103 protein-coding genes and 2 pseudogenes (1 of these 105 running past the window's edge) are annotated in these 115343 nt (G+C 39.0%); 61 read left to right on the top strand and 44 right to left on the bottom strand.

What is annotated here, in order from left to right; translation table 11 throughout:
- Together WKF66_RS10095 and WKF66_RS10090 are read right to left on the bottom strand one after the other, a co-directional pair.
- On the bottom strand, window positions 1–897 hold the 5' portion of the coding sequence (locus tag WKF66_RS10095) for a nucleotidyltransferase domain-containing protein (protein ID WP_489674323.1). The gene continues 246 nt to the left of window position 1, outside the view; the window shows 897 of its 1143 coding nt (coding positions 1–897); it begins with the start codon at window positions 895–897; its stop codon lies beyond the left edge, outside the window.
- A gap of 1 nt (window position 898) precedes the next feature.
- Window positions 899–1642, bottom strand: a complete 744-nt coding sequence (locus WKF66_RS10090; protein ID WP_489674322.1) for an SMODS-associated NUDIX domain-containing protein — start codon at window positions 1640–1642, stop codon at window positions 899–901.
- A gap of 171 nt (window positions 1643–1813) precedes the next feature.
- Here WKF66_RS10090 and WKF66_RS10085 point away from each other — a divergent pair, with 171 nt between their 5' ends.
- From WKF66_RS10085 to WKF66_RS10040, 10 genes and pseudogenes are all read left to right on the top strand, one after another.
- Entirely contained in the window at window positions 1814–2500 is a 687-nt protein-coding gene (locus WKF66_RS10085) for a sigma-70 family RNA polymerase sigma factor (protein ID WP_489674321.1), read from the top strand.
- Window positions 2497–2844 (top strand): hypothetical protein, encoded by a 348-nt coding sequence (locus tag WKF66_RS10080; protein WP_489674320.1) that lies wholly within the window; start codon window positions 2497–2499, stop codon window positions 2842–2844. Before WKF66_RS10085 ends, WKF66_RS10080 begins: the two co-directional genes overlap by 4 nt.
- Window positions 2816–3652 carry an ImmA/IrrE family metallo-endopeptidase gene (locus WKF66_RS10075; protein WP_489674319.1) on the top strand — a complete coding sequence of 279 codons (837 nt, stop codon included), beginning with the start codon at window positions 2816–2818 and terminating at the stop codon, window positions 3650–3652. The genes WKF66_RS10080 and WKF66_RS10075 overlap by 29 nt, the downstream gene beginning before the upstream one ends.
- A 133-nt stretch (window positions 3653–3785) precedes the next feature.
- Window positions 3786–4864, top strand: a protein-coding gene (locus tag WKF66_RS10070; protein ID WP_489672741.1) for an IS3 family transposase whose coding sequence is annotated in 2 segments (ribosomal slippage) — window positions 3786–4047 and window positions 4047–4864 — 1080 coding nt in all. Because the reading frame shifts where the segments join, the coding sequence is not laid out codon by codon here.
- A gap of 439 nt (window positions 4865–5303) precedes the next feature.
- Window positions 5304–6686, top strand: coding sequence for a TlpA family protein disulfide reductase (locus tag WKF66_RS10065; protein WP_489674318.1), 1383 nt, complete (start codon window positions 5304–5306; stop codon window positions 6684–6686).
- A 14-nt stretch (window positions 6687–6700) separates the two neighbouring features.
- Window positions 6701–8467, top strand: a complete 1767-nt coding sequence (locus WKF66_RS10060) for a sensor histidine kinase (RefSeq protein WP_489674317.1) — start codon at window positions 6701–6703, stop codon at window positions 8465–8467.
- A gap of 10 nt (window positions 8468–8477) precedes the next feature.
- Window positions 8478–9230 carry a LytR/AlgR family response regulator transcription factor gene (locus tag WKF66_RS10055; protein ID WP_489674316.1) on the top strand — a complete coding sequence of 251 codons (753 nt, stop codon included), beginning with the start codon at window positions 8478–8480 and terminating at the stop codon, window positions 9228–9230.
- Between the two features lie 27 nt (window positions 9231–9257).
- The gene (locus WKF66_RS10050; RefSeq protein WP_489674315.1) at window positions 9258–10676 is read left to right on the top strand and encodes a TlpA family protein disulfide reductase; all 1419 of its coding nucleotides are present in this window, start codon (window positions 9258–9260) and stop codon (window positions 10674–10676) included.
- A gap of 358 nt (window positions 10677–11034) precedes the next feature.
- Window positions 11035–12422: pseudogene (locus WKF66_RS10045) on the top strand (serine hydrolase).
- 260 nt (window positions 12423–12682) lie between these two features.
- Window positions 12683–13351 carry a class I SAM-dependent methyltransferase gene (locus tag WKF66_RS10040; RefSeq protein ID WP_489674314.1) on the top strand — a complete coding sequence of 223 codons (669 nt, stop codon included), beginning with the start codon at window positions 12683–12685 and terminating at the stop codon, window positions 13349–13351.
- A gap of 300 nt (window positions 13352–13651) precedes the next feature.
- Here WKF66_RS10040 and WKF66_RS10035 read toward each other — a convergent pair whose 3' ends face one another.
- On the bottom strand, window positions 13652–14227 hold the full coding sequence (locus WKF66_RS10035; RefSeq protein WP_489674313.1) for an O-methyltransferase: 576 nt from the start codon (window positions 14225–14227) through the stop codon (window positions 13652–13654).
- 19 nt (window positions 14228–14246) lie between these two features.
- Entirely contained in the window at window positions 14247–14672 is a 426-nt protein-coding gene (locus tag WKF66_RS10030; RefSeq protein ID WP_489674312.1) for a nuclear transport factor 2 family protein, read from the bottom strand.
- Window positions 14673–15425: 753 nt separating this feature from the next.
- Here WKF66_RS10030 and WKF66_RS10025 point away from each other — a divergent pair.
- Window positions 15426–16601, top strand: a complete 1176-nt coding sequence (locus WKF66_RS10025; protein WP_489674311.1) for a serine hydrolase domain-containing protein — start codon at window positions 15426–15428, stop codon at window positions 16599–16601.
- 192 nt (window positions 16602–16793) lie between these two features.
- Complete coding sequence (locus tag WKF66_RS10020; RefSeq protein WP_489674310.1) at window positions 16794–17369, top strand: recombinase family protein; 576 nt, start codon at window positions 16794–16796, stop codon at window positions 17367–17369.
- Window positions 17370–17469: 100 nt separating this feature from the next.
- Here WKF66_RS10020 and WKF66_RS10015 read toward each other — a convergent pair whose 3' ends face one another.
- From WKF66_RS10015 to WKF66_RS10005, 3 genes are all read right to left on the bottom strand, one after another.
- Complete coding sequence (locus WKF66_RS10015; RefSeq protein ID WP_489674309.1) at window positions 17470–20106, bottom strand: outer membrane beta-barrel protein; 2637 nt, start codon at window positions 20104–20106, stop codon at window positions 17470–17472.
- A 292-nt stretch (window positions 20107–20398) separates the two neighbouring features.
- Window positions 20399–21400: a FecR family protein gene (locus WKF66_RS10010; protein WP_489674308.1), complete on the bottom strand. Its 1002-nt coding sequence runs from the start codon at window positions 21398–21400 to the stop codon at window positions 20399–20401.
- Between the two features lie 90 nt (window positions 21401–21490).
- Window positions 21491–22072, bottom strand: coding sequence for an RNA polymerase sigma factor (locus tag WKF66_RS10005; protein ID WP_489674307.1), 582 nt, complete (start codon window positions 22070–22072; stop codon window positions 21491–21493).
- 308 nt (window positions 22073–22380) lie between these two features.
- Between WKF66_RS10005 and WKF66_RS10000 the strand changes: the two genes are divergently transcribed.
- Both WKF66_RS10000 and WKF66_RS09995 read left to right on the top strand, forming a co-directional pair.
- Entirely contained in the window at window positions 22381–22989 is a 609-nt protein-coding gene (locus tag WKF66_RS10000; RefSeq protein WP_489674306.1) for a hypothetical protein, read from the top strand.
- A gap of 414 nt (window positions 22990–23403) precedes the next feature.
- Window positions 23404–24720, top strand: a complete 1317-nt coding sequence (locus tag WKF66_RS09995) for a S41 family peptidase (protein ID WP_489674305.1) — start codon at window positions 23404–23406, stop codon at window positions 24718–24720.
- Window positions 24721–25257: 537 nt separating this feature from the next.
- Here WKF66_RS09995 and WKF66_RS09990 read toward each other — a convergent pair.
- Window positions 25258–26358, bottom strand: a complete 1101-nt coding sequence (locus tag WKF66_RS09990) for an alkene reductase (RefSeq protein WP_489674304.1) — start codon at window positions 26356–26358, stop codon at window positions 25258–25260.
- 152 nt (window positions 26359–26510) lie between these two features.
- On the opposite strand from WKF66_RS09990, the gene WKF66_RS09985 reads away from it, so the two are divergent.
- Entirely contained in the window at window positions 26511–26855 is a 345-nt protein-coding gene (locus WKF66_RS09985; RefSeq protein WP_489674303.1) for a winged helix-turn-helix transcriptional regulator, read from the top strand.
- Window positions 26856–27206: 351 nt separating this feature from the next.
- On the opposite strand, the gene WKF66_RS09980 is transcribed toward WKF66_RS09985, so the two are convergent.
- The gene (locus tag WKF66_RS09980; protein ID WP_489674302.1) at window positions 27207–27998 is read right to left on the bottom strand and encodes an alpha/beta hydrolase; all 792 of its coding nucleotides are present in this window, start codon (window positions 27996–27998) and stop codon (window positions 27207–27209) included.
- Between the two features lie 87 nt (window positions 27999–28085).
- On the opposite strand from WKF66_RS09980, the gene WKF66_RS09975 reads away from it, so the two are divergent.
- Window positions 28086–28439: a winged helix-turn-helix transcriptional regulator gene (locus WKF66_RS09975; RefSeq protein ID WP_489674301.1), complete on the top strand. Its 354-nt coding sequence runs from the start codon at window positions 28086–28088 to the stop codon at window positions 28437–28439.
- A 262-nt stretch (window positions 28440–28701) separates the two neighbouring features.
- Here WKF66_RS09975 and WKF66_RS09970 read toward each other — a convergent pair whose 3' ends face one another.
- The 3 genes from WKF66_RS09970 to WKF66_RS09960 form a co-directional block, all read right to left on the bottom strand.
- A complete protein-coding gene (locus WKF66_RS09970; protein WP_489674300.1) occupies window positions 28702–29310 on the bottom strand; it encodes a hypothetical protein in 609 nt (202 codons plus the stop codon).
- 216 nt (window positions 29311–29526) lie between these two features.
- Window positions 29527–30117: a Crp/Fnr family transcriptional regulator gene (locus tag WKF66_RS09965; RefSeq protein WP_489674299.1), complete on the bottom strand. Its 591-nt coding sequence runs from the start codon at window positions 30115–30117 to the stop codon at window positions 29527–29529.
- 47 nt (window positions 30118–30164) lie between these two features.
- A complete protein-coding gene (locus WKF66_RS09960; protein ID WP_489674298.1) occupies window positions 30165–30533 on the bottom strand; it encodes a nuclear transport factor 2 family protein in 369 nt (122 codons plus the stop codon).
- A 140-nt stretch (window positions 30534–30673) separates the two neighbouring features.
- Between WKF66_RS09960 and WKF66_RS09955 the strand changes: the two genes are divergently transcribed.
- Both WKF66_RS09955 and WKF66_RS09950 read left to right on the top strand, forming a co-directional pair.
- Window positions 30674–30904, top strand: coding sequence for a hypothetical protein (locus tag WKF66_RS09955; protein WP_489674297.1), 231 nt, complete (start codon window positions 30674–30676; stop codon window positions 30902–30904).
- Window positions 30905–30934: 30 nt separating this feature from the next.
- Window positions 30935–31120 (top strand): hypothetical protein, encoded by a 186-nt coding sequence (locus WKF66_RS09950; protein ID WP_489674296.1) that lies wholly within the window; start codon window positions 30935–30937, stop codon window positions 31118–31120.
- Between the two features lie 419 nt (window positions 31121–31539).
- Here the strand turns inward: WKF66_RS09950 and WKF66_RS09945 are convergent, their stop codons facing one another.
- From WKF66_RS09945 to WKF66_RS09920, 6 genes are all read right to left on the bottom strand, one after another.
- On the bottom strand, window positions 31540–32001 hold the full coding sequence (locus WKF66_RS09945; protein ID WP_489674295.1) for a MarR family winged helix-turn-helix transcriptional regulator: 462 nt from the start codon (window positions 31999–32001) through the stop codon (window positions 31540–31542).
- Window positions 31994–32434 carry an EVE domain-containing protein gene (locus tag WKF66_RS09940; RefSeq protein ID WP_489674294.1) on the bottom strand — a complete coding sequence of 147 codons (441 nt, stop codon included), beginning with the start codon at window positions 32432–32434 and terminating at the stop codon, window positions 31994–31996. Before WKF66_RS09940 ends, WKF66_RS09945 begins: the two co-directional genes overlap by 8 nt.
- 12 nt (window positions 32435–32446) lie before the next feature.
- Window positions 32447–33334 (bottom strand): SDR family oxidoreductase, encoded by an 888-nt coding sequence (locus WKF66_RS09935; RefSeq protein ID WP_489674293.1) that lies wholly within the window; start codon window positions 33332–33334, stop codon window positions 32447–32449.
- A 34-nt stretch (window positions 33335–33368) separates the two neighbouring features.
- Entirely contained in the window at window positions 33369–33728 is a 360-nt protein-coding gene (locus WKF66_RS09930) for a VOC family protein (protein WP_489674292.1), read from the bottom strand.
- Between the two features lie 485 nt (window positions 33729–34213).
- Window positions 34214–35353 carry an epoxide hydrolase family protein gene (locus WKF66_RS09925; protein WP_489674291.1) on the bottom strand — a complete coding sequence of 380 codons (1140 nt, stop codon included), beginning with the start codon at window positions 35351–35353 and terminating at the stop codon, window positions 34214–34216.
- Window positions 35354–35412: 59 nt separating this feature from the next.
- On the bottom strand, window positions 35413–36507 hold the full coding sequence (locus WKF66_RS09920) for an ankyrin repeat domain-containing protein (protein WP_489674290.1): 1095 nt from the start codon (window positions 36505–36507) through the stop codon (window positions 35413–35415).
- Between the two features lie 117 nt (window positions 36508–36624).
- Here WKF66_RS09920 and WKF66_RS09915 point away from each other — a divergent pair, with 117 nt between their 5' ends.
- Both WKF66_RS09915 and WKF66_RS09910 read left to right on the top strand, forming a co-directional pair.
- Window positions 36625–37212 carry a TetR/AcrR family transcriptional regulator gene (locus WKF66_RS09915; RefSeq protein WP_489674289.1) on the top strand — a complete coding sequence of 196 codons (588 nt, stop codon included), beginning with the start codon at window positions 36625–36627 and terminating at the stop codon, window positions 37210–37212.
- Window positions 37213–37335: 123 nt separating this feature from the next.
- Window positions 37336–37875 (top strand): NAD(P)H-dependent oxidoreductase, encoded by a 540-nt coding sequence (locus WKF66_RS09910; RefSeq protein ID WP_489674288.1) that lies wholly within the window; start codon window positions 37336–37338, stop codon window positions 37873–37875.
- 364 nt (window positions 37876–38239) lie between these two features.
- On the opposite strand, the gene WKF66_RS09905 is transcribed toward WKF66_RS09910, so the two are convergent.
- The 3 genes from WKF66_RS09905 to WKF66_RS09895 are packed head-to-tail and all read right to left on the bottom strand — an operon-like array spanning window position 38240 to window position 40351.
- Window positions 38240–39265, bottom strand: coding sequence for an aldo/keto reductase (locus WKF66_RS09905; protein ID WP_489674287.1), 1026 nt, complete (start codon window positions 39263–39265; stop codon window positions 38240–38242).
- A gap of 2 nt (window positions 39266–39267) precedes the next feature.
- Complete coding sequence (locus WKF66_RS09900) at window positions 39268–39729, bottom strand: ester cyclase (protein ID WP_489674286.1); 462 nt, start codon at window positions 39727–39729, stop codon at window positions 39268–39270.
- Window positions 39730–39739: 10 nt separating this feature from the next.
- A complete protein-coding gene (locus WKF66_RS09895; protein WP_489674285.1) occupies window positions 39740–40351 on the bottom strand; it encodes an NAD(P)H-dependent oxidoreductase in 612 nt (203 codons plus the stop codon).
- Between the two features lie 113 nt (window positions 40352–40464).
- On the opposite strand from WKF66_RS09895, the gene WKF66_RS09890 reads away from it, so the two are divergent.
- Complete coding sequence (locus WKF66_RS09890; protein ID WP_489674284.1) at window positions 40465–40800, top strand: winged helix-turn-helix transcriptional regulator; 336 nt, start codon at window positions 40465–40467, stop codon at window positions 40798–40800.
- A 359-nt stretch (window positions 40801–41159) separates the two neighbouring features.
- On the opposite strand, the gene WKF66_RS09885 is transcribed toward WKF66_RS09890, so the two are convergent.
- Window positions 41160–42539, bottom strand: a complete 1380-nt coding sequence (locus tag WKF66_RS09885; RefSeq protein WP_489674283.1) for an erythromycin esterase family protein — start codon at window positions 42537–42539, stop codon at window positions 41160–41162.
- A gap of 142 nt (window positions 42540–42681) precedes the next feature.
- On the opposite strand from WKF66_RS09885, the gene WKF66_RS09880 reads away from it, so the two are divergent.
- Together WKF66_RS09880 and WKF66_RS09875 are read left to right on the top strand one after the other, a co-directional pair.
- Window positions 42682–43767: a sensor histidine kinase gene (locus WKF66_RS09880; protein WP_489674282.1), complete on the top strand. Its 1086-nt coding sequence runs from the start codon at window positions 42682–42684 to the stop codon at window positions 43765–43767.
- A complete protein-coding gene (locus WKF66_RS09875; RefSeq protein ID WP_489674281.1) occupies window positions 43768–44448 on the top strand; it encodes a LytR/AlgR family response regulator transcription factor in 681 nt (226 codons plus the stop codon).
- A 15-nt stretch (window positions 44449–44463) separates the two neighbouring features.
- Here the strand turns inward: WKF66_RS09875 and WKF66_RS09870 are convergent, their stop codons facing one another.
- A complete protein-coding gene (locus WKF66_RS09870) occupies window positions 44464–46239 on the bottom strand; it encodes an amidohydrolase family protein (protein ID WP_489674280.1) in 1776 nt (591 codons plus the stop codon).
- Between the two features lie 46 nt (window positions 46240–46285).
- On the opposite strand from WKF66_RS09870, the gene WKF66_RS09865 reads away from it, so the two are divergent.
- A protein-coding gene (locus WKF66_RS09865) for an IS3 family transposase (protein WP_489672741.1) occupies window positions 46286–47364 on the top strand; the annotation gives its coding sequence in 2 pieces (ribosomal slippage) (window positions 46286–46547 and window positions 46547–47364; 1080 coding nt in all).
- 268 nt (window positions 47365–47632) lie between these two features.
- Here the strand turns inward: WKF66_RS09865 and WKF66_RS09860 are convergent.
- The 4 genes from WKF66_RS09860 to WKF66_RS09845 all read right to left on the bottom strand — a co-directional run bounded on the left by WKF66_RS09860 (window position 47633) and on the right by WKF66_RS09845 (window position 52084).
- Window positions 47633–50332: a carboxypeptidase-like regulatory domain-containing protein gene (locus WKF66_RS09860; RefSeq protein WP_489674279.1), complete on the bottom strand. Its 2700-nt coding sequence runs from the start codon at window positions 50330–50332 to the stop codon at window positions 47633–47635.
- Between the two features lie 290 nt (window positions 50333–50622).
- A complete protein-coding gene (locus tag WKF66_RS09855) occupies window positions 50623–50919 on the bottom strand; it encodes a HigA family addiction module antitoxin (RefSeq protein ID WP_489674278.1) in 297 nt (98 codons plus the stop codon).
- 1 nt (window position 50920) lies between these two features.
- Window positions 50921–51205, bottom strand: a complete 285-nt coding sequence (locus WKF66_RS09850; protein WP_489674277.1) for a type II toxin-antitoxin system RelE/ParE family toxin — start codon at window positions 51203–51205, stop codon at window positions 50921–50923.
- Window positions 51206–51553: 348 nt separating this feature from the next.
- The gene (locus WKF66_RS09845) at window positions 51554–52084 is read right to left on the bottom strand and encodes a MepB family protein (RefSeq protein ID WP_489674276.1); all 531 of its coding nucleotides are present in this window, start codon (window positions 52082–52084) and stop codon (window positions 51554–51556) included.
- Between the two features lie 556 nt (window positions 52085–52640).
- Between WKF66_RS09845 and WKF66_RS09840 the strand changes: the two genes are divergently transcribed.
- Both WKF66_RS09840 and WKF66_RS09835 read left to right on the top strand, forming a co-directional pair.
- Entirely contained in the window at window positions 52641–53243 is a 603-nt protein-coding gene (locus tag WKF66_RS09840; protein ID WP_489674275.1) for a hypothetical protein, read from the top strand.
- Window positions 53244–53489 (top strand): redox-active disulfide protein 2, encoded by a 246-nt coding sequence (locus WKF66_RS09835; protein ID WP_489674274.1) that lies wholly within the window; start codon window positions 53244–53246, stop codon window positions 53487–53489.
- Window positions 53490–53666: 177 nt separating this feature from the next.
- Here WKF66_RS09835 and WKF66_RS09830 read toward each other — a convergent pair whose 3' ends face one another.
- Together WKF66_RS09830 and WKF66_RS09825 are read right to left on the bottom strand one after the other, a co-directional pair.
- Window positions 53667–54383: a DUF4625 domain-containing protein gene (locus tag WKF66_RS09830; protein WP_489674273.1), complete on the bottom strand. Its 717-nt coding sequence runs from the start codon at window positions 54381–54383 to the stop codon at window positions 53667–53669.
- A 4-nt stretch (window positions 54384–54387) separates the two neighbouring features.
- Entirely contained in the window at window positions 54388–55080 is a 693-nt protein-coding gene (locus tag WKF66_RS09825) for a hypothetical protein (RefSeq protein WP_489674272.1), read from the bottom strand.
- Window positions 55081–55366: 286 nt separating this feature from the next.
- Here WKF66_RS09825 and WKF66_RS09820 point away from each other — a divergent pair, with 286 nt between their 5' ends.
- From WKF66_RS09820 to WKF66_RS09805, 4 genes are all read left to right on the top strand, one after another.
- Window positions 55367–55756 (top strand): hypothetical protein, encoded by a 390-nt coding sequence (locus WKF66_RS09820; protein ID WP_489674271.1) that lies wholly within the window; start codon window positions 55367–55369, stop codon window positions 55754–55756.
- 78 nt (window positions 55757–55834) lie between these two features.
- Window positions 55835–56545: an ABC transporter ATP-binding protein gene (locus WKF66_RS09815; protein WP_489674270.1), complete on the top strand. Its 711-nt coding sequence runs from the start codon at window positions 55835–55837 to the stop codon at window positions 56543–56545.
- Complete coding sequence (locus tag WKF66_RS09810) at window positions 56546–57967, top strand: DUF3526 domain-containing protein (RefSeq protein ID WP_489674269.1); 1422 nt, start codon at window positions 56546–56548, stop codon at window positions 57965–57967.
- Window positions 57964–59352 (top strand): ABC transporter permease, encoded by a 1389-nt coding sequence (locus tag WKF66_RS09805; protein WP_489674268.1) that lies wholly within the window; start codon window positions 57964–57966, stop codon window positions 59350–59352. Before WKF66_RS09810 ends, WKF66_RS09805 begins: the two co-directional genes overlap by 4 nt.
- 312 nt (window positions 59353–59664) lie before the next feature.
- Here the strand turns inward: WKF66_RS09805 and WKF66_RS09800 are convergent, their stop codons facing one another.
- The 4 genes from WKF66_RS09800 to WKF66_RS09785 all read right to left on the bottom strand — a co-directional run bounded on the left by WKF66_RS09800 (window position 59665) and on the right by WKF66_RS09785 (window position 64634).
- Window positions 59665–60633, bottom strand: a complete 969-nt coding sequence (locus tag WKF66_RS09800) for a CobW family GTP-binding protein (RefSeq protein ID WP_489674267.1) — start codon at window positions 60631–60633, stop codon at window positions 59665–59667.
- Window positions 60634–60785: 152 nt separating this feature from the next.
- Window positions 60786–61202: a MerC domain-containing protein gene (locus tag WKF66_RS09795; RefSeq protein WP_489674266.1), complete on the bottom strand. Its 417-nt coding sequence runs from the start codon at window positions 61200–61202 to the stop codon at window positions 60786–60788.
- Window positions 61203–61571: 369 nt separating this feature from the next.
- Window positions 61572–62003, bottom strand: a complete 432-nt coding sequence (locus tag WKF66_RS09790) for a DoxX family protein (protein ID WP_489674265.1) — start codon at window positions 62001–62003, stop codon at window positions 61572–61574.
- Window positions 62004–62165: 162 nt separating this feature from the next.
- Entirely contained in the window at window positions 62166–64634 is a 2469-nt protein-coding gene (locus tag WKF66_RS09785) for a TonB-dependent receptor domain-containing protein (RefSeq protein WP_489674264.1), read from the bottom strand.
- Window positions 64635–65172: 538 nt separating this feature from the next.
- Between WKF66_RS09785 and WKF66_RS09780 the strand changes: the two genes are divergently transcribed.
- The 10 genes from WKF66_RS09780 (at window position 65173) to WKF66_RS09735 (ending at window position 75653) form a co-directional block, all read left to right on the top strand.
- On the top strand, window positions 65173–65640 hold the full coding sequence (locus WKF66_RS09780) for a hypothetical protein (protein ID WP_489674263.1): 468 nt from the start codon (window positions 65173–65175) through the stop codon (window positions 65638–65640).
- Between the two features lie 364 nt (window positions 65641–66004).
- Complete coding sequence (locus WKF66_RS09775; RefSeq protein ID WP_489674262.1) at window positions 66005–66370, top strand: BlaI/MecI/CopY family transcriptional regulator; 366 nt, start codon at window positions 66005–66007, stop codon at window positions 66368–66370.
- A 1-nt stretch (window position 66371) separates the two neighbouring features.
- A complete protein-coding gene (locus WKF66_RS09770) occupies window positions 66372–68213 on the top strand; it encodes a M56 family metallopeptidase (RefSeq protein ID WP_489674261.1) in 1842 nt (613 codons plus the stop codon).
- A 264-nt stretch (window positions 68214–68477) separates the two neighbouring features.
- Complete coding sequence (locus WKF66_RS09765; RefSeq protein WP_489674260.1) at window positions 68478–68969, top strand: hypothetical protein; 492 nt, start codon at window positions 68478–68480, stop codon at window positions 68967–68969.
- Between the two features lie 444 nt (window positions 68970–69413).
- On the top strand, window positions 69414–71138 hold the full coding sequence (locus tag WKF66_RS09760) for a sensor histidine kinase (RefSeq protein WP_489674259.1): 1725 nt from the start codon (window positions 69414–69416) through the stop codon (window positions 71136–71138).
- Window positions 71135–71893 (top strand): LytR/AlgR family response regulator transcription factor, encoded by a 759-nt coding sequence (locus tag WKF66_RS09755; protein ID WP_489674258.1) that lies wholly within the window; start codon window positions 71135–71137, stop codon window positions 71891–71893. The genes WKF66_RS09760 and WKF66_RS09755 overlap by 4 nt, the downstream gene beginning before the upstream one ends.
- A 315-nt stretch (window positions 71894–72208) precedes the next feature.
- Window positions 72209–72661 (top strand): hypothetical protein, encoded by a 453-nt coding sequence (locus WKF66_RS09750; protein WP_489674257.1) that lies wholly within the window; start codon window positions 72209–72211, stop codon window positions 72659–72661.
- Window positions 72651–72851, top strand: coding sequence for a helix-turn-helix transcriptional regulator (locus WKF66_RS09745; protein WP_489674256.1), 201 nt, complete (start codon window positions 72651–72653; stop codon window positions 72849–72851). Before WKF66_RS09750 ends, WKF66_RS09745 begins: the two co-directional genes overlap by 11 nt.
- Before the next feature lie 11 nt (window positions 72852–72862).
- Entirely contained in the window at window positions 72863–74305 is a 1443-nt protein-coding gene (locus WKF66_RS09740) for a TlpA family protein disulfide reductase (RefSeq protein ID WP_489674255.1), read from the top strand.
- Between the two features lie 253 nt (window positions 74306–74558).
- Window positions 74559–75653 carry a serine hydrolase domain-containing protein gene (locus WKF66_RS09735; protein WP_489674254.1) on the top strand — a complete coding sequence of 365 codons (1095 nt, stop codon included), beginning with the start codon at window positions 74559–74561 and terminating at the stop codon, window positions 75651–75653.
- A 197-nt stretch (window positions 75654–75850) separates the two neighbouring features.
- Here the strand turns inward: WKF66_RS09735 and WKF66_RS09730 are convergent, their stop codons facing one another.
- Window positions 75851–76423, bottom strand: a complete 573-nt coding sequence (locus tag WKF66_RS09730; RefSeq protein WP_489674253.1) for a Crp/Fnr family transcriptional regulator — start codon at window positions 76421–76423, stop codon at window positions 75851–75853.
- 31 nt (window positions 76424–76454) lie between these two features.
- Complete coding sequence (locus WKF66_RS09725) at window positions 76455–77000, bottom strand: cyclic nucleotide-binding domain-containing protein (protein ID WP_489674252.1); 546 nt, start codon at window positions 76998–77000, stop codon at window positions 76455–76457.
- Between the two features lie 237 nt (window positions 77001–77237).
- Here WKF66_RS09725 and WKF66_RS09720 point away from each other — a divergent pair, with 237 nt between their 5' ends.
- Window positions 77238–77792, top strand: a complete 555-nt coding sequence (locus WKF66_RS09720) for an SRPBCC family protein (RefSeq protein WP_489674251.1) — start codon at window positions 77238–77240, stop codon at window positions 77790–77792.
- Window positions 77793–77955: 163 nt separating this feature from the next.
- On the opposite strand, the gene WKF66_RS09715 is transcribed toward WKF66_RS09720, so the two are convergent.
- The 3 genes from WKF66_RS09715 to WKF66_RS09705 form a co-directional block, all read right to left on the bottom strand.
- Window positions 77956–78222 (bottom strand): glycerophosphodiester phosphodiesterase family protein, encoded by a 267-nt coding sequence (locus WKF66_RS09715; protein WP_489674250.1) that lies wholly within the window; start codon window positions 78220–78222, stop codon window positions 77956–77958.
- A gap of 136 nt (window positions 78223–78358) precedes the next feature.
- On the bottom strand, window positions 78359–79903 hold the full coding sequence (locus WKF66_RS09710; RefSeq protein ID WP_489674249.1) for a RagB/SusD family nutrient uptake outer membrane protein: 1545 nt from the start codon (window positions 79901–79903) through the stop codon (window positions 78359–78361).
- A gap of 14 nt (window positions 79904–79917) precedes the next feature.
- Complete coding sequence (locus WKF66_RS09705) at window positions 79918–83022, bottom strand: SusC/RagA family TonB-linked outer membrane protein (RefSeq protein ID WP_489674248.1); 3105 nt, start codon at window positions 83020–83022, stop codon at window positions 79918–79920.
- Between the two features lie 520 nt (window positions 83023–83542).
- Here WKF66_RS09705 and WKF66_RS09700 point away from each other — a divergent pair.
- The 3 genes from WKF66_RS09700 (at window position 83543) to WKF66_RS09690 (ending at window position 86181) form a co-directional block, all read left to right on the top strand.
- Window positions 83543–85309 (top strand): metallophosphoesterase, encoded by a 1767-nt coding sequence (locus WKF66_RS09700; protein WP_489674247.1) that lies wholly within the window; start codon window positions 83543–83545, stop codon window positions 85307–85309.
- Window positions 85310–85607: 298 nt separating this feature from the next.
- The gene (locus WKF66_RS09695) at window positions 85608–85820 is read left to right on the top strand and encodes a LytR/AlgR family response regulator transcription factor (RefSeq protein ID WP_489674246.1); all 213 of its coding nucleotides are present in this window, start codon (window positions 85608–85610) and stop codon (window positions 85818–85820) included.
- Window positions 85789–86181 carry a LytR/AlgR family response regulator transcription factor gene (locus WKF66_RS09690; RefSeq protein ID WP_489674245.1) on the top strand — a complete coding sequence of 131 codons (393 nt, stop codon included), beginning with the start codon at window positions 85789–85791 and terminating at the stop codon, window positions 86179–86181. Before WKF66_RS09695 ends, WKF66_RS09690 begins: the two co-directional genes overlap by 32 nt.
- 170 nt (window positions 86182–86351) lie before the next feature.
- Here WKF66_RS09690 and WKF66_RS09685 read toward each other — a convergent pair whose 3' ends face one another.
- The 5 genes from WKF66_RS09685 to WKF66_RS09665 all read right to left on the bottom strand — a co-directional run bounded on the left by WKF66_RS09685 (window position 86352) and on the right by WKF66_RS09665 (window position 94511).
- The gene (locus WKF66_RS09685; protein ID WP_489674244.1) at window positions 86352–87587 is read right to left on the bottom strand and encodes a metallophosphoesterase family protein; all 1236 of its coding nucleotides are present in this window, start codon (window positions 87585–87587) and stop codon (window positions 86352–86354) included.
- A gap of 13 nt (window positions 87588–87600) precedes the next feature.
- Window positions 87601–89151: a RagB/SusD family nutrient uptake outer membrane protein gene (locus tag WKF66_RS09680; RefSeq protein ID WP_489674243.1), complete on the bottom strand. Its 1551-nt coding sequence runs from the start codon at window positions 89149–89151 to the stop codon at window positions 87601–87603.
- Window positions 89152–89156: 5 nt separating this feature from the next.
- On the bottom strand, window positions 89157–92492 hold the full coding sequence (locus WKF66_RS09675; protein WP_489674242.1) for a TonB-dependent receptor: 3336 nt from the start codon (window positions 92490–92492) through the stop codon (window positions 89157–89159).
- A 159-nt stretch (window positions 92493–92651) separates the two neighbouring features.
- Window positions 92652–93779: a FecR family protein gene (locus WKF66_RS09670; RefSeq protein WP_489674241.1), complete on the bottom strand. Its 1128-nt coding sequence runs from the start codon at window positions 93777–93779 to the stop codon at window positions 92652–92654.
- Window positions 93780–93911: 132 nt separating this feature from the next.
- A complete protein-coding gene (locus WKF66_RS09665) occupies window positions 93912–94511 on the bottom strand; it encodes an RNA polymerase sigma factor (RefSeq protein WP_489674240.1) in 600 nt (199 codons plus the stop codon).
- Between the two features lie 131 nt (window positions 94512–94642).
- On the opposite strand from WKF66_RS09665, the pseudogene WKF66_RS09660 reads away from it, so the two are divergent.
- From WKF66_RS09660 to WKF66_RS09650, 3 genes and pseudogenes are all read left to right on the top strand, one after another.
- A pseudogene (locus tag WKF66_RS09660) lies at window positions 94643–94810 on the top strand (TlpA family protein disulfide reductase); the annotation flags it as partial.
- A complete protein-coding gene (locus WKF66_RS09655; RefSeq protein WP_489674239.1) occupies window positions 94798–94965 on the top strand; it encodes a peroxiredoxin family protein in 168 nt (55 codons plus the stop codon). The pseudogene WKF66_RS09660 and the gene WKF66_RS09655, both read left to right, overlap by 13 nt.
- Before the next feature lie 300 nt (window positions 94966–95265).
- Window positions 95266–96186 (top strand): VOC family protein, encoded by a 921-nt coding sequence (locus WKF66_RS09650; protein ID WP_489674238.1) that lies wholly within the window; start codon window positions 95266–95268, stop codon window positions 96184–96186.
- 170 nt (window positions 96187–96356) lie between these two features.
- On the opposite strand, the gene WKF66_RS09645 is transcribed toward WKF66_RS09650, so the two are convergent.
- Window positions 96357–97235: a helix-turn-helix domain-containing protein gene (locus tag WKF66_RS09645; RefSeq protein ID WP_489674237.1), complete on the bottom strand. Its 879-nt coding sequence runs from the start codon at window positions 97233–97235 to the stop codon at window positions 96357–96359.
- Between the two features lie 200 nt (window positions 97236–97435).
- Here WKF66_RS09645 and WKF66_RS09640 point away from each other — a divergent pair, with 200 nt between their 5' ends.
- The 14 genes from WKF66_RS09640 to WKF66_RS09575 form a co-directional block, all read left to right on the top strand.
- Window positions 97436–98011 (top strand): RNA polymerase sigma factor, encoded by a 576-nt coding sequence (locus WKF66_RS09640; RefSeq protein WP_489674236.1) that lies wholly within the window; start codon window positions 97436–97438, stop codon window positions 98009–98011.
- A 91-nt stretch (window positions 98012–98102) separates the two neighbouring features.
- Window positions 98103–99284, top strand: a complete 1182-nt coding sequence (locus tag WKF66_RS09635; RefSeq protein ID WP_489674235.1) for a FecR family protein — start codon at window positions 98103–98105, stop codon at window positions 99282–99284.
- A gap of 288 nt (window positions 99285–99572) precedes the next feature.
- On the top strand, window positions 99573–103118 hold the full coding sequence (locus WKF66_RS09630; protein WP_489674234.1) for a SusC/RagA family TonB-linked outer membrane protein: 3546 nt from the start codon (window positions 99573–99575) through the stop codon (window positions 103116–103118).
- Window positions 103119–103136: 18 nt separating this feature from the next.
- Window positions 103137–104525, top strand: a complete 1389-nt coding sequence (locus WKF66_RS09625) for a RagB/SusD family nutrient uptake outer membrane protein (RefSeq protein ID WP_489674233.1) — start codon at window positions 103137–103139, stop codon at window positions 104523–104525.
- A 7-nt stretch (window positions 104526–104532) separates the two neighbouring features.
- Window positions 104533–105660: a redoxin domain-containing protein gene (locus tag WKF66_RS09620; protein ID WP_489674232.1), complete on the top strand. Its 1128-nt coding sequence runs from the start codon at window positions 104533–104535 to the stop codon at window positions 105658–105660.
- Window positions 105657–108128 carry a zinc-dependent metalloprotease gene (locus WKF66_RS09615; RefSeq protein WP_489674231.1) on the top strand — a complete coding sequence of 824 codons (2472 nt, stop codon included), beginning with the start codon at window positions 105657–105659 and terminating at the stop codon, window positions 108126–108128. The genes WKF66_RS09620 and WKF66_RS09615 overlap by 4 nt, the downstream gene beginning before the upstream one ends.
- 112 nt (window positions 108129–108240) lie before the next feature.
- A complete protein-coding gene (locus tag WKF66_RS09610) occupies window positions 108241–108927 on the top strand; it encodes a helix-turn-helix domain-containing protein (RefSeq protein WP_489674230.1) in 687 nt (228 codons plus the stop codon).
- A gap of 208 nt (window positions 108928–109135) precedes the next feature.
- Window positions 109136–109945, top strand: a complete 810-nt coding sequence (locus tag WKF66_RS09605) for an AraC family transcriptional regulator (RefSeq protein ID WP_489674229.1) — start codon at window positions 109136–109138, stop codon at window positions 109943–109945.
- Window positions 109946–110000: 55 nt separating this feature from the next.
- A complete protein-coding gene (locus WKF66_RS09600) occupies window positions 110001–111194 on the top strand; it encodes an FAD-dependent monooxygenase (RefSeq protein ID WP_489674228.1) in 1194 nt (397 codons plus the stop codon).
- A 111-nt stretch (window positions 111195–111305) separates the two neighbouring features.
- The gene (locus tag WKF66_RS09595; protein WP_489674227.1) at window positions 111306–112229 is read left to right on the top strand and encodes an alpha/beta hydrolase family protein; all 924 of its coding nucleotides are present in this window, start codon (window positions 111306–111308) and stop codon (window positions 112227–112229) included.
- A 96-nt stretch (window positions 112230–112325) separates the two neighbouring features.
- The gene (locus tag WKF66_RS09590) at window positions 112326–112541 is read left to right on the top strand and encodes a hypothetical protein (RefSeq protein WP_489674226.1); all 216 of its coding nucleotides are present in this window, start codon (window positions 112326–112328) and stop codon (window positions 112539–112541) included.
- A 299-nt stretch (window positions 112542–112840) separates the two neighbouring features.
- A complete protein-coding gene (locus WKF66_RS09585; RefSeq protein WP_489674225.1) occupies window positions 112841–113122 on the top strand; it encodes a LytR/AlgR family response regulator transcription factor in 282 nt (93 codons plus the stop codon).
- A 137-nt stretch (window positions 113123–113259) separates the two neighbouring features.
- Window positions 113260–113625, top strand: a complete 366-nt coding sequence (locus WKF66_RS09580) for a BlaI/MecI/CopY family transcriptional regulator (RefSeq protein ID WP_489674224.1) — start codon at window positions 113260–113262, stop codon at window positions 113623–113625.
- A gap of 1 nt (window position 113626) precedes the next feature.
- Window positions 113627–115343 (top strand): M56 family metallopeptidase (locus WKF66_RS09575; RefSeq protein ID WP_489674223.1); only part of this gene is annotated, 1717 nt, incomplete at its 3' end.

Here is a 115343-nt window from a genome sequence, read left to right as displayed (position 1 = left end):
CCGGATAAAGCTATAGTAGAGCTCAGGCTCCTTAACCCATTTATCTGAGAAAACCTCGTTAGCGTTTGCTGGGTTTACTATGCGTAATACTTGGCCGTTTAATTGTGTGGCTGCATCATTAGCTCTGTTTACAATTCCCCTTATGGCTTCGTATTCAGATTGTTCACCATTATAGTACAGCCCTGCAATGGTGGTCAAAATTATGCTTGAGGTTGCCAGTTCCGGCCTGTATTTAAAATATACGTCCCTATAGCGTTTGATAAGCTGTACTGCCCTTTGCAACGGCTGCATCAAATGGTATGGTATCTGCTCGGGCAGATCCTCGGCACGTAGTGCCTTTTCCAGTAACAATTGTTCTTGCCTGATATATTTTGACTGGAACCAATCTGCATAACCTTTTGGGTTGCTGGGTGTCCAGTCTTTTAATGAACGATCAGGAACTACAATACGATTTTGATCTAAAGCTGACTTCTGAAACCCCGGTAGTATATCAATGTGGAAGAGGTTAGCATAGACTATTCTTATACACCTGTTCTTTCTCTTTAGCATTGTTTTATATTGCCCATGTTCTCTTAGTCTTCGCTCCAGCTCATTTAATACCTTTAATGGGTCGAACTTCTCGTACGGTATTGTCATGTGAATAACAATGTCCAAATCAAACTCTTCACCTTGTAGGGGCTTTACATTAGTACCGATTCGGTAAGACCCTTGAGGATAAATTTCAAACGGCATATCTTTAAAAAAACCGCTATCCGCTTCTATCCATTCTGAAACCGCGTTATAACTCCTTTCAGCCGATGTACGTCTTGTATCATCAAGTTGCAATTTCTCGGCTATACGATTCAACAAGTCGTCCAACTGCTGATTAAATGTCTGTGGTATATATATATTGTTCATATTATTTTATTTTAAATTCTTTTTCAAATAGGGAAGTTGCATGTTCTGCAATCGCAAATGGTTTGGTATTATCTGGCAGATACCCCAGCCTTTTGATCGCATCCTCAGTTACCCAGTGAAAATCAGACGTTGGTTGCTCTGCCTGCATGAGCTGTTTTAACTCAGCGAGTTGAGCCGGGTTAGGTAGCAGCTCATACACTTCATGGATTAGTATCTCCGGGCAGCCATAAAAGTTTGAGTAATGGATGTATAGCGGGTTTCTATGCAGAAGCTTATAATTGATATGCGGAAAGATACTGGCAGTTAAAATATTGGTGATGATTAATTCTTCACAGAATTCACGCCAGTGCGATATTTCCCGATCTTGATTTGAATCAAACCATTGCAAAAACTTATGTACCCGGCTGCCTTTAACGCGAATTCTCAAATCATGCCTTGTAGTATCGCAAATTGGTATTTGCTGGTCATCCAAAATTTCCAAGTCTTGGAAAAATTTAGAGGAATCTGGCAGGCGCTTGTAAACACCTCCAACAGGTTGGAGCTGATTTATGTTCCGGCCTTTTACCAAAAGGTACTTACCATCAACATGGATCTTAAAGATATATGCCGCAGAAATCCTAATGTGGCGGTACCGGTAGATGGTGCTTGCACAGAAGCAAACCCAAAGCTTAGTTCTTAAATTAATGATGCTGTTGATGGCCATCCCGAGCAATGCTCCAAATGCACCAACCGCCAATTCGTGCATGGTATTATTCACTGTCTTATTACCGATCCATCCATCGCCAAAGAAGATGAATACAGCCAGGAGTATAAATGAAATAATATAAAGTCATAGTTCTCTTTTATTTAGGTATATGAAAAAGTGTGACAAAGCTGTATCTTGTCACGGAATCATATATACTAAACCGAATCACTAATGGGTGACGCTTCTTCATTTGTGTCTTTAAATGACTTGCGTAAGGAATCAACTCTTACCATCATGGAATACATGGGAATGAATGAAGACGAACCGGCGGTGGCGAACCTGGCATTCAATGTATTTTATGAAAGATTTTCTACAACGTTTATGGTAGCTTGTGAAAAAGCCTGTCAACCTTTTGATGGCTTATACGACGGGTTAGCTGAAGTTATTTTTAATAACGCGCTATTGAACGCTTATCTTAAGGCAGCTCAGTTTAAGACTACCCATAAAGAGCCTGAAAATGTGGATAATGACATTAAAAGATGGCTTTATGGAATTGCAAAAAATGAATTGCACATAGAACTTCGTAAAATCAAAGCCAAAGCTAACCTTTCAGTTGTAGATAATATACTGGTACTTGAATCGGAAATAGATCATGAGGAACCGCTTATAGCAGAATCTTACGAAAAGGAGATATTAGAACAAGCTCTCACGACGTTAAATGAAAAGGAGAAAGGGGTGTTGTTGATGTGTTATCAGTTTAGCGAGGATGGCAAAAATATCCCATCAGATGTGATTGATAGAATAAATACTATTTTTAATATTAAAGAACCTAACCGACGGCAGATAAAGAAACGGGCACTTGAAAAAGTGCAACAACAAGTTAATTATTTACTGTCAAAAACAAAACCGAAGAAATGAGTGATTTTAAATTAATACCAGGAAATTTGGATAACCTTTCAGCGTTTGAACGCAGGTTTATCAAATCTCTTAGAAGCAATGGGTATTTGTTTCCGATGTCTGATGAAGAGATCGAGCGTTTTGAAGACTGCCATAAGAAGGAAATTAGAACAGCTATTTCTAAAGTGCCATCGGCTGATGATATATTAAAACGTGGTCGTATCGAAAATAACTGGACATTATCTACTCCGGTTGATGAAGATATTTCTCAAAACATGGCCCAAGCTGCCCGCGAGGGTAAAACACCTACGGATGCCTTAAAGGAAAAAATGTTAGATGACCGGAATAAATCAAAAAACAAATAGTACTCCATCCCAACTAAAAACTCCCCGTAAACGTGTCCTTTCATCATTAGCACGTGGTGTAGCGGACTTATATTGTCCAGAGCTACCAATTTTACCAGAGACTATAGCCACAGCAACTGGACTTACATTTAACTACAATAATTACGAAGATTATTTTGACGGTATGCTGGAGCATCTCAGTGGAGAATTTCATATATATATGAATTTAGACAAATCAGCGCAAGGGAGTGCCCGATCAAGATTTACCTTCGCCCATGAGCTTGGACATTATTTTATAGACGAGCATCGGCTTGCACTTGAGGCCGGTTTGACACCCTCTCACCCTTCCTATACTAACTTCCAGTCAGAAAATATAGTTGAAAAAGAAGCTGATTATTTTGCCAGCTGTTTATTGATGCCAGAGGACAGGATTAAATTCGATTGCTACAATCGGGCATTTGGACCAGAGCTTATAAACTTCATTACTGCCAAATACAACGTTAGTGCTACCGCATTTTTACTTCGTTACGTCCAAAGCGATCAAGTTCCAATAATGGTTATTTGCAGTAGAAATGCAAAGATAAGCTGGCGTTGGCAGAGTGATAATTTTCTGTTTAAATACCTAAAATCAATCAATCGCTCTCTTCCAAATGTTTCCGTAACTGCTGAGTTTTATAAAAATGGCACGGAATACTCAACTCCGCAGAATGATCTATTTGCCGAGGACTGGTTTAACTACACTGACCACGAGCCTAATACTTTCCGCTTGAAAGAATACTGCATTTACGCAAAAAAACAAGATATGGTGTTAACGATGATTTGGTATTAAATCCACTTGTAATATAGTCGAATATGATTTTTAATAACTGTAAGCTTCCCTAAAAGCTGACCATTTAAAAGTAGAATTCTCGACCAAGCGTAGCGCGGGCGATAAAAAGAATTTTTAACTTTAAATGTGTAATATGAAAAAGTCAAGATTTACGGAGACTCAGATTGTCAAAGCAATCAAGGAACATGAAAATGGTAGGAATGTTAATGAGCTATGCCGTGATTTAGGTGTAAGCACTGCATCCTTCTACAAGTGGCGTCAGCGTTATGGTGGTCTGGAAGTTAACGAACTGAAAAGGATAAAGGAGCTGGAAGATGAAAACGCCCGGCTTAAAAAAATGTATGCAAATCTGAGTCTGGTACATGAAACTTTTAAAGAAGCTGTAGAAAAAAAGCGTTAACGTCTGATGAAAAACGCGGGCTGGTGGAAGAAATGGTCAAGAAAATCAGCCATCGTCAGGCGTGTTTATGTGTAAACGTTCCTCGAAGTAGTTGTTTCTATATTCATAAGCAGAAAGATGATGATGAGATTATTGATGAGCTGAAAGTGCTCGTTGAAAAGCATGCTGTTATTGGGTTTTGGAAATGTTACCACAGATTGAGACGCAAAGGCTTTCTTTGGAATCATAAACGGGTATACAGGGTTTATACTGCTATGAAATTGAATATAAGACGGCGAGCAAGAAAACGACTTCCCGCCAGAGTAAAACAAATTCTGTCTACTCCTGAAGCCATCAACCAGGTATGGTCAATCGATTTTATGAGCGACAGCTTATGGGACGGAAGGAAATTTCGAGTACTGAACATAGTAGATGATTATAACAGGGAAATCTTGTGCATCGAGCCTGATCTGTCGTTACCAGCTCATAGGGTTGTAAGAGCATTGGAAGCGTTAGAGCAGTATAGAGGTCTACCAAGCATGATTAGAGTCGACAACGGTCCAGAATTCATTTCAGATAAGCTAGGGGATTGGTGTAATGAGAAAAAGATTACCTTGATATTTATTCAACCCGGTAAACCAACTCAAAATGCATATGTGGAACGATTTAACGGGAGTATGCGTAGGGAATTATTGAATGCTTACATATTCAGAACACTGGACGAAGTAAGAGAAAAAGCTGAAGAATGGATGTATGATTACAATAATCATAGGCCACACAAAGCACTAGGCTTTAAAACGCCAGCTGATTTGTTGCTAGATATTAGCAGCTAAATTCTACTTTTGAATGGTCTGATTTTACGGGAAGCTTACAAGAGTTGGAAACTGACTAGAAGAATTTTATTTCATAAAAAACTAACACTATATCATATCCATAGTAGAAACTTGTATTGGCCATCAGGTATGGCATATGTTTATATTTTGGTTGCTATTTTGAAACTCGGAAGGGGTTGAAGAAATAGTAAGAGTCTCTATCTATCAATTTAGATGGAGACTTTTTAGATTACATAGTAAATATTCGAGTTATATAAACACAACGAAATAGAGCTCTCATTGATTTCAATAGTTCTAAAACAGCTTTTAGCAAATAAAATTTGTATTGTTGAATATAAAAATCCAAATTCTCATCGGTAATGGTTAAATGCTAACTGTGAGTTGGTACATCTTACTAAGTATCACATCTTTGTATCCAAGCTTAACTAAATTAAACCTCATGTCTAAATCAACACGATCACTAGTAATATTCGCTGCAATATTATTAATAGTTAATTCTTTCGTTTATGCGCAGGATCCAGCTAAAATTAGAATTCCCCAGAAAAAGATTCAGAAAACATCATTCACGCTGAACCTACAAAAGATACCTGGTATCGGACCGTCAGGTAATGTGTCCATCGGAACTGGCAGTTTTGACCCAAGTAACGGCGACGAGAGAACCAATGGGTATCCGAAGATTATAAACGAGCCTACGGGACTCCGGAATGTGGTACATTACTTCTATTCACTAAATGATTTTCAATTTAATTATCAAACCTACTGTGCGGGAACTTACAGCAAAGACTTCTTCTTTGACAATGCCCGGAAACGGGAATGGAATCTTGCAGATACCCTAAAGCTATCAAGGAAGGCAATCAAGTGCGGAATCTCCTTGTTGGCCGGGTATAATACCGAAAAAGAAATCGTTTACATCATTGATAAGAATGGTAATTTGGATTTTGCTGATGACGTACTAATGCCCGGTCTTAAGCGCAGTCGCAACTACGAAGAGGGGGCAGTTGAAATCTTAACTGAATACCTATACAATCAGAAAATACAACAGGAAAACATTCTAGTGCGGCCGATTGCTGAGAATAGGACCAATAACGGAACGGATAAGATAGACATTGCATTCGCATTTCCAGAATTCAGATACTCAAGGTTCACTTATCAAGGTCAGTCTTATTTCGTCTGTGCCGATGGAGTTGGACTGGGAGGAAAAAATATTTTTGTAATGAAGGATGCGCCTAACTTTGATCCTGCTAAGCCAGAAGCTAAAGTAGCCTTGAATCAGTTCATCCCAACTGGTAATAAAGATCTGCGGTTTACAGGCTATGAAAAGAATGGAAGCGAGATTACGCTGACCGTCGACAATGGAAACGACCTTTCCCTAACTCCGAAGTCATTCTCCACTCAGGTGGGTTATCTGGCACCTATCATTAAAGGGTATAACTTTCTTGATTCCAATAAAACTAATATGCCCATGATCTCTACAGCAGATCTCAAAGGCAAGTATGTATTTGTCGACTTCTGGAGCACTTACTGCGGCCCCTGCATTGCGGAGTTCCCTTATCTAAAAGAAGTATACCAGAGGTACGATAGAAACAAGTTCGAGATCATTGGCGTCTTAGAGGAGCTTGATACCGCCGTTACATCGCGACTGAGTAAAGAAGGTAACCTGGTTTGGCCTAATATCAAAACCAAGACTAAAGGCACAGAGATCAGCGGCTATAAGATTACGAGTTACCCCACCAGCTTTCTAATTGATCCAATGGGGAAGATCATCGCAATGGACTTAAGAGGCGAAGCGCTTGCAAACAAACTGAAAACGCTGATTAAATAGTTGATCTGCCCCAAATGAGAAAGATAACCGGACTACTTTTATTATTGGCAACCACGATATCAACAGCAGTCTTCTCACAAAAAGAGGAGAAACTTTACTTCGGGAAGAACATCTATTTCAACTTTATCTCAACCGATATCAGAATGAATACCCGGGGGCCTGTTACCTACTCCGCCGAAGATACCAGAATCTATAGTGCCCTGAATTATCTAAGACGCCCTTCTGGGGTTCACGTAAAAGTGACACCAGTAAGTCCCATCATCCTGGGCGTTAAATTAACTGACAGCCTTACTGATTATTATGGTGCAGGGATCACTGTTTTATCAAAGATCTACCAAAGCTATATCATAAAGGACACTTCAAGCGCCATATTGGTTGCACTCGGAATTACGAAGCAAAATGTTAAGGACTATCGCTACCGTGTGATTGAAGACGATACTGTAGAAAGGGTTCGCTGGTCTCCGATACCCTTATCGCAGAATTATGGTGCGAAGGAGCCTTATGGTTTTATAGGGAAATTCAAAGCTCCAGGTAAGCAGCTATTGGTAGAAGTGCAGAATATCAAAGAGTTTAAAATTAGTGATGGCGTTGTGTTCGACTGGCGCAATGATTCTAAGCCGGTTACTACCGAACTATTGGTTGAACTGCCTTATAACGGTACCGATCGCATCGAATACTTCAACATCAACCATCTTGGATTGAACAAAGGATATGCTACTCAATTCGATAAAAAGACAGGCTTGCCGTTAGATTTTAAGTTTCCGGTAGGCAGTGTATCAAACCTACGGCTGAGTCTCAAAAGTCATTTAACCATACCTTACGCTATCTATATGATTAAAAACACTGGTGATCGGATTGACACCGCGTATGTGGAGAACTACTTATTGAACAATTTCTTAGGAAATTACATTGACATAGATAGCCGGCATTTCAATCAGGCGGGAAAATATGAATTGATCATACAGCGTAATGCCAGACTTGGGTATTGGCCGGAAGATCAGGTGTTAAGAATTCCCTTTACCGTACAGCCCCTGCCCTCTTTAGAAAAACGAGCCTCCTTAAGGCAAGCCCTACCCTATTTAATAGCCGCCATAGTCGCTGTCGGATTGCTATTCTGGTTTTACCGTCGCCGGACGAAGGTGAGACTGGCATTGTCTGCACAAGCGAGGCAGAATACCAATTTGAAACTGAGATCTATCCGGGCACAACTCAACCCACATTTTATGTTCAATGCACTCACTTCTATCCAGAATTTGGTCAATAAACATGATATGGAAGGTGCTAATCATTACCTAAGCCATTTCGCCGACTTAACGCGAAAAGTATTAAACACCGGCGACCGCGATCTTATTAGTCTTGAAGACGAAATCAAGATCTTAGATGATTACCTGCAAATGGAACAGTTACGTTTCAATTTCAAATACAAGCTGGAGCTGGGCGCTGATGTAAATGCCGCGAATATAGAGGTGCCTCCGATGTTGCTGCAGCCTTTTGTTGAAAATGGGATCAAACATGGTATTTCTAACCTAAGGGAAAATGGCCTCATCAACGTCTCCATTCAGATACAAGGAAACGATCTGGTATTTTCAATTACAGATAATGGTCCCGGTTTTAAGCAAAACGATACGATGAATTCCAATGGATCATATGGTTTAAGGCTTAGCGAAGAGCGCTTACAATTGTTAAATGAAGTCTACAAACAGCAGCCTGCGAAATTAGATGTCCAGTCGGATGGTAGCGGCACCAGAATAACAATTACGCTTATGAATTGGATATCGTAAATTGGAGGCAATGAGAATAAGCTGTATTATAATTGATGATGAGCCTAATAATGTAGAGAACCTGCAAAGCATCATCAGTACCTATTGTCCGGATTTTGAGGTTGTCGCAACTTCGTTCGATGCAGCTGACGGCAGTATCAAAATTAAAGCGCATCAACCAGATCTGATCTTTCTGGACATTCAGATGCCAGAGGCCTCCGGATTTGATCTGCTAAGGAGTTTTACCTCCATCAATTTCGAAGTAATATTTATCACAGCTTATGATCAATACGGTATCCAGGCTATTAAATTCTCTGCCTTAGATTACTTGCTCAAGCCCATCAATATCGCCGAGTTCAGGCATGCAACGGCAAGGGCAAAGGAAAAGATTGTGTCGAAGAAGAGAAACTACAGCATCGATAATCTGCTTGACTATATGAAGACTGGCCAACGTGAATCACCGAAGATCGCGCTGCCTCTGCTCAATGAGATTATTTACGTGAAGGTGAACACCATTATCAGGTGCGAGGCTGATAACAATTACACAAAGTTCTTTCTGGAGAGTTTAGAACAGATTTTAGTCTGCAAAACTTTGAAGGACTTCGTGGAATTGCTGGAACCTCATGGATTTGCCAGAACCCATCAGTCACATCTTGTAAATCTGAACTTTGTAAAAAGCTATCTAAAGGAGGACGGTGGTACCCTACTGCTCAATGACCAGACGAAGATTCCGATTTCCAGGCAAAACCGGGAGAAGATACGTGACCTGCTAAGTAAAGGATGAAATTAGTATACCTACAATTAAAAACTTATGAAATATCTATTAAGCGTAATTCTGCTCTTCAGCACGCTATGTTCGTTTGCTCTAGGGCAAGGCCATTTTACCATCAAAGGGAATGTAAAGAATTTTGATGCTGACTTTTTCGAGTTCCTAATGACAAGTTTCATGGAGGATGAGATGAAGTCTATCAAAGTTGATAAGGAAGGCAATTTTAAGGAGAATATAGCTATCGAAGGCGTACAGGATATTTATCTTTACCTGAACAACGATGCGATTACAATTTCTGCTTCCGCTGGCGATACACTAGTCCTAAATTGGGATCATAAAAACTTTCAAAAAACATTTGAGCTGAGTAGTCCAAACATCACTTATCGTCAGGACCTTGCGCTAGCAAAAGAACTCTACGAAAAGACAAGGCAAAGAATGCTTAAACTTCAGGAGAGTTTGTACAACAAAGACCTGACGGATTCTGTGAAATGTCTAATGATCAACAACTCGTACAATGTAAGTATGGGAATTATTGCAAAGCATCCTTTCAAGGACATGAAGCCACTTTATGATACTTATTTTGAGCACATAAGCATGTTGTCTAAGATCAAAAAGTTGGAACAGTTCAGCCTTAAATTGAATGTTACTTTCGATGATGTAAGGCAATATGGCGCAAAAGGTATAGATTATCGGAAGATGTCCGAAGAAATTTTCAAGCTTTCACCGACCTACCGAGAGTTTGTATTTAATCGTGTCCGCTTTTACAAACCCTTTTCAAGTTATTATTTTACTGATCAGGAAGATGCTTACAGCTTCAATCCAGGAAAGCAAGATTTCCTTGCCGGTGAGCTTTTCATAGAACTTCCTTCGATAAGGGAATGGTATCTTACCAAGGCAATCATTTTTGGTTTTGGGCACTATGACTTTAATAATTCTAAAGAATTATATGAACAGTTCTTAGCAACCTACTCCAATTCTAAATACGTTGACACACTTAGAAATTATTACAATGCAGTAAGTCGACTTGCACCCGGAAAACCAGCGCCCCAGTTCAGTCTGAAAGATCAGAACAATAAGACTGTATCATTGAAGGATTTTGCTGGTAAGGTTGTCTACATTGATTTCTGGGGCGTGTATTGCGGTCCTTGCATTGCAGATATCCGTGAATATGGAAAGACGGTTCATGATAAGTATCAAAGCAAAGACGTAGTTTTTCTTAACATCTGTGTAGATGAAAAAGGTGATAGATGGAAAGATAAAATGAAATATTTAGAGATGACCGGTGTAAACCTGGTAGCGGAAAGGGGGATCTTATATGAGGTTTGTAAAGCTTATAACGTGAGTGCAGTACCACACTACGTACTTATTGGCAAAGATGGTAAGATTATTAACAACAATGCAATGCGCCTGGGTGGATTGTCTGGTAGTCTGAAAAATCAACTTGATAAAGCATTAGAGTGATCGCTAATCTTTTTTGAAGTGGCTGGGCTGAATGTCGTTAGTACTTAAAATAACATGTTAGTTGCTAGATAAAATTCTTAGCAGTTTCAGGAAACGAAGGGATCCCCTATCTATATCCTTTTCTTTTAGCTGTAAATTTAAGAGTAGCGAAGACAAAATATAAACATTATGCCTTCATTTATCTTAACTTATCAGTGCAAACATTGCTGGTGAAAAAAATTACAAATAAAGGATCTTTTATTCTACAACAATGATCAGAAGAAATGCTTGAGTGCCTCAGAAAACGACCGTATAGTGATAATCCTGTATGCCATGCAACTATCTGTATATTTGATCGTCTTTTACCAAACCAATATATATGATGCTTAATATCTTAAGAAATTTATTGCTCGTTGCCACCCTATTAGCTACGCAAAGCAGCTACGGGCAAACCAAGCGAAACTTGAAACAACTAGATAGCTTGATAGAAACAGCACATAATCTTGGCGTCTTTAATGGGAATTTGCTTGTCTCTGAAAAAGGTAAGGTAATTTATAAGAAAACAATTGGTTGGGCTGATGCCACCGGAAAAATTAAGCTTACAGAAGACTATCGACTTCATATTGGTTCTATTGCCAAAGAATTCAATGCGTTGGCATTATGATGCTTAAGGAACAAGGAAAGTTGAGCCTTGATGACAAAGTGTCAAAGTATTTACCAGAGCTTCCATCATGGGCGAATAAGATTAGCGTAAAAAATTTATTGCAATACACTAGCGGAATTCCGCAGAGCAATTGGATTAAAATAAAAGGGGATGCTGACAACATGAAATACCTTAAGACAGTTGCAGCACTTGGTTTCGAGCCAGGCACTAAATATGATTATAATAATAATGACGTATTCCTACAGAGGAGGATAATCGAAAAAATCACTGGACTACCTTACGCTTCATTTGTAATGGAGAGATTATTCAAGCCATGTGGTATAAAGAGCGCGATTTTTGACCCGCAAGAAATGGACAAGCTAGTTGCTAAGGCCTACAATGACCAAAAAATACAGGATGATTTATCTTGGGAAATTGACGGTTGGCCAGCTTTAAATCTTCTCGATTTTTATAGATGGTCTGAATGCATCAATTCTTTTAGCTTGATTACTCCTGCGTCCACTCAGGAACTTGTCATTCCTTTTTCTACTGATGATCAAACCGGGCTAGGCCACGGAAATATGGAAGGTAAATTACTCATAGCCCACAGACACGATGGAACAGCTAAAAATTATCAGGCACTATTGATTAGTAACGCAACTACATCGACTACATTTATTCTAATGACCAACAATAAACAAGGCAATTTAGATGCTATTAGCAAGTCTGTTAAGTCAATTCTTGAGGGAAAGCCGTATATACAAGTAAGAAGATCCTTTATTGATGATTTTGATAAACAACTTGAAAATATGAACGGAGAACAAGCTCTTACTTTGTATCGAAAGATTAAACTTGAACGTCCCAATCAGTACAGCTATGATGGTGAAAATACACTCAACCAAGTAGGCTACTTTTTCCTGAATAAAAATAAAGTCAATGATGCGATTACGATATTCACTTTTAATACCAAATTGTTCCCTAATTCAGGCAATATGTTCGATAGCTTGGGAGAGGCTTACTACGTTCAAGGTAATAAGAGTAAAGCTCTTGAAAACTATACAATTGCATTTAAACTGGATCCTAGCTTAGAATCAGCAAAGAAAATGATTCAAGAACTAAGATAAAGAAAGATTTAACCTTCTGAATTTTTAGCAAATCGGTTGCAGATCCTTTTACGGGGTACTCTCATTATTCCCTGGTATTTTGAAGTCGGCAGCTAAGTCTAATAAATAACCATTTTCTAATGGTGCAGAGAAATCTTCTTTGAGAGAACATCTTTGTTCAAATCTTCAACTCGAATTTTCTGCTTTTTACGATATCATCTGCGCACCAAGAGTACACTCAGGAAATCTGTTTTTTCAAAACTAAGTTTTATATTGTAGATATGAATCAAGGTTTAATCCTATACTACAAGGAAAGGGCAAAGGAATACGAAAAGATTTATGCTAAACCAGAGCGGCAATGCGATTTGATTTCCACTAAAGACATCTTACAATATATGTTTTGTGAGAAGGATATACTTGAAATAGCTTGTGGAACAGGGTATTGGACAGAGAAAATCGCGAAAACCGCAAAATCAATACATGCAACTGATGTTAATGAAGCTGTTATTGAAATTGCCCAACAAAAAAACCTCGGTAATAATGTCAGATTTGAAGTTGCAGACCTTTACAATCTAGAAATTAAACAGAGATATGAAAGTCTTTTCGGCGGGTTTATCTGGAGTCATATTTTACTTCAAGATCTCGATAGCTTTGTTGAAATTATTGGTCGGAGTCTGGCAAAGAACGGATTGATGGTGTTTATAGATAACAAATTTGTAGAAGGTAGTAATACTCCAATTACAAGCACTGACCAGTTCGGAAACACATACCAGCTTCGGAAACTTGAAAATGGCACATACCACTCTGTTTTAAAGAATTTTCCTACACAAGACTTAATCTTTGAGAAACTTTCCGGTATCGCCGTTGATATCAAGTTTATCAATTTGGAATATTATTGGATTGTAAGTTGCAGGTTAAATAAACCTTATACAAAGAGCACCATCAGTTAACTTCATTCTAGAAAACACCAACTGAACTTAATCGAACTCATGAACAATCTAATGTCTATCGTTATTCCCTGATTTTTTAAGATAGTACTCATTAGTTAGCCTGTACGGCAAAAAGAGAAATCTTCGCCTTTGAAACAATTCCTAGCTTGTCCTGGTCCTTGTATCTTCCGTTATTCGACTGTTTTTTGGTAGAACTTAAGTATTAGAAATGCTCTCTTCCAATTTCATAAAGCAACAAGTCCCCCATAAAAGACGCTTTTAATCCTCACCGTATAGAAGTAGCTGGCAAAAACTAGGATTTTATTTTTTGCTTGCTATAATTATACCTGTTGCCCAGCACTGCCTTGTTAGGTTTATATCTGTCCGTTCATCAAGCAGTTCAAGAAGCCTAATGGCTTTCTCCTGATGTCCTTCGGGCCAGTTTGATTGCGGTAGCATGTCATCAAGAATATACAGTCCACCTGGATTAAGCATATTTAATACTTCGTCCAGCATAAGGTACTTACCGTGCCATGTATCAGCAAAGATCAAGTCAAATTTGATGGCTTTATTGTTTTGAATCCATTCTCCTGCATCCTGATTAATCAGACTTAGCCGGTTATCCTTTAAGAAGTGTTTCGCTATGTTTAAAAAAACAGTATCGTTATCTATAGATGTTAATACTGCATTGTTATCCATACCTTCTAAGATCCATGCAGTAGACAATCCTGTACCAGTACCTAATTCCAATAATTTTCCTCCCGGCTTTGTACCAGCTAAGGTTTTTAATAAAGAACATGTCTTTGGGTCAGATGCCATTGTGAACCCAGACTGTTTAGTGGCTTCATCAATAGCAATATAATTGGTGGGATAATTTCGAACTACTTCGTCTGTCATTGTTAATTATAGCTAAAGTCTAAATGAGTACAGGTTTGTCAAGGTTGCCGTAAACATCATTAAAGAAGGTGTCTACGGTATGCTGGTCTTGGGGAAAGTTATAAACCTTGCTGATTTTTCCATTTTGAAAACTCCAAAGCAGGCAGGACATGGCCTCCATATTTTCGCCCTCTGGCCGGTTACTCCAATTTAAATGACAGTCAATGACATAATCGTCATTTATACCCATAACAATAGGTTTTGCCTGGAAAAAAGAGGTGCTCAACTGCTTTAAATAATTCAGCACTTCTTCCACCCCTGATTTTTTACCACTTAAAGGGTGTTTACCAGGGATAACCCATTCAATAGAAGGAGACAATACTTCCTTGATTGCTTCTAAATCATTGCTTGCATAAGCTTGAAAAAAAGATTCAATTAATTTTAAGTTCGGATGTTGTTCTGCCATTATATAGCTTATTTTATTTAAGTAAGATAATAAATAGTAATCAAATGCTAGAGTGATATATGAGTATCGTTATTCCCTGCATTTTTAAGCCGGTACTCATCAATTAGCCTGTACAGCTTTACTGCAAAAAGAGAAATCTTCGCTTTAGACAATTCCTAGCTTGTGCCTGGTCCTTGTATCCTACATTATTCCACCCTTTTTTGATATTAAAAAGACTTTGTTAACTGGGTATAGGCAAATGAATGGTAATGATTAGCCGAACCTTACGTGTACCTTTTTTTTCCCGCACTTTCTTGCAGAGTATGCTAACATCGAACCACCCAATAATAAAGTAACAGCAAAAATTAGTGCTATAATCCAAAATATCGATTCATAAGTAATTACATGGCGGTATTTGTAAAGTTTAATGACCAGTAGCAAAGCGAATCCAAAGGCCAATAACGAAGCTGCGTTGAGCAATAATTTCTTCTTTTTATCGAAAGTCATACATAAATTTAAATTAGTTAAAACGGTTAGTTGAATGACTACGCTACAAACATCAAACGATTAAATTTTCCATATTAAATTTTGGGGTATCTAGGATTTGATCCTTTAACATTATATAGAGCTATCGCTATTTCCTGGCTCTTATAAGGTCAGGGATATCTACAAGAATTCCACCGTTAAATGATAAGTTTTAAAGTGCATAAACAAGAAAAACTACTTTATATGTAACAAGGTACTATGTTATACATCATAGTATAAATGTTTATTATGAAAAAAGGATACCTTTTGATATTTAGAGCTATAATGCTTTGTTTAATCTCTATTCCGTGCTGGTCTCAAACAGAAAAATTGCTTACAGATAATCCACTCAAAAACATATTGGATAGCGCTGTCCAGGTAGCTGCAACAGACTATATGACTAATCCAGGTACGGTTGGACTTTCAATCGCTATTTATAAAGATGGACGCAGTTCAATGTACAGCTATGGTGAATCAACGAAAGGAAAAGGCCAACTAATTAAAGCAAATCAATTATTTAATTTAGGTTCTGTAGCTAAGACATTTATTGGAATTATGCTTGCACAAGCTGTAATAGATAAAAGAGCAAACTTACAAGACGACATCCGTAAATATCTCCCAGGAAAGTATCCTAATTTACAATACGAAGGTCGCCCCGTAAGATTGATTGACATAGCTAATCATACGTCTGGTCTACCTAAGTCATCCAGAAATTTTTCGGGAAAAACTATGGATAGCATAAAGAATATAAGTCTTCCTAAACAGCTTGATTTCTTTGCGAAGTTTAATCAAGATACTTTAATGAAGGATATGCATAAATTCAAGCTTGACACCTTGCCCGGTACCAAGTACGAATATAACGGAAACGCCATGACAATCCTTATTCTCTTACTTGAACGCATATATCATCAACCGTATGAGCTGTTAGTGACAAATTATCTTAAAAATCATCTAGGCCTTTACGATACAAGAACAAAAATTCCTGTGGATCAACTAAACCGTTTTATTCAGGGCTATAAAGATGCATCGCGTCCTGTACAATGGTATGGTCTCACAAATAATAAAACAAATGAGATTAATACTAACCTTTTTTACCCTGGTGGGCCAAGTATGAATTCAACAATGGCAGATATGCTTAAATACTTAATAGCAAATGTTGAAGAAACGGACCCTGCTATAAGATTATCACACAAGGAAACTTATAAGCAAACAGACAGTACGGGTGTAGGCTTAAGTTGGATGATTGGCAATAATGACGGAAAACGCTTTGTTTACCATAGTGGCAAAACAGGTCTTGGATTTAGCACACTTTGTGTTGCATATCCCGAGGATAAAGTGGGGATCATGATACTTGTCAATGATAACCTTAGTCAAGACAACATATCCCTTTTAAGCGATAAGATTAAAATTGCCCTAATGAAATGATGACTTATTATCATTAATTCCTCCTTTTTTAATAATCTATTTGGATCAAAAAGCCAGGCTATTAAACAAATTAAAACCATCCTAATTAACCTTAAAATATCTTTTCTCTTTTTGCCGATTCTCATAAACCCATTCCATTAATCAAAATGATTTTTATATTTTTGATAATGAGTTTTTGATAATAAAAAAAACATGAAAATTGGCTACGCAAGAGTAAGTACTGCAGATCAAAATTTAGATATGCAATTTAATGCACTGACTGAATATGGATGCAAAACAATCTTCCAGGAAAAGATTTCTGGAAAGAATACAGATAGACCAGAACTAAAGAAACTTTTGGAAAGTCTTCGTAAAGGTGATGAGGTCGTCGTCTGGAAACTAGATCGTCTTGGGCGTTCTCTTCGAGATCTGGTGGACTTGGTCGCTGTGTTCGATAAACAAGGAGTTAACTTCATCAGCCTTCAGGATCACATTAACACTACAACAGCTACAGGTAGATTTACCTTTAATATTTTTGCTTCACTGGCTGAGTTTGAAAGAGAAATTATTCGTGAACGAACGAAGGCTGGCCTTGTCGCAGCCAGAGCAAGAGGTAAAAAGGGAGGCCGCCCTTCAGGCTTATCTCCAGAAAAGCTTCAGTTGGCAATCACTGCTTTGGATCTTCATGATACGGGAAAATATTCCATTTTGGAAATATCCAAAAGACTACATATACCCATCGCCACCTGCTATCGATACATTAAAATTGTAAAAGAGAGCAAGGTTTAAACACACCTTCAAAAAACCAAGGATTTGTAATAGCATTACCCTCGTATTATTATGTTTAAATATGTAGTGGTCTAAACTACTGTTTAGTAAAATATAAAAATTAGGGTTTTCCTCCTGTAGAGTCATCATTATTTATTGATCTGACATTCTTTTTTATGGAGTTGTCGCTTTTGCCAAACTTGTAATTTAGGCTGAAAGTAACAGCACGAAAATAATTCACAGAAGTGTTTGTTTGCGTGAAATCATTTCCTTGGGTTACGCTACTAAAATCTCTAAACTTGCCGAATGGGTTACTTATACTTGCTGCAGCGAATAATTTACTTTTAAACAGCGCCTTATCTATACTAAATGACGAATAAACATTTGGTCTAAACCTACCCTGCAGCGTAATGTTTGCACTTTGGTAATTCACATCTGCATTCAAATGCATACCTTGATTAATGTTATAAGCTATTTTGCCAAAAGCTATGCCTTTTAATCCTTTATTTTTGATTAGTATGTTATCAACTAATCCTTCAAGCCATAGGTGGCTTAAATTACCTCCTGTACTAAAGATGAATTTAGCTGTTATTGGATAACTGACGTTAAAATCCAAGCCAAGTTGCCGTTCTTTTCCTATATTATCATAGGTTGTACGGGTAATCCCAGTAGCATCATCATAAGTGTAAACCTGCTGGATGGTATTGTTTGCGAATGAATAACCAACACCTATATTCAGGCTTAATTTTTTAAAATTACTATAATTCATCAGTAAGTTATTGCTTTTAACAGGTCTCAAATTTGGATTTCCGGCTACTTCAATACTTGGATTTGAACGATCCACAAACGGGTTCAGGTTCCATATATTCGGCCGTTGAATACGTCGCGTGTAACCGATATTCAATGCCTGGTTATTTTCATCAAACTTTAAGGTAGATGATATTGCAGGGATCAGGTTATAATATTCATCCTTAACCTCGGCGTTACCTCTAGAAAATATTGATCTTAACGTTGTGTGCTCTAATCTCCCACCTGCCTGAATGCTAAGGTGCCCTTTGCTATATAGATAGGAATTATATATGCCATAAATATTTTGATCGTTACTGAATATATTACTTTTATCGGCCTGAAGCTGATAGCTAGAACTCGACTCGTCGTAGGAACTATACTGATAGTCACTTTCATTTTCTCTAAATATCCCCTTAATTCCAGATTCTATTTTAAGATTGCCGAAAACGTTTACATAATCAAGCTGGATCGTTTGCTCAAATGCTTTACTATTGTTTATTTGCAAGAAATCCGATGCAGGATAGTTAAATTGGTTGTCTAAAGTTAAACTGTAGTCCGTGTTATCTGTTGTGTTGCTGAGCTTGTAAGATAAGGTGAGCAGTTTGTCTTTTTTCTTTTTAAATACAAGCTGATAATTTAGCCCTACATCCAAGCCGGTCCAGGGATTGATCAGTAAATTTTCTACAGAGTAAGATTGTACTATTGAGTTGCTTTGATCAAACAACCTAGAATTTTGATCATTGTGAGACTTGTATGATCCGTTGTTAATGGATATTTCTCCGGAAAACAAGTTCAGCGAATCAATTTCAAAACTCAATAGTGATGTCAGATAACGGTACTGAGAGTCAAAATTATTTACCCTGTCCTGAGAGAGAAAAGTAGGATTTACACCAGTTGTGGTTCTGTCACTGAATCTGTCTGAATTTGGCGAATTGTAATTTGTTATACCACCAACAAGACTTGCTCCAAACTTACCTTTTTGCACTATAAGGGAACCGCTATTTGATATCCCGCCCACGGGCAGCCTATAGGAAGAATTGATATTTCCGCTATAGCCATTTTCAATGTTTTTATTCGTGATGATGTTGATGATTCCGGCCAACCCTTCACCTTCATATTTTGCAGGTGGTGTAGTAATGATTTCGATCTTCTGAATATTCGATGCGGACATACTTCTTAATACATCCTTTGGGCTCTTAGCCATCATACTGGAAGGTTTGCTATTGATAAATATCCGGTAATTAGGGCTACCTTTTAGTTTGATGTCATCTTCTGCATCAACACTTATTAATGGAATTTTTCTCAGCATATCAAGCACATTTCTTATCCTGCTTTCAGGATCTGCCTGGACATCATAAGTCAACCTATCTATTTCCTGTTTTAAAATTGGCCTTGTACCAATTACATTTACCTGTTTTAAGGCAACATTCGATGCGTGAATATTCAAGACACCCAGATTCCGCAGTTCTACTTTAGCATTTGCCAAAACATCTACTTGTCTAATTTCATAGCCAATCGAAGCAATGCTAATTTTGTAATGCCTGTTGTCCAGGCTGTCAAAATGAAACTTCCCATCTACATCGGTAAAGGTGGATTTCAGACCTTTACCTAAACTGTCCTGCAAAGTGATCGTCGCATATTGAACCAGTTCATTCTTCAACGAATCTTTCACAACTCCGACAATTTGATAAGAACTCTGAGGTAGTTTTTCGATTAGAATATTTTTATCAATCTGACGAAAAGATAAAGTCGAATTTTGTAAAATAAGGTTTAACAACTGCTCAATAGTCCGGCTCTCCTTGCGAACATTAAGATTTGCAATGTTTTTAACATCCGCAATCCGATAATAAAACCTTAAACGTGACTGTTCTTCTATTTTTCTTATCGCCTCTTCAATGTTTTCATTTTTTAATCCCACAATTACCTGTTCAGTAGACATAGATTGCCCTTTGACAGGAAATGCAAACATGATATGCCCACAGCTTATTAATAGTATTGAAGTCAAAAGACTCAAACGCATTATTTTATAAAATTTAATTTTGTCATAGGACATGCATCCATATAAGCGAAAATTACTTCGCTGCATTGTAGCAGAAATTTTCATACTTTTATTCGTTTTTATTGATTGTCAGATCGATTTTAACATCCGGCTAGCCGGTATACTGCAAGCTGATTGGCGTCGGCTTGCAGTTTGTACTTTCACCGCTCGCCTGGCATGCCGTGATTGAAGAGTTAGTCATATCATATTTACCTCATTTTGTTTAATTTATGCATCCTGCACCGTTAATGGTGATGCTGCCGTCCGAATCATATTTATAGGTTGCCTGGTTAAAAGCGCAAATCACTTTTAAAATTTGATCTAATTCATTTCCTTCTAATGCAGTCCCTGAGAACCTGCAACCGCTAACCATTTCGTTTGTAAAACTTATCTTCACATTAAAACGTCTTTGTAGTATAGTAGCTGCCTCTCCAAAGGTGATATTGTTAAAATGCAAATCATCTTGCCAGGCAACCACATTTTGAGCATTGACATCGACTTTTTGCTCCGAGTTATCTTCTGTGTTATAAATAAGCTGTTGGTTCGGTGTGATATAAGCTATCAGGTGATTTTGGTCAGCGACACTGACTTTGCCCCTGGTTACAGTTACCACAACTAGATTTGAACTATTTGAGTTAATATTAAAAGCTGTACCTAATACCGTCGTCTTAACTTTCCCAGTATGAACAATAAAGGGCTTACCTAAGTCATGATGGATGTCAAAGTAAGCTTCTCCTGATAAAAAGACTTCTCTAGTGTTACCAGTGAACTTCTTTGGGTATTTTAGTTCTCCCAATGAATTTACCCAAACTACACTTCCATCATCCAAAGTAACTTTTTCCTTTAATTTGGATGGGACATTAAGAGTGGTAAAGCTCGAAGAATCAACCTCCTTTTGTCCGGAAGGCCAGAAGACCCACAGTGTCATTACTGCAAATAGTATTGCCGCTACTGCAGTTAGCTTTTTCCATAAAGAAAAGGTGCTTATTATCCCAGATTTAGGACCATGGGCTACTATCAATTTATCCGATTGCCCTATGGTAAGGTCAATGTCGCTCCACAAGCTACTTATCCACTGCTCACGGCCTTTGGCATCAAGCTTTTTCCATTGCGTATCTTTCGGTTCGTTCTCAGCAAGCCATTGCTCAACCTGATCATTTTCTAGCGGAGTGGCCTCTCCTCTCAGGTATTTATCTACTAATTTGTCTATATCATGGGAACGCATAAGCTATGATTTGCTTAATTGTCGCACGAAGTGTCATTCAGTACCGTAAGATTTAAAAATAAATTTAGGATTTAAAGTATTAGGCGGCTTTTAAAGCCAATAACTTAAAAATATTGTAATACAAATTCGGATGATCGACTGTCGTAAGTGCTTTAAAGCGGAGGTCAGTTGGTTTTTAACTGTTTGTTCAGAAATGTGCAACCTTTCGGATATTTCAACACTTGTTAAGTGCTCGTCGCGGCTAAGTTGGTAAATTAATTTTGTCTTGGGTGGTAATTCTTCTATAGCTATTAAAATATTTCTTTGAAGTTCTTTGGCTTCCAATATTTTATCTGCACCATAACTGTTAGGTGGCATTGATGCACTGATTCTTAGCGCATGATCACGCCGTATTGCTATGCGCCTAATTCGATCAATTACTTGATGCCTTGTTGCAGAAAAAAGGTACGATTTTAAATTTCCAGTGACATTCAGGCTATCACGGTCTTTCCATAGTTTTGCGAAGATGTCATGAAGAATATCTCGAGCATCCTCTAAATCATATAGCTGTGAACCTGCAAAGCCTGCCAAACTCTCAATGTAACGATTATATATTTCAGTTAAAGCGGCCTTATCATCAACTTTTAGAAGCTGAATCAACTCATTGTCACTTAAAGCCTCTTTTTTTTTCATACTAACGAATGTATTGTTTTTCCCTAAGTATTAACATTTACATAAGAGATTTTGACAATTCAATAATTATCATTAAACGGTCTTTTCTTGAGATGGAGCTTTGCATATTACAAGAATACCAGGGAATAGTGAGAGATTTATTTGGGTTGCAAAATTGAGAATATGTCAATTAAAATAAATTAACTTTGTCTACCCTTACCAGATTCATGCTTGAATATTTGCCGTTTTATCTGATTATTGCTTTTGTTCTGACCACATTTGTGGGTGTAGTAATGATTATTCTTTTAATAAAAACATCCTCAAAACCAATGGGAAGAAAGTCATTCCTTGGAATTATATCTTCGATATCTTTCTTCCTTATCATCCAGGCGCTTATAAGCTTATTGGGAATTTATAAAAATCACCCGGATTCGATACCTCCAAAAATTATTCTCCTAGCAGTTATTCCTGCATTATTTGCAATTATTTTGATCTTCAACACTCGAAAAGGCAAACTGTTTATAGACTCCTTGTCTATGCAAATGCTCACTTATATTCATTTTATCAGGATTCCGGTTGAGCTAGTTCTTTATGGGTTATTTATTAACGGTGCGATTCCAGAGCTAATGACATTTGAAGGTCGCAACGTGGATATTCTCGCAGGGATTACCGCACCGCTTGTAGGGTTTTTCGGTATCTTAAAAGGTAAGATGAGAAAGGCTTCCTTATTAGTATGGAACTTTATCTGCCTTGGGCTACTGCTTAATATCGTAGTTAATGCCGTGCTTTCCGCACCATCTCCATTTCAGCAATTTGGGTTTGATCAGCCAAATGTTGCCATCTTAAATTTCCCCTTCAGCTGGCTGCCAGCATTTATTGTTCCCCTGGTGTTGTTTGCCCACCTTGCGACTATTAGAAGATTAATTAACCATCGTTAGACTTTAGCTTCTAGCAATATAGCAGCATAAAAAATGATCTGTAAGCATAAAACGGTTAGCTAAGAGCTTCATACGTTTTTGCAAGAAAATCTATAAATCGAAATTTACCTCGCTATCATTCAAAAACGGTGGAATAATGGACGATATAAGGACCAGGAACAAGCTATAAATTGACTCCAATGCGAAGATTTCTCTTTTTGCCGTAAAGTTGGTATAGGTCCAATTGATAAAAACCGTTCCAAAATACCAGGGAATTGTGATAATCTGAAGGACAAATTCAAGCTAAGATTAAAGACGACTAAGTGTTTCGTAACAATGATCTAGTTAGCATGACACCTCCGTCTTTAATTTAGTATTATTGTCGATCCAATTTTTTAGTTATTCATTAAACGATTTATTTTAGTGCTTTATTCAATGAAACAGACTTTTTTCCTTTCTTTTCTTATTCTGATTACTAGTTGTGTAAATGCCCAAAGCGTTAAGAACGATTTAATAGATAGTAAAATCTTAAGTGAAGATCAGCGAGTATATGGTCTTTCACAAATTTGGTCAGAAACAAAGTACAATTTCGTCTATTATGACCAACTGAAAATTGACTGGGATAGCCTATACCAAGCAACTATACCGAAGGTAAGAATCGCAAGAACTACATTAGCCTATTACGATGAACTTCGTCATTTTGCTGCGCAATTAAATGATGGACATACTGGCGTATGGTATCCCATGTCTTTCTATAAAGATGAAGCGGCATATGCCCCCTTAACAACTAGCTTAATTGAAGATAAGGTATTCATTACGGCTGTATTAAACGATACACTTACTCAGAAGGGAGTAAAGAAAGGTATGGAAATACTTAAAATAGATGGATTACCCGTAACTAGTTATGCCGAAAAATTTGTTTCTCCCTTTGAAGGAACATCTACTTTGCAAGGTCACAATATGATGGTATATTCCACTTACTTACTTAATGGCCCTATAAACCAACTTTTAAACCTGACGTTAAAAGATCAAAAAGGTAAAATAAAAGAATTTCAAATATCTAGAAAACTCACAAAAAAAGAAATTCCAGCTGTGCAGTTTGCCCTTACTACAGATCAAATTGGACTTTTGACAATTAATGGTTTCAATGCTGATTTTAAAAAGGCATTTGATTCGATTTATCCTAATCTTATTAAGGCTAAATCATTAATTATTGATTTGAGGAATAATGGTGGGGGCGATGGAAGTCAAGGGTATTACTTATTAAAACATCTAACCAAACAGCCCTTTTCTGATCCTATCAGCTCATTCCGACAATATAATGTTGCTATGAGAGTATGGGGAGTAGATGCCAAAACTGACACATATTTTTCTATGACTCCTGGAACAAACAAGCCTTTTGCAGACAGGGTCATTTTCGAAAAACCTATAGTGGTATTAATTGGAAAACAGACCTATTCCGCTGCCGAGGATTTTGCAATTTTATTTGATTACATTAAAAGAGGTCCCCTGATTGGTCAGTTATCAGGAGGAAGTACTGGGCGGCCATTTTTCACAGAACTCCCTGGTGGAGGGACCTTTAGAGTGTGTATTAAAAAAGATACTTATCCAGATGGAAAGCTGTTTGTGGGTGTCGGTATTCATCCTACTATTGTAGTTCCAGAAAATTCGGCATCGTTTATTAAAGGTAAAGACCAGGTTATGGATAAAGCCTTTGACGTTTTACAGGGTAGAAATAATCTTATCAATTAATGCCCGAGCATTATTGACGATTATAATAAAATTAGTACTGCTGCTGTATTAGAAAGCTTTTGATGTCTCATGAATGAGGATTCTATAAGTTCATGGATTATCAAATAACGGTCGGATTATGGAGGCGGTAACTAAAGATAATTGACAGCCAATTAATTTACAAAATCACTTTCTAAGACAGACTAAAAATCTGGAATTTACAATATTTTCCTATTAGTCTGAGTTCGACTAAAGAAAGGTAGTATTTGATCAGATGACTTAGTTTGGTAAGCAATAAATGGTTTCTCATGGAGGAAAATATGTTTTTGAATGGTTCTCTGTGTCAGCATTGCGGGTTACGGAGGAATCCACTCCTCCTTTGTTAGCTGGCTGTTGCATGCAAACAGGAACGATCGTATCATCATCATAAATGTCTTTCTGCAATTTTTTTGTTATCCTTTTTAGAGAGAAATGGGTTCAGTTGCAGTTACTATCAACATCAGATCTGCCAAGACTAAGTTTTTCTGTATCGGGTCTTAGCGTTGTTGCCATGGTAATTTACATTGAAGCTTTTGGGAGGAACGGATAATCTGTGTAGCCATTAGCACCGCCACCTTCATAAAATGTAGCATGATCCGGCTCATTAAGCGGTGCACCAATTTCAAACCGGTGTACCAAGTCTGGATTAGCAATAAAGGGACGGCCAAACGCGATCAGATCTGAAAAGTTATCCCGCTGTTTTTCTATCGCCAGTTCCAGGTCGTAGCCGCTGTTTGCTATGTAAACGCCTTTGTAAAGGTTTCGGAGCTTTTGCATTAAGTTATCATATGTATCTTCACGTGGTGAGCCCGGTAAGGCATTCTCCATAACATGTAGATAGGCTAAATTATACCGATTAAGTTGTTCCGCTATATACGAGAACAACTCCTCCGGATTACTGTCGTCAATATCACCTACAGTTCCAACTGGTGAGATACGAACGCCTACATGATCCGCACTCCATGCCTTTATTACCGCTTCGACAACATCCAATAAAAATCGCGATCTATTTGCAATAGAGCCACCATACTCATCAGTGCGCCGGTTGGTCTTGTCACGGAGAAACTGATCGATAAGATAGCCGCCTCCAGCCAGGATTTCCACGCCGTCAAAACCTGCCTGCTTTGCACGTTTTGCAGCTAGATAATACTGTTCAACTAGTCCAGGGATTTCCTCTGCTTCTAAGGCACGGGGTGTGACACACGACTCAAAACCTTGCTCCGTAAAACATCGTGCCTCTGCTTTAACCGCAGAAGGAGCTACAGGCAGAACTCCATTCGGCTGCATAGACGGATGTGATATACGGCCAACGTGCCAAAGTTGACAAAATATCGTGCCACCGGCAGCGTGAACGGCGTCAGTTACCAGTTTCCAGCCACTTTCCTGTTCATCATTGTAAATTCCAGGTGTTAAAGCGAATCCGAATGCTTGCGGCGATATGTTCGTTGCTTCGCTAATAATCAATCCAGCTGAAGCCCGTTGGGCATAGTACTCCGCAATCATGGCTGTAGGAATACCTGAACTGCCTGCACGGCAACGTGTCATGGGAGCCATAACGAACCTGTTTTTTAAATTTAAACTTTTGTTTTGAAATGGGGAAAAAAGTGCTTCTGAGTTCATTCTGCTAATTGATTTTAATGTGAGTATCTAAAATTTATCTTTTTATAAACAGCAGTACGCTCGTTTATATATGTTTTGGAATCAGCGACAAAGTTATTTAAATTTGCTTTCCTAAGGGAAGCGCTTTCCTAAAGGAAAGTGGATTTACATACATGGAAAAAGAAAACTCACAAGATTGCCTGCATCAAATGCTTGCCATACGCGATACACTGGATGTTATCAATGGCAAATGGAAAATATTAATTATAGTCGCTCTTTTAGATGGCAATAAAAGATTTAAAGAGATAGAAGCCACAGTACCTAAAATAACGCCAAAGGTTCTTGCTAAGGAGTTAAAAGAACTGGAACAACATCAGTTGATCAAACGAGCCGTTTTTGATGACTACCCTATAAGGATAGAATACTCGGCAACACCTTATGCTAAAACGTTAAAACAGATTGTGCAGGACCTCTATGAATGGGGATTAAATCATCGGCAGAAGATATTGAAGCATTAAACGAGTTATGAGCGATTTGTATCTTAACCCGTTCTTAAACCTAAATTTTCAAGAAGCGAAATTATTAAAAAACGGTGGAATTCTTAGAGTATCCTAAATAGCACGGGAATAATTATAGCCTCCCATCATACTTCATAAATTATAGTACTAATACTGTTTAGCTACTGAGCTAAAAATGCGAAATGAAGTTAATAAGTACGTGCTTCCATGAGCGTGATCCTACAACTTAGGGCTTGCTTAATTATAGGGACCTGCTAAGTATTCATGACGGAATAAGATTACGTCAAAAGATATATAACGATTGATTAGATTCACGTTGCAGTAATCTGTAACGTGAATCTAATAATCTGATCAGTTTAATAGCTGCTTGGCAAGGTCTACTGGTTTTGTAAGCATAGCATCGTGACCAGTGTTTATCTCAAGATATTTCCAGTCTTTCTTTGCCTTTGCAATATCGACAGATCTTTGAATCGCCCGAAGTTCTGGCCCTACGCATGCAATATAAGTGATGGGAACATTATTACCGTATGGATTCCTGAGCACCAACTTTTGTGAAAAGGTTCTGTAAGGCTGATTGGTCAGTTTCGCATCTGCCCATTTAATTGTTGCTGAGTCGGTAACCCCGAAAAACTTACTGGATAATATAGGAATGGAAAGTCCGTTATCCGTTTTAAGGGATGCTTTTTTGAAGCCTTCCACTACGTCAGCTGGATTTAGATCATTTGCGCTTTCACCGTTTTGGACAATAAGTGCATCTACAAATACTAGCTTTGATAGACGCTCCGGTATTCGGTCTGCAACCCCTGCAATGACTGCTCCTGCATAACTATGGCCTACTAATACTACGTCATGCAAATCTTCCATCACAATGGTATTTATCACATCTTGAATATGGGTTTCCAAATTTATAGTAGTGTCCAGTGTGTTTCTTCGCTCGCCCTGACCGCTTAGTGTTGGCGTATATACGGCATTGCCTTTTGAACGCAGCTCTTTACCTACCATTTGCCAGCACCAGCCTCCATGAAAAGCACCATGAATGAGGACATATGTATGTGATTTATTATCCTGCTGCGCATAGGTAGTAATTGTCGTGCTACCGAGGAACAACAAGAGGTATAGTAATTTTATTCTAAGTGTTTTCATAATATATTTCTTTATTTTGAACAAAATTAGCACACTAAGGCTGGTCACGCAATAACTCACCCGAAAGTGAGCCTTATACTATCAATCATGTCAAGTAAGATTAAACCCGGGACATCTAATGCCTGTAACATCACTGCCCTGAGCCTGGCTTGTGAAGTAAACGATGTATTAAGGAATGTCAGTCCAAGATGGAAAATGCAGGTTCTTCATAAGATCGCTGCAGGTACCAAGCAATTCAGTTCTTTAAAAATAGCTTTCCCATCACTGTCAGACCAGATCCTTGGAAAAAGACTTGCTGAACTTGTCAGTGACGAACTGATCGAAAAATATATTATTGAGGCAAAAGCGCCAAAACGCATCCACTATTTTGTAACCGATAAAGGTTTCGAATTGCTAAAGATTATCGATGATTTGCATAAATGGGGAATTAAATGGCACTAACTTATTTAGAATATATCTTTATCAAGAAACGGTCTAATAATGGAGTATATAAAATTTGGCGCAAGCCAGATTTGACGGACAAACTGAAATTTCTTTTTTTGCCGTAAAGCTTTAATAAAGGTCAGATCAGCTAGGACCGTCTTTTTAAAGGAGGGAATAATGATAACCTAAATACAAAAACCACATATCCTAATTATGAGGTTATATGAAATCATGTGGTCTAGTTTACTTGTATTCAAGTTACATTATTCCTTTTCACAAGTTATAATAAAGCTCCAAAGAAACCGACGATACGGGTTATTTGCTTTTTTTCATTGTATTCAAAATAATCCGTTCCTTCAATAACTTCCTTATTAGCCAAAATAAGTTCCCACTTAAAACGACCGCTGCCGTGATGACAATCTGCCTTAGAAACCAACCTAAACTTTCTGCCAGGTGACCGTTTGTAAGATTTGTAGATCACTTCTACCAACTGATCAATTCCTACAGCCAAAGGAGTCCGTGGATCTATGTAAGTACTGGTTGCAGACCAACATTTAACTAGCGCCTCTTTGATGGCAGCAGGACTCTCCTGATTCCAAGCATAAGTGTATTGACGTATTGGTTCTTCCATCGCATCATTTAAATCCGTAATTCTTATATCAGCCTGAACTGTAGTTTCACTAACTTTTGAAATCGTTTGTGCAATCGTATTTTCAACTAATAAACTAAGCGACCCTCCTAACACAATCCCACCTATAGCCACTTTTTTTAAAAAGTTATTCCGGTTTTTGTTTATAGATGGGCTATTCATTTTAGTATGGATAGCCGCAACTTGTGATTTGTCTAATTCTTTATTATTAGGAGTTAGCTGTTGTATGATACTTTTCATGATATAATATTCTAGATTAATAGTTTTTATAATTCAAATAAATTTGAATGTAACGGATATATAGATTGGACAATGTGTGCAAACAAGTTACTATTATTGGATCTTGTTTAAACCTCAGACTCCTCAGGCTGTACAAGAGAACGATCGTATTTATCACTCAAACAAATTAACATGATATACATTATAAACCATTTTGTTAGAATATAGCCGGAAATCCTACATTCTATGAAGCTGATTCCGTTTACGAATTCTACTTAGAAATACCGGAGTAATACCGAGGTAAGATGCAATGTGCTTTTGCGTTATTCGCTGTTCTAAACCCGGATACTGTTTTCGAAACTGCATATATCTCTCTTCTGCGCTTTGTGAAAGGCTGGTGGTAATTCGACCTTGGTACATATCAAATCCGTTTTGCGTCAAAATACGGAAGAAGCGCTCAAACTTGGGTACCGCGGTATAAAGTTCTTCTAAGGTTGAGTAATCAATAAAATAAACTATAGTCTCCTCTATTGTACTTATCGAAGAGAATGCTGGAGTTTGCTTCGAGAAGCTTGACATATCCACAGCCCACCAATTCTCCGGAGCAAAGTAAATATTATGTTCAATGCCAAGCTGGTCGGCATAAAAAACTCGCAAGCATCCTTTTTGAACAAAATAAATGTTCCTGCATTTCTCACCAGCGGCTAATAATGGGGTATTCTTAGCAAAAAGTGTATATTTCAACAATGACTTTATGTAATCCTTCTCTTGAGCATTAAGACTAATATGCATTGCAAAATTCGACATTATGAGGTCATGTGAAATCATGTGCTTTGGTTACTCATATTCAAGTTACTTTGTTCCTTTTCACAGGTTTATAATAAAGGGCCAAAGAAACCGACGATACTGGTTATTTGATTTTTTTCATTGAATTCAAAGTAATCCATTCCTTCCACGACATCCTGATTAGCCATAATAAGTTCCCAGCTAAAACGACCGCGACCGTGATGACAGTCTGCTTGAGAAACTAAATTAAACTTTCTCTGGGGCAACTCTTTGTAAGAGTTGTAAATCACTTCCACTAACTGATCAACTCCTATTGCCATAGAAGTCTGCGGATCGATATAAGTGCTGTTATCAGACCAGCATGTAGAGAGTGCTTCTCGGATGGCTGCAGGGCTCTCTTGATTCCAAGCATGAGTGTATTGGCGTACTGATTCTTCTATAGTTATTTGAGTATTCATAAAAAACTGCCAATATGTTTAAGACCTACTTAATTGGCAACTACAAAGGAACATAGTTTAAGCTGGAAAAAAATTAACCTAGTTTTATAATTCAAATTTATTCAAAATTTCAATTATGTATTAAACTAGTAATCTTTGCAATGATTTACGATTATTTAATCCTTTTAAAGCTTGAATTGCTTACACGGCAAAAAAATGGCGACCCTCAAAAAATAGGTGAGGTTATCATTAAAATGGCCCAAGTAAGCGAACCACCTCTTCGTCTACTTTTAGGATCAAATGCACTGCAATTTGCTGGCTACAAAATACAAATGTTGCAGGAAGGTATCGAAGCTAATAAGGAAATCACGCTATCCACAGACTTTCAATAAAACGATCTTATTTCACTTAACAAGTTTTTTATGCCGAAAATTTATTTGAACTGTCCGGTAGAAACGTTTACCGCTAGGGCAAAAGACGATCTTGCAGCGGAACTAACGGCCCTCGCCTTAGAGGTGGAAATTTACCGAATACTCCCTTTGTTCGCAGCACGGTATGGATTTATATTAATGTGTATCATGGCGGAATGTCTGGAGGGACCAAAGTGATCAGCCTCGAAGTAAATGCGCTCGAAGGCGGCTTAGATAAATAATCAAAACAATTGCTTATCCAGAAATTTACAACCTCCATTCAAAGACATGCTGGACTTAAATTCGACGAACTCGCACCAGTGTATATCGTTATAAGAGATGTACCAGAATCAAACTGGGGTGTATTTGGCAAAACTATAAAACTTGAGGATCTTCAAAATCCGCCAGCAGATGCTAAACCAATTTAAAATTGAATATAAGCGCACCCAACTCAACTTGGGTGCCGTACTGGTTTAAAGCTTAAACCTTTATGATATAGATACCCGTCTACAGCCTATTAAATACAGGCTTGTTCAAGATATGTTTATTAAATTTGGTTTACCAAATTTACAGTGCAACATAGATACTCATCAGTTAATTTGAGTTACCATTATATGCTAATCTTCTTTGTTTTGTGTAATTAATTTGGACATAGTAGAATTAAATTTAGAAAGATCCAGATCAGGCATAGCGAAGAATTCTAAGTCAGCGTTTACGATCTCGATAAGCGCTTTATGCAAAATCGCTTCTCCGTTAGGGGTCAGTTTAATTATTTTTGCCCTTGTGTCGGTATCGTGTTCTTTTCGTGTTAAGAACCCTTTGTCTTCTAATGTGCGCAATACTTTTGATACCATCATTCTGTCCGCATTACTTTGGTTGGCTATATCAACTTGTGTAACTGCGTTGCTGTTTTTTGAAAGCCAGCCTAGTGCTGCCAACAATGCAAATTGCGTCTGGGTTAAGTTCAAAGGGTCTAGTACCTTCTTTTGTTTCCGTTGCCAAAGCATCGTGAGTTGTCCAAGCAAATACCCCGGGCTGTCGCTTGGACTTTTAAAATGAAAATCGATTTCTTTAGGCATGATTAGGCTGAAGCATTTGGGTAGATATTAAGTTAAAATCGTGCTCGGTAATTTCAAAGAAACCAAACTTAAATGGATAACCCCAACTTTTTTTGCTTTGGATAAATTCCAGATTGTTAATTAACGGAAGAATAGAGGCGTCTTCACATTGGAAAAACTCAATGTTGCGTCTTGAAGAGCAAAAGTCCTCAGAAACTTGAAACTGATATATATCATCGTCTAACACCTTTCCTACTGCTGTAAATTCCTGACATTTATCTGCTTTACCCATCGTTTTCTTTCCTGAATAGTATACTACAAAATCTCCTTTTCTCATTCGTTTTAAAGGGGAAGATTTTCCGTGACAAGCTTGTGCAATTCCCTCAGTAATTCCTTTTTTTACATGGTCTTTTGATGCTACAATTATCCAATACTTTTTACTAATTTCTTCCATTTAGAATCTCTTTTAATTATAGGCTTCCTTTAAAAATTCGGTAAGTGATTTTGTCTTTCGTCCTAAAATCGTCTCCAAATTAGTCGATTTTTGGTCAAACTCACCTTTGGCAATGGCTAAACTGAAAGTGCTCAGTATTTCAATAACATGACCTGGCAACCCAATGTTATTCATTTTTGCTTCAAATTCAGTTACTTCCGGAGAGATATACCGGATAGGTTCTTTCAAGATCTCAGAGATTTTTTCAGCAATTTCCGAAAAAGTAATTTGTTCACTTCCATTAAATTCCAATATTGTATTTACATAAGCTGAAGGATTCAGAAGAATATTTACTGCTGCTTCCGCTAAATCCTTTTTAGGCACAAAAGAGGTTAACCCAGCTGCTGCAGGCAAATAGATGGTTTTGGTTTTTAGTAGTTGACTCCTATCTCCAATCATCATTTCGATTACTTCGGCATACAAATTATGTTTAAGTATTGTGTAGGCTATTCCAGATGCTTTGATGAAATTTTCTGTTTGTATATGAGAATCCATAAGCGTTGCTAGCGGAGAAGAATCACTTTCGTCTTTTCTTACTCCACTGGTATATAAAATTTGCTTAACACCTGCTGTTTTTGCAGCATCAACAACGTTTTTATGAAGTTTTGAGCGCTGATCATCATCTCCTCCTGAAACAAAGTATAATAAATCAATGCCTTTAAATGCTTTCTCCAAGCTTTCTAAGTTGGCATAGTCTCCAATTTTTACTTCAATGCCATCATTGTCATATTGTTTTGCCAATTCATTTTGTTCGTCTCTTACTAAAGCAGCCAGATTACCAACTTCAGTTTTCTCTTTTAAAAAACTAATAACCTTACTCCCTAAGTCACCTGTGGCTCCTGTAATTAATATTTTGTTCATGTTTTTTGAGTGTTTAATAGTGAATGATGTACTGTTATTTGGATTCCAAAAAGGTTAGTTTATAGCCGTCAAGGTCTTTAACATGGAATGCTCTGCCAAAAGGTGTTTCTATAATTGGCTCCGCGGTTGAAATTCCATTCGCAATAAATTCCGCTTTCAGTTCATCTACGTTTTTATCAATGGCAAACCAGAGAGCTACGCCAATTCCCATTTCTTTTCCTTCAAGTGGTTCAAGAGGTGTACGAATCGCAAAGCTTGCTTCTCCTTGATTATACTTGAAAACACAGGCTTGTGGGTTAGTGTCGCCGATTTCAAATCCTAATTTTTTTTCATAGAAGTCTTTTGATGCTTCCAAATTTTTCACCTGTAGTGATGCAAATGTTAATTTTCTCATATTATATCTTTTTGTTGTTGCAAAGATAGTATATACGACAACAATATTTGTATTTTTTTTATTTCTTTTTGTAGATCATTTCTTCCTTGTAGGAAGAAAATAGGAATTGGGAATAACAAAATAAGTTTGTTTAGGAATAATCGCTCAAATAGTTTTGATCAAGAAATGGTGGAATAAAGAGACACTTGCTTTTTCGAGTTACTAAATTGGGAGGGAATAACAATAAACTTTTGAATATGTATTTACTAGTGCTGCCCATGGCAGTGCTTGACTTGTTGATAATCTCTTCCCCATCGATTTTAAGCGAAATCTGTTTAATATTGGTAATCAATTTCGGACCCACATGAATCCTGCAAAAAACGCATAACCTCAAGGCTATGCGTTTTTTAAAAATGAATTATGATCTCGCTTCGCAAACAATTCTCCTAATTAATAAAAGTCGTTTGAATAAACGCAATAACTGGCACGGGCTTTTATTTTAGTAATTATCTACGGGAATGACGGAAGCTATCACGTACTTCCTTAACAAATAATTCAGGTCTCTCCCAAGCTGGAAAATGGCCGCCTGCTTCCACCTCATTATAATGTATAAGAGTGGGATACCGTTCTTGTACCCACCGTTTAGTGCTCTGGTGGATATCTCGTGGGAACTGACTGTAACCAACCGGCACGTAAATCTTATGCTCTCTAAATTTACGCATACTCTGCCAATAAATGCGCGCTGAAGATGCTGCAGTTGCTGTGAGCCAATAGAACGTGATGTTGTCAAGAATTTCCTCCCGTCCAATTAACTCTTCAGCATTACCGTCAGTATATTTTGCCACAAGCTCGTAGATCCAGGCCGCTTGACCGACTGGTGAATCCGTAAGGCCGTAACTCACCGTTTGCGGACTCTGGATCTGTTGTGTCATATAGCCATTTTCATTTTCAGCAAACGCCTTTTGTCGCTGCAATGCTTGCTCCTCCTGCATATTTTTTGCTTGCATGCCGGGAAATATCGGGAACATATTGAAGTGGACAGCACGTACAGCAGGTAAGCCAATACCCCCTAATGCGTTTGTGATGGCGTAACCCCAATCGCCACCTTGTGCAAAAAAGCCATCATATCCGAGCCGGTGCATTAATTCGACCCACGCGGCTGCTATTCGTTCGGGCGACCAATCAGGTGTCGTAAGTTTCTCAGATAGACCAAAGTTAGGCATAGTAGGCAAGACGACGTGAAATGCATCTTTGGGATCACCTCCATAAGCCCGAGGATCTGCAAGCATTGGTGCAACTTTAAGAAATTCTATCACAGAACCAGGCCATCCATGCGTCAGAATCAGTGGTACTGCATCCGGTTCAGGAGAGCGTAAGTGAAGAAAGTGGATATCCATCCCGTCAATTTGCGTTCTCGACGGCTCAAGCAAGTTCAGCCTCGCTTCGCATTTACGCCAATCGTAGCTCTCAAGCCAATATTTGCTCAGCGCCTGCAGTGAGGCTAGTGGAACGCCTTGACTCCAATCAGATACAGTTTCGCGATCGGGCCAACGCGTGCGCAGCAATCGTTCACGCAAATCGTTCAGTGCGGAATCGGAAAATGAAAAAGGGTGTGGATAAATTGAGTTGTTCTTTGAGTTATTCATAGGATTATATTTAATAAATGTGATGCACAGTATCTGGCTGTGCTTGATTCTACATTGTTTTATTTGCCTGAAATATTTTCTTTGTTAGCGTCATCCAAAAATTCTGCAAGATCTTTGTAGCCATAGAGCACGGCGAGCTCATAAGGAGTTACACCTGTGTGACTTTTTAGGTCTAAACGGGCCCCAGCTTTTACCAAGGCCTGTGCTACATACAAATGCCCATGCCAGACTGCATCGTGGAGAGCAGAAAGGCCATTGTAGGCCCCTTGTACATTAAGACCAAAGACCTGTGAATTATTCTTCGTTTTTTCTTCTGTCAGCATACTTACAATTGAAGCATGACCAAAATAAGTCGCATCATGAAGCGCCATACCACCCATCTTACCTATCAACCTTCGCGGATCTGCTCCTGCATTCAGTAGTATACGTGCTATTTCTGCATATCCTTCTCTAGCTGCGATACCAAGTGGTGTGTAGTTATCGTCCAAGTTACCGACCATTGGTACTTGTTCGTCAACCGGATACTCTATTGAAATAAGATGCTTAACCTCTTGAACATTACCTGCTTTGACGGCTGCAACTAATTTCAGTTTTTCAACAGCAAAGTCATTTGTTTGGATTTGCGCTTCCAGACGACTTGTAATCCCAGTAAGCTTGTCTGCCTTGGCTATGTCCAAAGCAGTCTGGCCCCAACAATTAATAATGTTCATTCGTGCACCACGCTGCAGCAAGCGCTCTACCACAGCCTCGTGCTTATGGAGCACGGCGTCCATCAGCGGCGTGTTACCCAGGATAGGTGTCTGTTGGTCAATAAAAGCACCGTTGTCAATAAGTAGACTAACAACATCAGGGTTTCCGGATTGTACCGCCTTATGTAGCGCAGTGGCACCCATTCGGGGCTCAATAACATGGACGTTTGCACCAGCTGTTAAAAGCAGCTGTGTCATATGGAATTCACCCAGTCCTGATGAAATCATCAGGGGCGTTAACCCCTCAGGGTCAGGCTGGTTAATTTCAGCGCCATTACGGAGCTCTTCAAGCATACTTTTTAAATCCCAAGCACGAACAGCTGCCTTAAAAGCCAAGTTAATTTCAGGTTTATACGAGCTAAGTCTTTTATGCTTGTCAACCGGGAACACAGATTTATTTGTCATAATAATAATTTTTACACCACAAAGGTAACTTACTTTTGGTAACTTACAAGCGGTAGGTTACTTTTTGTAAATATTTTTTATTATTATTACTTTTGCTAAATGAATCATATAAAACAATTGACGAAGAGTGGCAAATTACCAAAGGAAGAACGTCGGGTACAACTATTGGAAACTGCGCTCGAAATCATTCGATCCGAAGGAGCAGACCGTCTAACGTTAGGCTATTTAGCTACTAAGGCAGGCGTTTCAAAGCCAATAACATACGAGCATTTCGGTACTCGTTCTGGATTATTAACCTCAATTTACACATACCTCGATGAGCGGCAAATACAGTCCTTGCGAGCTGCGTTGACAAGTGGCCTGCATAACTCAAAAAATACAGCAGACATGCTCGCGACAGCTTACATTCATTGTTCTGTTGATACTGGGGGGGAATGGCATGCGGTAGGCGCTGCACTGTTAGGTAGTGAAGAAATGGGAAAGGTTCAAAAAGAGTTGCTGGCTGGATATGTTCAGTTATTTATATCAACCCTTGCACCTTTCAGTTCGTTACCTTCCGCAGAATTACATCGGTGCTGCGTCGGGCTGGTTGGAGCAGGTGAAGCCCTTTCGGCAATGATGCTTAATGAACAATGCAGTGAGAAAGAAGCTACTGAAACGTTTTCCTTTTTAATCCAAGCGGCCTTTATTGATCACAGTTTATAAATATTCCGCAAAGGACCTATTTGTAACATAGCCCTCATAGTACTCGTGTTATCTACAAGCGAAGAGTTAATAATTAAACTTAAACGTCTTTGCATTTTACAATTATTTAAATAAAATATGAACATGATATCATCAAAAACACTAATTATAGTTACCCACCCCGACCTCAATCATTCTCTTGTCAACAAACGGTGGATGGATGAATTGAAGAAATTTCCTGCAACATATATAATCCACGACCTGTATACTGCTTATCCGAACGGTCAAATTGATGTTCAACAGGAGCAGCAACTTTTAGAAAAGTTTGATAAAATCGTATTTCAATTTCCATTTTTCTGGTTTAACTGCCCTCCATTATTTAAACAATGGCTTGATGAAGTATTGGTTGAGGGTTGGGCTTTCGGATCGAACAGTAGTTTTGCATTAGAGGGCAAAAAGATTGCACTTGCAATCAGTACTGGTATCGATAAAGATGGTTACCAGCCAACGGGTAAGTACAAGTACACAATGGAGAATTTACTAGCACCTTTTGAATTGACCTTTAATTATATCAAGGCGGACTACCGTCCACCCTTTATTCTTTATGGGATGGAATTGCAGACCACAAGGGAACGTATTGACGAAAGTGCTAGACAATACCTAGATCACCTTGCATCTTTATAGATTTATTTAAATTATGAGCAAGCGTTTAACTAGTTTCCTTAATATACGCCACATAACTAAAAATGTTTAACAAATTTAAAATGCATAAATACCCTTCAGTCAATCATTATCAAAAAACGGTGGAATAATGGAGAATACAATTTGGTACAACTCAGATTTGTCACACAAACCGAAATTTCTCTTTTTGCCGTAAAGCTTTAATTAAAGTCAGATCAGCCAGGGCTATCTTTTTTTAGGAGGGGAATAATGATAGGAGATCACGGTAAACCTTCTTTTTAGCTGTAAATAACTATCGAAACCCTGCTCTGGTACATGTACCCACGTTCCAGGGCAGAACTATCATTAAATTTAACTTTGTGTTTAATTAGCTTCTTAATTCTTTATCTTGGTTCTCTATCATCCAGCCGGGATATTGTTTAGGCAAGGGACTGACTTCTTCAATTTTTAAAAGGTCAATTGCACTTAGACATAAATCGGTTGAACTAACGTTAGACTGCAGCTGTTCTATATTCGTAGCACCAATGATTGTACTAGTAACCCTAGGTTGCTGCCTGACCCAGGCAAGCGCTACCTGTGCAGTGGTTGCTTGATAATTATCACCGATTGTTTTCATTACATCGACCAGATCGTAAGCTTTATTCTTATCAATTGGGGGAAAATCAAAATTGGTCCTTCGAGAATCATTTTCTGCTGTCCCCTCACGAGTATATTTGCCTGATAAAAAGCCTCCGGCAAGTGGACTCCATGGGAAAATGGCAAGGTCATGATCTTTCGCCATTGGGACTAGTTCATGTTCAATATCACGTGTTACCGCTGAATAGAAATACTCAAGACCGATAAATTTATGCCAACCGTTATAATGTGCGATTGCCTGCGCTTTAGCGACCATCCAGGCCGGCCAATTACAAATAGCGATATAGCGCACCTTTCCGCTTTCAACTACATCATTTAAGGAACGTACAATATCTTCGAGCGAAGTTTTAAAATCTACTCCATGGACATATAAAATATCAATGTGGTCGAGTTGGAGGCGCTTCAAACTATCATCGACAGCATTGAAGATATGGTAGCGTGAAAGTCCTGAACTGTTATGGTTTTGTTTCATCTTACCCAGTACCTTGGTAGCTATAACAAGCTCATCACGCTGTATCTGGAGATCTTTCAGACCCTGGCCCAGCAGTTGTTCAGCCTGGCCAAAAGAGTAAACATCGGCGGTATCTATAAAATTGATACCAGATCCAATCACTGCCTCCAGCATTTTGTTAACGTCTTTTTGCTGTAACTGACCAATATTGTTCCACATTCCTGCTTCCTGGCCACCAAAGGTCATAGTTCCAAAACAAAGTTCGGAAACCATCAAGCCAGTTTTTCCAACATAATTATATTTCATGGTTAGGGACGATTAAGGTTTTCTGATAAACGGCTTTGCATGAACAACCCAAACCAATCTTCAAGATGCCAGGTATGCGTGATCTTGCCATCTTTAAGGTGAAGTAATTCCATCATAGATACTTTTACTTTTTGGTTTACAGGTGAAATGCCCATAAATTCTTTGTCATGCGTAAAAGTCATTTCCGCCCGTACTGCAATACGCTCAGCTGTGCCGAATATGTCCTGCATGGTTATTTTTATGTCCGGAAAGGTTTGGCGGAAAAATGTAATCAGGTTCTTTAATCCTTCAGGTCCTACTTTTTGCCCTGGAGCCATCGGTATGTCCTGCCAGTCTGGACTAAAAAGTGTATCAATAATTGTCAGGTCATTTGTTTGCCAGGCTTTATAGAATGCTTGGATAGCTTCGAGCGTTGCTGAACTGATAGGTTCTACCATGTCAGGTGTATAATTTTCTGTATTCATGATTTATTCGTTATTTTTTTGCTTTTAGCTGTTGTAGGGTATTATTTAAATAAGTTCCATAGCCCTCAAAATAATGTTCCGGTTTAGGGTTTTTTAATACATCAAAACAATGGTAACCGGGAAGAATCTCATAACCGAAGAACTTGTAATTAAGCGTAACATTAAGCAGAACATCGTCAGCTGATCCGCCTCCCATCCATAGCTGTTCATTATCTTCAAAACACTCTTGCGGGGCATTCCATGTAGCTGAAATAAACATTGCTTTGCCAGTCATTAAACCACCGGAGCCGTACTGCTTCGAGGGATCGCCCAGCACCCTGCCATCATTGGTCGCCATCCTTTTGCTAAATAGCCCGTTGTTAAATAATTCATCGGCATATTTTTTATAAGACCATGGTAGGTTAGCCCAATTGATTGGTGTTTGCAAAACAATAAGATCACTTAATAGATGCTTTTCGACTTCTTCATCAACATCATAACCCTGGTCTATAATAGTTTCGGACACCCGTATATCGTGTTCACGAAAAAATGATTTCGCTTGTTGAGCAAGAGTTTTGTTAAGCCCGCCTTCGCTAATTCCGTCATATTTTTGATGGGCATTGATAATTAATACTTCTTTCATTATTGAATTTATTTGGCTCAAAGTAAAGCAATAGCTATCTTTGAGGCAAGTACTTACCATTTGGTTTGGTACTTACCTTCACGACTGAAACGTTGATTAACAGCTACATAAAAATGGAAAATATTGAAAAAAAAATTTGGGGTGGTGAGGAATGTCCAATAACTCTGTTTATGGAACAGATTGGTGGAAAATGGAAACCCGTTATTTTGTGGTTGCTTTTTCAGGAGGGAACGATGAGATTTAGCGAATTAGATAAATCCATTAGCGGCATAACTCAGAAAATGCTGTCACAACAGCTCAAAGGGCTGGAAGAAACAGGTACTATTAAGCGGGTATCTTATCCGGTTATACCGCCAAAAGTTGAATACAGCTTGACAGAAAAAGGTAAATCGCTATTTAGTATTCTAAACGGCTTGTGTAAATGGAGCGAGAGCAATCTTTCACATTAATGTTGGGAGATCCACATTTGAAGTAGGTGTTTAAATAAAAGATAATTTTACTGCAATAATAGCTAGTCCAACAATTCATTTGGCAAATTATATGAAGCAATGAACGCACTACGTGTTTATCAAAAAAGGGTGGAATAATGGAGGATTCAGGGACCAGGAATAATAGGAATTATCTAAAAGCTAAGATTTCTCTTTTTGCCGTAAAGCTAGTACAGGTTAATTAATGATTGCCATCTTAAAAAAAGGAGGGAATAATGATATGCCCTTCCCTATAAGGGCTTAATAGATAGCTTCATTTATTTCACTCCTGCCTAGGCCGTCGAATAGATTAGGTAAAAGTGAAACTGAACCGAGTTTTTTTATTTTAAAGGAGTCGCTGCATGTGAATCCTTTATAAAAAGGAAGGCATCATACAAGTCACTCATATTGGTTTTATCGTAGGTTGAAGGTCCGCTTTTTGGTGTATACCCTACAAAACGTAAAGGTTTAACTAATTTTTCAATATTAAAATCGGCAGGATTGAAATACATCACAGGTGTCTTATTCTTGCTTAATAGTTCCTCCCAAGAGCCTTTAATCGGGTTCTCCAAAGGATAGGACCTCATAGGGTTAGTGTAGGTATCACGAGCCTCTATTGTAGCAGCAAAAGTTCCCGTAGCAGTGCCTGTTCCTAACGCAAAATAATTATTAGGGAACATTTTTAACAGATATCCCCCGGCACCCCCAACTTCGTTATTATAGATGCCCGTTTTTGCCACGTGTCCGTTGTGCGCCCAAATGATCATTTTGTCTGTTGGCGCAGTTAGAATAAGGGCAGTATTAACAGCCATTAAGCTATCACGAGTAATTTGAGCAGTAACTTCATAGAATGGTGCAAAACCCTGCATGATGTTGGTTAAAGCGATATGGCTCTCTGCTTTTACGGCGGGCAAGATATCTAGTTTACTCAGCTGTTTGTCTATAGAATCAGCAAATAAATAACCGTTTCTGCTGCTGGTGTACATTTTTTTCCAGTCAAACTTAAATTCCTTAAGGTTCATCCCATTCCAGGCCGAATCCTGTAAGGCTGCTGGGATTGCTAGCTTTTTAATGGCCAGTAATAGATCCGAATTAACTTTCTCCCCAATTATCTCCTTTAATAATTCTACATCCCTGGTTAACATCACATAGTCGATTCCATTAACCACCACTTTCTTTTTATGTTTGCTGTTGTAATCTCTGAGCCAGGTCAGCATTTCCTTCGTTTCTTCATTTTGCCAGATACTTAGCATATGCTTTTTCATCAGCACGTTTAAATCAGCATTTTCGTTTAGTCCTTTGGTGATATACCAACCATCACTGAAATCATTTTCAAAAGCAATATGGGTAAACCCTTTCTCCTCAACCAGGATGCGGGAGATCCAGTAACGCATTTTATAAAACTCGGCGGTACCATGTGTGCCTTCTCCTAATGCCACAATTTTCTTTGTGCTCATTTGCACAATAAGTGGCTTGATAGATTTTCTGAAATTTTCATACCGGTCTGTAGAGACGGATTTCAAGGCTTTGTATTCAAGACCAGTTGTGCTATCCTTTATAAGAGAACGTTTGGTTTTTATAGGACGGCTTTGTTCTGTTATTGTGTTTTGATCATTTGAAGCTGGTGCATCATTGTTTTGAACAGATTGTGCAAACCCAGCGCTTAAACCTGAAATGGTAAGCAACGAAGTAGTTAGGTAAGTAAGTAGTTGACGTTTCATAGTTTCTAATTTTATATCACAAAGAAACCTGGAAAAAATACCTGCTTACTAAAATTTCGACCAGGCTTAAAATTCACACTACCAAATAGGGAATTGCAGGTTTAGTCGGGCAAAAACAGCCCTTTATCGAAACCTGATGGCAATGGTCAATAATTTCTACGACTTTTATAAGGTGTTTAAGAAATCAATAACCTTTCCTGCTGTATTTGAAATTCTAATTTGGTTGCTCTACGTATGTGTCTATAAGTATTCCTATCATCTGGATAGCGCACACTTGCCTCATATACCTGATTCAAATTTTCCTTATCTCACGCTTTGTTTATACAGTATATGCTCAACAGTTTATATAATCTTTTACTACAGATGGGCAGCACCGGAATTGCTGGATCGAAAAAAATACCTCTGGCTGCTTGTTGTAACCGTAATTTACTTTATCGTAATAGCTAAATTGAATGACTTTGCTGTCGCCAGTTTATTTGTCATGCTATCTAAAGGGATGACCGAGCACAGTTATTTTCTTAATTTACAGCAAAACCCAGCCCTTGATCTCAATATAGTGATGACTGATGTGATCGCTTTCCTGTGCATAGCACTTTCCCGTTTCTCTTACCAAAATGAACTTCGTCGCCATAAAATAGAAACAGACCATTTGCAGCTGCAGCTAGCCATGCTTAAAAACCAATTACAACCACATTTTTTATTCAATACACTCAACAGTTTGTATGGAATGAGCTTAAGCAATTCAAAAGATACCTCAAGATTTATACTGCTGCTATCGCAGATGATGCAGTACATATTATATGACTGCGATCAGGAAATGGTGCCTTTGAAAGATGAGCTTGTATTTTTGGAAGGTTATTTCGAACTGGAACAGAAGAAATTTCCAGATGCAGATATCTCTTTTAAAATCACAGGACTGAATGCTGATATTAAAATACCACCAATGCTTTTTTTGCCATTAGTTGAAAACAGTTTCAAACATGGTAAACACAAGCTTGAAAACAAAGCAATGGTAGGATCGGAGGTCATTATAACGCTGAAAAACATAACTTTCCTCATCAAAAATGACACACTTCAACCAGTTTCAACCACATCAAAACAAAAAAAGGGCGGTATTGGACTAGCAAACATCAACAAGCGATTAGCACTATATTATCCAGGACAGTACCAGTTAAACATGACAGAAATCAACAATCAGTATATTGTAGAACTTAAAATAGATTTATAGATGAAATGTGTCATAATAGACGATGAACCTTTTGCGCATCAGGTATTGGAACATTATATTTCTCAAACGCCAGGATTAGAGCTTAAAGCCAAATTCAGGAATACCGTAGAAGCATTTGAATATTTAGGCAAGTCTAAAATAGATTTGTTATTTCTGGATATAGAAATGCCTTTGATAAATGGTATCCATTTCTTAAGTATGCTGCCAAATCCGCCTCAAACCATTTTTACTACAGCACATAAACAATATGCCTTTGAAGGATTCGAATTAAGCGCTTTGGACTATCTATTAAAACCATTTTCATTCGAGCGGTTTACCAAAGCAATAAATAAAGCAAGTATTGGATCAGGGGAAAAATCGGACATGGCTGTTCACAACCTGGTGATAAAAGATAAAGAAGGTATGCTGAATTTAAACCAGCAGCATATTCTTTACATAGAAGGCTGCAGAGACTATGTGAAGATCATTACCGATAATCAGACGCACATCATCTACCATACCCTTAAAGGCATTTTGGAGAAACTAAATTCGAGAGACTTTATACAAGCGCACCGTTCTTACCTTGTCAATAGAATCCATGTTAACCGGATCCACCAAGACGGCCTCATGATGCATGATAAAACAGTTATCCCTATAGGGCAGCACTACCGAAAGCAATTGCTTGAACAGATAAATGGTTAATAATTGACATGCCTATCATTTATAGATGATAAACTCTCCCCTGACGATCGTTCGTATATTATTTAATGTACTGATATTCAGTAAAGGATTGTCGTCCAGAATGAGCAGGTCACCGGCTTTACCCTTTTCAATACTGCCACTTTCTTTAGCAGCGCCCATTAAGGTTGCAGGTATAATAGTTGCGGATCTGATCGCTTCCAGCGGACTTAAACCCAGTTGCACATAACTTTGAATTTCCTCTGAAATAGTGCCTTCATTATCCGTTCCGGCAACGATAGGAATACCATAATCTGCAAACATCTTTACAAATTTGTAGTATACTCCTACTTTTTTGTCCCCAGTTAGCCGGTAAACATTAAGGGTTGGGTCCAGATAGGTATGCTTTGCGATCATATTATTTAACAAGACTTTGTTTGCCGCTAGAAGATCTCCTGTAGACAATTTTAGATTATTCATAAAATAATGAATATGGCTCAGGCTATTCAATCCATTATTGATAAAATAACTAAGTGTGTAACCTGTAGGCAGGTGGCCGACAACCTGCATTTGATTGCGTTTCGCCTCAGCAACAATTAGGTCAAAATTCCTTTTATTGACGCTGTCGTAGATTTTGATCTGGCTGAAGCCAGCATCATGGTATCGCTTCACATTTGCTTTGATCTCCTCTGAATTTGTTGCCAGCATAGCGCCTAAGGTAGCTGGAGATTTACCATCCAACAGCCCTGCCGCATATAAATTAGGAGCAGGTACAGATCCTTTGCTAACCAGGTCTTTCAGCTGCACCACAAAGTCAAACTCATTCCCCATATCCCTTACTGTTGTAACGCCTGAAAGTAAGGCTCGTTGCAGGTAGGATGGGTGAAATATGTGAGCATGCATATCCCACAGACCCGGAATCAGAAACTTATTATTAGCATCGATCACGTGTGCCCCTAGTGGGATTAGCGACTTATTGGCTACACCTACATAGTCAATTTTGCCATTTTTTATTAGCACCATCGTGTTTTTTTGCAATTCACCGCCCTGTTTAACGTCAATGATATTTCCCCCTATAATTGCAATTACACCATATGATTTTCCGATGCTGCTACCTTTTTCTTTATATGCTTGCAGTAAATATCGAGTTGATTGGTTATTTAGTAAGCTGAATTGAGGTAAATATTGCTCAGCGATTACCTCTCTTTTGTCCCCTTCCGTATCAGTGGTCGTCATGAATACGCTCTTTCCTTCCGTATCCGTCCAGAATACCTCATCCAGTCCGTGGTTGATCAGAAAGGCTTTAAGTCCTTTTTGCTCCGCAGGAGCATTTGATTGATTAATTTCATGAATGGTAATGTCCGATCCATCTAACCTAGATTTAACAACCTGAGGACTGCCAGCTTCGAGCCAAAAGGCAATGAGCATTTCTCTCATTTTGATAGATCCGTTATTACTAAGGGGAAAACCACCATCCACTGCTAGCAGTGTATCTAATGTCTCTTGCTTAAAACGGGATGTGTTACCACTGGAAACAAACTTTAATTTTGAATTATTGGTGGTTAAGTTGCTTGTCAGCAATAGCTTTTTCCCACGGTCCTGTGTGCGAATAACAATATGAGTGGAGTTGCTATCAGCTGTGTTTAATGAGGAAACTTCTTCAGTGCCAATTTTATTTTCAAGTTTGAAAACCTGAAATTTTTGTACTTGCTGACTGAAGGAAAAAGGAATGTTTAAAATAAAGCTTATTAAGAATACAAAAGGTATGTAAGCTTCCCTAAAAGCTGACCATTTAAAAGTAGAATTCTCGACCAAGCGTAGCGCGGGCGATAAAAAGAATTTTTAACTTTAAATGTGTAATATGAAAAAGTCAAGATTTACGGAGACTCAGATTGTCAAAGCAATCAAGGAACATGAAAATGGTAGGAATGTTAATGAGCTATGCCGTGATTTAGGTGTAAGCACTGCATCCTTCTACAAGTGGCGTCAGCGTTATGGTGGTCTGGAAGTTAACGAACTGAAAAGGATAAAGGAGCTGGAAGATGAAAACGCCCGGCTTAAAAAAATGTATGCAAATCTGAGTCTGGTACATGAAACTTTTAAAGAAGCTGTAGAAAAAAAGCGTTAACGTCTGATGAAAAACGCGGGCTGGTGGAAGAAATGGTCAAGAAAATCAGCCATCGTCAGGCGTGTTTATGTGTAAACGTTCCTCGAAGTAGTTGTTTCTATATTCATAAGCAGAAAGATGATGATGAGATTATTGATGAGCTGAAAGTGCTCGTTGAAAAGCATGCTGTTATTGGGTTTTGGAAATGTTACCACAGATTGAGACGCAAAGGCTTTCTTTGGAATCATAAACGGGTATACAGGGTTTATACTGCTATGAAATTGAATATAAGACGGCGAGCAAGAAAACGACTTCCCGCCAGAGTAAAACAAATTCTGTCTACTCCTGAAGCCATCAACCAGGTATGGTCAATCGATTTTATGAGCGACAGCTTATGGGACGGAAGGAAATTTCGAGTACTGAACATAGTAGATGATTATAACAGGGAAATCTTGTGCATCGAGCCTGATCTGTCGTTACCAGCTCATAGGGTTGTAAGAGCATTGGAAGCGTTAGAGCAGTATAGAGGTCTACCAAGCATGATTAGAGTCGACAACGGTCCAGAATTCATTTCAGATAAGCTAGGGGATTGGTGTAATGAGAAAAAGATTACCTTGATATTTATTCAACCCGGTAAACCAACTCAAAATGCATATGTGGAACGATTTAACGGGAGTATGCGTAGGGAATTATTGAATGCTTACATATTCAGAACACTGGACGAAGTAAGAGAAAAAGCTGAAGAATGGATGTATGATTACAATAATCATAGGCCACACAAAGCACTAGGCTTTAAAACGCCAGCTGATTTGTTGCTAGATATTAGCAGCTAAATTCTACTTTTGAATGGTCTGATTTTACGGGAAGCTTACAGGTACCCAGCATTTTCTAGTCATTGTCATGATGTAATATTACGTATGATAACTATAAAGCACCTGGTTATTTTCACATTATCAAAAAAGGGTCGTATAAGTGAGAGTCCAAGGATCAGTCAAGTAAAATCTTGTCTCACTAAAGGAAGGAATGCTGCGTCATTAGTAATAAGTTTCTTTTACTGGACATACATTTATCACTAAACAGTCCAACTACGTTATAATCCAGTTAATATTCCGGTTCGCTTTTAACTTTTGTAGACTTAAGTTTATAAACAAAACCTAACAAAAAATATTTCTTTAGCACATTCATCTCTTGAAAAGAGACCTCATTATTTTGTGCGGTACGGAATGTAGCTGTGTTTTGATCTAAAATATCAAACCCGGTTAATTTAATTTGAGACCCTCCTTTAAAATTATAATATAGGGATGTGTCAAGTAAGTTGATATTATCTCTTTCGTTTAAACTAGTAGGAAGATTCTTTACTACATAGGAGGCTTCAAATGACATACCTTTAATTGGGCCAAGGCTTAACGCAGATCCATAAGAATAGGTAGTAAGACTTTGTTCTAAGAAATTCGAATTATTTGTAATTGTATTGCTATTTGTCTGGTAAGTCAAATTATATTTAGGATAAACCTTTATATAATTCTTCCATAATAGTGAAATTTCTGCTTTAATTGATGTTAAGTAAGTAGTGTTTTTGTTTTCTATACTATTAATCCGATTATAACTTTGATAAAGACTAAAATCAGGTGAGAGTCCAATCTGTGAGTTAAGTGATTCGGAAACCCTAATTGATTTAAAATACTGTATATAATTGTATGCTGACCAAGTAGATCCACTTAGATAACTTTTTGTCGAATAAGCAGCATTAATAATATTATAAAAATTTTCGAAACCTACTGAGCCATGCTCGTTATCCACACTCATCCCAAGAGTTAACTGAGACTTTTCTTTATATCTTCTATAATTCAGTATCCAGTTATCTTTTAAGACATTTTGAAATCCATAAAAGGGTAATTTAACCTGTAACTCGTTCGAATTATCTGTTCTTGTTCGAAGGAGGGAGAAAGATGGGGCAACTGTACTTCGCTGCCAGGCGATTTGAAGATCTTTAATCAGCATTGATATGCCCGGCAATACATTAGTGAAATATCTTGTTTGCTCTGGAATTACATTATCATAATTAACATCATATTTTCTATATTCAACGGCGGCATTAACACTCACAGTAATTCCTTCTTTAATAGTCCAGTCTAAGTTAGCTCTAGATGAATATTTATTGGTATTAACATTATATCGATTTTCAAAATCATATCTTCTTGTTCTGGTAAGGGTATCATTTTTTAGCCATAGATCTTGCGAGTATTTCTTCTTGCTATTTTCAAAGAGGAGGTCGACCTGTAGAAGAAATGTTTTGCTCAGGGCAACTTGATACTTAGGTGAAAGGGAGAAGTTACTATTAAAAGTGCCGATTTCTACATCCCGATTAAAAGTTTGATTTAATAAATCACGAGTAATAAGAAATGTATTAACCTGACTTCGCTCATCATTTGATCCATTCTCATAAGTGATCAAATTTTGAAGTGATAGAATATGTTTTTTATTAAATCGAGTTTCAAACTTAAAACTATGTCGATAGGCTGAAAAAGGCATAGAGGCAGATATCTGACTATCATTCTTATTAGATAGCGTATCATTTGTCAAGGTTTTACTTTCGGATCGATAATCAGTTATTGTTCTTTTGAGTTCTATAGATGGCCTTATTTCTAAGAACGTGTTTTCATTTAAGGTTTGGCGAACCAATCCAGATAAGGCGTGCGTACTTGCACTATTACCAATGTTAAGTTTTGAGGAAGAGTTCTGAATGATCTCATCAAAAAAACGGTCATTAGCAGTAGACTGCAATAGCAAACTATTATCATTGTTAAACATGTACATAAAATTGGCTTTTGTACGTTTCCAATCATAATTTACATTTACTCCTATAGCCTTATTATTTGCTACGCCTTGATAAGTTCTTCCACCAAAGTTTAAGTCACTGTTTGATTCGGCTCTATTAAGCCCGCCAAATTCATAAAGTTCACTGTAGTCAAAACTGCCTCTGTTAATATTATTGGCAAAGCCAATTAAACTTACCTGAAGAGTATCTCGGAATGAATTTAAAAGCACACCGCTTTCATAACGGCTTCTAGTACCCCCACTAGCGTATACTTTACCGAAATCAGAACGAAGAAAATTACTTTTCAATTTTAGATTAATTATTACCGGTAAATCTGCTTCATTATTGACTATGAGCTTACTGTTTCCTCTATCACCAAATATTTGCACAGTTTTAATTAAATCTGCATCAAGATTTCTGCTTGCAATCTTCAAATCTGAGTTAAAAAACTCCTTATCATTAACACGTATTGCAGAGACTTTTCTGCCCTGAAAATAGATTTCGCCATTCATATTAACCTGTAAGCCAGGAAGCTGTTTTAAGAGCTCCTCAACATTTGCATTTAGTCGAACTTTAAAATATGCTGTATTATATTCTAAAGAATCTTTATTCATACGAATCGGTAGCCCACCAGATATTACAACTTCGTTAAGAGTTAATGAAGCCAAACTAATCCTTCCAAAATCTCTACTACCTGAATCCAAAAGAAAGTCTTTAATAAATGGAGCTGCTGTAATATGAGTTATAAAAAGCCTAAGTGTCCTGTTGTGTGGTATTTTTATCAGTTGAAATTCTCCCTTTTGATTACTTAAGGTATAAGAGATTACCGAAGTATCAGATTGGTTGACTAAAGTCACAGTTGCTTTGGAGATAGGTTCACCATCTGAATTAATGAGCGTTCCTTTTAATTCTCCTGTTGACTGTGAAAAAGATTTGGAAAAAAGACAACAAAAAAACAATAGCGTTAAAATTCTAAATACCATGCTTCAATATAATATAAATAATACATGCAAAAATTCTAGATGTAAAATACATATGTATATAGAAATAAATTTAATCCTCACAAATAGCCACAGGAAGAAATGTTCATTAGATATGGCGTACCACTTCGTCGGAATACCTAACTGCCGCATTTTTGAAAGGACTGAGCGGTGAGTTTAAATATCTCAACTAGGTAGATCCATTATCAAAAAAACGGTGGAATTCTTAGTTAGTCATTTCTTGACTTCTTAAGGTTTTCTACTTCCAAAGAGGTTTAATGATATGATTTACATCAGGCGAAATTATAACGTGTGATTTTGGGTGGATTTTCTATAAAACCTTTTTTGGCTATTGATAGGTCGTAGGACGATTGCAAACGAACCCAAAATCGAGCAGCCCCTCCAAACACCGTTTCAACTCTTAAGGCTATATTAGGAGTTATAGCTGCCTTACCATTCAATATATTAGACAATGTGGTTCTGGTGACACCTAATAAATCAGCAGCTTTAGCAATGGTTAAATTGCGCCCTTCAACAATTTCAATTTTTAACATTTCCCCTGGATGGGTTAATTCTAACTCTCTTTTCATATCAATGTGTATCTAAATAGTCCAAATCGAAAGCAGATTTGTTTTCAAAGCGGAAGATGATTCGATAATTACCTGTAACATCTAAGCTCCAGAATCCTTGAAGGTCACCCTTTAAAGGATGTGGTCTGAACGAAACCAAATTTGCAAGATCATCAGGTACTTCTTCTAGATCGTCAATAATTTGCAAAATGAGCTTTATTTTCTTCAACTGCACCGGAGGCAGCTTACTACCATCTCCTTTCTCCCAAAGAAGCATTAAGGCCTTACTTTTAATTGTTTCAATCATTTTAGACCGTATAGTGTAAATATACACTATACGTATTTAAAAAGCAAATCGTTGATATATATGTGAATAGTTATTGGCCATTTAACGAAATGGGCCTCTTGATTATCAAATACTCGTCTCATTTGAAATCAAAAAACGGTGGAATAATGGAGGATACAAGGACCAGGCACAAGTTAGGAATTGTCTCAAAGCGAAGATTTCTCTTTTTGCCGTAAAGCTGGTACAAGCTAATTGATGAGTACCGTCTTAAAAATGGAGGGATATTATAGAATATATATTAATTTTCAAAGCTATGCGCTTTTCCGATATTGTCGCCAAATATTTTCAATGAGGTGTGGCTGCTACAGCTTAAAAAAGTAGCTTTCTTATCAAATCTTTGGTAGATGAGTTTCCATCATCAATTGTCAAGAAGTATTTTGTCTGCCAGGTTTGAGTTTTCTCCGCTTGTTTACTTGCAACAGTGTCCCAAGGTGGATAAACTCTAATTCCACGTTTTCCCTCTTTGTTATTAGTAGTAATAATACCTTTTTCTGCCAAGACGAATTTTGGAAAAATAAATTGCCCAAAGTTATTTTCTCTTTTGGCTGCAATTATTATAAAATCAAGGTCATCCGATACCTCAAATGGTTCAGTTATTCCGTCCTTATTTCTTTGCCATATGGTCACAAAATGACCAGACTTTAATGGAGTGATTTTTGCCACCCGGTATTGAATTTTCTTATTATTGAGTTCAAATGAACAAGCTCCATATTCTAAACTTTCGGTACTTAACTTCAGGTTTGTTAAGTCGAACCCGCAATTGTCATAAACCAATTCCTTAACTATTTTAAGCTCGTTTGGAAGTATGATTACATTTGTCGATGTATTGCCCCTTTTCATATTTTAATACTAATGTGTTCGCAGTTTCCAAATATACCTGCTTTATTGATTTGCTCGTCGGTATGATCATTTAAAGGCGACACCTTATCTCTGTTTGAAGAAATTAATTAAACATTGTCAATAACTAAGAATAGGACCATTAGCTTATGTTGCGTGGATAAACTCAATATTTTGGCAATGTTGACAGTGTGTCTTGAAGTGGAATGAAAGGAGCCACATGCTATTAGATTGTAGATTTATCAAAAAATGGTGGAATAATGGAGAATACAAGATTTGGCGCAATCAGTTTTGTCGCACAAAACGAAATTTCTCTTTTGCCGGAAAGCTTTAATTAAGATCAAAGCAGCCAGGAACCTCTTTTTATAGGAGGTGAATATTGCGAATGTAGAAACTAAACTTTAGTCATAAAATAGGCTAGTGAGCAATTTATCCTTGGTAATTATTGCTATCTTTAGTTTATCAACGAATTTAAATGGTATAATGTCTAATGGTATAAAACTTTGAAACGTTGCCGGCTTATGACCACGAGTACTGTTAGAAGAAATAAATAATTTGAATGAAATTTGCTGATAGATTACAAAGCTTCCTTCCTTTTGGATACTTATTTCTTGTTGTACTAGGCATTTTAAAAGAGAGCGTTTTTTATTATCAGTTTGGTATAAATATTCTAAGATATTCCAGTCTCATGGATATTTTAATAAGTCCTATTGCAGATTTGACGTCACACCCGATTGTTCTTGTGGGATTCTGTGCAATCCTTTTCTCCCTATATTTTGCTCTATATTTTTTACCTACCAAAAATTACAATAAACTATGGGTTAGAAAATTCACGAGTTCTCGGGGGGCATCGACTCCCTTATCAGCAAACGAAGTCAAAATTAAATTTGGGAACTTATTCGTGCCCACACTAGCCATATGTTTGTTTTCTTTTTTTCTAGGAATAGGTCTCGGAAACGGGCTTAAAGTTTCCCGAAATATCTTGAACGGGAATCTGAGATATAATTGTAATTTGACATACAACACAAACGAAACCAAGGAGATATATTTAATTGGCTCAAATAGCGTAAATTTATTCTATGTAGAAAAAGGTAATAAGAACATAAGAATATCCCCTATTGGAGCTATAAAAGCAATAGAAGTTTTAACCCTCAAAAACTAAATGGAAAGCAATAAATTAAGTGCATTAAATACAGAGGCTTTATTAAAGAAATACAAACTATTGAAAGCAATTGCAGGAACATTAGCTGGTATGCTTCTGGTATGCTTTATTACGTTAATATATTTATCCCTTAAGAAAGGTTTCAGTCCGCTGTTAATCGTACCAATTGCATTGATGCCGATTCTTATTCTGAATATTATCAATATAAATAATATAAAGAAAGAACTGAATTCAAGAGAAGAATAGATAGATAGCATTAGGAACTATCATTGACAAACTCGATTCCGCACTTGAATCTTTACAGCGGTTTTTATCGATTGTGATTAACTAAGTGGAAATCTGAATTAAAAATTATGATAGAACCAGAAGAACAAGCTGGTATTAACTTATCAATTACTCATTTCTCAGCGCTCAAATATTAATCTATCTATCTAAATGATAAGAATACAGGGCATGCTTTCCCTGCTTATCATTAACAGTGACATTAATATGGTAATGCCCACTTGGAGCGCCGCTTAAATTGATATTCTTGTTGAAATGGAAAATTGTTTGGTCAATCATGTCAGCATCCGTATAAGTAAATTCTGTTGTCCATGTGCTTGACTGCACTTCAACCAAAAGGGCTGCAATTCTATTTGGGGCATTGATAACGCCTGTAAGATTTAAGACCGTAGCGGAAGAAGTTTTGAAGGCAACATCTGTTATACGAGGCAAAGACAAGTCTTTAACAACAGTAAAATCAACTGTTGCCTTAGTCTTTCGGCCTAACTCATCAGTAACAATCATAACTAAAGTGTAGGTTCCCGCCCTGGCCGTCTCAGGTATATCTATATGCTCATGAAAGTCTGCATTTTTTAAGCCTGAATAAGTACCGGTATAAGTCTTTATAAAGTCCCAGCCATAATTGGATTCAGCTAGCGTAATCTGAACCTTTATATCCGCAATCTTTCCAGGAGCTTTTACTTCTGCATCGATGTGCAGATCATTACCACTGTAAGCGATTTTTGAATTATTTAGACCCACTTCTTTAACCATTACAGAAGATTCTTCCAAAGTAAGTGCATTCTCTTTTTTACAGGAGAATAAGAAGCCGGTAGCGATTAGTCCGACTACAAGAACTTTCAAGATCCTACAGTTCATTGAACTATTGCTGGTCATACTTACCATAATAAAACAAGCCGCTTGATCTGAAGACTGTAAGCTTTTTGTTGGATACAAAACCTAGCTCGACAGTACTCCCACTGACATATTTAAAGCCATTTCCCCCTATAAGCGTATAATTATTGGCAGCGTTGTCAATCGTAGCCGCGTCTATACCAGAACCATAGGTTGTTGTACCCGCTTTATTAAAACTATAAATGACTCCGGCTCTGTTGCTAACTTCTCCTATTTTAAACTCGTCCCCTTTGAACTTTTTACCCGCAAGTTCATTGGTCTCTTTAACTTCTAATAATTCACCGATGGCATCATATTCGGTAGTAAGCGCCTTGTAGTAGGCTGAGGTTATTTTCTTGTCTTTGTCCAATGTAAATTTGGCGATACGGGCGTTGCCACCGGTCACCTCAAATACTAGTTCTGTCTCACTTACTGTGTAGGTGCCAACAAGGTTACTAGAAGATGAATTGATAAATAATGCTTTATTATCTTCCAAGAGCTGAATAAAAAAGACGCTGGTATACTTATTTCCGGTTTTTTGCGCAAGCGTTCCTGCAACAAAATGGTCGGTAATTTCAAATGGCTTGCTAGGCTCCGGTTCAGGATCGTTGTTCTTTTTACAACTGGTGAACGCAAGCAAAATAGCTGTAATAAATAATGGTAATGTTTTGAATGTTTTCATATTTGAGGTAAGTATTAAATATATAATATTGGTTTTATTAGTTAACGGCGATGCTATTACACATTGGCCGACAAGGTTTCACAAATGCAACAAAGCTACATTAAATGCTAAACCCCATTTCACCGAATATTGTTTAATAAAATAAATGATTGTATTTAATCACTAAAATATAGAACATTTATTGCAACTTTGTGTCGTTTTGAATTAGGTAGTGAAAAGGAAATTAAATCGTTCAGGCAAGCGCAGATTATAATAGAATTTGTGAAAATTACAAAAACAGATTATTATGAAAGTGGCTTACATTTTACTCTCACCCGTTCAAGGAATACACCACTTAGCAAACAGGATCTTACCGCAACTTGAATCAGGTCAACATGCACTGGATGTAGTTGCTTTATGCTTTTTTGATGAAAATGCTTTCGTTTTAGAACGGGAACATCCAATCAGCCATCGCCTTGAAAAAGTTACCCGGGAAAAGAATATTTTATTACTGATGGCTAAGAAATCAGACATGGAACGGAAGGTGAAGAGCTTGACAGACGGATACCTTATGCGCTTAAGACCGACTGAATGCGCTGTAACTATGGTATGCGGACATGAGCAAATAGCTTGTTTCCCTGACCTTTATGCAGCATTAGGTGAGGCTAACCGACCTGACCATATCCTTTGTTTATAATTATTCGTAAAGTACAGCCAACTAGGAATAGTAATGGGAACAGTTGAAATTCATTAATGTCATAAAAAAAAAAGATCTATGAACATCGTACTTGAAGCAAAAGACCTAAGCAAGAACTATCCAGACAAATCTGCCCTTAAGCAGTTAAACCTGTCCCTCCGCCAAGGCGAGATCTTTAGCTTACTAGGACCAAACGGAGCAGGTAAATCAACTACGATCAATCTTTTCCTAGGCTTTATTATGCCCACCGGCGGAGCTGCCTATATCAACAACCTGGAGGTAACGAAAAACCTGACAGCGGTTAAGAAATACCTGGCTTATATCCCTGAACAGGTGGTTTTATACCCTAATCTAAGCGGCCTGGAGAATCTCTCCTTACTCAGTTCGCTCGCCGGTTTCAACTACACTCGCAATGAGTTGGAAAGTTTCCTGATCAACTCGGGCTTACAGCTAGACGCTATGGCAAAGCGAACAGGAGCTTATTCCAAAGGAATGCGCCAGAAAGTAGGGATTGCTGCTGCGCTCGCTAAAAAAGCCATGGTCCTGCTGTTGGATGAACCTACCTCGGGCCTGGATCCGAAGGCAAGTAACGAGTTTTCAGATTTGCTCTTGCGGTTAAGCAAAGAAGGCACTGCAGTCTTTATGGCCACCCATGATATTTTTAGGGCACGTGAGGTGAGCAGCCGGATCGGCATCATGAAAGACGGCCAACTGGTACACGAGCTAGCCTCAGGCGATATGGATGCCTACGAACTGGAAAAACTTTACCTGGAATATATGCACAACTAGATGATCACAACACTATCCCAAAAAGAATTTATCTCTGCCCTGCGTGATAAGAGGTTTGTCATTCTGGTCAGCATAGTCATCGCATTGCTTGTGCTGGCCGCCAGCACCGGTATAATGAGTTACAATCAGGTCGCCGCTGAAAGACAGATCGCACAGCAAACGGCTAACGAAGATTTTCGCGATCAGCCCCCACGCCACCCACATCGAATGGCACATTATGGTTCCTATGCATTCCGGCCTAAGTCATCGCTCAGTTTCTTTGATTTTGGTCTGGACAGCTTTACCGGCACCATGGTTTATTTAGAAGCTCATCAGCAAAACAGTGCCAATTTCAGCTCGGTACAGCAATCGAGCGGTCTGATGCGGTTTGGTGAAATGACAATTGCATTCGTTTTACAATTGCTCATTCCACTAATCATTATTTTTTTGTGCTTTAATACCTTCACCCAGGAAAAAGAACAGGAAACGATCAAATTGTTGCTGAGCCAAGGCTTGTCAGTAAGCCAGATTGCCAACGCCAAGTTAAAGGGGTACGGAAAATTATTGCTACTTATCATGGTGCCGTCATTGCTAACAGCGTCGTTGTTTTTACTACTTGCTAACAGTCTGTCCGCAAATGCCGACTTCTGGCTCCGGCTATTACTTTTTACCGGAGTTTATGCCTTATATTTCTTTATTTTTCTGGCAGGCAGCATTCTGGTTTCTGCATGGAGCCGGCATTCTCGTACAGCGCTACTTACGTTACTTGGCATTTGGATCACCGCTTGTGTGATCATGCCAAAAGTGACTGCAAACCTGGGCAGTCTTCTTTATCAAACGCCCACAAAGGCTGAGATGGACGCTCATGTACACCATGCGGCTAGCAAAGGAATCAATGGACACAACCCTCAGGACAAGCGAACAGAAGAGTTTACCAAGTCATTACTTCAAAAATATGGGGTAGACTCAGTAAGCCAATTACCGGTTAACATCGACGGCCTGGTAATGGCCGAAGGCGAAGCTTATAGTAGTAAGGTATATGCTCAAGAGTTCGATGAGCTGGCCCAGACGTACGGGCAGCAAAACGCAGTATCAAAATGGGCTTCTTTCATTAACCCTTTTCTCTCTGTGCGATACATCTCCATGGGGCTTGCCGGCACCGACCAGCAGCATTACATACACTTTTTAAAAGCAGCAGAAGACTACCGGTACCGACTTGCCCAGCACCTGAATAAGTTGCAGGCAACCAAACTGCACTATCATGATAAAGAAACCCGGTTAGACGCCAGTAATTGGAAAAACTATCCACCTTTTGAATACCGGCAGCCTTCAGTGAGTTTCGCTTTGAGGGCGCACTGGATTTCTTTCGCGGCACTACTGCTATGGGGCTTTGTCCTTTACCTGGTTTTTAATACACTGCTCAACCGATATTTTCCTTTATGAAGCCAAATACTTTAAAAACGCTATTGCGCATGGAATGGCTCAATTTTAAATCAGAAAAAAGCCTTCTTCTATTCACCCTTCTGATTTTAATTGCTGGTTGCTATGGCATATATTCAGGAACAGCAGAAGTCGACCGGCAGCGGAACAAGATCGCAGGCTTGGATACGATTTACCGGGACAATATCGAGGAAGTGAAAGCAAAATATCCTGATGATGCAGATGCAGGCGATATCGGATACTATCATTTCGCCTTTGCCAAACATATGCCGGATTCCTGGGCTCCTTTATCCATAGGGCAGCGTGATGCTAATCCCTTTTATATCAAGCTTCGATTACTCGCCGTACAAAACCAACTTTACAGTTCGGAAAATACCAACCCGGACAAGCTGGCTACCGGGAGCTTTGACCTGGCTTTTGTACTGGTTTTTATTCTACCGTTATTCATAGTAGCCATCTGCTTCAATATCTATTCTGCAGAAAAAGAACGTGGCACCCTGGCCTTGCTCATGTCGCAGCCAATATCATTGACACAACTATTGTTCGCTAAACTGCTCTTCCGCTTCACTCTGGTATTGCTTCTTGTTTTGCTGCTAATCCTTGCCGGTTCGCTATATAGCGGTGCAGTCTATGACGTTCGTATAGTTATTTGGTTAGCTGGTACGCTGCTTTATTCACTTTTCTGGTTCTGTGTGTGCTACTTTATTATCGTGCTAAAGAAAAGCTCGGCATTCAACGCAATCGCGCTGCTAGGCGCCTGGTTAGTACTTACCTTCATATTACCCGTGCTGATCAATGTTATCGCACAACTCTCGGTGCATACGACCGAAGGATTACAACTGACGCTTAAACAACGCGAAGAAGTACATGCAGGTTGGGACAGGCCTAAAGAACAGACAATGAACCGGTTCTTCGTCTTTTACCCACAATACCGGAACACGAGTAGAATCGAGGAACGCTTTAAGTGGAAGTGGTATTATGCCTTTCAAGAACTGGGTGACCGTTCCGTTGATCGTCTTTATGAAACTTATAAAAGCAAATTAAAGTCTCGATCGGCTTTAGCGGTTTCTTTAAGCAGCGTTAGTGCTCCCGCTACTTTTCAAGGTATATTAAATGCGTCCTGTGCTACCGATTTGGAGACTCAAATGGCCTTCACTGAAAGTGCCAGGCAGTACCATGAACGTATTAAAGCATTTTACTACCCTTTCTTATTCAATGACGAGCCGTTCAGGCATGCCGATTTTCCAAATGAGCCTCAGCATCAATTTATAGCGAAACCCGATTATAACGTTGTAAACAAAGGTTTAATGGTTTTGATCCTAAGTAATCTGGTCATTTATGCCTTGGCTTTTGTAACTAAATATCTGGTTACATCCGAGATCCGGTGATGTGAATGAGAGCGAAACTTAAGAATTCAAAGGACTGCAATTGAAAGCAATACTTATTCCGGTTTTGACACTCCTCCTTATACCAATATTACTTACGACGTTCTATTTGATCATATGTAGCATTATTATCCCGGACTATAGCTTTGGATCACGCGATATTTATAATGCGTTCGCACTTTATGTACTTGGAAGACTGGTGTTTTTTAGGAAAACTGTATATGTATATGTCCTATAACAGCACGGGAATAATCATATACGCCCTCTATGAACTAGTTTACCGGCGTAGGCGGAAGTAAACCAAGTTTGATACTGCTAAGCTTCTAAACATTGCTTCAGCATGCGCTCAAACCCTTCAGGCTTAAGGCTTTTTCCAATGAACACAATACGGCTTTGTTTCAATTCGCCTGCCTCCCACTCTTGTCCGTATTCTACCACTAAACTGGAATTTACCGACTGGACGATTATTTTTCTGCTGTTTTTGGAGGCATAGATTATACCTTTAACCCGATAAACATCTTTTGCCTGGAATAGAAGAAATGCCATAAGCTGATGCTGCAGCATGTTAATGCTAAACGGCTCAGTAAAAGTAAAACTTAACGATACTATGTCTTCATGACGTTGTTGAGATAGCAAAATCGGAGACAAACTAAATTTTGGACGTTTTTCTAAAATCGTTTGTCTTTCAGTTGAAATGATTTCTGAAAAGGGATAATGGTGTTTATGCCCGGAAAGAACAATACCGAAAGGATTAATCTTAACAAGCATGTCTATTAAATAAGAAAGATGATTAGATGAAACTGTATCAGATTTTGTAATAAGTAGTATATCACTGAAACTAATTTGCTGCCGAGCCTCAATTGTCTCCCTTAGTTGAGATTCGATATGTTGCGCATCTATCAGACAGATTACCCGCTCTAAATGATAATAGTGTGGTATGAGGTGTGATTTAAGAAATGGTGCAGCAACCGATGCTGGATCAGCTATTCCGGTAGTTTCTATAATAACCTCGTCAAACTCTAATTTTCTAGACCATAGATCTTCCAGCAGCTGGTGAAAATCCTGACTCAAGGTACAGCAAAGACATCCATTACTAAGCTCATAAATTTCATTGCCAGCCCCAATGATAAGCTGCCCATCTATACTCTCCTCTCCAAACTCATTCTCAATGATTGCAAGCCGCTTAGGCTGATTGTATTTTATAAGTTCATTTAAGAATGTCGTTTTACCTGCTCCCAAAAAACCTGTAATTAATGTGACAGGCTTGGCTATGTGGTTATTCATAATTTAAATCTACAATCCATAATTGTGAAAATTTATCGAAACACCTAAGAACAATAGCTGCCCTTTTCAGGGCAGCCAATTGCACCAACTAAACCAAATTTTCACTAAGCCTTTAAATAGAGGCGTGTATACGTAATCTACAATGAGAATTCTTAATTTAAATCAACATTACCAGAGTCATCACAGCAGGTTTCATTACAAGTCGGACGGTGTAACGTCCAATTGATATAATGTGCTGCTGCAATACTTATACCGCCCATGGGAATCACTACTGATTCTAAGTTCTCAAAAAAGAAATGCCCAGAACCGATTAGCGCAAAGCCGAACACTAAAACTATTAGTGGAATAACACTTTTATGTGACCGATAGGCGGTAGCTAGTGACCACGTGCCCAGTACGATTGAAAGGGAAATCATACCAGTCTCAATCCACTTATTTGCAAGAAACTCCATGCCAATTAAAGGGAGGAATGTGAACACCAGTGGAAGTAATGCGCAATGAACTGCACATGCTATGGAGGCAATCATCCCTAGTTTGTCCATCGACCCGGCTTTGATTCTAATAAACATAAAGCGAATGTATGCAATTAGGTTGCAATAACAAATTTACTGTAAAATATTTGGTCCGGACTATACGTGGAGATGGTTATGAACGCCGGTTACCAGTTGTGTTCTATAAAACTCTACCTCTGCTGCTATCATTAACCAACGATGAATAAGCTAACCTGAATACAATGATGTTAGACCTTGATTAGCATAAAGCTTGCGTATCAAAAAACGGTGAAATAACAACATTATTGAACGGCTTCTTAGATATCCTGGGAATAGTGATAACTGTAATTTTCGTCTGTATTATAATGCTGGTGTCGGCTACTAGCCAAGCCTTTTACGAAAATTCGACAAAGACCTATAACCAAAAGAATAACTCTGGGACTTCACTTAGTTGCTTTCGCTTTTTTGTTTCTTTGATAACAAATAATCAATTGACCACTTACCTCCCCCCTTTATGATTAAGAATACACTACCTAAAAGCATCGCCCAGTCTGTCCTGCTATCATGAAGCATAGACCAGAATCCCTCGTCGATTAATAGTTTAGCCTTGGTAGAGGTTATCGCAACGAGCATAATGGTGAATAAAGGAATAGCAGCTAATCTTGTAAAAAGTCCGAGAAGAACAAATATCCCGCAGACAATTTCAAATGCCCCTACAAAAGGCCCGAGAAAGTCCGGGTTAGGTAATCCTATTTTTTCAAATCTGCCGGCTCCCAGTTTGCTGGCGAACAAAAATTTTTGAATTCCTTCAGAAAAAAACACGGCTCCAACCATTAACCGAATAATTATAACGGAAGTATCCGGTAAAGTTTTTATCATTCTTTGTAGCATAGCGATTTTTTTTTACAAAAAAACTTAACGTTTGTATCTTAACCCTTGCACGGAGTGGAAGCTAATCTACCCGAATAAAATATACCAACTTCCGATTACACGCCTCACCAGCAGAAATCCTTTTAAATGAGTTTTCGAGCGCTGCTAAACCTAAAATTCTTTATCTCCGAATTCACTGGTCGGCAATTTGGCCTTCCCCCCAGTAAGCTTGTTCAGGTTAAAGCTAAAATTTAAAAGGAAAACATCTGTTTCGTAGATATAATTCGTTGAAGTATAAAAATCATTTCCAAAGGTGGTGATTCGCTGTTTGTTTGTTTCCTTAAACCCTAAATCCATATTTTGCCATTGTAAAGTTGCAGAGAACCGACCATCCATAAATGACTTCTTTAATGAGGTATTCGGAATCAGGAACTTGGAATCTCGCCCCTGCGCCGTTGGCCTTGAAGACAGAAAATTTAAATTTCCCTGAAAGCTCCAGGTAGGATTAAGTTTGAATGTGGAGTTTGTATTGATAGAGTAAACCCAATCGGCGTTTGATATGGAAGAGCTGACGCCAAGAATATTAAGATCACCTTTAATCTTATAATTGTAAACATTTCCGCCCAAATAAAAAGTCCACCATTTTGTAGGTTGCAAATTCGTTCCGGCTTCCAAGCCAAATGATCTTGCGAATTCCGCATTCGTGAAAATCCGGTTTAAAATAGTGTCTGCATAGACACTATTTACCCGCTGTATTGGATTTTTGACCCCTTGATAATAAAGTGTCGAGAAAAAAGATCCTGATTTAAAATTGGTATTTACGCCAAGCTCTACCAGATCAATGAAACCTGGCAATAAGTCTGGATCGCCTTGTTCAAGGGTTTCAGAGTGTTCACGTTCCGGAATAGGATTCAATTCAAAGTTATTGGTTCGCTGAACTCTTTTGCTGTATCCCGCTTTAGCTTTCCATGCCTGGTTTAACGTATATAGTAAATTAAGTGAGGGGAATAAATTCGAAAGATTTAACGTGTGTGGATTAGGATCATATGAAAGGTTTACTGCGCGTGTCGCATATTCGTAGCGTAATCCACCTATATATTCCAAATTGTCATGTTTGCCGGAATATTGGCTGTAGATGGAATTGATTTGGTTTTTAGCCTTCGCCGTTCCTCTAAACCTATCCGCGTCGGGTTGTGATGTCGCTGGTGTAACAGAATAATCATACTGTCCATTTTGTGTATCGTATCTGAATTGATAACCGGTTTCCAATTTTCCTTTTCCGATGTTCACTGAATAGTCTAATTTTAGTCTGTAGCCATCAATCGGATTTTCGTAGGGATTATATACTTCCTGTATAACCGAAGCGGTGTTTGGAAAATCAACGTTTTTGTTTCTCGTATTTCCAGACAATCTGGCCCGCTCATAAAGCGCCGAAGCGGTTAAAGCGGATTTGTTTTTGAAGGTATGTGTATAATCCAGATTTCCCAAGGTGAAATTTCCGTCTTTTGTTTGCCGGTTCGAGTTGAAATAAGTAGTGCTTTTAAGGAGGGCGCTATTGGATAAACTCGACGTGGTATTAGTGTACAAAATATCCGCTAAGCGTTCCTGGTGCCTCTTTCCGCTAAAAAAACCGGCGGAAAAACTGTTGCTTGCGTCCGGGGTGAATATTACCGAAGCGCGCCCGCCATAATTATATTTAACAAAACTACGCTCTCCGTTAGAAGGAAACCTCGTAATGGTATTGGCAGTTAAGTTTTTTGTAAAAGCATCTCCTTCTCTGTATCCGGCATTATCATTTCTGGCGTAGTTGCCGCTTGCTGAGATATCCCATTTATCTTTTTTAACGTTGAAAGTTAAATCGCCGCCGAAGCGAGAAGGCTTCTCTTTGTTGCCGTAGGTAATGGTACTAGGCAGCCCGCCAAGCACGTTGGCGGCTACAGTAATGCCATTTGTGGCTCCCTTTTTTGTTGTGATATTTATAATTCCTCCTTTACCATCTGGATCATATTTCGCTGAGGGCGCAGTTATCAGCTCAATGTTTTCAATGGTATTGGCTGGTAATTGACTTAACACGGTCTGCGCGTCAGTGAGGACTGGCTTTCCATTAATTAACACTAAAAATCCTGACGATCCGCGTACACTGATATCACCCTGTCCGTTTACAGAAACCGAAGGGAGATTTTTTAAGACATCCACCGCATTACCCCCTTTAGCAGATTCAAATTGCCCTGCTTTATACGTTTGCTTATCGATCTTGTTACTCGCGACGCTTTGCGAACCTGTTATGCTTACTTCGCTGAGCGCTTTCGAACCTTTGGCTAAAGCTACGGTACCCAGATTTAACTGCTGACCCTCACCTAAAGAAAAAGCCGAAGTTTGCTTCGTTACGTAGCCGATAAAAGCAATTCTTAAATAGTAATTGCCTGGCTTAATTTGACCTATCTCAAAACCGCCATTATTTTTGGTAACATTTCCACCGGCCAGTGATGAATCGCTTGTGTTATATAACGAGACACTCGCATATTCAATTAAAGATTTATCCTGTTCGTCTGAAATTACCCCTTTTACCGAGGCTGTTTGAGCAAATAAAGACGTGGACAGTCCGATCATTATAAATACCAAGAAAAAATAACGGCTCATAAATTAATTTTTCAGCAATGATAAGTACAAAATTTGGGAGAATTCTAGGATTTACAGTTTTATTAAAATCAACGGTTAAACTATGGACACCATTGTATAAATAATTTGTTTTAAACCCATGCAATCCAATAATCTGTTTTACCAGTGAAAGACATAAATCCGTTGTTTTTTCATTACCGTTAGAGGTGCGGAAGATCAAACATTAATGAAAGGTCATCCTGCAAAGGTTGTCCCGAATTCTGTAGTAAAGCCGATCGCACACACCGAAATTCCTCCTTTTGCCGTAAAACTTTAATTAAGGTCAGATCAGCTAGGAACGTCTTTACAGGAGGGAATAATGAGAAACTTATACACCACTTATTCGTTACAAGGGTTGAGTTTATCTGTTTGTTCTGTTGAATGTAAATTTCCCTTATTAAATTTGATCAATGTAACAATGCTACAGGATTTTAGTCTTTTAAATGATTATGCCTCCAAATACAGCCGGACTCGAGCGTACTTTGTTCAGGATACAAAGCATGCTTTAATTACTTAACTTATGTATTTTTCAAAACTTCTTTTTATTCTTTTCGCCTGCTTCTTAGCTGCCTGCAATCATTCATCTTCGTTCGACAAAGAGGTCTGGGTCGATAATCCAGATATGGAAGATACTTCTAATCCCAGAGCATGGATGGTCCAGGATGTAATGAAAAACCATCTAAAATCTGGAATGTCAAGAAAAGCAGTTTTAGACTTATTAGGGAAACCCTACCAAGAAGGTATTGAACGTAGATTGCCAAAAAATACTGCATTACCAGACTCTATTTCATTTGAAAATGATGAAAATTTAAAGCCAGAAAATTCAAAAAAAGCCATGGATGCGATTAACAATTTTTATAGATTGTATGCAGAACCTGTGATGATAATTCGATATCCTGTAGGCTGGTCAACTATTGATCCTAATTTCTTAATCATAAAACTAAATGGCAAACGACAAGTAGAAGAATACTGGGTCGAACAAAGCTAAAACTTAGTATAAAGGATTTTTACCATAGGTATGGCGTTATATCAGTACCAATTAATGGCTAGCAATCGGCTTAAGTAAATAAAAATTCCTGCAAGTAGGATTTTATCGAAAAACGGTGAAAATTTGATAGGATTTCTTGACCCCTACACTTGGCAATTTGTCTTATAAAAAGAAGGTATCCAATCGCTTTTATACATCTATACCTTTATATCATTTGAGATATTGTTGATGTAATTGAAGAATTAAGATCGTGTCTCAAGAAATCCTATATACATTTCTATAACTCGTATACGAGACATCAAGCTAATTCAATAAAACTGAAGATTCAGTTGTTAAACTGAAAATTAAGTTATAGCTTTATGTTATGGAAGAATTAACTAAATCAGAAGAGCGAATCATGCAAATTATCTGGACATTGCAAAAGGCATTCGTAAAGGATATCATAGCAGAAATTGATGAGGAGCCTAAACCACCCTACAATACGATTTCATCTATTGTCAGGTTACTTGAAAAAAAGGGATATGTTTCTTATAAAGCTTACGGTAAAACGTATGAGTATTTCCCTGCCATTAGCAAAGAGGAATATACAAAGACCAGCTTCTCTAAATTATTTAGTGGCTATTTTGACAACTCCCCTTCTAGCCTGCTTTCCTTCATGGTAAAGGAAAGAACCCTAACCCAAAAGGACATAAACGAACTTCAAATGCTCATCGATAAAAACAAAGGATAATATGGAATGGCTCATCTATCTTTCTAAAGTAAGCGCATGTCTTGCTTTATTTTATGCTTTTTATTTCTTCTTTTTGCAACGCCTTACCTTCTTTAACGCCAATCGCTATTATCTACTGGCTACTTTGATTATAAGTGCAATAATACCTTCGTTGGACCTGCAGATACAGGTTTCAGCGGATGAGCGCAAAAGTCGCCAGACTGAAGTTGGTATACCTGCTAATGGTGAAAAAATAGATCAAGTTACTATGAGCCATGCCGAACCTACGTCAATAAAGAAAGAAGTTGCAGACAATGAGTTTCCATGGAGACAGCGAATTGTTCAGGCATATTGGCTGGTAGCTGCTGGTATGTTCGCAATGTTCTTATTTCAATTGTCGAGAATACTATGGTACACACGTCATGTAGATCAAAGGATAGGCCGACTGAGAATTGTTTATAAGCACCAAGGTTTTACCAATTGCTCGTTCTTTAATTATGTATTTTTGGACCAAAAAGGCATGACTGAGGAGGAAATTTCTCAGGTCCTTAAGCATGAGTTGGTACATGTGTCTGGTGCCCATTCTATCGACAGGATTATTAGTGGTTTGTTTAAGATTATCTTATGGTTTAATCCATTAGTATATCTTTATGATCATGCCTTAGAACAGGTACACGAGTATGAAGCTGATAGGCAGACTTCTTCTGAGACCGGAAACACTTTGTATGCAAAACTATTGCTCTCCATAGCGGTCAAGAATAACCATACGTTGGTACATAGCTTCTCAAAAGGTCAACTTAAAAAAAGGATTACGATGCTTTTCAGTGATAAATCTAAAGGCCAAAAAAGACTCAATTATTTTGTTGCCCTACCCCTTGTGGTAGTGCTTGGCTGGTCATTTGGCATTCAGATCGTTTATGCGAAACCGATTGAAATAGCTACCACACTGCCATCTGCCGATACGCGCGCCGATGATATTAAACCGGAAGTTACTCAGTCTCCTAATATGCTGAAGAAAGACGAGGTGATCGCTTCAAAATCACAATCGGACAGCCTATTGATGATTGACTATGGAGTCCTGGGAGAAAAGCCGGAAGTGCTCATAGATGGCAAGATATATCCTTATGATATATTATACCGGATCAGTCCCCGTTGCATTATCTCGCAAAGTTCTCTTGATGGCAGATTAGTACTTACTACAAACGACAAGAAGATTGAGTACGCAACAAAGATCGATAAGGAGAATAAGAGAATACGGAACAAGGCTAAGGCAATCGAAAAGTTCTACGTGCGGTATACGTTAAAGGATCAGGATGGTAGTAAATATGATGAGGTGATGTTTAAAACAGATCGATCAGGTTCTGGTGGCACTGTTACTCTCAAAAAGGGTTCAAAACTCTTATTCACTATTGATGACAAATCATATCCAGAAGAGAAGCTTGGCGGCATTAATAAAGATACATACAAAGACTATGATATGAGTTTAGTATCTGGAATTGAATTAAATGCTGGCGAAATTGCTAAATATGGAACTGGGTATAATGCGCTGGCCAAGCTTTCAAAAAGGGTTGCCAACGAGACAGAAACAGAAATCTCGAAGCCAAGAGTAACTTATATAGCTGATTCTGTAGCTCTTGATCAAGCAAATCAAATAGTGACATTATTTGGAAAACGGTCAAAGCTGGTATTTGGTTATTATACAATTAAAGCAGGACAAATCACTTATAATTCGAAAACACACTCGGGTGTAGCAAAGAATGGAGCTACAGTTTTTAATTCAGGCCAAAACGCCCAGTCCGGTATTGCAGATTCTGTGCATTTTGATTTCAGGTCAAATTCAATTAAACTTTATGGTTTAAAGTAATGACGATTAATGAGCTGCATGTCTACAGGATAAAAATATTAGCTGTAAACACTGATGAAAACATATTGAATAAGGTGAAAAAAGCAATAGATTCTATCTAGCTGGTTCTACGATGATGTTACTAACTTAGGAGAATCACCAGCTAAAGAAAAAGAAAATGGATATCTTGGTTTTTGGGAAACTCTTCTTCTATCCTAATGCTCTGATAACTACTTATTTGATGCTTAATGTGACTGCTAATTTTCTTATTTTAAAAATGTAACAATGGTTCAAGACCCTTTATTTTATGAAGTTCAAGGAGATCATAATCTTGGGCTGATCGTATTTTTAATCATTATAAATATTGTCATGTTTTTCCTGGTGAGCAGAAAAAGAAAGAGAAAGGATGTTGCCTACTTAGTAGGAACAGGAATTGGCTTGGTAATCACATTGCTAGCAACCTTCCTTATATTAACGCTGAAGCAATATACCCAAATCAAGGCCGATGGAGTTTACGTAAAACTCTTTCCTATCCAGATCCAGTACAAGTATCATTCATGGGAAAGTATACAGAAATCATACATCAGAGTTTATAATCCAATTAGTGAGTATGGAGGTTGGGGTTTGAAAGGCAGTAAAAGGAACAGTGCAGTAAATCAAACGGGAAGCGATGGATTACAGCTGGTCTTTAAGGATGGGAATAAGTTGCTGATCGGAACTCAGAAACCTGAAGAAATTGCGGCTGCTTTAAAAAAGATAAATCGTTATGTTAAATGAGGTTAACATTGTGTCTATGTGAAAATTAGCGCTATTTTTCTTAAGCTATAAATTTAATGCATAGCACGGGGAAAAAACATTGTCTTAAAAAATGAAAGGTTTCATCCCGTCTAGATATGGCAGCTATTTCTTGCGCTTAATAACATAGAAATTGCGACTCTATGCGATTGCAGACACCAATAATATCCGGTCTAAAAAAGTATATGAAAAATTGCGGTTTTAGATGTAAAGAGGCATTTGATTATGTGACTGAACCTCATTATCGGTTTGAACTCGTAAACAATATCAACTCTCGATGAAGAACCGTAGCATCGATTTCACGATTTAACGCAGATCTAGTGCCGAACTCTAGGTTAAGTCTTCCGAATACTCAATAGCGATTGTGGTCAGGTTAATGAGTTTACATATTTGTGGTATAGTAATAAACCTCTATACTTATACCTCATGAAAAATTGCGCTTTACTTTTATTATTTCTTTTCCTGGGTAGCTGGTACTGCCTGAGCTCCGTTGCCCAGTCTACAGATCGATTTGGTAATAAATTTAATTTCCAATATAACGGTCTTTTTTATGGCGGACTCAAATCTACGGCAACAGTGCATATACCTGATACTGCCATTTACCAGGCATTTCAGTGGCTTAATACTAAGCCTGACTTTAGATCACCGAATACTCCTATCCTACTTGGCGTGAAATTAAATCCACAAACACGCTCCACATCACCTTTACCTCTGAAGTCTCTTTCTAAATCATATTCCAGCTATTTTATAGCAGATGGATCAGCAGGAGTCGTCATTGCCATGGGAATCAATAAAAACAACATTGCGGATTATGTTTACCGGGTTGTCGAAAGTGACAGCACAGAGATCGTCCCTTGGTCTAAAATCCCCTACTTGGAGCAAAAATATGGTGCGAAACAACCATACGGCTTTATTGGCCGATTTCAGGCACCAGGAAAACTCTTACTTGTTGAAGTGAGGAACATTAAGAATTATACTATCAGAGATGGACTTATTTTTGACTGGCGGACCAGCTCGAAACCTGCTCTTCAACAAATTGCCATCTTTGCCAGAAGAAATGGGCGATTGGAATATGGCAACCTAAGAGGGTCTGAATTTGCAAAGAAATTCGACCCCAGAACAAATATCCCCAGCGATTTAAAGTTTGAACAGGGGGACATAGAACATTTACAGTTGTTTTTCAACGATCACTTCGGCCTCCCATATTCCATCGCGGTTCGCCGACTTGCGAGTAAACTCACCATAAAAGATATAGGTTTTCTTGAACTCGAGATGATAGAGAATTCCTACATTATTCGGGACAATAACTTTGATTACCCCGGTAAATACGAGATCATCGTCAATCGCAGCGATAGCTATGGCCCTCTCGCAGAAAAGGACGCACTCCGCATTCCCTTTGAAGTTTTGCCACGGCCCTTTCAATTTAAGACTCCACGCATTGAAGTAGTCATCATCATCTCGGTAGTTATCCTCATCATAGGAGGATTAATCTTCCTCCGATACCATAAACGCAGCAAAGAAAGACTACAAAAGTCTGCTCAGGAAAAACAGCTGGCAAGCCTCAAGCTAAAATCCATCCGCAGTCAGCTTAACCCACATTTCATGTTCAACGCACTAACTTCCATTCAAAATCTGATCAACAAAAACAACATCGAAGAAGCCAATTTTTACCTGTCTAAATTTGCTGGCTTAACCCGTCAGGTGCTAGACAGCAACAATGAAGAGCTGATCAGCCTTGATGAAGAAGTCAAGCTACTGAACAACTACCTTCAAATGGAACAGCTTAGATTTAATTTTAAATATGAGATCCTGGTCGATGAAAGCCTCAATCAGGCCAATATAGAAATCCCAGCCATGCTCTTGCAGCCCTTTGTTGAGAATGCCGTGAAACATGGTATATCCGGCTTAAAGGAAATGGGAATGCTGTCTGTAAAGATGATGGTTGATAGCAACGATTTGTTGTTGATCATTGCGGACAACGGCAAAGGATTCAGCGAAAAGGAAGGTAGCAATGGATATGGATTAAAACTTAGTGAAGAACGGATCACGCTACTAAATCAATTGTATAAAGAGCAACCACTATCTTTACACCTCAAGCCCGGCGATAGCGGTACAATTGTGACCATTCGCTTAGCAAAATGGATATCATGAAGATCAAAGCCTTAATCATAGACGACGAACCAAATAATATAGAAAATCTTCAGCTCATTATCAATAAGTATAGTGCACATGTATTTGTAGCAGGTACGGCAGATAATGCAGATGAGGCTGCGAAGCTGATTCTGCAGCATAAGCCAGACTTGGTTTTTTTAGACATTCAAATGCCGGAGAAATCAGGCTTTGATTTGCTTTCTGAACTGCCCGAAGTCAACTTTGAAGTCATATTCATTACTGCATACGACAAATACGGTATCCAAGCCATCAAATTTTCGGCACTTGATTACTTGCTCAAACCTATCAACATTGAAGAGTTTAAACTCGCCATTGAAAAGGCGAAACAGAGAATAGAGCTCAGCAAACAGAGCAAGAACATAGACAACCTGCTCGAGTACTTGAAAGCGGGGCAAAAAGGCGGGACTAAGATCGCCCTGCCGACGTTTAAAGAAACGATGTATGTTAGGATCAGTGATGTTATCCGTTGCGAGGCGACCAACAACTACACGACTTTCTATTTGCAAAACCAGGAGCAGGTATTGGTCTGTAAAACACTAAAGGAGTTTGCAGATCTACTAAAACCTCATGATTTCATCCGCACTCATCAATCACATCTAGTCAATATGAATTGTATAAAAAGTTATTTGAAAGAAGATGGAGGCACACTGCTATTGGAAAACCTTCAAAAGGTCCCAATATCCCGGCAGAATAGGGAGATGGTTAAAGCACGTCTGAGTAATTTAGGGAATTGAAATTTGGGCAATCACTACTAAACCCCGCTATTCATTGATAATCTAACATGGACAGATTAATAATTGCATCATTCAACGAAGGCTCAAAATTGAGTTAAGTTCTAGCTTCTGCTTGGTCCTTGTATTCTCCATTATTCCACCGTTTAATAATAGTTTACATGAACATTTCCCCACGTAGTAATTAAAAACTTTAGGCTTTCCTATACTTTCAAACCAAGTAAATTTACACCAGGTACCCCTCGAAATTCAGAGTAAATGTAAAATATACTTGACATATTATATTTTTTGCTTTACATTTGGTAAAAAAAGATTGATATGAAAAATAAGCTCTTACTTCCAGTCCGTTTTAGAAAGACCGGTTGGATCATTTTTATTATTACTACAATAGCCTTCATAGTCGCAAGGAAATATGAGTGGGAACCTTCAATGTTAAACTATACCTATACCGATAATAATGGTCGAGGTTCAAGCGGCACAAACTTGTTAAAGGAAATTTTCTTCACCTGTTGGATGATTGGATTAATGATGATAGCCTTCTCAAAAGAAAAAAATGAAGATGAATACATTGCTTACTTAAGATTATCCAGTTGGCAGTACTCTGTATTTGCATCGTTGATGATATCTATATTAGGTACTTGGTTTATTTATGGTATGAACTACCTAATGTTCTCTGCGCTAAATATGCTTACCGCACCATTAGCCTTTATAGTGATATTTAATCTAACTATATACCGTACTTTAAAAAGAAATACTATCGATGACAAATAACCTGAGAGTCCAGAGAGCCATCATGAATATTACCCAAGCGGAGCTGGCCAATCTAATTCAGGTATCTAGACAAACGATCAATTCAATTGAAGCAGGTAAGTATGTTCCATCAACGGTTCTGGCTTTAAAACTGGCAAGGCTGTTTGAAAAACCTGTAGAAGAAATTTTTCAATTAGAAGACGAAGATTAAACATTCATTACATGAGAATATTTTATGTATCAACTAAGCGAATGATCAAACAAACATGCTTCATCATCCTACTTTGTGTATGTCTACTATTTAGCTTTGCAACTGCTCAGGCACAAAGTACCTCGAAAATCAAGAGCATGCTTCAGCAAGAATTTATCTCCGCAAATTTTCTAGGTCCATATCAGTCCAATGTAAACAGCGAAAAGTTTAATGCTGAAGTTCATATGGATAGCATCTTTACAGCCTTTCAAAAAGCCTGGAAGCAGGCTGCTCCAGATACGCTCAAAAAGTACAAGCTAGACATCAGCCTTGAACAATTTAGTAATATCGATGCCTATTGTTATTTGTGGGCATTATCGAGCTACGCGAAAGACCTGAGGATGTCCACTACTATTAAAAATAAGCTAGTCAAAAACTACATGATCAGCGCTCTGAACAATGATTTGCAGTCGCTTAGTAAACACAAAAACTTAAGCAGCTTAAAGTTGATTTATGCCGCTAATCTACAAAATACGCTAGCCTTAGGAACACAGGCCGACGTAGACACAAATACGTTCCTATCAGTCATCACCCTTTTTAATGATTTCGACCAGGTACTTAAAGGAATAGCAACTCAACCGGATCCTGCTATGTCTAATTACGCGATAGCTCAGCTCAAAACCATGGAACGCTTCCGTTACGATATTAATACTAGGAACGCCTATTATAAACATCAGCCTACCGTCGCTTTTAAGATCATTTTGCAGGGCCTCCTCAATTCTCTATATCCGGTATCCAGCGCATACGCCACCTCTAAACTTCTTCTCAAAGATTATCAGAACACTGCCGACACCAGCAGGGCTCATCAACTGCTAAAAGCACTGATGCTAAATACCAGCACGGACGTTGTTCCAAAAGAGGAACTCAGGGATTGGTATCAAAAATTGGATGGCAAAAATGGTGAAGAACAATACCGCCAGATATCAGCAAAGATTTCCGGATCTTTTCAAGCAGGGTCTTATAATATAAAGTTGCCGAAGCCATGGAAGTTTTTGGCCAACACCGTACCTGAAGAAATGATTAACAAAGTCAAATATTACTTTGTCGATGTTTGGTATACAGGCTGTTTTCCCTGCATAGATGAAATCCCTGCACTCAATGCCTTCTACAATAAGATCAAAGACAGGGAAGACATCCGTCTCATTTCCATTAACACAGACTACAAAAATGGCAAACGAAACGAGCTGGATGTCATAGAGCGAAGCAAAGACTTGAAGATTGCTTTTCCTATAGTTTATGACCATGGCAAGTTGAACCTAAGCACACAATTAAAAGTGACGGGTTACCCATCTAAATTCATAGTAGACAGCAACGGTAAGGTGATTGTTAAATTTGACCAAACTGCTATAAGCCTGAAAACATTTGATCTTTTTATAGATGAGCTTGATAATGGGAAGTTGAAAGTAAATAGGTAAAGACACTGGCTGTTACGAGCTTGATTGGCTTATTAGCCAAGTCTGAGACAGGCAGACTTATTTGCTAGCACAGGCATGAAGTAGCCTTTTGGCTTATTAAGCTGTTCGATATTGAACATTTATTGACCGATAACGGACGTAGTTCATTTCAACTATCGGCCCATAAGCCGTATAATGACTCTTTAAATAGGACTCTAAGATTTGGTATACTTTTGGGGTTTTATAAATTCTTAAGGTCATACTTCAAATCTAAATGAAATCGAGCTACTTATTTATATTTCTCTCATTAACGACGCTTTCCTGCACATTTTACAAAACCGTTAAGAATGGTCAGCCAGGAATTGATGACAATCAGAAGTTCCCTTCTAACAGCTTGACAGCGTCAATTAAACCATATTATTTTCCAGTTTCAAATTCAACGGTTAAGATCGATCCTTCGAAGTTTTCAAGTCCTGGTAATGGATCTTTTGAAAACTACCTTAAGCAGAGAAATACTGTTGCTATGGTAATCGTTAGAAACGATACCTTGATTTATGAAAACTATTTTGATGGTGTTGATAAAGACTCTGCCGTACTGTCGTTTTCCTTATCTAAGTCCTTTACTTCAGCGTTGATTGGCTGCGCCATAAGCGATGGACTGATTAAGTCTATCAATGACCCGATCACCAATTACCTTCCGGAAATGAAAAGGAATAACTTTGATAAGGTAACCATTAAGCATCTTTTGCAAATGACTTCTGGTATCAAGTTCCGAGAGGATCAAGGCAGTCCTTTTCATGAGGATGCCAAATTCTACTACGGAAGCAATTTGACGAGAATGAGTCTCAACCTAAAACTGATCAGGGAGCCAGGAATGAAATTTGAGTATGCAAGCGGGAATACACAATTACTCGGGCTAATTCTTTGGAGAACTTTAAAAGGCAAATCCATCACTCAGTATCTACAAGAGAAGATATGGAACCCATTAGGTATGGAAAGCAATGCACTCTGGAACAAAGACCGTAAGAACGGTATGGAAAAAATGGCTTGCTGTTTAAGTGCTACTGCGCGCGACTTCGCAAAGTTTGGCAACTTATATCTTCATGAAGGTAAGTTTGCGGATCGGCAAATTATTCCTCAAGACTGGGTAAAGCAATCGACTGAGGCGGACACAACTGCTGGTGGAGCAAAATATTATAAATTCCAGTGGTGGCTATCATCCACCTCGAATGAGTTTCTTGCAGAAGGAATTATTAATCAGTATATCTATGTAAATCCTGAAAAGAAGATGGTTATAGTAAAATTAAGCAAAGGGTATGGCGTCTACAATAAGTGGAACTTTTTCAGAGATATTGCAAATCAATTCTAAATTTGATCGACAGAATCACCAAACGAATGGTAATATGCAATGTAACTATCAATCCGAGATTATTGCTTGAACGAAATTATAAAATAAAGTATTCTTTATCCTATGATAGGAATTAGAAGAAATTCGAGGCTGCCTCAGAAAACGACTATTTTTTAATAAGATCTGGGTCAGATTCTATAGAGAAACTATCATAAAGATCAGCTATTAACAGATCTTCTGATCCTGCTTAAGGAGGATTGTGTAATGCCCAGGTAAGAAGCGAGGTGGGCAAGAGGTATCCGGTTGGCAAGCTTTGGGAACCGGTTGAAAAAATTGAGGTATCTTTCGGTTGCATCCTCTGCCATCATCATACTAATCTTGCTTACCTTTTCTACCAGCGCCTTGGAAATGATCTTGTTTATGATCGCATCCCAATTTGTTATCGTCATTGACAGATCTTCCATCGCCTGCCGGGACAAGGTAGTATAAGTACAATCGGTAATGGCCTGAATATATTCCGGTGATGGCATTTTCTGGTTGTAGCTGTCCAGGTCAACAACAAAGTGACTCTCATCCAGGAAATATTTCGTGATATCGTCACCCTTGTTGTTAAAATAGCTTACTCTTAAAACGCCACGTACAAGAAAAGCAAATTCTTTAGGCGTTTTACCGGCCTCCTGGTAGAATTCATCTCTTTTTATTTCATGTTGCACACACTTACTTAGGATCAGTTCGATTTGTTGTTCATTGAAGTTACCAAATAGCAGTAAGTAACTGATTAGTGGGTCCATTTTTGAGATTTAGTAGGTAAATGTAGCGTTTTTATTTAGGCTGTTGACATTGCAAGTATTGCATTATTTGGTTAGCTTTTAAGTACTTACTAAAGTTTGGGAACATTTCAAGATACTCAGTAACAGTAACATCCAGATTCATATTTTTAACTAACCTCACCGAGCGGCTGCCTTTATCTATATTTACTTTCTGCGAAACCTTTATTAAAATATTGTCCCAATTCTGTATCGTAGCTGATAATTCTTCCATAGCAGTCTTTCTGATTACCGAAAGATCGCAACTCGTGATAGCCTGCAAATAGTCAGACGGAATGACGGGAAGCAATAAATGACTTGGCGTAGCAATAAGATCACCTTCACCTATCAAACTACTGGTGATGTTCACTGCGTTCTTATTATAATAGTTATAACGCAAGACTCCATTATCTACGAAGGCAAGGCAGGATTGGATATGACCTGGCTCTAGAAAACACTCCCCTTCCTCCAAATGAACATTTTCAATCTTTCGGCTTATGAGCGCTTGTTGCTGTCCATTTAGTTGATCGAACAATAGCAGCTTATTTATTAATGAATTCATACTGATTTAAATTTTCGTTTTAATGGCGGTATTGTTGACCGCACAGGAAACAAATGTGCTCCTAAATAAGCTTAGAATATTTGCCATTTGGCAAATACGTCATTTTTTAGTGACGAGAAATATTTTTTGGCGTTTGATCGCTATTTGCCATTTGGCAAATGCTGCCCGGGTTTAACTGCGGATGTTTGTATTGTCGTAACGAGACAAAGAAAATATAAATTATAAAATGTTAAAATCATGAATGCACAAACTACAACTTCAGCAAGCAGCAAGTATCCTCAAACAACTGTAACCGCTATCGTCGATGCACCCATTGGACAGGCCTTCGATTATATTGCACCAATATATCTTCCGCGCATCTTCCCTGGCGCCGGGCTTATTCCTGGCATCACCAACACCAGTATCAACGAAGGATGGAATAAGGCAGGTTTGAGCAGGACGGTTTATTTTGCAGACGGCTCTACATCACAGGAAACTATGCTCACCCATAATGCACCAACTTCATTTTCTTATAAGAACGTAAATTTTACTTCTCCGGTTCTTGGTGCGCTTATGTCTCGCCTGGAAGGTGAATGGTTGTTCACTAAAATTGACGATGATAAAACAAAAATAGAATGGACGTACCGGACGATTCCTACTAATTTCTTCGCAAGAATATTCATCCGCGTAGTGCTGATCCGCTTTTTCAAGCAGATGCTTCAACAAGCTTTGGATATTTCAAAAAATGATCTGGAGACTGATAACCTTGCCGGGGCAAAATATCCGCAAGTGCCGGTACCTTCAGTGAAGTGAGCGTACAATTTTTATCAGACTAATTTGGTATTTTGAAAGTATTCGGTATAACTAAAACCAAAGATTAATGGACGCAAAAAATATTCATGAGATGCCGACTCTAAGCACGGCCATGGTTGAAGGTATCTACGTAGATTATTAGGAAATCGGAAGTGGAGATTGTCTAGTCCATTTCTTTACGCACTAGACCCTTTTCTTCTTCCTTTGTAACCGGACGTCCGTCTGGATGGAGTGCATAGGCGGCGACGATATGTGGATCATAAGTTACTACTATTTGACTGTCTTTACTCATGTAAAGATCCATTTCTATCGTTGTACCTAGGCGCAAAGCGTTCCGCGCTGCTTCGATTGTGTTTTCTGGAAGAAGTCCTGCCCCGCCTCGATGCGCCTGCTTATCCAACTTTTGCTGTGCGCAAAGTATCGCTGGCAAGACCATTAGTAAACTAAGCGCTTTAAATATCATATTATTTGTAGATTACAGGTTGTACTTCCCGTTTGAACATTCAAATTATCAAACCAAGTTTTAATATCCTTCATTCCGCCTGGGTATGTATATTGTCCGTTAATCAAAATGAGTATCCTGGATTCTGTATCATACCTGGGTTTAGATTCTTTTCTGGTAAAGGTATTGGGAATAAAAATTTGAAGGGTTGTATATCAAAAGCATTTGGCGCAAGATTGGTATACTTTAATTTTGCTTGGGTAGCATAAGCCTGCATAATGGGTAAACCCTTTGGGGTCCGTTGTAAATCATGGTATCTTTTATTTTCAAATGCCAGTTCTACACGTCTTTCATGTAGTATGATATCCCTTAGTACGGTAGAATTAGTTTCAGTTATAGCGGCTAAGCCAGCTCTTGTCCGCACGGCATTAAGTGCTGCATGGGGAGATTTCCCAAGCTCATTTTGTGCCTCGGCAAGTAAGAGAAGTGCTTCAGCATATCTGTAGATAGGCCAATTATCGTTAGAATTGGATGCTGCTACAAACGGTCCATGAATATATTTTTTGATAAAGGGGGTACTAACCTTGCCAGCTGCAGGCGTATAACCAACAACGCTTTTTACAGCAGATATTGCCATTACAAAACTTGCATCATTCACACCTTCCGCAATACCAATAGAAGCATCCAGGCGCTTATCATTAGGTTCATAGGTGCTGATGATATCAAAGGAAGGTATATTCCAGCCTGCGCCAGTTGTATTACTTGGAAATGCGGTACCAGTTATTAAAGCGGTAGTTGTTGTTTTAGGCAGAAACTGGAATATAAAAGTATTTGGCTGCGTTCCAACTGCGGTACCTTCCAGGTATTGAACTTCGAAAATTGATTCCTTAGCATTCTTATTTGCAGGTATAAATGCATCTGTATAATTTGCATGGAGTCCGTAATTCATTGCTGCAAGGGTATTTAACAATACTTCGGCTTCCTCAAATCTTTTAAGCGTGATATACACATCTGCCAAAAGTATTGTGGCAGCCGCTTTGGTCGCCTCACCTGATTGCGGGAATTTGACTGGTGGCAACAATTCATTAACTGCATCTTTTGCATCAGATATTATTTGTTCATATACCTGTTCAACCGATGACCGGTCTTTAAATGTCTCCTCAGCTTTGCTGACTTCCTTTAGGTATAAGGGAACTCCTCCAAACAAGCGTACAAGCTTGTAATAATTTAAAGCTCGTAAAAATTTAGCTTGTCCATCTGCACTTGCTTTACCAGCTGCTGTTGCTTCTTTAGCATCTGCAATGCGTCCAATGACAATATTAGCCCTCGAGATACCAGTATAGCAATGGTAATAGACCGCGTTTACATAATCATTATTTGCATCATTGTTCCAGTCAGAAACATTCTCTCTGTAAACATTTGCAGTCCCCCGATTATTTGGATTGGGAATGTAATGCGTATTGTCAGATCTCATCTCAGAGGTATGGTAATCATTAACCAGCAGATCACGCAAAGGCACATATGCCGCTATAACGGCTTGTTTAAGCTGTGCATCCGTTTGATAGAACGTACTTGGTGCTAGAGAGTCTTCGGGGACCAGGTTTATAAATTCCTTTTTACAAGATAATGCTGTAGCAGCAAGAATGGCAAGTATAAGTATCTTTTTCATGTTGTTATATTAAACTATTTGAATGTTGTTCGCAAACCGATAGAATAGGTTCGCGGTATTGGGTAAGCATTTTCATCCACCCCTATTCCGTTGATTGCATCAGAGCCTGTAATTCCTATTTCCGGGTTTGCACCACTATAACCAGTAATGATAAAAGCTTGTTGAACTGAAGCATAGATCCTAAAATCCTTCAGCAGGAAGCGATCTTTTAATTTGACCCTGTATCCCAGCGAGATATTTTTAGCAGTGAGATAAGATCCATCCTCCACCCATTGCGTATTTACAGACCTTCCGATAGCAGTAGTGCCAGTTTTCGTACGCGGATAAATGCCCGACCCCGGATTCTCTTCAGATCTCCAGTGATCCAATGCTGCAGCTACAGGAACCCTGGAGCCGTCTAGATTGGTTAAGTATGCCCATTTACCGGCAGCTAAAATTTTACCACCTACTTGACCAGACATCGTTATGTTTAGATCAAACTGCTTATAATTAAAACTATTGGTTAATCCGAAAGTAAAATCAGGAGTGGGATCTCCAATGAAGGTTCTGTCATTTACATCATCTATAATTCCGTCATTATTTAAATCTTTCATTTTTAAAGTTCCAATATCCGAGGATCCATTGTTGGTCAAACCTGTGCTTTGATATTTGGCTGAACTGGCTAGATCAGCAGCATCTTTATACAAGCCTAAATTCACAAACCCATAAAATTCGCCAAGATGATGACCCACTGCATTCCGGTAATAATCCGAAGTAACTGTATTGTTCCTACGCAGGTAACCAGGGTCTACCAGCTTTTTAATCAGGTTCCGCTCAAACGAAATATTAAAGTCTGTATTCCACTGTATATTACCGGTGGTATTCACCGTATTAAGCGTGAATTCATGCCCCCAGAATTCAAATTGACCAATATTGTATTGTATATTCACAAATCCTGATGCCCGTGGAACAGGACGCGCCTGAATTAAGCCGTCAGACATTTTTCGGTAGTAATCATAATTTAAAGAAAGGCGGTTATTAAAAAGGGTAATCTCTAATCCCAGATCCAGTTGCTTATTTCTTTCCCACGCCAACTCAGAATTGCCGAGCGTACCTATAGTCTGCCCTTGAACCAGAACCCCGTTAAGAATGTAATTGTATTTCCCCAGCGTCGGGATGGCTGTGAAATTTCCAAAGGTGTTGTTACCAGTAATACCATAACTCGCTCTGATTTTAAGCAGGTCCAAATTTTTAACACCTTGCATAAACGACTCGTCACTAATAATCCATCCCGCAGATACAGAAGGAAAAGATCCATATTTGCGGTCTGCACCAAATCTGGAGGAACCATCCCGGCGAATGGCTGCCTGTAATAAGTATTTACCTTTATAATTGTAGTTCAAGCGGCCAATAGCCGATAGCAACGAGTATTGGGTAGTACCACTGGTTCCTGCAGAGATAGTTGAAGCCACGTTTAGATAAGGAATATCATCGCTCGGGTAGCCGGTCCCTGTTAAGGAATTGCTTTCAGACTTAAATTTCTGAGCGGAATAACCAGCAAGTGCTTCAATATGATGATTAGTAAGGAAGGTTATATTATAGTCTAGATAAGATTCTGCAGTATAGGAGTAATTGTCTACCGATGAACTTAAACCAGAAGAAGCAACAGGTGCTGCCGCAGAAGTAGAAAGGGTTATAGATGGTGCAAATTGTTTACGTGTTTCTGCGCCTTTATCAATCCCAACGTTGGTTTTTAAACTCAATCCTGGAATGAAGTCATAATTGATATAACCATTTCCTAGAATGCGGGTAGTGTTATAATCATCCACGGTCTCATTAAGTAAGGCAAGCGGGTTAACATAAGCGCTCATACCTGTAGAGAACGCACCTACCGCATAGCTGCCATCTGCATTATATGGACTGTTTATAGGACTAGCTTCGAAAATCCTTTCGTAATAACCTCCCACCCCGTCAGAAGTTAGCCTGTTGTTATGGTCCATGCGGTAACTTGGCGCCAGATTAAAGCCTACCTTTAATTGCTCTTTATTTCCAATTCTAAGATCATGGTTAATACGAAAAGAAAGCAGTTTAGTGCCAGAATTTATTATAACTCCATCTTGTGCCTGATAGCCCAGAAACACCGCTGAAGAAGACTTTTCCCGAGCAGACAGAATACTTAAGTTATAATTTTGTATCGGAGCGGACCGGGTAGTTAAATCAAACCAGTTAGTACCTTCACCATATTGAGCAGGGTTTTGGTAGATTGCAGGTATAACTGCATTAAATGGAGCTTCATACAATTTGGCATCCGTAAATTTCTGATTCATGAATTCTGCCCACTGTGTGCCGTTCATAACTTTAGGAATGCTGTTCTTAGGAATTGTAGCAATCCCATAATTACTTGTAAACTCTATATTGGAATCTCCAGATTTAGCATGCTTTGTGGTAATCAGTATTACTCCGTTAGCAGCACGAGATCCATATAAGGCTGTTGCAGAGGCATCTTTAAGCACAGTAAACGTTTCAATCTCATTCGGGTTAATATTATTGATGCTTCCTGTAATTGGCATCCCGTCGACCACAAATAAGGGTTGATAATCTGTTGCTAAAGAGGCAGCACCACGGATACGAAAGGCTATCCCCCGCCCAGGTTGTCCACTTGTAGCAGCCACATTAACACCAGCCACCTTACCCTGCAGCTGTTGTCCAAATTGCATAACCGGCATATCCTGTAATGGGGCAGCATTGATCTGCGTTATAGCACCTGTCACTTCGCGGCTGCGCTGTTTACCATAACTAACAGTCACTTCTGCTAAACCTTGCGACAACCCATTGAGTTTTACATTGATTATAGATTGATTACCAACTGAAATTTCTCTAATCTCATAACCTATCGATTTAAATATTAAAACACTTCCAGTAACTGCTGAAATTGTATAATTGCCGTCTGTATCTGTTGAAATGCCAGTTTGTGTCCCTTTTATAGTAACACTGGCTCCTGGTATAGCATTGTTGTTTTCATCTGTAACTTTTCCGGTAATCCGGCCTGTTTGCTGTGCGGATGTGAGTGTGTAGCTTAGCAGTACGCACCACAAGCATAAAAAAAATTTGTTAAAGAGCGCAGCGTAGTTTTTTGCCATTGGACGGATGTTTAAAGTGGATTAGGGAGATATACTTTTTACTAATTATTTCTTAACTTGATTTTAAGATTCTTCAAAAGTATGTTCGCCTTGTTAAGGGTAAATGAGCAAAATGTTATTAAAAGACTTCTGCCGGCTCACCACAAAGCCATTCTATCTTTTGCTCGAAACCCTTCTTTACATTGAAGGCAGTTGAGTAAACTCAGGTTCTCAGGGCTTTGAAAAAGAAGATTTATCAAACTGAAACATATTTCTGGAACAGGCAACAAAATACCGCTCAATAAGTTAATAGCACGTTTTAAACTGATATAGAAAAGGGTTGTACCAATGATTATTAATATTCCACTAGTTGCTAAAATGTTTGTGCCAGAACTTTCTCATTTCCAACGGCATTGGATGCTTACAAAGCAAAATTCTTAATCAACGCTTAATATGTAATTAACCTCTAAATCGAGTTTTGATTATACTTTTGTCGATTAACAGCCCAGTTCTTAATCCAGTTTAATACAATATATTCGACATGATCTACCATAATCCAATACTTATAAAAGCAATTTCATATTGCCTGATAGCTCCAATGCTTATATGTGCAGGCGCCTCTTTTCTTTCAGATACCAATGATAAGGAAGAAGAATTTTCTATAGCGATTCTTCCAGACACTCAGTATTATACTTCTGAAAAAAATGGTGGAAAGAAAGAAATGTTCTCTGCACAAACCGAATGGATAATAAAAAACGCTTCAAAAGAAAATATTAAGTATGTTATCCATCTAGGTGATATCTCTGATGACGGAGAAATTTTCCCACAGCAATGGGTTAATGCATCTCAATCTATGTATCTACTAGAAAAGCCGCAACCCGGATATCCTCAGGGCATTCCCTATGGCATGGCCGTAGGAAACCATGATCAAACAAAAAGTCAGTACCCATTAAGCGGTAAGACCGATCAGTATAATAAATATTTTGGCATAAAACACTTTGAAAATAGGAAATGGTATGGTGGGCATTACGGTGACAACAATGACAGTCATTTCGATCTTTTTGAAGGAGGCGGATATAAGTTCATTAGCATTTTTTTTGAATATGATTCTTATGGCGAAGATATAGAAGGTCTTAATAGATGGGCAAGTGCACTGTTGGAAAAATATAAAGATAGGAAAGCAATCTTAGTCAGTCATTCCATGGTTCACTTCAACAAGACCGCAGGCACAAATGAAAAAGCCTTTCCAAAGTTTTCTAAGCAGGGCCAACGTATATTTGACAGATTAAAAAGCTACCCCAATGTATTCCTTACCTTATCAGGTCATGTTGGAGACCATGGAGAAGGATATCGCCAGGATGGTTATGCAGGAAACGTGATTAAGTCATTGTTGTCGGATTATCAGAGCAGGCCCAATGGAGGGCACGGCTTAATGAGGCTAATGAAATTCTCTGCAGCGAGTGACCTGATTACTGTCCGCACCTTCTCCCCGGTTACTGAGGAAGAAGAAACAGATCATGATAGCAAGTTTACTTTTCCATGGCTGCACCATACCACTGTTTCTCGCTTCCAGGACTATAATAACGATGGGATTACAGACGTTTCATTTTTCTCTAAGGGCATGTGGCACATTGCCGGACAGCCGGATTTGAAGTTTGGAGAAACAGGAGATATCGCTGCTCCCGCTGATTACAATGGCGATGGCAAAGTAGAACCAGCGTTTTTCAGGCCATCTGAAGGGAAATTTTATATTCAGGACCGGAAAGAAGTCACACTAGGAAAACCTGGGGATGTGCCTGTATGCGGTGATTATGATGGTGATGGTTTTGCAGAAGTGGCAGTTTACAGACCATCAAATCTTACGTGGTATTTTAACGGACTCGATAGTATCCGATTTGGCAATAAGAATGGTATTCCGGTGCCGGCAGATTATGATGGGGATGGAATGCTTGACGTAGGCTTCTTCCGGAAAGATAATTCCATGTGGCAAACGAGTCTCGGCAACATCCCACTGCAGTTGCCACATGTACCGGGTGATATCCCGGTTCCAGGAGATTATGATGGAGACGGAAGGGCCGAAATGGCCGTTTACCGTCCCGCTACGGGAGAATGGATAATTGATCGGTTTAAGCAACCTATAAAATTCGGTGAACGAGATGATGTTCCTGTTCCTGGAAATTATTTAAATGACGGGAAGACTTACCCAGCAGTGTATAGAGCTGGCAAAATATATCTTCAAAACAATTCCACTATTGACGCAAGTAAAGGTAAACTGCCAGAGATGACAAATATTCCACAGAGACACTAAGCAATCGAATTTAGCAACTGGCCTACGATAGGTCGGTTGATGAGTAGTTATTCGTTGATAAGCTATACAACATGAACCTTGCGTGCTTATTTGCGAAGCCACTAAAATAATAAAGATTAATAGTGCTTTCAGAGAGCAATAAAGGCTTAAATTTATCTTTGACCTTTCAATCCTAGCATTAAAACATCATCAGCACCTATTGTCCGAATTTTAAGGTTGTCGCGACGTCGTTCGATGCGGCTGACGGCGTATCAAAATTAAAGCGCATCAACCTGATCTGATCTTTCTGGACATTCAGATGCCAGAGGCCTCGGGATTTGATCTGCTTAGGAGCTTTAACTCCATAAATTTCGAAGTGATTTTTATCACTGCATATGATCAATACGGAATCCAGGCTATTAAATTCTCTGCCTTAGATTACTTACTCAAGCCCATCAATCTCGCTGAGTTCAGGCACGGCAAGGGCAAAGGAAAAGATCATGTCGAAAAAGAGAAATTACAGCATCGATAATCTGCTTGACTATATGAAGACTGGCCAACGTGAATCACCGAAGATCGCGCTGCCTCTGCTCAATGAGATTATTTACGTGAAGGTGAATACCGTTATCAGGTGCGAGGCTGATAACAATTACACGAAATTCTTTTTGGAGAGTTTAGAACAGATTTTAGTCTGCAAAACTTTGAAGGACTTTGTGGAATTGCTGGAACCTAATGGATTCGCCAGAACCCATCAGTCACATCTCGTAAATCTAAACTTTGTTAAGAGCTATCTAAAGGAGGACGGTGGTACCCTCCTGCTCAATGATCAGACGAAGATTCCCATCTCCCGACAAAACCGGGAGAAAGTACGTGACCTGCTAAGTAAAGGATGAAATTAGGGAAGAAGCTGGGTTAGCACAAAGTTGGATTCATCATCTTGAATTTACAATCTATCGAAGGGCTTATAAGTGCTAGCTTTTGAAGGGCACTTAAAAGGGCAAGCTATAAACTTGCCCTATTGAAAGTCTGAAATATTCACCACCCTAACCAAATGGAGTTACAATCACTTTCCTTTTGGATTTTTTATCTTTAGTTCTCCTATTGTTTTTCCAGTATCACTAAACATCTTTACCTCAAGTGCCTGCTTGTTAGCATTCACTTGAATTATTGTCCGTTCACCGTTTCGTGGCCCCCCACCGATCACAATTGGAAAATTATGTTTTTGAAGGACGGCAGGATGTATTCCGTGAATGTGGGTATGTCCAGCCAACATCAAGTCTATCTTTGCTTTATTTAAGATTGGCCCCCAATGTTCACGGCAAAATTTGGACGGATGATTGTCAGCACTTGCTGTGTAAAATGGGGGAATATGATTGATAATAACACGGTATGTTGCCTTTTTAAAGTCAGGTTTCTGTACCTCTTTTTCTAGCCATGTCTTTTGTTCAAGCCTGTAAGCGTCAAAATCAAGAATCCCTCCATACAAAGGATTATCATCTGTTGTGCCTTCACCGGAATCAAGCACAACGGCATATATTGGTCCAGATTGAAATGAAAAATAAAATTTCTGTTCACCTCCACTCACGTAATCGGGGAACTGCCTAGCATATTGCCCCCTGTCTTCGTGATTGCCCCGCGAGAAAACAAAAGGAACGTCCGTAGAAAATAACTCGCTGATAGGTTCCAGCATATTTTTAATCACCTGATCTTCTCCGGTTTTAAGAGAACTGAATATATCGCCATTGAGCAGTATAAAATCTCTTTTACCCGGTGTTAGAAATTTAAATAGCTGTGCAAAAGTTTCCGGGCGATCATGAACATCATTGTATACTACAAAAGTCGTATTTTCTGCTCCAGGATTTAGTGTTGTAAAAGTGTATGTCTCACTCTCTGCAATCGCACCATAGGTAATCTTATAGGGTTCAAAGCCTTCGATCTTCTTAGAAAACACCTTATAAAAATACATTCTTCCTGGATGCAAGTTTTTAAGAGGGATATCATGAATTGTATTGTTAGCCTGTATGAGACCATCAATACTACAATAAGCTTTTTTGTCAAGAGCTTGCACATTCTCTCCATATTCTACCCAACTCAGGCACTTTTCGCTGGTAATCCACCTTATACGGATAGCATCTTTTTTCACCGCTTGTAGGTATGGCTTGCACTTCATTATTCCAGCAGCTTCTTCACTTTTTCTCTCGTTCGCCGAGAAGGCATACTGTGGAACAAGGCCTGCAACAGCGCCTAACAAACTAAACCTGGTTACAAAACTTCGCCTATTAATTTTATCTTTCTTCATTTCTTCCATTTGATTATCTCCACTCTTCTGCTTGTGCAATGTTAGCGTTATTGTCCAGCTCCCCTTGCGGAATAGGCCAGACATAATCTCTCGGATTAACAAAGTTCTTTTTTGCAGTTGCCGGAAGGGCAGCAATTTCAGTGGCCAACGTTCCCCAACGTTTTAAGTCAAAAAACCGTTGATACTCGAAGCCAAACTCCCAGCGGCGTTCATCTCTGATCATCAATCGCATTTGCTCTTTGGTAAGTCCGGCAGGATAGTCTGGCATTTTCACCCTTCTTCTCACCAGATTCACCGCGTTGTAAACAGAGGCATCTGGCAAACCTAATTCCTCATTCTTGGATTCAGCATACATAAGCAATACGTCGGCATAGCGGATAATATAAAAGTTCTGTGGATTGGCAGCATACTGGTTGGTAGATACTTCGATATATTTTCTTACAGCGAAGGAGGTTGTATTCGCAAAAGACCAAATCTTCTGTCCGGATGCGGTTACATCAGCAGCGGTAAATACGGTTGCCCTTAACCTCGGATCACGGTTCATAAAGCGCGATGTGCCGGTAGCGTTATAAAGGGGAGACTTAGAGCCATAAAGCGTGGAGGCTATAATAGGTTTCCCATCCGTGCAAAGATAGGAGTCTACCAGACTTGCCAACGGTACAAAGCTTGAACGCGGAAGCCTTGGCGCTTGTGAAGTATTCACAACCTCTGCGAAAGTACTTCCATTGTCTACACCATCAGAGGCGAAGTTGATCTGAAAGATGTTCTCTGAGGAAAATTCAGCTGCGCTGTTAGATGTAAACAGCCCAGCGTAATCTGAGTATAAGGTAAAATTGTAGGGTCCTGTCATCAGCTGTGCAAACGTTACGGCAGCATTACTATAGTCCTTTTCCCATAGGTAGATTTTCCCAAGGAGCGCTACTGCTCCACCCCTTCCTGTACGACCATATTCGGCTGCTGGAATTGTCGTCGGAAGATTGGGAATCTTACTAATGAGGTCCTGTTTTAAAAAGGCTAATATCTCTGCCTTCTTTGAAGATGACTTGCCAGTACTCGAAGCGCCATTTGGCTCTAAATACAAAGGAACGTCGCGATAAATGTTGCTTAACTCAAAATATGCAAAGTCTCGAAGAAAAGACGCCTCAGCTATAATTCGATTACGTGATGACTCGCTAATAGAAGCCTTATCAATTTCAGTGGTTCTTTTTATTACATAATTGGCCCTATTAATAACTGTATAAAATTGTGTAAATATATCATTTACAGGTTCGCTTACCGGGCTATTGTTGCCTTTCTCAATATCCCCAAAGTCATCTAGGTTTTGAGTGTTCATTGCATTATCAGCGGCACCATCAAACATGGCATACTTGAAACCGAATAACTTAGGCGATTGGTAGGCATCATATATGCCGTAAAGGCCAAACAGAGCATCTTTCTCGTTTTGATAAAAGAGGGTTTCAGCAATATCATTCGGATTGTCATTTTGCAAGAAACTTTTCTTACAGGCCGTTATACTTACTACTAATAAAATCAATACTATTGATCGTTGGAATATTGTTTTCATAATTTCTAAAACGTTGTGTTAATGCCAGCACTAAAGATTTTTGTTTGCGGATAAGATGAGTTACTAATCTGAAAATTTGCCCTTTCAGGGTCCACATTTCGGTTTGTATTAGTTATGGTAAATAGATTTTGCGCTGCAACGTAGACTCTCATTCTGCTAATCTTGGCTTTTTTAAGCAGACCTGCAGGGAGGGTATATCCAAGTTCCATATTCTTTACTCTTAAATATGAAGAGTTGTCCAACCAGAAAGAACTTGATATAATAGCTTCGGCACCAGCAGTTTTAACGATTGGCCAGTCTCCGTTCGGGTTTCGTTCAGCGTTATATGACCTCTCCCACCAATCTCGCCAAAAATTGTTTTGAGCACCTGCACCAGGAATATTCCCGTAATCATAAGTGTAGATCTCCTTTCCGGCAACGCCCTGTAATAGGAATGTGAAATCAAATCCTTTAAGGTCTGCTCCTCCACTGAAGCCAAAAGTATATGGGGTTGTTGCCTGACCGATTATAGCACGGTCATCGCCATTTATTACACCATCATTATTAAGGTCCTTGAATTTAAGCGACCCTACAATTACATCCGATGTAAAGCGAGGGTATTTATTGTCCATGTCCTGTTGTGTATATAGGCCATCTACCACATATCCGAACCAGGAATTTATCGATGCTCCTTCCTGAATGATCGTCAGTGCATTTGAGGTTGGATCACCATTGATCACCCGCTGACCGTTAAGTTTCTCAACATTATTTTTGTTGTAAGCAAAATTCCCAGCCAGGCGATAATTGAGCTTCCCCACTTGATCATGGAACTCCATATTCAGCTCGACGCCTTTATTTGAGACTTTACCTATATTCTGGTATGCTGATGTTACAGACCCAAACGATTGCGGTAACGGTAGTTGAAAGAGAATACCATCGGTAATGCGATTATAGGCATCCACATTAACAAATAGTCTATTTTTAAAAAGGCCAAGGTCAAGTCCAACATTAGTTGTAGTTGTCTGTTCCCATGTAATCTGTGGGTTTCCAAGATTCGTTATAGATCCTGCGGTCTGCAAAGAACCTCCGATCGTGTAGTACTGGCTAAGGTTGATACTCTGTTGGTAGGTATAGTTACCGATTCTGTCATTTCCTAATCTACCAATACCTGCCCTGACTTTAAGGAATGAGACCACTGGTTCAATAGGCTTGAAAAATGGTTCTTTGGAGATCAACCAACCCAATGAAGCTGAAGGACTGTACCTGTACTCGCCATTGAACCTTGAAGAACCATCGGCCCTAAAGTTCGCCTCAAATAGATATTTATCTTCATAATCGTAATTAACACGGCCGAACAACGATTGAAGAGACCAATCCTGCTGGTTACCCCCAACCGAGAAATTAGCACTAGCGTTATCAAGTTGTTGAAGATCATTACTGGGAAGCTTTTGTCCGGTCGCTCGGATTAGGGTCTGCTTGTAGCTTAATATCTCGTGGCCTAATAGCGCACTAAGCGAATGCTTTCCTTGAAGTTGACCGCTATAACTTAACGTAGACTGCCATTGCGTCTGAATATTATTTGCAACTTGATTGGAAAGATTAGAAACTTCGTTTACAAAAGATGGTTGGCCAAAAGGATTATTGTAAGAATAAGTTGGGTTAAAACTGTCGTTCTTGGTGTTTCCATAAGAATAAGTAAACGCTGATCTGGCAGAAAGTCCTTTTGCTAATTTGACCTCCAGCGATGGCTGCGCATTTAGTTTCATCTCATTGAGTTTTACGTACCCGATCATAGTATTTAACAGCGGATTTTGGACAAGCTTGTTCCCAGTTACATAGGCATTATATACTGCATATTCGCCGTTCAAGTAGGTAACTGGCATATTAGGAACCCGGAGCGCATCCCTTAAGAGCGCTCTCATGCCCCGAAAAGGTTGGGAGGCATTTCTAGAAAAACCCCATAAATTTAAACCAATCTTTATCCCATCTTTAACCTGACTCTGAATATTTGTCCTAAGGGTATAGCGGTTTCCGTCAGTGCCTTTAAGTATTCCTGTTTGCTCAAGTATACCTCCTGAAAGCTCATAAGTAGTGTTTTTAGACTTTCCATTAAAGGAAAGGTTATAATTCTGCATGGGAGCGGTTCGGAAAATGATGTCGTGCCATCGGGTGTTAGCTATATTGTCACTGATCAGACCATTCTTGGCGCTGTCAATCACAGCTGGCGAGTATCGCTTGGATGCCGAGGCCCCATTTTGGAATTCCATGTATTGCCATGCCTCAACAAGATCAGGTAGGTGAAGTGCTTGTTGAAGTGAGGCATTAGCAGAAAAATTGATATTCACTCCTTCTTTAGTAGGCATTTTGGTGGTTACCAGAATGACACCGTTTGCACCACGTGAACCGTAAATGGCGGCAGATGAAGCATCTTTCAATACGGTTACATTAGAAATTTCCTGCGGGGAAAGGTTACCCATATCATTTAGCGTTGCTTGTACACCATCTATAATGACCAGCGGTGTAGCATCGTTCAAGGTGCCTAATCCCCGTATATTTACGTCAGCCTGATCGTATCCTGGCTGCGCGCCACCCTGGATAACTGATACTCCAGGCAAACGACCAGCTAGTATATTAACAGTATTGGACTGAGGCACATTTTCTATGTCCTTAAAGTTTACTGTTGCAACTGCTCCCGTAAGATTCGCTTTCTTTTGAACTCCATAACCTACTGTTACGATAACCTCTTCTAGTTCTTTTGAAGCTTCTTTTAAGCTTATAGTTATTTTGGTACGACCATTCATCTTGATTTCCTGCGTCTGGTAACCGATATAAGAAACTACAAGAACTGCATCTTCAGGGCCATACTCTAAAATAAACTTTCCATTGGTATCAGTCATTGTTGATAAGGTACTGCCTTTAACCTTAACACTAGCCCCTCGGACAGGGCCACCATTTTCATCCATAACCTGGCCTTCAACGTTTAATCTTGCCCGGACTTCTCTTTTAAGGCTTATCACTACTATGTTATCGATTATGCTGTAGGTTAGTGGCTGGTTTTTGAAAACTAACGAAAGTGCCTTATCCAAAGTGACATTTTCTACGTCAATGTCTACAGGGCGTGACGTTTTTAAAATCAAGTTATCATAGAAAAACGTGCTCCCGCTCTGCGCTTTTATTATAACTAGTACCTCGCTTAACGATTTATTTTTTTGATGTAGTGTGATCCTTTGTGCGAGTGCTGATCCGGAAACCTGGATACAGAACGCTACTATAAACAAAATGGTTACTTTCATCACCATAAATAATTTTTGGTAGGATTTCTTTTTCTTAGCGTAGTCTTTCCTACGTTCGTTGATTTGCATACTTTTGCATTGTTTGGTAAAATAATAGTGCTTGTCAATAAGTGTCTATCTGGTTGCCCAACTTTTAGGCTACTGGTGTTACGAGCATCAGTGGCTTTTTTGTCACAACCGTTTTGGTCAGTTATGTTTTCATGTCAGTTTTGGCTTTAAGGTGAAAAATTATGGCTGTATTATTAATTTCTTGTCGTTAATTTTAAAATGTACCCCGCTGCTCTCAAGTATTTTCAACACACTTGATAACTTAAGACTTCTGCTGATTTCTCCAACAAACTCATGCTTGCCGATCACACCCGTATAGACAATTTCAACATCATACCAACGCGATAGTTGACGGAGAAGCACGGGGAGATCAGTATGGTCACAAGAGAAGTTTCCATTTTTCCAGGCTATAACCGACTGTAGGTTAGACTGCTTCTTAACTAACATCTTATTGGCAGAAAGTATAGATTGTTGTCCTGGAATTAGTACCCGGCTGCCATACTTTGAGGCTACCCTTACACTACCCTCAATTAATGTGGTTTTCGTTTCTTGTTCGTCATTATAGGCATTGATGTTAAAATGAGTACCCAACACAGTTACTGTCTGATGTTCGGTCTCTACAATAAATGGTCGGTTGGGATTTTTAGCGACCTCAAAGTACACCTCTCCAGAAACTCTTACTTTTCGCTGTTTGCTACTGAAAACAGTTGGAAATGTTACTGAGGAAGATGCATTTATCCAAGCCCTGGTCCCATCAGGGAGCTCTAATTGATACTGGCCGCCTCTGGGAGTACTAAGTGTATTTATTGTTGAGTTAAGGACAACTATTGGATCCTTTTTCTCACTTGTGTTTACGATTAACTTTCCGCCGTCAACCTTAACGATATGGCCATTTCCACCGTTAGAATTATTTCCGTTCGCAGTTACACCCAATTTGATAGTTGTTCCATTAGCTAAGGCAAGAATCGCCCTGTTGCTTCCAGGCATCGCATCACCTATTAGTACTTTTGCATGTGACCGTTTGCTTTGTGGATGGTGGAGATTAAGGTAAATTGGTAAGGATAGAGCAATGATTATTGTGGCTGCAGCAACATATCGCAGCCAGGCTGGAAATGTCAATCTGACTTTCCTAATCTTCTCAGCCGTTACTTCTCGTTCGTTTTTATCTTCATTATCAGTTGTCGCGTCAAGTAAAAGCAAGTCCAACTTATTCTCACTCATCAAGTGAGAGAAAAGCGTTAGTTCTTCATTCGAACATTTTCCTGAGAGATACCGGTTCACAAGTTGTTTGTAGTATTCTTCATCCATAATTTGATGGCTTTAAATACTAAGAGTGAAGAATGGACTTCAAGGGTAGCAGAAAAAAATAATTATTTTGGAATGACTTGTTTTAGCCAAACCGCAAATGGTACTAAAACCTTGAGGATAAGCCTGAAACTGTTAATACATTGTGCTAGTGATTCCAGCGAGTAACAGGGTAAGTGATATTCCCAATTCTTTTTCGCTGACTCTTCTGAGTACTTTCATTGAATGAACCATATGGTTTTTTACCGCGTTACGGGAAATACCCATTTTTTGGGAAACTTCTTCATACGATTTTCCTTCTTCCCGGCAAAGCAAAAATATTTCTTTCGTGCGCTCCGGAAGCGTAGCCAATATTCTTCTAACAAACGACAAATATTCCTTGGAAAGAAGATCTTCTTCGGTAGAACTACGAAAAGAAATAAAACTTTTAAAGATGTCTTTGGTAGTGGTCTGATCCCGAAAAGCCAGTTTAAGAGTTGTCAACGCATGGTTCCTGGCGATTGTATAAAGGTAGGCTTTGAAGATTCTTACCTCACATAACTGGCCCCGATTTATCCAAATTTTAGTAAACACTTCCTGAGTCGCGTCCTCGCTAATTTGGGGATTTTTAAGAATTCTTAATAGAAAAGCGTAGATGTCATTCGAATACCTATCATATAGTATTGTGAAAGCAGAAGAATCATTATCCTCAAGCAAATGCTGTAATTCGGTATCCGAAAGTATAGATTGACCCATATAATGGAAGTTTGCAAAAGCAAAGAAAGACCTCAACTATTACCTTAGTGTTAAGGAGATATAATCAAGTTAGCATCCTCAAGATGAGACCTACGCCCTAGACAGAAAGCACCATCTAGGATTTTGCTGGCAAGGTTATCTACATTGATTTCTGGGGCGCATTCTGCGGTCCTTGCATTGCAGATATCCGTGAAGATGGCAAGAAAGTTCATGATAAGTATCAAAGCAAAGACGTAGTCTTTCTTAACATCTATGTAGATGAAAAGGCGATAGATGGAAGAATAAAATGGAATATTTAGAGATGACCGGTGTAAACCTGGTAGCGGAAGGATGGACATTAAATGAGGTTTGTAAAGCTTATAACGTCAATGCGGTACCACACTACATCCTTATTGGCAAAGATGGTAAGATTACCCATAAGTATAACCATCATTTCAAACGAAAGAAATATTGACAGCCTAGGATCTTTTATGACACCAATATCAATAGCCTTTTACACCTTTTTGATTATAAAACAATCATCTGATTGAGGTAATTATTGTAAAAATTGTCACAGTCCACGTTAGAATAGCGTATTCGGAACCAGAATACCCGACAAGTGAACTTAACCGGGACGGGCAGTAATGCAGACCTTTGCTATACCAATTGCCGATGCCCTCTACATATGCTTGAGATGAGTAAGAACACCCAACTTTGAAGCGGGCAGGCAGAGAAAGGACTTATTTAAAAAAATTTCACTATTAATTATATTATTATGAACTCAAAAATCACCAACGATAGTCGGACTCACGCGGAGCGCGCATTTCGGCTCCACCTTGAATTATTTACTAATCACAATATGACCGCAGAAGCATATGGTAATCTGATTACAGAGGACGTGGTGCACGAGTACCCGTATGCACCTGTTCCGTTCGCTAATCGGGTAGAGGGGCGCGCCGCGGTTACGGCACACCTTGTAAACGTAACCCGGCTTGCTTCCAACTGGAACTTTACGGACATAACTTTTTCGGCCACGTCTGACCCTAATACAATATTTGTAGAGTTCGAAGGCGGTGGCTTAGTAACGGCAACCGGTAAGGCCTACCACCAGGTATACAGCGCCCGCCTGACCATGCGAGGCGAACAAATAGCCCATTACCGGGAATTTTTTAATCCAAATCAGATTCTCGAAGCCTTCTTCCCCAGCCCATCCGAAGAAAAAATAGTTAAGGAGCATACAGTATCAAACCGCCTTGATTATTTCCATCATGTTGGTATCACTGTGCGCGACCTGGAAGCGACGATCACCTGGTATGAAAAACATCTCGGCTTCAAGCGATTGACTGATTTTGGCTTTCCAGGAGCCAGCGTGGCGTTTATCGGTCGTGGCGATCTCAGGCTTGAGTTCTTTCAAATAGAGAATGCAACGCCGATGGAGGATGGACGGAAAGAGGCTGAATCAAATCTAAGCTTCGGAGGAATCAATCACTTCGCCATTTTTGTGGATGACCTCGATGGTACTCTCATAGATTTGAAGTCCAAGGGAGTTGAGCAAGCATTTACGCTTAACGTTGTACCTGATGGAAGCGGAGACCGCTATACGTTCATTAGAGACAATGAAGACATGCTGATCGAGTTGTATCAGCCCGGATCGAAGTCTAGTTTGAGGCTACAGTCGTCGATGGATTCGATTTGATCTATCTAAAAATTACTACCTCGCTAATTGTTTAAGGAGTAATATTTCAACTCCGTTGCCGCTCATTTTGTCCACGACTTCTTCGCGCACCTAGCTTAACTAGGTGCGCGATGGGTTCCAGGGCAGGGCGCACTGCTGTCTCTATACTACCTATTTATCGAAATATTGATTTACAAGGGCCTCTGCTGTTTATAGGCTAGTGGGGTCTGTCCAGTCTGACGCCGAAAGAATTTACCGAAGGCTGACGCATCGCTGAAGCCCAATTCTTCGGCGACCTGCATAATGCTGCGGTTGGTCTGCCAAAGCAGGTGTTGAGCTTCACGTAACATTTGGCTGTCAATCCATTCCCCTGCCGTCCTCCCTGTGTCCGCTTTCAAAGTTTCGCTCAAATACTTACTGGTAACGAAAAGTAAACTAGCGTAGTCGGCTACTCGGCGACGATTCGGGTCAGGCTGCGCTACTAGCTGCTGGAAACGTGCAACCAAGTCCACCCGGCGGGTTGGGGCTATTGTTGGTGTCATGCGCTCGTAACTGTCAGCGGCTATGAGCAGTAGGATGGCGACGTAGCTGCGCACAATGTCGGCCTGGTAGTGGCTTGGCCGCTTAAGGGTTTGCCGGACCTGCTCCAGCAATTGGCTTACTTGGGCAGTTTCAGAGGATGATAGAGGCAGAACCCGCGTGGCTTGGGCATGAAAGAAGGGAAGTTGCCTTAATCGCGTCGGATCCGTATAAGGGGCTGAGAAAAAGGTTTCGGTAAAAAACAAGGCTTCGGTGTGATAGTCGGCCGACTGCTGCTGCCAGTGGCGTAGCACTTCTGGCCCCAGAAGTATTAGGGAGCCAGGTGCCACTTGGTAGTGCTCCCGGTTTGCTTTTAACACTACGGTGCCCGCCCAGCATAGGCCCACGGCGTAGAACGTGGTGCGGTAGGGAATATTAGTTAATTGCCGACTTGGTGGACTCACCATTAGGTGATAGTCTATCAAAGGAGCCTGAGACATAGGACCCGTCAGGAGTTCGGCAATGGCAACCTTAGGAATTGTGTCAGGCATAAAGTATTACTTGAATCAAATAAATTGCGTTTTCACCATAAATCTAAGATTTTTGGTGAAATATTAATAGTGCCTTAAATGTTAGTATATAGATTTAAGTATGCATGTGAAACTTTGCTTTTCTAATATCATAGCTTTATCGCTAGTATATTTTGTAAATATTATCTTTGATATACGCAGGAATGAGTGGATGCATATCAATGGATAGGTTTAGTTTAGAAAAAAATACGGATGATAGACTTTTGGAGCTAATCAAGATTGATGATGAACCTGCCTTTGCCGAAATATATAATCGATATTGGAAGAAGGTACTTACTGTTGCTATTCACAAAACCTCAGATGTAGTCGAAGCAGAAAACATTGTGCAAGATATCTTCCAGTCATTATGGCAGCGCCGAAATGATTTGCAAATTCATACTAGTTTAGATAACTACCTGATGGTGTCAACCAAATATCGGGTTATCAAGTTCCTGAATCGTCAAAGACAGCAAAGATTATTCGAATCGTCAGGACTTTTAAACATTGACATACTTGATGATTCCACCCAAGAGTACTTAGCTTTTGAGGAATTAAAGGGAAGGCTGGAAGTATTAGTAGCTCAATTGCCCCAAACATGCCAACTAGTTTATCGCTTAAACAAAGAAGAGGGCAAAAGTTATAAGGAGATAGCAGAAACAATGGGAATTTCAGAAAAAGCTGTTGATGGCCATTTAAGTCGCGCTAAAAAAAAGCTACGAAGCCGCTTAGACTCTGATTTAAATAGTTTTTTTCTATAAAGGCTGTTTAAAAATCCAGTATAAAAGAATTATTACTGTTTTTTTGAGGAGTTTAGCGCTTTCAAGGTACTTATAGTTAAAGACTACCTTGATGAAAGATAACTCACAGCAATATAAATTGCAGGAGTACGCGAATAAATGGTTAAAGGGAGAGATCACAGATGCTGAGATGATGGAATTCAACCAATGGTTTCTCCAAGGTTTAGAGATGCCGTATGAAATTCCCGAAAACATTGCTATTTCAGAGAAAGAGCATAAAGAAAAACTCTGGCGGCTGATCATTGCAAACCAACAGACATTCTCTTCTAACATTGCGGAACACCCGTCGCGCAATAAAATTAAATTTCCGCTTTGGTCACGCATTGCATCTATTGCAGCAGTAGTCTTATTGACCCTCTGTACAGGAATTTGGCTTATTAAAGAAAACGGAAAAAATAAATTAGACATCACAACTGCTGATTTGCCACCTGGCAAAAATGGAGCTACACTAACTCTTGCTAATGGTAAAAAAATCATTATTAGCAATGGAAAAGCGGACACACTTGCTAAAAATACTGAAGTTACGATAACAAAAACTGCTGACGGTCAAATCATTTACAATGCGACCAACACTCCTAATCCAGGCATAAATTCTATTAATACACTGGAAACATCTAAAGGTGAACAAACTAAAATTAACCTTCCAGACGGAACAGTGGTTTTTCTAAATGCAGCATCTAGCTTAAAATTTCCAACCTCTTTCAAGAATTTTAACGCACGTACAGTTGAACTTTCCGGTGAAGGGTACTTCTATGTTCACAAAGATGCAAATCACCCCTTTATTGTCAAAACCCGGTATCAGGAAGTAAAAGTACTAGGCACAGAATTTAATGTGAGCAGTTATAGCGATGATTCTGCGGTACGTACTACACTTATGGAGGGCTCTGTGCTCGTAAGTGGAAACAATAATCTTTCCCGTATACTTAAACCTAATCAGCAGGCTGTAAATACAGGAAGAGAAATGAAAATTTTTGATGTGGAAGCACAGTTATTGGTTGATTGGAAACAAGGCTTCTTTATGTTTAACCAAGAAAGCCTTGAGCAACTTATGAAACGTATCTCTCGCTGGTATAATGTAGAAGTGCAGTTTGATAACCCATCTATGAAAAAAGAATTGATATCTGGAACCATCAGTAAATATGAAAAGTTGTCCAGCCTGATCAAAGTATTACAACGCAGTGGCATTGCCACTCTTGAACTTCAAGGAAACGTATTAATTATAAAGGACAAATAAAACGAGCGAACCACTTTTTAAAAGCAAATCAACTAAAACCAGACAACATGAACCAACACAAATTAGGACCGTAGGTTATAGGCTATGTAATGCCATAAGAAAGGCCTCGACCGTGAATCGAAGCCTTCTCATCTGCATTTAGATTCCATGTAAATGATTTCTTAATTAAGGGCTTTGTCGTGCTTAACATCAGACAATCCCATAAAAAACAGACTATTTCAAATGTATAAAAATTATACTTCTTTTCGTCGTATGCAATCTCGCTACGTCTCTAAACTACTGTTGATTATGAAAATAACAGTTTTTATTATGTTTTTCGCTCTTCTACAAGTTAGTGCCTTAACATTTGGACAAGCACTTAGTCTTCAAGAAAAAAATGTTTCTATAGCCAAAATATTCTATGAAATCCGTAAGCAAACAGGTTACGATATACTTCATAGAAGTGATAAGCTCAATACCAGTGCTATCATTAATGCAAATTTCAGCAACACCCCTGTACGCAACGTTCTTGATCAAGTGCTTAAAGGAAGTGAATTGGAATATGTGATTGAAAACCACACCATATTTATCCGGGAAAAACAAAAGTCGCTACTAGATAAATTAGTAGACCGCTTTCTGGAAATAAGTGTAACAGGCAAAATTGTTGACGCAGAAACCGGAAACCCCTTGGCTGGGGCTAACGTTATGGTCAAAGGAAAGAAGAAATCTGCAACTTCAAGAGCCGATGGGACATTTGTACTCGATGATGTCTCTGAAGATGCCACGTTGTTAATTAGTTATGTAGGATACAAGAATCGAGAACTCCCTGCAAACAGCAACCTAAGTAATATCCGAATGGAATTACAAACGGGAGAGCTTGAAGAAGTTGGAATTACCGTAAATACGGGATACCAACGCATTCTGCCACAACAACTAACTGGGGCCGTTTCTCAAATTGGCACCAAAGCCTACGAATCGCGTATAAGTACCGATTTCCTTAGTGGTCTGCAAAACAGGTTGTCAGGTGTGCTTATAAATAATGATGTACAATTCCAGGGAAACAACTTATTTCAAGTTCGGGGAATAGCAACTATGACAGGAAATCCAAGACCACTGATTGTTTTAGATGGATATCCTACCGAACTATCCCTAAACGATATCAATCCTAATGAAATTAAAAATGTAACCGTACTTAAAGATGCAGCAGCGGCAGCCATATATGGTGTTCGCGCATCCAATGGTGTAATTATTATCGACCGTAAGAAAGGGGTAGCTGGGGAGCCGCAATTAGCTTTCAGAAGCACAGTCAGTATAAGGCCACATGATAATTATAGCAGATTCCGTTTTGATAAGGACGGAAATATCGGACTGAATTATTTTCGTACGCGCTGGCAGGACGGAAACATTGGGACATTTGCAAATTATAGAAATTCAGAGTTGACTGGTGCCCAACCCTACTTAACCGGCACCTCATCAGATGCTGCTGTTAATTTATTGATAGATAAATCACTTGGCAGGCTTACTCAGCAGGAACTAGATGCTGGCTTTGCAGAGCTTGCATCATACAACAACGCCGAGGATTATGAGAGGTATTTTTTGCGGGATGCTGTTACTCAGCAATATAATCTTAACGTTTCTGGAGGGAATGATAAAGCTCTTTATTATATCACAGGAAACTACCTGGCAAACAGCCTTAATCAGCGCAATAATGACAATCATAAGTTCCAGCTTTCAGGCCGTTCCAACGTAACATTAAGTAAGCGACTATCTTTAGAATTGCTTACTGATTATAACGAGACTATAGGTAATACATCGCCGATTCCTGACATCCGTAATATCTATTCTGATGAGCGCTTCGCCGACGCCGATGGTAACGCTTTGCCTATTGTATCTGGTTCTGCAAGGGCAGGTAGCAGGTTTACAACCGCCACCCAGGCCGTTGGATTTCTAGATCAACGGATGCGCCCGCTTGATGAAATGAACGAAGTAAATACCAGAGACCGTATAGCTGATTTGAGGTTCTCCACTAATTTGAGATATAAAATTGGAGATGGTCTTGATTTTATGTTAGGGGGTATTTATGAAAATTCAAATTCAGGCCAACGTCGCTTCGCTACAGAGAATTCTTCTTTAACCAAAACACTCATCAATAGATTTATACAACCAGGATCAGCGACCACCACGGCAACCTACAACCTGCCAAGAGGAGGATATCTACAAGAAGCGGAATCCTTACTCCGTAGCTTTACTACCCGCGCCCAACTTACTTATAATAAACGACTAGCAGAAAACCACTCGCTTAATGCTATAATAGGTACGGAGGTCAGGCAAACTGTAAGTCAAGGTTCCAGATCAGCGACTTTTGGTTACAATGATCAGACTTTACTTCAACAGTCTACCGATTATAACCGACTCTTCAATTCCGGCACAACTTTCAATAGTAACTACCTTTATAACTCTTCATCGGTAGTGTTGGGTTATAATGATCTATTTGCACAACTATATAATGACGACCGTTTTCTATCCGGTTACGTAAATGCAGTATATGCCTTTAAAAATCGGTATTCCCTAACTGGTAGCATACGAATAGATCAATCTAATTTATTTGGCACAGATCCTAAGTACCGTTACAAACCACTATGGTCACTTGGAGCAGCTTGGAATTTAGACAGGGAAGCCTTTATGAAGAACGCTGATTGGGTTGATGCCTTGAAACTGCGTATAGCAAAAGGCTTTAATGGCAATATATCTAAAGCTAGCTTACCACAAGTAATCGCCCTATATACACAGAACAATGTGACCCTACCTGCTTACTCTTCGCTTACCATCTCTTCACCTGCAAATAGCGGCTTACGCTGGGAGCAGACTGATAATTTCAATGTTGGATTAGATTTTACGCTGCTTAGAAATATATCTGGAAACATAGATTATTATAACAAAGTAAGTACAGACGTGCTAGGTAATCTAGATGTAGATCCATTTAAAGGAGTGAGTCCTGCCCTGGTTAATCAGGCAAGTATTCGAAACCGTGGAATGGAATTTACTCTTAATGCAGACTGGCTTCGCAAGGCTAGATTTAATTGGAACACGGGACTGGTTGTTTCCTATAACAAAGGTAAAGTGCTAGAGGCCTATGTGCCTAAACCCAGCATTCCGCAATTTAGTCAGCAGGCCTTACCTACTGTGTCATCTCAAGCGGTACTAACAGCTGCTTCAGGAGGCTATATGAAAGGGGAACCGGTAGGCAATATATTTACTTATCGCTATGCTGGAGTGAATGCAGCAGGAACTGCATTATATTATGACAGTCAGGGGAATAAAACAATTTTAACTAGCCTGATTGATGAGGGTTACGGTTCCCTGGACAGCAGGGGAACAACAATTCCAGCGACGAATATCGGAATCAGCAACCGTTTTGATATCGGTAATTTCTACCTGTATTGCATGGTCAACTACTACGGAAACTTTGTGGTGAGAACCCCACTTCCAAACCCTGCAGCCGCAAGACCTATTGATGGTGCGGGTGACTATTGGAAAATTGCTGGAGATGAAACTACTGTAGGATTACCTTCTGCCAATTACATTGCAGCATCAGGTAACGCATACCTGGCCAACTCAGATCGATTTGTCCTCAACGGTTCCTACCTAACACTTGGTGATGTAACAGTCTCTTACAATTTTAGGGAGTTTGAAACTTTTAAGAAAGCGGGCTTTAGCAATTTTGAGCTAAAAATGCAGGCCTCAAACTTCTATACAGTAGGCTTCAATAGTCAAAACTATAGCGTGGCAACTGGAAATTATTTAAAGAAATACATCACACCCACCTACACACTAGGGCTGTTTACTAATTTTTAATTCAATAAATAAAAAATTATGAAGAAACGATATACTGGCATTATGATCCTGATCTCATGCCTAACACTAACAGCATGCAACAAGTTCCTTGACGTTGCGCCTAAAGGCAAAACAACTTTAAATACGGTTAACGACTTTGACCTATGGCTAGGCAATCGCTTTCTTGGTGAGGTGAGTGGCATTCCTCAAATCTGCTGGATGACCGATCACGTGCAAAAGATTCCCTGGCAACCGGATGTAATTGCAGAAGGTGAACGTGCTTATATCTGGGCGGAGCAACTTACTGATGCTGATGCAAGCCCTAAGATGCTTAGTGGAGCTTATCACCATATCTATTATTTTAATACTGTATTGGAAAATATCGATGCAGCGAGTGGCGGTAGTATTGAGCAAAAAAGACAATTGAAAGCGGAAGCTTTACTGGGTCGTGCCCATGAATACTTTTACCTGATCAACCTCTACGGTAAACCCTATGATGCCAGTACGGCTGCTACTGATCTGGCAGTTCCTTTTGTTGTCTCAGCAGACATCAACACTCAGACTCCGCCGAGAGCTACAGTGAAGCAGTTATATGAATACATCATTGGCGACTTAAATGCAGCTATCATAGATCTTCCTGCAAATAATGCTGGTAACCGCTTTCGTGGTTCCGTACATGCTGCTTATAGCGTGCTTGCCCGTGTATATTTATACATGCGAAACTATAGTGAGGCCGCCAAATATGCTCAACTATCGCTGCAACGTCCGGGGGGAGCAGCTGTTACCAATTATAATGGAGTTGTTAAAGGCGTGTTCCCACGTACTACACGTCTCAACGAAATAATCTATGCCCGGGGCAGCGATCCTACTTCAGGAAGTATTGTAAATATTGCTGATTCAACCTTCATTAAATCATTTATGTCAACTGACCTCAGGCTTGCGCTGACATTTTATGAGGGTACGGCATCTCCGTTTAACTATAACACGGTTAAGCCATCGGCTGGCGTGCGTTTCTCTGCCACTGCTAATGGCTACTATGATATACCTGTAGGTACTACGGTGGCTGAGATGAAGCTAATCATCGCTGAAAATGCAATTCGTAACAATGACTTAACAGGTGCCCTAACTCAGTTGAACGAGATTAGAGTAAACCGCTTTGCCCCTGCCAACTATCAGGCCCTCATTTCAAGTAATCAAAAAGAAGTTTTTGAGTGGGTTCTCAGAGAGAGACGTTATGAGATGCCAATGAACGGTTTGCGTTGGTTTGACATGCGCAGACTTGATTACGAAGGTCTAATGCCTGAAATTAACAGAATAGATCAGTCTAAAAAAATCATTGCCACCTTAGCTCCCCATAGTCCGCGTTATACGCTTCAAATTCCATTAAACGCAACAGTCTTTAATCCTGGCATGCCCATTAATCCATAGAGAAAACATGAAAAAAATTATATTGTTAATCCTGTCGTTCGTTATGGGGTTGTCCGCAAACTCACAAGAAAAGTACAGTGTTAATGGAAGACTAACACAGATTCGTCCCAAAGATAAGATATTTCTGAGCTATTATAAGGATGGTAGCTATCATACAGATTCAGTAGTTGCTGTTAACGGTACCTTTAACTTTTCAGGCGATGTAAAAATACCGACCCGAGCAACCATTCAAATTAAAACACCTAAACCTTCAAAAAGTATAGTACCTATTCCCAGGCCATTACAAGACCTCCAGGTGTTCTTCCTCGAAAAAGGCACCATTCAAATAACTGGTGAAAACTTAAAAACAGCAAAGATAAGAGGCGGAAAAACACAGTCAGACAATGATAGATTAACAACCGAACTCAAGCCTCACACTGATCAGGCATATAGTATTTCTAATCAACTCACCTCCTTGTGGAGTAAAGGGGATACCGTTGGACGTTGGGTTTTATCTAGTCAAGCAAGAAGATTAAGTAAGACAATTGCTAATATGCAGGATAGTTTTATTAGATCTAATCCGGACTCTTACCTAAGTTTTGATCTACTTAAGTCTCAGGCTAATTACATTACAGCCAGCAAGTTCGATAGCTTATATAGCGGTTTGTCTAAAAGAATTAAAAGTGCTCCTTATGGAAAAGAGCTTGGCCAACGGCTTGCTATTGCGATAAAGACCGCACTTGGTAATCCTGCAATAGATTTTACGCAACAGACTAACAATCTAACATCTTTCACTCTCTCTTCGTTAAAAGGTAAATACGTACTCATTGATTTCTGGGCAAGCTGGTGCGGGCCGTGTCGGGCAGAAAATCCATATTTAAAAAAAGTTTATCAAAATTTTAAGGCCGACAACTTCGAAATTGTCAGTATATCCCTAGATGATAAAAAGGAACGCTGGTTGAAAGCTATAGAAGATGACGCTTTGCCGTGGATTCATGTGAGCGATCTTAAAGGTTGGAACAATGAAATAGCTATAGCTTACAGTATTCGTGCAATCCCACGCAATTTCCTGATTGACCCTAATGGTTTAATTGTCGCAAAAAACTTACGCGGAGAAGATGTAGAAAAATTGTTAAAGCAAATTTTAGACAAATGAAGATCAATACAAGAGTGCTATGTATTATCCTAAGTTTCATAGCAATACCAGTGTTCGCACAGAAAATACCTGATTCATTGTCATCTAAGACACCGATGACTTATGAAAAAGTAATTAGTGCAAAAGTAAAGAGTCACCAAGGAATGTTCGTTGTGCACCAGCAAGACGAAAACTATTACCTGGAAATTCCTGACAGTTTGCTTAACAGAGATATTTTGATGGTTAGTCGCATTGCCAAATCTTCTATCGAAGGACTAAATACTAGGTTTGCGAGTTACGCCGGTGATAAAATCAACGAGCGGGTTATAACTTTTGAAAAAGGACCCGGCAATAAGATCTTCATGAGAGGTAAAACATATTCCGTCTTATCTAATGACAGCACGGAAAATGGTATGTATCGCTCTGTCATTAGCTCATCAGTACAGTCCATATTAGCAGCGTTTCCAGTCAAAGCGTTTAACACCAGAAGCCCAGGAACCGTAATTGATATTACTTTACTACTAAATGCAGATAATGCCTTGTTTTCCTTTCCCGCATTTTACAAAAAACTACGGAACATTGGAGCTCAGCAAAACGACCGCTCTTACATCAAATCGATACGGGCCTATCCTACAAATGTAGAAATACGTGTAACAAAAACATTTGCAAGCCTTAGTGATTTTGGTAGTAGTGCGCTCAGTTACGAACTGAACAGTTCACTGGTTTTGCTCCCTAGGGTGCCTATGCAGGTACGTTATACCGATCGACGGGTCGGTTATTTTAGCACAACCTTCACAGATTTTGATACAAACCCACAAGGTGTGGAAAGGAAGAGTATCATCAACCGTTGGAGGTTAGAGCCCAAAGAAGCAGACAAGGAAAAATACTTTAAAGGGGAGTTGGTCGAACCTAAAAAGCAAATCATATTTTATATTGATCCGGCTACTCCTAAAAAATGGGTACCATACTTGATTCAAGGTGTAAATGACTGGCAATCTGCGTTTGAAAAGGCAGGATTCAAGAGGGCAATCATTGCTAAAGAAGCGCCCTTGAACGATAGCACATGGAATCTGGAAGATGCGAGCCATTCGGCCATTGTTTACAAACCATCCGAAGAACAAAATGCCTCGGGACCACACATTCATGATCCGCGTAGCGGAGAAATTCTGGAGTCACATATAAATTGGTATCACAATGTTATGCGTTTACTTCAAGGCTGGTATATGATTCAGGCAGGAGCAATTGATCCAAGGGCGGGTAAGATGACGTTTGATGATCAACTTATGGGCGAACTCATTAGGTTTGTTTCATCTCACGAGGTAGGACATACACTTGGACTTGCCCACAATTATGGATCGAGCTCAACAGTACCATCTGAAAAACTGCGGGATAAAAAATTTGTTGAGGCTTTTGGCCATACCCCTTCCATTATGGATTATGCACGCTTCAATTATGTGGCACAGCCTGAAGACCACATTAATTCTAAAGGAATTTACCCTCGTATAGGCGACTATGATTTCTGGGCTATTGAATGGGGTTACAAGCTATTAAAAGGCAAAACTGCGCTTTCAGAAGTTCCTCTTCTCGGCAAACTAACGGCAAATAAGCTAACAAACAATCGATTATGGTTTGGGCCGGAAAGTAACCGAGATGATCCCCGTTCGCAAAGTGAAGACCTGGGAGATAATGCTATGATTTCTAGTGGGTATGGAATCAAAAATCTTAAAAGGATATTAGCTAAATTACCTGACTGGACCAAGTCAGATCGAGAAGGACATGAAGATTTATCAACGATGTATGGACATATCATTAGTCAGTTCACACGTTATATGGGCCATGTAACTAAAAATATAGGAGGTGTCATGGCTACTCCAAAGTCTTCAGCACAAACGGGGACTGTTTTCCAGCGCAATCCGGCATCAAAACAAGAAGAAGCGATGGCTTTCCTTGATCAGCAACTTTTTGATACGCCGAAATGGCTGTTAAGACAAGATATATTAGACAATATAGGTCAGGACCCGATGACACTTATTGCTAAATTACAAGTTCCAGTCATCAATCGCCTGGTAAGCAACTTTACAATCAACAAACTTATTGTTGCAGAAGCTACGGATGGACAAAACTCTTATAAGATAAGCGATCTTTTTATCGATATGAATCGCTCAATGTTCAAAGAACTGAATTCAAACTCCGAAATTGATGTATATCGTCGTAACCTCCAAAAAGTTTATATAAATAAGCTGATAAGCTTGATAAATCCTCCTGCAATAGTAAAAGGCAGTGTGATTTCTGACGATATTGATCAGAATGACGAGATCGTCCAAAATGATATGACCTCGGTAGTGAAAGTCGAACTTAAGAAATTAAATATTCTCTTGAAACAGAAATCATCAGTTTTGACAGGCTTGAGTAAATACCATCTGGATGATCTCTCTGAACGCATAGAGGTTTCTTTTAATAAAAATGCGGCTTATCAAAATCGCTTATGATCAAAATTAGTAACAAGGGCTGATTAAGCTGCAGACTCATTCCCTGCGGTAAAAAGCACTTTTACTTTTTGTTAGGAAGGCAGTATTAAGCTAAGTCTATGTTTGCTCAGTTATGGAAATTCTATTAGTTTCATCAAAAAAGTTGAGAAACCAAGTCAAAAGGGGCGTGATGCCCTTTGACTGCCACAGCGTTTTAATCATACCGTCCACAATCAAGCGGGAAATTAGTGCATGGGAAAGTATCAGTAAGGTCGTAACTATAAGCGATTATGAGCTTCAACAATATCTATCCACCTTCCCAAGGCATGCGTTAGAAAGCATTTACTTAAAAAACAAGGAAGTTAGTATTAAGCTTAGCAGCGCTCAGCATCAAAACCTTTTGTCAGCTATGCAAAATAACAATTTAAGCCATTTGCTTTTGCTAGTTAATCATTATTATGGTTTACGAAATCCACAGCTAGATAGTCTTCGATGTCATATTGTAAAGCAATTGAATAAGCTAATTGATAAATATTATTCTAGTCAACCAAATATTAGATTCTACGCAAATATACTTGGCATCTCACCAACAAAACTAAATCAGATTACCCTGACAGAAAATGGCAAAGTAACTAAAGACATAATAAATCAAAAGCGCATAATTAAGGCAATTGATGAGTTGGCTAACGACCAAACAACAATTAAAGAAATTTCAAACAAGCTCGGATTTCAAAGCATAGCTCATTTCAGTGTTTGGTTCAAGCGCCATCGAAACCATTCACCCTTGCAATACAGAAGAATTGTTAAATGTAAATTGTAACACATGCTTCCCATTTAATTCAATATTTTATGTTCTAAGTGAATCTGAGAATCAGTTATTTGTCCACCTTTTGCCGTAATTTGTTGGGTAAAAAAGCTTTATCGAACATTTATCTTTGGCTTTAAGAATTAGTCAAAAATTGATGATCAAAGAGGATATACATCTATTTGAATTGGGAGCAGGCCGATATGGGTTAATATTATCCCCTATGTTAGCATCCTTTATTCCCGCAGAAGACGCAGCGATAGCTTTCGAACCTCACCGACATGGAACCCACGGCCTTTTTCTTTTAAGATCTGGTGAAATGAGTATGCTGGTGGAGGGACAGGAAGTGAACATGGGGAAGTCATCTCTTTTGCTTGTTCAACCTGGTCAGGTGCACCAATGTATTCGATCAAAAGAAATTTCTGGGTGGGTGATGTTTTTTGATGGAAAGAGTCTAGATACCAGGACACGTTCTATTACCGAGCAATCTGTTGAAAAAATTGCTTTATTTGATCTGGATAATAGTCAATTACAATTTGTTGATCAGTTGCTTCTTTCTATTTATCAGGCATCGAAAGAAAAGATAGCAGGACCTTTTCAAACTCAAATGGTGCATGCATTGATTAACGCGCTCTTTTACCAAGTGGCAAACATGCAATTATTACGTACGTTGTCTGGTGAAAACCCTCCTACGCGAGCTGCGCAAGTTGTACAGGAATTCAAAGATTTGGTTAAACTGCATTACAAAAGAATAAAACGCCCTGTAGCATATGCAGAACTGCTAAACATTTCGGTAAGTCATCTAAATGATACGGTTAAGGCGCTTACCGGCTATTCCTCTACATACCTTTTACAACAGGAAGTTATAGGTGAAGCGCAAAGGCAATTAAGATATACTACTAAAACAGGGAAAGAGATCGCATTTGATTTGGGGTATGATGATTATAAGTATTTCATCCGTTTATTTTCAAAGATTGTCGGGCATTCGCCTGCTGTTTTTAGAAAGGCTACAAAGCGCCTAAAAGTGACATAAATATTGTTCGGATTCTCCAAATAACTTTTAAGTAAAACCAACCCATTAACCAAAGATGAAAGACAAACAAATATTAGTTACAGGTGCAAGTATCGCCGGACCAACCTTGGCTTACTGGTTAAACCGTTATGGTTTTAATGTCACAGTAGTAGAACGTTCTCCTGAACTCAGATTAGGCGGGCAGAATATTGATGTTAAAGGACCGGCACAGGAAATTGCCCATAAAATGAAGATCGAGAATCTAATCTCTGAAAAGAACACGAGTGAAATTGGATTACGCTGGGTAAACATTAAGAACGAAATATTAGCTGAATTTCCAAAGGAAAGTGCACTGAGTATGACCCAGGAGTTAGAAATTCTTCGGGGTGATCTGGTTCAGATACTGTATGATCATACCAAGGGTGATGTTGAATACCGCTTTAATGAGTACGTAACTAGTCTTACCCAAACAGAAGCAAACGTGTCCGTTACATTTTCAAGTGGAAAGACTGAACAATTTGATTTGGTGATAGCTGCTGAAGGTATCGGCTCCCACACAAGACAATTGGCATTCGGCAACCAGCCTGTATTTAAATATTTAGGACTATATACTGCTTATCTGACCATACCTAAAGCGTCCACTGACAGCAATTGGGCACGTTGGTGCAATGCCGAAAATGGAATAGTCTTTTTGATCCGGCCTGATAATTATGGTGGCACCCGGGCCTCGATTACATTTACGGCAAAAGAAGATGAATTCAAAGACCTGACGATTGAGGAGCAAAGACTTGCATTGGCAGACCGTTTAAAAGGAAGCGGATGGGAATCTGATCGGTTGATCAGAGAGCTTGAGAAAGCCACAGACCTTTACTTTGATAGGGTTAGCCAAGTTAAAATCGAGAAATGGAGCGAAGGAAGAGTCGCTATAGTGGGTGATGCTGCATATTGTGCAACTCCCATTGCTGGTAAAGGCACAGACCTGGCTATGTCAGGGGCCTACATATTAGCCGGGGAATTGTCCGTTGCTAACTCTCACCAGGAGGCATTTAATGCTTATGAAAATAAGATGCGCTCGTACGTGGAAAAGTGCCAAAAGTTGCCACCCGGGATACCAAAGCTCGTTTACCCGCAGTCTAAACTTGGCGTAGGTGTATTGAATGGCTTGGTGTTTATAGCCGGCAGCAAGCCAGCTCAGTGGATTCTAAAAATCTTTAGTTCAAAGAAAAAAGTGCTCAACAAAGAAATCATCCTTCCCGATTACGAGAGTTAAGCCCTACACACTTGACTTGACAACTTGAGTTTAGCTACAAACTTCCTCAATATGGATACATCTGAAAGTCTCTAAAGACTGACATTTGTGCTATCATTTTAAACAAAGTATATGAAAAATCAAATCATTTCAATTAGTCCAATTGTATTAAAGGTTCCTGGCCGTAAGGTAGATCTAGAGGTTAAAATCACAGCGCCTGTTATCGGCGATAAACTTCCGGTTGTGTTATTTTCCCATGGCCATGGGAGGTCAAACTTCTTATCTTCATATCGAGGTTATGCTCCACTTGTTGATTTCTACGCAGCACAAGGCTTTGTAGTTGTTCAGCCAACACATCAGGATTCTAAAACATTAAATTTAGATGCCAATGGTCCCGAAGGTGCTTTATTTTGGAGATCACGTGCCGAGGATATGAAGGTTATTATAGACCTTATAGATGAAATACTCGCGGTTATACCGGGACTTAGTGCACGAGTGAATAAAAACCATTTAGCTGCAGTTGGACATTCGCTTGGAGGACATACTGTTTCAATGCTTGCCGGTATGAGCGTAATTGACCCTATAAGCAAACAGGAGATTTCGTTAGAAGAACCTCGTGTAAAAGCCTTTGTAGTTATTGGCGCCCCTGGTAATGGTGCGGATGCCGGGGCAGGTGCCTTAGAAACCTATCCTGTAATCGGAGGGACGGATTTCTCAAAAATGGAAAGAGAGGTACTTGTAGTTGCAGGAGACGGTGATAAAAACGCCTTTTTTTCAGAGAAAGAAGATTGGCGTAAAGATGCATACAATATGAGCCCTGGAAAGAAATATTTGCTTACTGTTTTCCAGAGCGGGCATATGCTTGGCGGTATTTCAGGATACGATGTCGCTGAAACTGACGATGAAAATCCTCAAAGGGTTTCTTTTGTAAGAGAAATGACAGTTGCCTATCTTCGCACATCCCTTATCGCAGAAGATAAGAGCTGGGAGAAGGCTATTGATGACTTAGTTGATAACGAAAAAGCTATGGGTAGAATAGAAAGAAAATTAGTTTAACTAGTTCATATTTAGTGGCTATGGCAAAGAAGCAAATACCTGCAATCATTTAGTTCTTTGGCTAACTTACAAAAGGTGCTGGGTTTACTAAAACCCATGCATCCTTTAATTAGTTTGATAAATGGTACAAATAACTCAAAGGCGATAAAACCTCCAGTTGGCAGACATGTTCTGGACTTCTACAAAACATCATTTAGTTCCGACCTGAAGGCAAAAATAAAATACGGACAAGAATATTACGACTTCAATGAGGGGGGAATGCTCTCTACCCCACCCCATCAGATTATAGGCGATGGCGAAAGCATTAATTAATGCCGCTCCTTATTATATAATGCTTATCCATCCCGATTTCTTCCTTGGTTAACCCATTATTTCAAAAGTAAATCAATATGGTTTTTTTCCTATTCAGTTAACGAAGTACTGCATCTTTCAGAGAAAGAAAAGAAGTGAACCTAAGGAAAGTGGCGATCAGTTCAGGGATGCTGATCGGCAGCGCTTGTTTGATATACTGGCTTCTTAAAGGCTTTCAGCTCCCTGAAACGAGGCTTCAAGTGCAGGAAATAAACCAGGTTACGAAGAGTACGCTTTATTTGTAAAGTTGGACTGACTGGGTGCAAATAAAGTTTAGTGATTTGGTTTATGCCAAAGCGGAAGATAATTATGTGGACTTGCATGAAACAGGTAAACATACCCTTACACGTATTACATTGACCGACTTGCAGACTAAACTCCCAACAGATCAGTTTTTATATGTTCATAAGTCGTTCATAATTTCCCAGCAGAAAATTGAACGGATTGAGAAACGCCAGGTAATTTTAGCGGGAAATAAAATTCCTTTATCTAAATTATATAGAAATCAGCTCCTACAAAACCTTGGAGAGAATCATATATAGCATGAGAATTTGCTTTTAGTATCGTGTCTCAAAAAATCTTGTATACATTTCTATAACTCGTATACGAGATATCAACCTAATTCAAATAAACTGAAGATTCAGTTGTTAAACTGAAAATTAAGTTATAGCTTTAAGTTATGGAAGAATTAACTAAAGCAGAAGAGCGAATCATGCAAATTATCTGGACATTGCAAAAGGCATTCGTAAAGGATATCATAGCAGAAATTGATGAGGAGCCTAAACCACCCTACAATACGATTTCATCTATTGTCAGGTTACTTGAAAAAAAGGGATATGTTTCTTATAAAGCTTACGGTAAAACGTATGAGTATTTCCCTGCCATTAGCAAAGAGGAATATACAAAGACCAGCTTCTCTAAATTATTTAGTGGCTATTTTGACAACTCCCCTTCTAGCCTGCTTTCCTTCATGGTAAAGGAAAGAACCCTAACCCAAAAGGACATAAACGAACTTCAAATGCTCATCGATAAAAACAAAGGATAATATGGAATGGCTCATCTATCTTTCTAAAGTAAGCGCATGTCTTGCTTTATTTTATGCTTTTTATTTCTTCTTTTTGCAACGCCTTACCTTCTTTAACGCCAATCGCTATTATCTACTGGCTACTTTGATTATAAGTGCAATAATACCTTCGTTGGACCTGCAGATACAGGTTTCAGCGGATGAGCGCAAAAGTCGCCAGACTGAAGTTGGTATACCTGCTAATGGTGAAAAAATAGATCAAGTTACTATGAGCCATGCCGAACCTACGTCAATAAAGAAAGAAGTTGCAGACAATGAGTTTCCATGGAGACAGCGAATTGTTCAGGCATATTGGCTGGTAGCTGCTGGTATGTTCGCAATGTTCTTATTTCAATTGTCGAGAATACTATGGTACACACGTCATGTAGATCAAAGGATAGGCCGACTGAGAATTGTTTATAAGCACCAAGGTTTTACCAATTGCTCGTTCTTTAATTATGTATTTTTGGACCAAAAAGGCATGACTGAGGAGGAAATTTCTCAGGTCCTTAAGCATGAGTTGGTACATGTGTCTGGTGCCCATTCTATCGACAGGATTATTAGTGGTTTGTTTAAGATTATCTTATGGTTTAATCCATTAGTATATCTTTATGATCATGCCTTAGAACAGGTACACGAGTATGAAGCTGATAGGCAGACTTCTTCTGAGACCGGAAACACTTTGTATGCAAAACTATTGCTCTCCATAGCGGTCAAGAATAACCATACGTTGGTACATAGCTTCTCAAAAGGTCAACTTAAAAAAAGGATTACGATGCTTTTCAGTGATAAATCTAAAGGCCAAAAAAGACTCAATTATTTTGTTGCCCTACCCCTTGTGGTAGTGCTTGGCTGGTCATTTGGCATTCAGATCGTTTATGCGAAACCGATTGAAATAGCTACCACACTGCCATCTGCCGATACGCGCGCCGATGATATTAAACCGGAAGTTACTCAGTCTCCTAATATGCTGAAGAAAGACGAGGTGATCGCTTCAAAATCACAATCGGACAGCCTATTGATGATTGACTATGGAGTCCTGGGAGAAAAGCCGGAAGTGCTCATAGATGGCAAGATATATCCTTATGATATATTATACCGGATCAGTCCCCGTTGCATTATCTCGCAAAGTTCTCTTGATGGTAAATTAGTGCTTAATACACTCGACAAAAAAATTGAGTACGCTACAAAAATTGATAGGGAGAATAAGAGAACACAGAACATAGCTAAGGCAATCGAAAAATTCTACGCGCGGTATACCTTAAAGAATCAGGATGGCAGTAAATATGATGAGGTGATGTTTAGAACGGATAGAGCAGGTTCTGGTGGCACTGTGACTCTCAAGAAGGGTTCAAAAGTTTTATTCACTATTGATGACAAATCATATCCAGAAGATAAGCTAGGTAGCATTAGTATAGATACGTACAAAGACTATAATATAGAGTTATTATCTGGAATTGTTTTAAGTGCAGAGGAAGTTGCTAAGTATGGAACTGGGTATAATGCGATTGTTAAGCTTTCAAAAAGGATGGCCAACAAGACAGAAACCAAAATTTCTGAGCCAGAAGTAACTTATATAGCTGATTCTGTAGCTCTTGATCAAGCAAATCAGATAGTGACATTGTTCGGAAAACGGTCAAAGCTCGTATTTGGTTATTATACAATTAAAGCAGGACAAATCACTTATAATTCGAAAACAC

It is taken from the genome of Pedobacter sp. (genome assembly GCF_037719805.1).
In the GTDB taxonomy this organism is placed as follows: domain Bacteria; phylum Bacteroidota; class Bacteroidia; order Sphingobacteriales; family Sphingobacteriaceae; genus Pedobacter.
This window is presented reverse-complemented; position numbering and strand designations above follow the sequence as displayed.

Excerpts from the sequence above, each read along its gene's own strand:
- WKF66_RS10090 (WP_489674322.1), bottom strand. The coding sequence starts at position 1,642 with ATGCACGAATTGGCGGTTGGTGCATTTGGAGCATTGCTCGGGATGGCC.
- WKF66_RS10085 (WP_489674321.1), top strand. The coding sequence starts at position 1,814 with ATGGGTGACGCTTCTTCATTTGTGTCTTTAAATGACTTGCGTAAGGAA.
- WKF66_RS10080 (WP_489674320.1), top strand. The coding sequence starts at position 2,497 with ATGAGTGATTTTAAATTAATACCAGGAAATTTGGATAACCTTTCAGCG.
- WKF66_RS10075 (WP_489674319.1), top strand. The coding sequence starts at position 2,816 with ATGACCGGAATAAATCAAAAAACAAATAGTACTCCATCCCAACTAAAA.
- WKF66_RS10065 (WP_489674318.1), top strand. The coding sequence starts at position 5,304 with ATGTCTAAATCAACACGATCACTAGTAATATTCGCTGCAATATTATTA.
- WKF66_RS10060 (WP_489674317.1), top strand. The coding sequence starts at position 6,701 with ATGAGAAAGATAACCGGACTACTTTTATTATTGGCAACCACGATATCA.
- WKF66_RS10055 (WP_489674316.1), top strand. The coding sequence starts at position 8,478 with ATGAGAATAAGCTGTATTATAATTGATGATGAGCCTAATAATGTAGAG.
- WKF66_RS10050 (WP_489674315.1), top strand. The coding sequence starts at position 9,258 with ATGAAATATCTATTAAGCGTAATTCTGCTCTTCAGCACGCTATGTTCG.
- WKF66_RS10040 (WP_489674314.1), top strand. The coding sequence starts at position 12,683 with ATGAATCAAGGTTTAATCCTATACTACAAGGAAAGGGCAAAGGAATAC.
- WKF66_RS10035 (WP_489674313.1), bottom strand. The coding sequence starts at position 14,227 with ATGACAGACGAAGTAGTTCGAAATTATCCCACCAATTATATTGCTATT.
- WKF66_RS10030 (WP_489674312.1), bottom strand. The coding sequence starts at position 14,672 with ATGGCAGAACAACATCCGAACTTAAAATTAATTGAATCTTTTTTTCAA.
- WKF66_RS10025 (WP_489674311.1), top strand. The coding sequence starts at position 15,426 with ATGAAAAAAGGATACCTTTTGATATTTAGAGCTATAATGCTTTGTTTA.
- WKF66_RS10020 (WP_489674310.1), top strand. The coding sequence starts at position 16,794 with ATGAAAATTGGCTACGCAAGAGTAAGTACTGCAGATCAAAATTTAGAT.
- WKF66_RS10015 (WP_489674309.1), bottom strand. The coding sequence starts at position 20,106 with ATGTTTGCATTTCCTGTCAAAGGGCAATCTATGTCTACTGAACAGGTA.
- WKF66_RS10010 (WP_489674308.1), bottom strand. The coding sequence starts at position 21,400 with ATGCGTTCCCATGATATAGACAAATTAGTAGATAAATACCTGAGAGGA.
- WKF66_RS10005 (WP_489674307.1), bottom strand. The coding sequence starts at position 22,072 with ATGAAAAAAAAAGAGGCTTTAAGTGACAATGAGTTGATTCAGCTTCTA.
- WKF66_RS10000 (WP_489674306.1), top strand. The coding sequence starts at position 22,381 with ATGGGAAGAAAGTCATTCCTTGGAATTATATCTTCGATATCTTTCTTC.
- WKF66_RS09995 (WP_489674305.1), top strand. The coding sequence starts at position 23,404 with ATGAAACAGACTTTTTTCCTTTCTTTTCTTATTCTGATTACTAGTTGT.
- WKF66_RS09990 (WP_489674304.1), bottom strand. The coding sequence starts at position 26,358 with ATGAACTCAGAAGCACTTTTTTCCCCATTTCAAAACAAAAGTTTAAAT.
- WKF66_RS09985 (WP_489674303.1), top strand. The coding sequence starts at position 26,511 with ATGGAAAAAGAAAACTCACAAGATTGCCTGCATCAAATGCTTGCCATA.
- WKF66_RS09980 (WP_489674302.1), bottom strand. The coding sequence starts at position 27,998 with ATGAAAACACTTAGAATAAAATTACTATACCTCTTGTTGTTCCTCGGT.
- WKF66_RS09975 (WP_489674301.1), top strand. The coding sequence starts at position 28,086 with ATGTCAAGTAAGATTAAACCCGGGACATCTAATGCCTGTAACATCACT.
- WKF66_RS09970 (WP_489674300.1), bottom strand. The coding sequence starts at position 29,310 with ATGAAAAGTATCATACAACAGCTAACTCCTAATAATAAAGAATTAGAC.
- WKF66_RS09965 (WP_489674299.1), bottom strand. The coding sequence starts at position 30,117 with ATGATTTCACATGACCTCATAATGTCGAATTTTGCAATGCATATTAGT.
- WKF66_RS09960 (WP_489674298.1), bottom strand. The coding sequence starts at position 30,533 with ATGAATACTCAAATAACTATAGAAGAATCAGTACGCCAATACACTCAT.
- WKF66_RS09955 (WP_489674297.1), top strand. The coding sequence starts at position 30,674 with ATGATTTACGATTATTTAATCCTTTTAAAGCTTGAATTGCTTACACGG.
- WKF66_RS09950 (WP_489674296.1), top strand. The coding sequence starts at position 30,935 with ATGCCGAAAATTTATTTGAACTGTCCGGTAGAAACGTTTACCGCTAGG.
- WKF66_RS09945 (WP_489674295.1), bottom strand. The coding sequence starts at position 32,001 with ATGCCTAAAGAAATCGATTTTCATTTTAAAAGTCCAAGCGACAGCCCG.
- WKF66_RS09940 (WP_489674294.1), bottom strand. The coding sequence starts at position 32,434 with ATGGAAGAAATTAGTAAAAAGTATTGGATAATTGTAGCATCAAAAGAC.
- WKF66_RS09935 (WP_489674293.1), bottom strand. The coding sequence starts at position 33,334 with ATGAACAAAATATTAATTACAGGAGCCACAGGTGACTTAGGGAGTAAG.
- WKF66_RS09930 (WP_489674292.1), bottom strand. The coding sequence starts at position 33,728 with ATGAGAAAATTAACATTTGCATCACTACAGGTGAAAAATTTGGAAGCA.
- WKF66_RS09925 (WP_489674291.1), bottom strand. The coding sequence starts at position 35,353 with ATGAATAACTCAAAGAACAACTCAATTTATCCACACCCTTTTTCATTT.
- WKF66_RS09920 (WP_489674290.1), bottom strand. The coding sequence starts at position 36,507 with ATGACAAATAAATCTGTGTTCCCGGTTGACAAGCATAAAAGACTTAGC.
- WKF66_RS09910 (WP_489674288.1), top strand. The coding sequence starts at position 37,336 with ATGATATCATCAAAAACACTAATTATAGTTACCCACCCCGACCTCAAT.
- WKF66_RS09905 (WP_489674287.1), bottom strand. The coding sequence starts at position 39,265 with ATGAAATATAATTATGTTGGAAAAACTGGCTTGATGGTTTCCGAACTT.
- WKF66_RS09900 (WP_489674286.1), bottom strand. The coding sequence starts at position 39,729 with ATGAATACAGAAAATTATACACCTGACATGGTAGAACCTATCAGTTCA.
- WKF66_RS09895 (WP_489674285.1), bottom strand. The coding sequence starts at position 40,351 with ATGAAAGAAGTATTAATTATCAATGCCCATCAAAAATATGACGGAATT.
- WKF66_RS09890 (WP_489674284.1), top strand. The coding sequence starts at position 40,465 with ATGGAAAATATTGAAAAAAAAATTTGGGGTGGTGAGGAATGTCCAATA.
- WKF66_RS09885 (WP_489674283.1), bottom strand. The coding sequence starts at position 42,539 with ATGAAACGTCAACTACTTACTTACCTAACTACTTCGTTGCTTACCATT.
- WKF66_RS09880 (WP_489674282.1), top strand. The coding sequence starts at position 42,682 with ATGGTCAATAATTTCTACGACTTTTATAAGGTGTTTAAGAAATCAATA.
- WKF66_RS09875 (WP_489674281.1), top strand. The coding sequence starts at position 43,768 with ATGAAATGTGTCATAATAGACGATGAACCTTTTGCGCATCAGGTATTG.
- WKF66_RS09860 (WP_489674279.1), bottom strand. The coding sequence starts at position 50,332 with ATGGTATTTAGAATTTTAACGCTATTGTTTTTTTGTTGTCTTTTTTCC.
- WKF66_RS09855 (WP_489674278.1), bottom strand. The coding sequence starts at position 50,919 with ATGAAAAGAGAGTTAGAATTAACCCATCCAGGGGAAATGTTAAAAATT.
- WKF66_RS09850 (WP_489674277.1), bottom strand. The coding sequence starts at position 51,205 with ATGATTGAAACAATTAAAAGTAAGGCCTTAATGCTTCTTTGGGAGAAA.
- WKF66_RS09845 (WP_489674276.1), bottom strand. The coding sequence starts at position 52,084 with ATGAAAAGGGGCAATACATCGACAAATGTAATCATACTTCCAAACGAG.
- WKF66_RS09840 (WP_489674275.1), top strand. The coding sequence starts at position 52,641 with ATGAAATTTGCTGATAGATTACAAAGCTTCCTTCCTTTTGGATACTTA.
- WKF66_RS09835 (WP_489674274.1), top strand. The coding sequence starts at position 53,244 with ATGGAAAGCAATAAATTAAGTGCATTAAATACAGAGGCTTTATTAAAG.
- WKF66_RS09830 (WP_489674273.1), bottom strand. The coding sequence starts at position 54,383 with ATGAACTGTAGGATCTTGAAAGTTCTTGTAGTCGGACTAATCGCTACC.
- WKF66_RS09825 (WP_489674272.1), bottom strand. The coding sequence starts at position 55,080 with ATGAAAACATTCAAAACATTACCATTATTTATTACAGCTATTTTGCTT.
- WKF66_RS09820 (WP_489674271.1), top strand. The coding sequence starts at position 55,367 with ATGAAAGTGGCTTACATTTTACTCTCACCCGTTCAAGGAATACACCAC.
- WKF66_RS09815 (WP_489674270.1), top strand. The coding sequence starts at position 55,835 with ATGAACATCGTACTTGAAGCAAAAGACCTAAGCAAGAACTATCCAGAC.
- WKF66_RS09810 (WP_489674269.1), top strand. The coding sequence starts at position 56,546 with ATGATCACAACACTATCCCAAAAAGAATTTATCTCTGCCCTGCGTGAT.
- WKF66_RS09805 (WP_489674268.1), top strand. The coding sequence starts at position 57,964 with ATGAAGCCAAATACTTTAAAAACGCTATTGCGCATGGAATGGCTCAAT.
- WKF66_RS09800 (WP_489674267.1), bottom strand. The coding sequence starts at position 60,633 with ATGAATAACCACATAGCCAAGCCTGTCACATTAATTACAGGTTTTTTG.
- WKF66_RS09795 (WP_489674266.1), bottom strand. The coding sequence starts at position 61,202 with ATGTTTATTAGAATCAAAGCCGGGTCGATGGACAAACTAGGGATGATT.
- WKF66_RS09790 (WP_489674265.1), bottom strand. The coding sequence starts at position 62,003 with ATGATAAAAACTTTACCGGATACTTCCGTTATAATTATTCGGTTAATG.
- WKF66_RS09785 (WP_489674264.1), bottom strand. The coding sequence starts at position 64,634 with ATGAGCCGTTATTTTTTCTTGGTATTTATAATGATCGGACTGTCCACG.
- WKF66_RS09780 (WP_489674263.1), top strand. The coding sequence starts at position 65,173 with ATGTATTTTTCAAAACTTCTTTTTATTCTTTTCGCCTGCTTCTTAGCT.
- WKF66_RS09775 (WP_489674262.1), top strand. The coding sequence starts at position 66,005 with ATGGAAGAATTAACTAAATCAGAAGAGCGAATCATGCAAATTATCTGG.
- WKF66_RS09770 (WP_489674261.1), top strand. The coding sequence starts at position 66,372 with ATGGAATGGCTCATCTATCTTTCTAAAGTAAGCGCATGTCTTGCTTTA.
- WKF66_RS09765 (WP_489674260.1), top strand. The coding sequence starts at position 68,478 with ATGGTTCAAGACCCTTTATTTTATGAAGTTCAAGGAGATCATAATCTT.
- WKF66_RS09760 (WP_489674259.1), top strand. The coding sequence starts at position 69,414 with ATGAAAAATTGCGCTTTACTTTTATTATTTCTTTTCCTGGGTAGCTGG.
- WKF66_RS09755 (WP_489674258.1), top strand. The coding sequence starts at position 71,135 with ATGAAGATCAAAGCCTTAATCATAGACGACGAACCAAATAATATAGAA.
- WKF66_RS09750 (WP_489674257.1), top strand. The coding sequence starts at position 72,209 with ATGAAAAATAAGCTCTTACTTCCAGTCCGTTTTAGAAAGACCGGTTGG.
- WKF66_RS09745 (WP_489674256.1), top strand. The coding sequence starts at position 72,651 with ATGACAAATAACCTGAGAGTCCAGAGAGCCATCATGAATATTACCCAA.
- WKF66_RS09740 (WP_489674255.1), top strand. The coding sequence starts at position 72,863 with ATGAGAATATTTTATGTATCAACTAAGCGAATGATCAAACAAACATGC.
- WKF66_RS09735 (WP_489674254.1), top strand. The coding sequence starts at position 74,559 with ATGAAATCGAGCTACTTATTTATATTTCTCTCATTAACGACGCTTTCC.
- WKF66_RS09730 (WP_489674253.1), bottom strand. The coding sequence starts at position 76,423 with ATGGACCCACTAATCAGTTACTTACTGCTATTTGGTAACTTCAATGAA.
- WKF66_RS09725 (WP_489674252.1), bottom strand. The coding sequence starts at position 77,000 with ATGAATTCATTAATAAATAAGCTGCTATTGTTCGATCAACTAAATGGA.
- WKF66_RS09720 (WP_489674251.1), top strand. The coding sequence starts at position 77,238 with ATGAATGCACAAACTACAACTTCAGCAAGCAGCAAGTATCCTCAAACA.
- WKF66_RS09710 (WP_489674249.1), bottom strand. The coding sequence starts at position 79,903 with ATGAAAAAGATACTTATACTTGCCATTCTTGCTGCTACAGCATTATCT.
- WKF66_RS09705 (WP_489674248.1), bottom strand. The coding sequence starts at position 83,022 with ATGGCAAAAAACTACGCTGCGCTCTTTAACAAATTTTTTTTATGCTTG.
- WKF66_RS09700 (WP_489674247.1), top strand. The coding sequence starts at position 83,543 with ATGATCTACCATAATCCAATACTTATAAAAGCAATTTCATATTGCCTG.
- WKF66_RS09695 (WP_489674246.1), top strand. The coding sequence starts at position 85,608 with ATGCCAGAGGCCTCGGGATTTGATCTGCTTAGGAGCTTTAACTCCATA.
- WKF66_RS09690 (WP_489674245.1), top strand. The coding sequence starts at position 85,789 with ATGTCGAAAAAGAGAAATTACAGCATCGATAATCTGCTTGACTATATG.
- WKF66_RS09685 (WP_489674244.1), bottom strand. The coding sequence starts at position 87,587 with ATGAAGAAAGATAAAATTAATAGGCGAAGTTTTGTAACCAGGTTTAGT.
- WKF66_RS09680 (WP_489674243.1), bottom strand. The coding sequence starts at position 89,151 with ATGAAAACAATATTCCAACGATCAATAGTATTGATTTTATTAGTAGTA.
- WKF66_RS09675 (WP_489674242.1), bottom strand. The coding sequence starts at position 92,492 with ATGCAAATCAACGAACGTAGGAAAGACTACGCTAAGAAAAAGAAATCC.
- WKF66_RS09670 (WP_489674241.1), bottom strand. The coding sequence starts at position 93,779 with ATGGATGAAGAATACTACAAACAACTTGTGAACCGGTATCTCTCAGGA.
- WKF66_RS09665 (WP_489674240.1), bottom strand. The coding sequence starts at position 94,511 with ATGGGTCAATCTATACTTTCGGATACCGAATTACAGCATTTGCTTGAG.
- WKF66_RS09655 (WP_489674239.1), top strand. The coding sequence starts at position 94,798 with ATGGAATATTTAGAGATGACCGGTGTAAACCTGGTAGCGGAAGGATGG.
- WKF66_RS09650 (WP_489674238.1), top strand. The coding sequence starts at position 95,266 with ATGAACTCAAAAATCACCAACGATAGTCGGACTCACGCGGAGCGCGCA.
- WKF66_RS09645 (WP_489674237.1), bottom strand. The coding sequence starts at position 97,235 with ATGCCTGACACAATTCCTAAGGTTGCCATTGCCGAACTCCTGACGGGT.
- WKF66_RS09640 (WP_489674236.1), top strand. The coding sequence starts at position 97,436 with ATGGATAGGTTTAGTTTAGAAAAAAATACGGATGATAGACTTTTGGAG.
- WKF66_RS09635 (WP_489674235.1), top strand. The coding sequence starts at position 98,103 with ATGAAAGATAACTCACAGCAATATAAATTGCAGGAGTACGCGAATAAA.
- WKF66_RS09630 (WP_489674234.1), top strand. The coding sequence starts at position 99,573 with ATGAAAATAACAGTTTTTATTATGTTTTTCGCTCTTCTACAAGTTAGT.
- WKF66_RS09625 (WP_489674233.1), top strand. The coding sequence starts at position 103,137 with ATGAAGAAACGATATACTGGCATTATGATCCTGATCTCATGCCTAACA.
- WKF66_RS09620 (WP_489674232.1), top strand. The coding sequence starts at position 104,533 with ATGAAAAAAATTATATTGTTAATCCTGTCGTTCGTTATGGGGTTGTCC.
- WKF66_RS09615 (WP_489674231.1), top strand. The coding sequence starts at position 105,657 with ATGAAGATCAATACAAGAGTGCTATGTATTATCCTAAGTTTCATAGCA.
- WKF66_RS09610 (WP_489674230.1), top strand. The coding sequence starts at position 108,241 with ATGGAAATTCTATTAGTTTCATCAAAAAAGTTGAGAAACCAAGTCAAA.
- WKF66_RS09605 (WP_489674229.1), top strand. The coding sequence starts at position 109,136 with ATGTTAGCATCCTTTATTCCCGCAGAAGACGCAGCGATAGCTTTCGAA.
- WKF66_RS09600 (WP_489674228.1), top strand. The coding sequence starts at position 110,001 with ATGAAAGACAAACAAATATTAGTTACAGGTGCAAGTATCGCCGGACCA.
- WKF66_RS09595 (WP_489674227.1), top strand. The coding sequence starts at position 111,306 with ATGAAAAATCAAATCATTTCAATTAGTCCAATTGTATTAAAGGTTCCT.
- WKF66_RS09590 (WP_489674226.1), top strand. The coding sequence starts at position 112,326 with ATGCATCCTTTAATTAGTTTGATAAATGGTACAAATAACTCAAAGGCG.
- WKF66_RS09580 (WP_489674224.1), top strand. The coding sequence starts at position 113,260 with ATGGAAGAATTAACTAAAGCAGAAGAGCGAATCATGCAAATTATCTGG.